The 109,669-nt window shown below is 70.2% G+C and carries 109 protein-coding genes and 1 tRNA gene (2 of these 110 cut by a window edge); 53 read left to right on the top strand and 57 right to left on the bottom strand.

Annotated features, from left to right (window positions below):
- A protein-coding gene (mutL, locus tag AC1RRF_RS04675; RefSeq protein ID WP_492833269.1) for a DNA mismatch repair endonuclease MutL crosses the window boundary here: on the top strand, positions 1-1,076 show its 3' portion. Its footprint begins 784 nt before the window's first position; the window shows 1,076 of its 1,860 coding nt (coding positions 785-1,860); the start codon falls outside the window, past its left edge; its stop codon occupies positions 1,074-1,076.
- A gap of 3 nt (positions 1,077-1,079) precedes the next feature.
- On the opposite strand, the gene AC1RRF_RS04670 is transcribed toward mutL, so the two are convergent.
- The gene (locus tag AC1RRF_RS04670) at positions 1,080-2,252 is read right to left on the bottom strand and encodes an MFS transporter (RefSeq protein WP_492833267.1); all 1,173 of its coding nucleotides are present in this window, start codon (positions 2,250-2,252) and stop codon (positions 1,080-1,082) included.
- Between the two features lie 102 nt (positions 2,253-2,354).
- Here AC1RRF_RS04670 and AC1RRF_RS04665 point away from each other — a divergent pair, with 102 nt between their 5' ends.
- Positions 2,355-3,221: an AraC family transcriptional regulator gene (locus AC1RRF_RS04665; RefSeq protein ID WP_492833265.1), complete on the top strand. Its 867-nt coding sequence runs from the start codon at positions 2,355-2,357 to the stop codon at positions 3,219-3,221.
- Positions 3,222-3,296: 75 nt separating this feature from the next.
- On the opposite strand, the gene AC1RRF_RS04660 is transcribed toward AC1RRF_RS04665, so the two are convergent.
- A complete protein-coding gene (locus tag AC1RRF_RS04660; protein WP_492833263.1) occupies positions 3,297-4,286 on the bottom strand; it encodes a zinc-dependent alcohol dehydrogenase family protein in 990 nt (329 codons plus the stop codon).
- Positions 4,287-4,383: 97 nt separating this feature from the next.
- On the opposite strand from AC1RRF_RS04660, the gene AC1RRF_RS04655 reads away from it, so the two are divergent.
- The 6 genes from AC1RRF_RS04655 (at position 4,384) to AC1RRF_RS04630 (ending at position 12,053) form a co-directional block, all read left to right on the top strand.
- Positions 4,384-5,283, top strand: a complete 900-nt coding sequence (locus tag AC1RRF_RS04655) for a LysR family transcriptional regulator (protein WP_492833261.1) — start codon at positions 4,384-4,386, stop codon at positions 5,281-5,283.
- 306 nt (positions 5,284-5,589) lie between these two features.
- Positions 5,590-6,813 (top strand): MFS transporter, encoded by a 1,224-nt coding sequence (locus tag AC1RRF_RS04650; protein ID WP_492833259.1) that lies wholly within the window; start codon positions 5,590-5,592, stop codon positions 6,811-6,813.
- Positions 6,798-7,805 carry an AraC family transcriptional regulator gene (locus AC1RRF_RS04645; RefSeq protein WP_492833257.1) on the top strand — a complete coding sequence of 336 codons (1,008 nt, stop codon included), beginning with the start codon at positions 6,798-6,800 and terminating at the stop codon, positions 7,803-7,805. The genes AC1RRF_RS04650 and AC1RRF_RS04645 overlap by 16 nt, the downstream gene beginning before the upstream one ends.
- Positions 7,806-7,978: 173 nt before the next feature.
- Entirely contained in the window at positions 7,979-10,825 is a 2,847-nt protein-coding gene (locus tag AC1RRF_RS04640; RefSeq protein WP_492833255.1) for a M16 family metallopeptidase, read from the top strand.
- Positions 10,826-10,941: 116 nt separating this feature from the next.
- Positions 10,942-11,553: a hypothetical protein gene (locus AC1RRF_RS04635; RefSeq protein WP_492833253.1), complete on the top strand. Its 612-nt coding sequence runs from the start codon at positions 10,942-10,944 to the stop codon at positions 11,551-11,553.
- 35 nt (positions 11,554-11,588) lie between these two features.
- Positions 11,589-12,053 carry a low molecular weight protein-tyrosine-phosphatase gene (locus AC1RRF_RS04630; protein WP_492833251.1) on the top strand — a complete coding sequence of 155 codons (465 nt, stop codon included), beginning with the start codon at positions 11,589-11,591 and terminating at the stop codon, positions 12,051-12,053.
- Here AC1RRF_RS04630 and AC1RRF_RS04625 read toward each other — a convergent pair.
- Positions 12,037-12,339, bottom strand: a complete 303-nt coding sequence (locus AC1RRF_RS04625) for a hypothetical protein (protein WP_492833249.1) — start codon at positions 12,337-12,339, stop codon at positions 12,037-12,039. The two genes, AC1RRF_RS04630 and AC1RRF_RS04625, sit on opposite strands and share 17 nt — an antisense overlap.
- 96 nt (positions 12,340-12,435) lie before the next feature.
- Between AC1RRF_RS04625 and AC1RRF_RS04620 the strand changes: the two genes are divergently transcribed.
- Complete coding sequence (locus tag AC1RRF_RS04620) at positions 12,436-12,954, top strand: RNA polymerase sigma factor (RefSeq protein WP_492833247.1); 519 nt, start codon at positions 12,436-12,438, stop codon at positions 12,952-12,954.
- On the top strand, positions 12,951-13,535 hold the full coding sequence (locus tag AC1RRF_RS04615; protein ID WP_492833245.1) for a hypothetical protein: 585 nt from the start codon (positions 12,951-12,953) through the stop codon (positions 13,533-13,535). The genes AC1RRF_RS04620 and AC1RRF_RS04615 overlap by 4 nt, the downstream gene beginning before the upstream one ends.
- Positions 13,536-13,542: 7 nt before the next feature.
- Here the strand turns inward: AC1RRF_RS04615 and AC1RRF_RS04610 are convergent, their stop codons facing one another.
- Positions 13,543-14,601, bottom strand: coding sequence for a Kelch repeat-containing protein (locus AC1RRF_RS04610; RefSeq protein ID WP_492833243.1), 1,059 nt, complete (start codon positions 14,599-14,601; stop codon positions 13,543-13,545).
- 185 nt (positions 14,602-14,786) lie between these two features.
- On the opposite strand from AC1RRF_RS04610, the gene AC1RRF_RS04605 reads away from it, so the two are divergent.
- Together AC1RRF_RS04605 and AC1RRF_RS04600 are read left to right on the top strand one after the other, a co-directional pair.
- A complete protein-coding gene (locus tag AC1RRF_RS04605; protein ID WP_492833241.1) occupies positions 14,787-15,059 on the top strand; it encodes a YjhX family toxin in 273 nt (90 codons plus the stop codon).
- 89 nt (positions 15,060-15,148) lie between these two features.
- A complete protein-coding gene (locus tag AC1RRF_RS04600; protein WP_492833239.1) occupies positions 15,149-15,724 on the top strand; it encodes a hypothetical protein in 576 nt (191 codons plus the stop codon).
- Here the strand turns inward: AC1RRF_RS04600 and rsmD are convergent.
- The 4 genes from rsmD to AC1RRF_RS04580 all read right to left on the bottom strand — a co-directional run bounded on the left by rsmD (position 15,699) and on the right by AC1RRF_RS04580 (position 18,920).
- Entirely contained in the window at positions 15,699-16,274 is a 576-nt protein-coding gene (rsmD, locus tag AC1RRF_RS04595; protein ID WP_492833237.1) for a 16S rRNA (guanine(966)-N(2))-methyltransferase RsmD, read from the bottom strand. The genes AC1RRF_RS04600 and rsmD overlap by 26 nt on opposite strands.
- Positions 16,271-16,906 (bottom strand): TMEM175 family protein, encoded by a 636-nt coding sequence (locus AC1RRF_RS04590; protein ID WP_492833235.1) that lies wholly within the window; start codon positions 16,904-16,906, stop codon positions 16,271-16,273. The genes rsmD and AC1RRF_RS04590 overlap by 4 nt, the downstream gene beginning before the upstream one ends.
- A gap of 67 nt (positions 16,907-16,973) precedes the next feature.
- On the bottom strand, positions 16,974-17,390 hold the full coding sequence (locus AC1RRF_RS04585) for a GFA family protein (protein WP_492833233.1): 417 nt from the start codon (positions 17,388-17,390) through the stop codon (positions 16,974-16,976).
- 18 nt (positions 17,391-17,408) lie between these two features.
- Positions 17,409-18,920, bottom strand: coding sequence for a pseudouridine synthase (locus AC1RRF_RS04580; RefSeq protein WP_492833231.1), 1,512 nt, complete (start codon positions 18,918-18,920; stop codon positions 17,409-17,411).
- On the opposite strand from AC1RRF_RS04580, the gene tadA reads away from it, so the two are divergent.
- Positions 18,909-19,394 (top strand): tRNA adenosine(34) deaminase TadA, encoded by a 486-nt coding sequence (tadA, locus tag AC1RRF_RS04575; protein ID WP_492833229.1) that lies wholly within the window; start codon positions 18,909-18,911, stop codon positions 19,392-19,394. The genes AC1RRF_RS04580 and tadA overlap by 12 nt on opposite strands.
- A gap of 34 nt (positions 19,395-19,428) precedes the next feature.
- Entirely contained in the window at positions 19,429-19,836 is a 408-nt protein-coding gene (locus tag AC1RRF_RS04570; RefSeq protein ID WP_492833227.1) for an MliC family protein, read from the top strand.
- On the opposite strand, the gene AC1RRF_RS04565 is transcribed toward AC1RRF_RS04570, so the two are convergent.
- Genes AC1RRF_RS04565 through AC1RRF_RS04555 form a run of 3 tightly spaced genes read right to left on the bottom strand, consistent with a single transcriptional unit; the run spans position 19,833 to position 22,083 of the window.
- Complete coding sequence (locus tag AC1RRF_RS04565; RefSeq protein WP_492834139.1) at positions 19,833-20,417, bottom strand: GNAT family N-acetyltransferase; 585 nt, start codon at positions 20,415-20,417, stop codon at positions 19,833-19,835. The genes AC1RRF_RS04570 and AC1RRF_RS04565 overlap by 4 nt on opposite strands.
- A gap of 5 nt (positions 20,418-20,422) precedes the next feature.
- Positions 20,423-21,529 carry a 3-dehydroquinate synthase gene (aroB, locus tag AC1RRF_RS04560; protein ID WP_492833225.1) on the bottom strand — a complete coding sequence of 369 codons (1,107 nt, stop codon included), beginning with the start codon at positions 21,527-21,529 and terminating at the stop codon, positions 20,423-20,425.
- Positions 21,526-22,083: a shikimate kinase gene (locus tag AC1RRF_RS04555; RefSeq protein ID WP_492833223.1), complete on the bottom strand. Its 558-nt coding sequence runs from the start codon at positions 22,081-22,083 to the stop codon at positions 21,526-21,528. Before AC1RRF_RS04555 ends, aroB begins: the two co-directional genes overlap by 4 nt.
- A 110-nt stretch (positions 22,084-22,193) precedes the next feature.
- Here AC1RRF_RS04555 and AC1RRF_RS04550 point away from each other — a divergent pair, with 110 nt between their 5' ends.
- From AC1RRF_RS04550 to AC1RRF_RS04535, 4 genes are all read left to right on the top strand, one after another.
- The gene (locus tag AC1RRF_RS04550; protein ID WP_492833221.1) at positions 22,194-23,093 is read left to right on the top strand and encodes a site-specific tyrosine recombinase XerD; all 900 of its coding nucleotides are present in this window, start codon (positions 22,194-22,196) and stop codon (positions 23,091-23,093) included.
- 85 nt (positions 23,094-23,178) lie between these two features.
- Entirely contained in the window at positions 23,179-24,129 is a 951-nt protein-coding gene (locus tag AC1RRF_RS04545; RefSeq protein WP_492833219.1) for an acetyl-CoA carboxylase carboxyltransferase subunit alpha, read from the top strand.
- 90 nt (positions 24,130-24,219) lie between these two features.
- Positions 24,220-24,792, top strand: coding sequence for a response regulator (locus AC1RRF_RS04540; protein WP_492833217.1), 573 nt, complete (start codon positions 24,220-24,222; stop codon positions 24,790-24,792).
- Positions 24,789-25,259: a chemotaxis protein CheE gene (locus AC1RRF_RS04535; protein ID WP_492833215.1), complete on the top strand. Its 471-nt coding sequence runs from the start codon at positions 24,789-24,791 to the stop codon at positions 25,257-25,259. The genes AC1RRF_RS04540 and AC1RRF_RS04535 overlap by 4 nt, the downstream gene beginning before the upstream one ends.
- 109 nt (positions 25,260-25,368) lie before the next feature.
- Here AC1RRF_RS04535 and AC1RRF_RS04530 read toward each other — a convergent pair whose 3' ends face one another.
- The 5 genes from AC1RRF_RS04530 to bla form a co-directional block, all read right to left on the bottom strand.
- Complete coding sequence (locus AC1RRF_RS04530) at positions 25,369-27,252, bottom strand: ABCB family ABC transporter ATP-binding protein/permease (RefSeq protein ID WP_492833213.1); 1,884 nt, start codon at positions 27,250-27,252, stop codon at positions 25,369-25,371.
- A gap of 55 nt (positions 27,253-27,307) precedes the next feature.
- Complete coding sequence (locus AC1RRF_RS04525) at positions 27,308-28,516, bottom strand: acyl-CoA dehydrogenase family protein (RefSeq protein WP_492833211.1); 1,209 nt, start codon at positions 28,514-28,516, stop codon at positions 27,308-27,310.
- Positions 28,517-28,592: 76 nt separating this feature from the next.
- The gene (locus AC1RRF_RS04520; protein WP_492833209.1) at positions 28,593-28,898 is read right to left on the bottom strand and encodes an SCP2 sterol-binding domain-containing protein; all 306 of its coding nucleotides are present in this window, start codon (positions 28,896-28,898) and stop codon (positions 28,593-28,595) included.
- Positions 28,899-29,000: 102 nt separating this feature from the next.
- Positions 29,001-29,561 (bottom strand): hypothetical protein, encoded by a 561-nt coding sequence (locus AC1RRF_RS04515; protein ID WP_492833207.1) that lies wholly within the window; start codon positions 29,559-29,561, stop codon positions 29,001-29,003.
- Positions 29,562-29,632: 71 nt separating this feature from the next.
- Positions 29,633-30,586, bottom strand: a complete 954-nt coding sequence (gene bla / locus AC1RRF_RS04510; RefSeq protein WP_492833205.1) for a subclass B3 metallo-beta-lactamase — start codon at positions 30,584-30,586, stop codon at positions 29,633-29,635.
- Positions 30,587-30,692: 106 nt separating this feature from the next.
- On the opposite strand from bla, the gene AC1RRF_RS04505 reads away from it, so the two are divergent.
- Positions 30,693-31,592, top strand: coding sequence for a LysR family transcriptional regulator (locus AC1RRF_RS04505; protein WP_492833203.1), 900 nt, complete (start codon positions 30,693-30,695; stop codon positions 31,590-31,592).
- 71 nt (positions 31,593-31,663) lie between these two features.
- Here AC1RRF_RS04505 and AC1RRF_RS04500 read toward each other — a convergent pair.
- Positions 31,664-31,755, bottom strand: a tRNA-Ser gene (locus AC1RRF_RS04500).
- 119 nt (positions 31,756-31,874) lie between these two features.
- Here AC1RRF_RS04500 and AC1RRF_RS04495 point away from each other — a divergent pair.
- Genes AC1RRF_RS04495 through AC1RRF_RS04480 form a run of 4 tightly spaced genes read left to right on the top strand, consistent with a single transcriptional unit; the run spans position 31,875 to position 36,791 of the window.
- Entirely contained in the window at positions 31,875-33,440 is a 1,566-nt protein-coding gene (locus AC1RRF_RS04495) for an exopolysaccharide biosynthesis polyprenyl glycosylphosphotransferase (RefSeq protein WP_492833201.1), read from the top strand.
- A gap of 8 nt (positions 33,441-33,448) precedes the next feature.
- Positions 33,449-34,897: a lipopolysaccharide biosynthesis protein gene (locus AC1RRF_RS04490; protein ID WP_492833199.1), complete on the top strand. Its 1,449-nt coding sequence runs from the start codon at positions 33,449-33,451 to the stop codon at positions 34,895-34,897.
- On the top strand, positions 34,894-35,856 hold the full coding sequence (locus AC1RRF_RS04485) for a glycosyltransferase family 2 protein (RefSeq protein ID WP_492833197.1): 963 nt from the start codon (positions 34,894-34,896) through the stop codon (positions 35,854-35,856). The genes AC1RRF_RS04490 and AC1RRF_RS04485 overlap by 4 nt, the downstream gene beginning before the upstream one ends.
- Positions 35,856-36,791, top strand: a complete 936-nt coding sequence (locus AC1RRF_RS04480; RefSeq protein ID WP_492833195.1) for a glycosyltransferase — start codon at positions 35,856-35,858, stop codon at positions 36,789-36,791. Before AC1RRF_RS04485 ends, AC1RRF_RS04480 begins: the two co-directional genes overlap by 1 nt.
- Positions 36,792-36,900: 109 nt before the next feature.
- Here the strand turns inward: AC1RRF_RS04480 and AC1RRF_RS04475 are convergent, their stop codons facing one another.
- Both AC1RRF_RS04475 and AC1RRF_RS04470 read right to left on the bottom strand, forming a co-directional pair.
- Positions 36,901-37,602, bottom strand: coding sequence for a P-loop NTPase family protein (locus tag AC1RRF_RS04475; protein WP_492833193.1), 702 nt, complete (start codon positions 37,600-37,602; stop codon positions 36,901-36,903).
- A 54-nt stretch (positions 37,603-37,656) separates the two neighbouring features.
- Entirely contained in the window at positions 37,657-39,102 is a 1,446-nt protein-coding gene (locus AC1RRF_RS04470; RefSeq protein WP_492833191.1) for a GumC family protein, read from the bottom strand.
- A gap of 122 nt (positions 39,103-39,224) precedes the next feature.
- Here AC1RRF_RS04470 and AC1RRF_RS04465 point away from each other — a divergent pair, with 122 nt between their 5' ends.
- Positions 39,225-39,992: a polysaccharide biosynthesis/export family protein gene (locus tag AC1RRF_RS04465; RefSeq protein WP_492833189.1), complete on the top strand. Its 768-nt coding sequence runs from the start codon at positions 39,225-39,227 to the stop codon at positions 39,990-39,992.
- Between the two features lie 155 nt (positions 39,993-40,147).
- On the opposite strand, the gene AC1RRF_RS04460 is transcribed toward AC1RRF_RS04465, so the two are convergent.
- Together AC1RRF_RS04460 and AC1RRF_RS04455 are read right to left on the bottom strand one after the other, a co-directional pair.
- Positions 40,148-40,447 (bottom strand): sel1 repeat family protein, encoded by a 300-nt coding sequence (locus AC1RRF_RS04460; RefSeq protein WP_291836381.1) that lies wholly within the window; start codon positions 40,445-40,447, stop codon positions 40,148-40,150.
- A gap of 212 nt (positions 40,448-40,659) precedes the next feature.
- The gene (locus AC1RRF_RS04455; protein ID WP_492833187.1) at positions 40,660-41,379 is read right to left on the bottom strand and encodes a glutathione S-transferase family protein; all 720 of its coding nucleotides are present in this window, start codon (positions 41,377-41,379) and stop codon (positions 40,660-40,662) included.
- 162 nt (positions 41,380-41,541) lie between these two features.
- On the opposite strand from AC1RRF_RS04455, the gene AC1RRF_RS04450 reads away from it, so the two are divergent.
- From AC1RRF_RS04450 to AC1RRF_RS04435, 4 genes are all read left to right on the top strand, one after another.
- The gene (locus AC1RRF_RS04450) at positions 41,542-42,141 is read left to right on the top strand and encodes an RcnB family protein (RefSeq protein WP_492833185.1); all 600 of its coding nucleotides are present in this window, start codon (positions 41,542-41,544) and stop codon (positions 42,139-42,141) included.
- Between the two features lie 166 nt (positions 42,142-42,307).
- Positions 42,308-43,327 carry an RcnB family protein gene (locus AC1RRF_RS04445; RefSeq protein WP_492833183.1) on the top strand — a complete coding sequence of 340 codons (1,020 nt, stop codon included), beginning with the start codon at positions 42,308-42,310 and terminating at the stop codon, positions 43,325-43,327.
- 106 nt (positions 43,328-43,433) lie between these two features.
- Positions 43,434-45,659: an RNA degradosome polyphosphate kinase gene (locus tag AC1RRF_RS04440; RefSeq protein ID WP_492833181.1), complete on the top strand. Its 2,226-nt coding sequence runs from the start codon at positions 43,434-43,436 to the stop codon at positions 45,657-45,659.
- On the top strand, positions 45,659-47,167 hold the full coding sequence (locus AC1RRF_RS04435; protein WP_492833179.1) for a Ppx/GppA phosphatase family protein: 1,509 nt from the start codon (positions 45,659-45,661) through the stop codon (positions 47,165-47,167). Before AC1RRF_RS04440 ends, AC1RRF_RS04435 begins: the two co-directional genes overlap by 1 nt.
- Before the next feature lies 1 nt (position 47,168).
- On the opposite strand, the gene AC1RRF_RS04430 is transcribed toward AC1RRF_RS04435, so the two are convergent.
- The 3 genes from AC1RRF_RS04430 to AC1RRF_RS04420 form a co-directional block, all read right to left on the bottom strand.
- Positions 47,169-47,717 carry a hypothetical protein gene (locus AC1RRF_RS04430; protein ID WP_492833177.1) on the bottom strand — a complete coding sequence of 183 codons (549 nt, stop codon included), beginning with the start codon at positions 47,715-47,717 and terminating at the stop codon, positions 47,169-47,171.
- Positions 47,718-47,727: 10 nt separating this feature from the next.
- On the bottom strand, positions 47,728-48,348 hold the full coding sequence (locus AC1RRF_RS04425) for a methyltransferase family protein (protein WP_492833175.1): 621 nt from the start codon (positions 48,346-48,348) through the stop codon (positions 47,728-47,730).
- 79 nt (positions 48,349-48,427) lie between these two features.
- Positions 48,428-49,393, bottom strand: coding sequence for a M28 family peptidase (locus AC1RRF_RS04420; RefSeq protein WP_492833173.1), 966 nt, complete (start codon positions 49,391-49,393; stop codon positions 48,428-48,430).
- Positions 49,394-49,519: 126 nt separating this feature from the next.
- Here AC1RRF_RS04420 and ligA point away from each other — a divergent pair, with 126 nt between their 5' ends.
- From ligA to AC1RRF_RS04405, 3 genes are read left to right on the top strand one after another with little or no spacing between them, the layout of a single operon-like run.
- Positions 49,520-51,841 (top strand): NAD-dependent DNA ligase LigA, encoded by a 2,322-nt coding sequence (gene ligA, locus AC1RRF_RS04415; protein ID WP_492833172.1) that lies wholly within the window; start codon positions 49,520-49,522, stop codon positions 51,839-51,841.
- A gap of 20 nt (positions 51,842-51,861) precedes the next feature.
- Complete coding sequence (locus AC1RRF_RS04410; protein ID WP_492833170.1) at positions 51,862-52,284, top strand: DUF2147 domain-containing protein; 423 nt, start codon at positions 51,862-51,864, stop codon at positions 52,282-52,284.
- A 5-nt stretch (positions 52,285-52,289) separates the two neighbouring features.
- On the top strand, positions 52,290-52,661 hold the full coding sequence (locus AC1RRF_RS04405) for an iron chaperone (protein WP_492833168.1): 372 nt from the start codon (positions 52,290-52,292) through the stop codon (positions 52,659-52,661).
- Here the strand turns inward: AC1RRF_RS04405 and AC1RRF_RS04400 are convergent.
- From AC1RRF_RS04400 to AC1RRF_RS04385, 4 genes are all read right to left on the bottom strand, one after another.
- Complete coding sequence (locus AC1RRF_RS04400; RefSeq protein WP_492833167.1) at positions 52,658-53,647, bottom strand: aldo/keto reductase; 990 nt, start codon at positions 53,645-53,647, stop codon at positions 52,658-52,660. The two genes, AC1RRF_RS04405 and AC1RRF_RS04400, sit on opposite strands and share 4 nt — an antisense overlap.
- A gap of 73 nt (positions 53,648-53,720) precedes the next feature.
- A complete protein-coding gene (locus tag AC1RRF_RS04395; RefSeq protein WP_492833165.1) occupies positions 53,721-55,535 on the bottom strand; it encodes an aminopeptidase P family protein in 1,815 nt (604 codons plus the stop codon).
- A 34-nt stretch (positions 55,536-55,569) separates the two neighbouring features.
- Positions 55,570-56,022 (bottom strand): hypothetical protein, encoded by a 453-nt coding sequence (locus AC1RRF_RS04390; RefSeq protein WP_492833163.1) that lies wholly within the window; start codon positions 56,020-56,022, stop codon positions 55,570-55,572.
- Between the two features lie 56 nt (positions 56,023-56,078).
- On the bottom strand, positions 56,079-56,948 hold the full coding sequence (locus AC1RRF_RS04385; RefSeq protein ID WP_492833161.1) for a 50S ribosomal protein L11 methyltransferase: 870 nt from the start codon (positions 56,946-56,948) through the stop codon (positions 56,079-56,081).
- A gap of 91 nt (positions 56,949-57,039) precedes the next feature.
- Here AC1RRF_RS04385 and AC1RRF_RS04380 point away from each other — a divergent pair, with 91 nt between their 5' ends.
- Positions 57,040-57,660, top strand: coding sequence for a hypothetical protein (locus AC1RRF_RS04380; RefSeq protein WP_492833159.1), 621 nt, complete (start codon positions 57,040-57,042; stop codon positions 57,658-57,660).
- A gap of 69 nt (positions 57,661-57,729) precedes the next feature.
- Here AC1RRF_RS04380 and AC1RRF_RS04375 read toward each other — a convergent pair whose 3' ends face one another.
- Complete coding sequence (locus AC1RRF_RS04375) at positions 57,730-57,939, bottom strand: DUF3126 family protein (protein WP_439471403.1); 210 nt, start codon at positions 57,937-57,939, stop codon at positions 57,730-57,732.
- Between the two features lie 186 nt (positions 57,940-58,125).
- On the opposite strand from AC1RRF_RS04375, the gene AC1RRF_RS04370 reads away from it, so the two are divergent.
- Positions 58,126-58,920 (top strand): hypothetical protein, encoded by a 795-nt coding sequence (locus AC1RRF_RS04370; RefSeq protein WP_492833157.1) that lies wholly within the window; start codon positions 58,126-58,128, stop codon positions 58,918-58,920.
- A gap of 34 nt (positions 58,921-58,954) precedes the next feature.
- On the opposite strand, the gene cysE is transcribed toward AC1RRF_RS04370, so the two are convergent.
- Positions 58,955-59,776 (bottom strand): serine O-acetyltransferase, encoded by an 822-nt coding sequence (gene cysE / locus AC1RRF_RS04365; protein ID WP_492833155.1) that lies wholly within the window; start codon positions 59,774-59,776, stop codon positions 58,955-58,957.
- Positions 59,777-59,798: 22 nt separating this feature from the next.
- On the bottom strand, positions 59,799-60,449 hold the full coding sequence (locus AC1RRF_RS04360; protein ID WP_492833153.1) for an NUDIX domain-containing protein: 651 nt from the start codon (positions 60,447-60,449) through the stop codon (positions 59,799-59,801).
- 45 nt (positions 60,450-60,494) lie between these two features.
- On the opposite strand from AC1RRF_RS04360, the gene AC1RRF_RS04355 reads away from it, so the two are divergent.
- Positions 60,495-61,097, top strand: a complete 603-nt coding sequence (locus tag AC1RRF_RS04355) for a nitroreductase family protein (protein ID WP_492833151.1) — start codon at positions 60,495-60,497, stop codon at positions 61,095-61,097.
- 136 nt (positions 61,098-61,233) lie between these two features.
- On the opposite strand, the gene hutI is transcribed toward AC1RRF_RS04355, so the two are convergent.
- The 3 genes from hutI to AC1RRF_RS04340 are packed head-to-tail and all read right to left on the bottom strand — an operon-like array spanning position 61,234 to position 64,513.
- Positions 61,234-62,430 (bottom strand): imidazolonepropionase, encoded by a 1,197-nt coding sequence (gene hutI, locus AC1RRF_RS04350; protein ID WP_492833149.1) that lies wholly within the window; start codon positions 62,428-62,430, stop codon positions 61,234-61,236.
- Complete coding sequence (hutC, locus tag AC1RRF_RS04345) at positions 62,427-63,128, bottom strand: histidine utilization transcriptional repressor HutC (RefSeq protein ID WP_492833147.1); 702 nt, start codon at positions 63,126-63,128, stop codon at positions 62,427-62,429. Before hutC ends, hutI begins: the two co-directional genes overlap by 4 nt.
- Positions 63,125-64,513: a formimidoylglutamate deiminase gene (locus AC1RRF_RS04340; RefSeq protein WP_492833145.1), complete on the bottom strand. Its 1,389-nt coding sequence runs from the start codon at positions 64,511-64,513 to the stop codon at positions 63,125-63,127. The genes hutC and AC1RRF_RS04340 overlap by 4 nt, the downstream gene beginning before the upstream one ends.
- Before the next feature lie 49 nt (positions 64,514-64,562).
- Here AC1RRF_RS04340 and hutG point away from each other — a divergent pair, with 49 nt between their 5' ends.
- From hutG to hutH, 3 genes are read left to right on the top strand one after another with little or no spacing between them, the layout of a single operon-like run.
- On the top strand, positions 64,563-65,381 hold the full coding sequence (hutG, locus tag AC1RRF_RS04335; RefSeq protein WP_492833143.1) for an N-formylglutamate deformylase: 819 nt from the start codon (positions 64,563-64,565) through the stop codon (positions 65,379-65,381).
- A gap of 4 nt (positions 65,382-65,385) precedes the next feature.
- On the top strand, positions 65,386-67,053 hold the full coding sequence (hutU, locus tag AC1RRF_RS04330) for a urocanate hydratase (RefSeq protein WP_492833141.1): 1,668 nt from the start codon (positions 65,386-65,388) through the stop codon (positions 67,051-67,053).
- Positions 67,054-67,055: 2 nt separating this feature from the next.
- Positions 67,056-68,585, top strand: coding sequence for a histidine ammonia-lyase (hutH, locus tag AC1RRF_RS04325; protein ID WP_492833139.1), 1,530 nt, complete (start codon positions 67,056-67,058; stop codon positions 68,583-68,585).
- Between the two features lie 187 nt (positions 68,586-68,772).
- On the opposite strand, the gene fni is transcribed toward hutH, so the two are convergent.
- Complete coding sequence (gene fni / locus AC1RRF_RS04320; protein WP_492833137.1) at positions 68,773-69,792, bottom strand: type 2 isopentenyl-diphosphate Delta-isomerase; 1,020 nt, start codon at positions 69,790-69,792, stop codon at positions 68,773-68,775.
- Positions 69,793-69,816: 24 nt separating this feature from the next.
- A complete protein-coding gene (locus tag AC1RRF_RS04315) occupies positions 69,817-71,658 on the bottom strand; it encodes a PPC domain-containing protein (protein WP_492833135.1) in 1,842 nt (613 codons plus the stop codon).
- A 98-nt stretch (positions 71,659-71,756) separates the two neighbouring features.
- On the opposite strand from AC1RRF_RS04315, the gene folD reads away from it, so the two are divergent.
- The 5 genes from folD to AC1RRF_RS04290 all read left to right on the top strand — a co-directional run bounded on the left by folD (position 71,757) and on the right by AC1RRF_RS04290 (position 75,728).
- On the top strand, positions 71,757-72,680 hold the full coding sequence (folD, locus tag AC1RRF_RS04310) for a bifunctional methylenetetrahydrofolate dehydrogenase/methenyltetrahydrofolate cyclohydrolase FolD (RefSeq protein ID WP_492833133.1): 924 nt from the start codon (positions 71,757-71,759) through the stop codon (positions 72,678-72,680).
- Between the two features lie 57 nt (positions 72,681-72,737).
- Positions 72,738-73,406 carry a LemA family protein gene (locus tag AC1RRF_RS04305; RefSeq protein WP_492834138.1) on the top strand — a complete coding sequence of 223 codons (669 nt, stop codon included), beginning with the start codon at positions 72,738-72,740 and terminating at the stop codon, positions 73,404-73,406.
- Positions 73,403-74,230 (top strand): TPM domain-containing protein, encoded by an 828-nt coding sequence (locus AC1RRF_RS04300; RefSeq protein WP_492833131.1) that lies wholly within the window; start codon positions 73,403-73,405, stop codon positions 74,228-74,230. Before AC1RRF_RS04305 ends, AC1RRF_RS04300 begins: the two co-directional genes overlap by 4 nt.
- Positions 74,230-74,916 (top strand): TPM domain-containing protein, encoded by a 687-nt coding sequence (locus AC1RRF_RS04295; RefSeq protein WP_492833129.1) that lies wholly within the window; start codon positions 74,230-74,232, stop codon positions 74,914-74,916. The genes AC1RRF_RS04300 and AC1RRF_RS04295 overlap by 1 nt, the downstream gene beginning before the upstream one ends.
- 74 nt (positions 74,917-74,990) lie before the next feature.
- Positions 74,991-75,728 carry an endonuclease/exonuclease/phosphatase family protein gene (locus AC1RRF_RS04290; RefSeq protein ID WP_492833127.1) on the top strand — a complete coding sequence of 246 codons (738 nt, stop codon included), beginning with the start codon at positions 74,991-74,993 and terminating at the stop codon, positions 75,726-75,728.
- Here the strand turns inward: AC1RRF_RS04290 and AC1RRF_RS04285 are convergent.
- Complete coding sequence (locus AC1RRF_RS04285; protein WP_492833125.1) at positions 75,715-77,163, bottom strand: phospholipase D-like domain-containing protein; 1,449 nt, start codon at positions 77,161-77,163, stop codon at positions 75,715-75,717. The genes AC1RRF_RS04290 and AC1RRF_RS04285 overlap by 14 nt on opposite strands.
- Positions 77,164-77,354: 191 nt before the next feature.
- Between AC1RRF_RS04285 and AC1RRF_RS04280 the strand changes: the two genes are divergently transcribed.
- From AC1RRF_RS04280 to AC1RRF_RS04270, 3 genes are all read left to right on the top strand, one after another.
- Entirely contained in the window at positions 77,355-77,546 is a 192-nt protein-coding gene (locus tag AC1RRF_RS04280; RefSeq protein ID WP_492833123.1) for a hypothetical protein, read from the top strand.
- Between the two features lie 113 nt (positions 77,547-77,659).
- Positions 77,660-80,200, top strand: a complete 2,541-nt coding sequence (locus tag AC1RRF_RS04275; protein ID WP_492833121.1) for a tipN — start codon at positions 77,660-77,662, stop codon at positions 80,198-80,200.
- Between the two features lie 133 nt (positions 80,201-80,333).
- Positions 80,334-80,930 carry a C15 family peptidase gene (locus tag AC1RRF_RS04270; protein WP_492833119.1) on the top strand — a complete coding sequence of 199 codons (597 nt, stop codon included), beginning with the start codon at positions 80,334-80,336 and terminating at the stop codon, positions 80,928-80,930.
- A gap of 9 nt (positions 80,931-80,939) precedes the next feature.
- Here AC1RRF_RS04270 and AC1RRF_RS04265 read toward each other — a convergent pair whose 3' ends face one another.
- A complete protein-coding gene (locus tag AC1RRF_RS04265; protein ID WP_492833117.1) occupies positions 80,940-82,094 on the bottom strand; it encodes an MFS transporter in 1,155 nt (384 codons plus the stop codon).
- Positions 82,095-82,142: 48 nt separating this feature from the next.
- Between AC1RRF_RS04265 and AC1RRF_RS04260 the strand changes: the two genes are divergently transcribed.
- Both AC1RRF_RS04260 and pip read left to right on the top strand, forming a co-directional pair.
- Positions 82,143-82,514 (top strand): DUF423 domain-containing protein, encoded by a 372-nt coding sequence (locus tag AC1RRF_RS04260; RefSeq protein ID WP_492833115.1) that lies wholly within the window; start codon positions 82,143-82,145, stop codon positions 82,512-82,514.
- A 30-nt stretch (positions 82,515-82,544) separates the two neighbouring features.
- On the top strand, positions 82,545-83,519 hold the full coding sequence (pip, locus tag AC1RRF_RS04255; protein ID WP_492313426.1) for a prolyl aminopeptidase: 975 nt from the start codon (positions 82,545-82,547) through the stop codon (positions 83,517-83,519).
- Between the two features lie 67 nt (positions 83,520-83,586).
- Here pip and AC1RRF_RS04250 read toward each other — a convergent pair whose 3' ends face one another.
- The 10 genes from AC1RRF_RS04250 to AC1RRF_RS04205 all read right to left on the bottom strand — a co-directional run bounded on the left by AC1RRF_RS04250 (position 83,587) and on the right by AC1RRF_RS04205 (position 96,339).
- Positions 83,587-84,078 (bottom strand): DUF6173 family protein, encoded by a 492-nt coding sequence (locus tag AC1RRF_RS04250; protein WP_492833112.1) that lies wholly within the window; start codon positions 84,076-84,078, stop codon positions 83,587-83,589.
- A gap of 26 nt (positions 84,079-84,104) precedes the next feature.
- Positions 84,105-85,262: a rod shape-determining protein RodA gene (gene rodA, locus AC1RRF_RS04245; protein WP_492833111.1), complete on the bottom strand. Its 1,158-nt coding sequence runs from the start codon at positions 85,260-85,262 to the stop codon at positions 84,105-84,107.
- Positions 85,259-87,298 carry a penicillin-binding protein 2 gene (mrdA, locus tag AC1RRF_RS04240; protein ID WP_492833109.1) on the bottom strand — a complete coding sequence of 680 codons (2,040 nt, stop codon included), beginning with the start codon at positions 87,296-87,298 and terminating at the stop codon, positions 85,259-85,261. The genes rodA and mrdA overlap by 4 nt, the downstream gene beginning before the upstream one ends.
- On the bottom strand, positions 87,295-87,813 hold the full coding sequence (locus tag AC1RRF_RS04235; protein WP_492833107.1) for a hypothetical protein: 519 nt from the start codon (positions 87,811-87,813) through the stop codon (positions 87,295-87,297). The genes mrdA and AC1RRF_RS04235 overlap by 4 nt, the downstream gene beginning before the upstream one ends.
- Positions 87,810-88,931 (bottom strand): rod shape-determining protein MreC, encoded by a 1,122-nt coding sequence (gene mreC, locus AC1RRF_RS04230; RefSeq protein ID WP_492833105.1) that lies wholly within the window; start codon positions 88,929-88,931, stop codon positions 87,810-87,812. Before mreC ends, AC1RRF_RS04235 begins: the two co-directional genes overlap by 4 nt.
- Before the next feature lie 138 nt (positions 88,932-89,069).
- Positions 89,070-90,110: a rod shape-determining protein gene (locus AC1RRF_RS04225; RefSeq protein WP_291841037.1), complete on the bottom strand. Its 1,041-nt coding sequence runs from the start codon at positions 90,108-90,110 to the stop codon at positions 89,070-89,072.
- A gap of 265 nt (positions 90,111-90,375) precedes the next feature.
- A complete protein-coding gene (locus AC1RRF_RS04220) occupies positions 90,376-91,098 on the bottom strand; it encodes a TVP38/TMEM64 family protein (protein ID WP_492833103.1) in 723 nt (240 codons plus the stop codon).
- 77 nt (positions 91,099-91,175) lie between these two features.
- Positions 91,176-92,786: a cisplatin damage response ATP-dependent DNA ligase gene (locus AC1RRF_RS04215; RefSeq protein WP_492833101.1), complete on the bottom strand. Its 1,611-nt coding sequence runs from the start codon at positions 92,784-92,786 to the stop codon at positions 91,176-91,178.
- Positions 92,786-93,820 (bottom strand): ligase-associated DNA damage response exonuclease, encoded by a 1,035-nt coding sequence (locus AC1RRF_RS04210; protein ID WP_492833099.1) that lies wholly within the window; start codon positions 93,818-93,820, stop codon positions 92,786-92,788. Before AC1RRF_RS04210 ends, AC1RRF_RS04215 begins: the two co-directional genes overlap by 1 nt.
- A gap of 74 nt (positions 93,821-93,894) precedes the next feature.
- A complete protein-coding gene (locus AC1RRF_RS04205; protein ID WP_492833097.1) occupies positions 93,895-96,339 on the bottom strand; it encodes a GH92 family glycosyl hydrolase in 2,445 nt (814 codons plus the stop codon).
- 144 nt (positions 96,340-96,483) lie between these two features.
- Here AC1RRF_RS04205 and AC1RRF_RS04200 point away from each other — a divergent pair, with 144 nt between their 5' ends.
- On the top strand, positions 96,484-97,689 hold the full coding sequence (locus tag AC1RRF_RS04200) for a pyridoxal phosphate-dependent aminotransferase (RefSeq protein ID WP_492833096.1): 1,206 nt from the start codon (positions 96,484-96,486) through the stop codon (positions 97,687-97,689).
- A gap of 30 nt (positions 97,690-97,719) precedes the next feature.
- On the opposite strand, the gene fabG is transcribed toward AC1RRF_RS04200, so the two are convergent.
- Positions 97,720-98,460 carry a 3-oxoacyl-[acyl-carrier-protein] reductase gene (fabG, locus tag AC1RRF_RS04195; RefSeq protein WP_492833094.1) on the bottom strand — a complete coding sequence of 247 codons (741 nt, stop codon included), beginning with the start codon at positions 98,458-98,460 and terminating at the stop codon, positions 97,720-97,722.
- Positions 98,461-98,529: 69 nt separating this feature from the next.
- On the opposite strand from fabG, the gene AC1RRF_RS04190 reads away from it, so the two are divergent.
- Positions 98,530-99,807 carry a serine hydrolase domain-containing protein gene (locus AC1RRF_RS04190; protein WP_492833092.1) on the top strand — a complete coding sequence of 426 codons (1,278 nt, stop codon included), beginning with the start codon at positions 98,530-98,532 and terminating at the stop codon, positions 99,805-99,807.
- Here AC1RRF_RS04190 and AC1RRF_RS04185 read toward each other — a convergent pair.
- The 7 genes from AC1RRF_RS04185 to AC1RRF_RS04155 all read right to left on the bottom strand — a co-directional run bounded on the left by AC1RRF_RS04185 (position 99,804) and on the right by AC1RRF_RS04155 (position 106,101).
- Complete coding sequence (locus AC1RRF_RS04185; protein ID WP_492833090.1) at positions 99,804-100,082, bottom strand: hypothetical protein; 279 nt, start codon at positions 100,080-100,082, stop codon at positions 99,804-99,806. The genes AC1RRF_RS04190 and AC1RRF_RS04185 overlap by 4 nt on opposite strands.
- Positions 100,079-100,453 (bottom strand): hypothetical protein, encoded by a 375-nt coding sequence (locus tag AC1RRF_RS04180; RefSeq protein WP_492833088.1) that lies wholly within the window; start codon positions 100,451-100,453, stop codon positions 100,079-100,081. The genes AC1RRF_RS04185 and AC1RRF_RS04180 overlap by 4 nt, the downstream gene beginning before the upstream one ends.
- 5 nt (positions 100,454-100,458) lie before the next feature.
- Positions 100,459-101,406, bottom strand: coding sequence for an ACP S-malonyltransferase (gene fabD / locus AC1RRF_RS04175; RefSeq protein ID WP_492833086.1), 948 nt, complete (start codon positions 101,404-101,406; stop codon positions 100,459-100,461).
- A 72-nt stretch (positions 101,407-101,478) separates the two neighbouring features.
- The gene (locus AC1RRF_RS04170) at positions 101,479-101,727 is read right to left on the bottom strand and encodes a hypothetical protein (protein ID WP_492833084.1); all 249 of its coding nucleotides are present in this window, start codon (positions 101,725-101,727) and stop codon (positions 101,479-101,481) included.
- Between the two features lie 100 nt (positions 101,728-101,827).
- Positions 101,828-103,774: a beta-propeller domain-containing protein gene (locus AC1RRF_RS04165; RefSeq protein ID WP_492833082.1), complete on the bottom strand. Its 1,947-nt coding sequence runs from the start codon at positions 103,772-103,774 to the stop codon at positions 101,828-101,830.
- An 87-nt stretch (positions 103,775-103,861) separates the two neighbouring features.
- The gene (locus AC1RRF_RS04160; protein ID WP_492833080.1) at positions 103,862-105,268 is read right to left on the bottom strand and encodes an FAD-binding oxidoreductase; all 1,407 of its coding nucleotides are present in this window, start codon (positions 105,266-105,268) and stop codon (positions 103,862-103,864) included.
- 56 nt (positions 105,269-105,324) lie between these two features.
- Positions 105,325-106,101 (bottom strand): LytTR family DNA-binding domain-containing protein, encoded by a 777-nt coding sequence (locus tag AC1RRF_RS04155; RefSeq protein ID WP_492833078.1) that lies wholly within the window; start codon positions 106,099-106,101, stop codon positions 105,325-105,327.
- A 111-nt stretch (positions 106,102-106,212) separates the two neighbouring features.
- On the opposite strand from AC1RRF_RS04155, the gene AC1RRF_RS04150 reads away from it, so the two are divergent.
- From AC1RRF_RS04150 to AC1RRF_RS04135, 4 genes are all read left to right on the top strand, one after another.
- Positions 106,213-107,595 carry an alpha/beta hydrolase family protein gene (locus AC1RRF_RS04150; RefSeq protein ID WP_492833076.1) on the top strand — a complete coding sequence of 461 codons (1,383 nt, stop codon included), beginning with the start codon at positions 106,213-106,215 and terminating at the stop codon, positions 107,593-107,595.
- Between the two features lie 15 nt (positions 107,596-107,610).
- Positions 107,611-108,024: an NUDIX hydrolase gene (locus AC1RRF_RS04145; protein ID WP_492833074.1), complete on the top strand. Its 414-nt coding sequence runs from the start codon at positions 107,611-107,613 to the stop codon at positions 108,022-108,024.
- A 94-nt stretch (positions 108,025-108,118) separates the two neighbouring features.
- Entirely contained in the window at positions 108,119-109,123 is a 1,005-nt protein-coding gene (locus tag AC1RRF_RS04140; RefSeq protein ID WP_492833072.1) for an SPFH domain-containing protein, read from the top strand.
- 3 nt (positions 109,124-109,126) lie between these two features.
- On the top strand, positions 109,127-109,585 hold the full coding sequence (locus AC1RRF_RS04135) for an NfeD family protein (RefSeq protein WP_492833070.1): 459 nt from the start codon (positions 109,127-109,129) through the stop codon (positions 109,583-109,585).
- A gap of 42 nt (positions 109,586-109,627) precedes the next feature.
- Here the strand turns inward: AC1RRF_RS04135 and rnhA are convergent, their stop codons facing one another.
- Positions 109,628-109,669, bottom strand: partial view of a ribonuclease HI gene (rnhA, locus tag AC1RRF_RS04130; protein WP_492833068.1) — the final stretch only. It continues 402 nt past the right edge of the window; only the last 42 of its 444 coding nucleotides appear in the window; the start codon falls outside the window, past its right edge; the stop codon is at positions 109,628-109,630.

Raw genomic sequence — 109,669 nt, 5'->3', positions numbered from 1 at the left:
TCGTCAACGGCCGACCGGTGAAGGACCGTCTGCTGCAAGGCGCCCTGCGCGGCGCCTACGCCGACTTCCTGGCCCGCGACCGCCACCCGGCCGCCGTCCTCTTCCTCGACATCGACCCGCTCTATGTCGACGTGAACGTCCACCCGGCGAAAGCGGAAGTCCGCTTCCGCGATCCGGCTCTGGTGCGCGGCCTGATCGTCGGCGCCCTGCGCCACGCCCTGGCCGCCGCCGGCCACCGCGCCTCGACCACCGTCGCCGCCGACGCCCTCAGCGGCTTCCGCCCCCACTCCGGCGTCAGCAGCGCCCCGGCCTTCAGCCCGTCGTCGCCCTCCGCCCAAGGCTGGAGCGGCTGGCAGCAGTGGGCCGCGCCCGCCAGCCAGTCGGCCCAGATCATCCCCGGCCTGAACGAGCGTTCGGCCCGGGTCGAGAGCTTCGACGCCGTCCCGGACTTCGCGCCAGCGCCACAAAGCAGCGCCCAGGTCTTTGATCCGCTGGACTATCCGCTCGGCGCCGCCCGGGCCCAGCTGCACGGCACCTATATCGTCGCCCAGACCCGCGACGGCCTCGTCGTCGTCGACCAGCACGCGGCCCACGAACGCCTCGTCTATGAGCGGATGAAGACCCAGATGGCCGAGGGCGCGGTCACCCGCCAGACCCTGCTGGCCCCCGAGGTGGTCGAGCTGGACCCCGCCGAGGCCGAGCGCGTCTCGTCCCGCGCCGACGAACTGGCCGAGTTGGGCCTGATCGTCGAGGCCTTCGGCGCCGGCGCCGTCCTGGTCCGCGAGACCCCGGCCCTGCTGGGCGACACCGACGTGCAGGGGTTGATCCGCGACATCGCCGACGACCTGGCCGAACACGGCGCCGCCCTCAGCCTCAAGGAGCGCATGGCCGAGGTCTGCGGCACCATGGCCTGCCACGGCAGCGTCCGCGCCGGCCGCGTCCTCAGCGCGCCGGAGATGAACGCCCTCCTGCGCCAGATGGAAGCCACGCCGCACTCGGGTCAGTGCAACCACGGCCGCCCGACCTACGTCGAGCTGAAGCTGGGCGACCTGGAGAAGCTGTTCGGTCGGCGCTGACCGTCAGTCCGCCAGCTGGGCGTTCCGGCCGGCGCTCAGCCCCAGTCCCGCCAGCACCAGGCACAGCAGGCAGCAGGTGATCAGCGACGCCGACCAGCCGCCGGTCCTGTCATGCAGGGCCCCGACGACCAGCGGTCCCATCGCCGACAGCATATAGCCCAGCGACTGGGTCATGCCGGACAGCCGCGCGGTCTGGGGCGCCGTGGTGGTCCGCAGGCCCACGAAGGCCAGCGCCAGAATGAAGACCCCGCCGTTGGCGAAGCCGAACAGGGCGGCCCAGACCACGGCCAGCTTCGGCGCCAGGAACAGGCCCAGGATCGCCGTCAGCGCCATCAGGGCCAGGCCGACCGCCAGGCCGCGCTGGTCCTTCATCCGCTTGACCAGCGGCGCCAGCACCAGTCCGGGAAAGGCCGTCGCCAGTTGCATCACCCCGTGCAGCCCGCCCGCCGCCTCGGGCGCGAACCCCGCCGCCACCAGCACCGACGGCAGGGACGAGACCATCGCGTAGTAGAGGAACGAATTGACCCCGAAGAAGGCGGTGATCTGCCAGGCCAGCGGGGAGCGCCAGATCGCCCGCCCCTTGCCCACCTCGGCCGTCTCCGCCGCCGGATCGGTCCGCCGCCGCAGCTGGGGCAGCCACAGCAGGGCCCCGGCCAGCGGCAGGACGATGAAGGCGCCCAGCGAGACCTGCCAGTCGAACGCCTGGGTCAGCGGCACGACGACGGCCGAGCCCACGCCCGACGCCAACCCCATGGTCAGCGCATAGACGGCCGTCAGCTTGGCGATCTGGTCCGGGAAGTCGCGCTTCAGCAGGCTGGGCAGCAGGGTGTTGCCGATGGCGATCCCCGCTCCCAGCACGGCCGTCCCTGCGTACAGCAGGCCGATCGGCCCGATCGAGCGCGCCAGGATGCCGCCGCCGATCAGGATCAGCGCCAGGAACAGGGCCCGTTCCAGCCCCAGCCGGCGCGCCAGCCCCGCCGCGAACGGCGACACCAGGCAGAAGGTCAGCAGCGGCAGGGTGATCAGCGCCCCGGCCGCGCCCGCCCCGATCCCGAACGCCTTCTGGATCACGTCCAGCACCGGCCCGACCGCCGTGAACGGTCCGCGCAGATTGGCCGCGAACAGCAGGATGCCCGCGATGATCCACACGGGGGCGAGGCGACGGGTCGAGGACATGAGGGAGGAATCCGGGGGGAGGATCGAGCCTCACCCTAGCGCTGGCGAGACCTTCCGGATTTCGCTATCCAGCCAGAAAGTATCTGAAAACGGCCAACCGCCATGGATCCCCTCAGCGCCCGCCTCGCCGCCCTCGATCCGGACGTCCACGCCGGGCCGGCGTTCGCCATCGCCGTCAGCGTCAAGGACCACGCGGTCGAGGTGCCGACCCACGCCCACAGCCGGGGCCAGTTGGTCGTCGCCCTGCAGGGCGCCGTCACCTGCCGGGCCGAAGGCGGCCTGTGGATGGCCCCCATCGGCAGCGGCGTGTGGATCCCCGGCGGGGTCCCGCACAGCAATCACGTGACCATCAACGGCGCCATCTGCCTGCTGTTCGTCGATCCTTCCGTGCCGGACCTGCCCCCGCGGTGCTGCACCCTGCCCCTGTCGCCGATGGTGATCGAGCTGATCCGGCATCTGGCGACGATCGAGGCGCGGCCCGGAGATCCCATCGACGGCCAGACCCGTCGAATCACCGAGGTCATCCTTGAGGAACTGCGCCGCATCGACGCGACCGGCTTCCACCTGCCGATCACGGACGATCCCACCCTGCGCCTGATCGCCGACGCCCTGATGCGAGACCCGGACGATCGCGCCTCGGTGGCGACATGGGCCGCCCGCGTGGCGATGAGCGAGCGCGCCCTGGCCCGGCTGGTCGTGCGCGAGACGGCGTTGAGCTTCGGCCGCTGGCGCCAGCAGTTCCACATCGTCACCGCCCTGCAGAGGCTCTCCGCCGGCGCCTCCGTCCAGGCCGTCGCCCTGGACCTCGGCTACGGCTCGGTCAGCGCCTTCATCGCCATGTTCAAGGCCGCCCTCGGCGTCTCCCCCGCCCGCTACATCGCCCGCATGAACCGCCCGCACGGCGAGGCGCGGGCTGCCGGGTGGAGCGGCGGCCTTGCGCCAAGAGCGGACCTCGCGGCGGCTCCATGATGCGGACGTTCGATCTGCCCACCGGCCGGCCAGGCCCCGACTGAAACTCCCGACGCCCCGCCACTGTCCGTGCGTCTAGACGGTCACCACCACCTTGCCCACTTGCGCATTGGATTCCAGGTAGCGGTGGGCCTCGGAAATCGCATCGAAAGAGAAGGTCCTGGCGATGGCCGGCCGAAAGGCGCCGCTGGCCAACCCTTGGAGCACAAAAGCCTTGGCTTTCTCGAGGCGCGCGGGATCGGCGACCACCTCGTGCACGAGATAGCCGCGCAGGGTGAGACGTTTGCCCAGCATGACGGTTGTCGGGATCACGATCGGGCCGGCGTCGAGCGCGCCGTAGCCGATGATGACGCCCCCGACCGCCGCCGCTGTCGCAAGCGGCGCCACCATCGCCCCGCCGACGGGGTCGAAGGCGACCCGCGCGCCGGAAGGCCCCGTGATCTTGAGGATTTCGTCGGCGATATCCGCAGCGTCGGCGACAACGACATGGTCGGCGCCGGAGAGAAGCAGGGCATCGTGCTTCTCGGCCGTCCGAGTGACCGCGATCGAAGATGCGCCCAAGGTCCGGATCACCTGAAGCGCGGCGAGGCCGACACTGCTGGAGGCCGCCGTGACGACGACATGATCGCCAGCGCGCACCTGGGCAATATCAACAAGCGCGCCATAAGCCGTAAGGAACGCCATCCAGGTTGCGGCCGCCGCCTCGAAGGAGTGTTGCTGAGGAAGCCTCACCAGCATCGCCGCCGGGAAATTGATCAGTTCAGCGTGAACCGGCCGCGCCTTCATGGAAATCGGCGGGATCACCGCGACGCGGTCGCCGGGCGAAAACGTATCAACACCGGACCCAAGGCTTCGAACGACGCCGGCGGCTTCCAAACCAAGACCTGACGGCAGGTCGGCGTCCTCGATATAGAGGCCGGCGCGAAACTGCGCCTCGGCGCGGTTGAGACCGAAAGCCTTGACCTGAATCTGAACCTCGCCGGGCGCGGGCGGGCCGACACCGACCTCCTCGATCTTGAGCACCTCAGGCCCGCCCAAGCGGTGAAAGACGACGGCGCGCGGCATGAAAACTCCATCCGGATTTGATGGAGTGAGCTTAGAATGATGGGTGAAAGCGCATAAACCGTATGGTTCGACGGACACTCAGTAATAAGGGTTGGTAATGGATCGACTTGCCAGCATGGCAATCTTCGTCAAGGCCGCCGACCTCGGCTCCTTTTCGGCTGCCGCGCAGGCAACCGGCATGTCGGCGACGATGGTCGGCAAGCACGTTCAGTTTCTCGAAGTCCGCCTTGGCGTTCGACTACTCAGCCGCACGACCCGGCGTCAAAGTCTGACGGAGTTCGGCCGGGCCTATTACGACCGTTGTCGCGCAATCCTCGACGAGGTCGAGGCCGCCGACGCCATGGCCTCGGATCATCTCAACCAGCCCCACGGCGTGTTGCGCGTGGCCGCGCCGGCGCTGCTGGGGCGCATCTGCGTCGCGCCGCTCTTGCTGGACCTTTCCAAGCGCCACCCGGCCCTCGGATTTGACCTGTCACTTGATGACCAGGTCGTTGATCTGGTGGCGGGCGCCTACGACCTGGGGGTTCGGACGGGCGAGATCGCCAGTCGCCCAGGGCTGATGGTTCGACGTCTGGGCAGCCACAGGATGATCGTCTGCGCCGCACCGGACTATATCGCCGAGCGGGGTCAGCCCTTGGGGCTCGAAGCGTTAAAGGACCACGTTGCCGTGATGTACGGGCGGCCGGGCTGGGAGCACGCTTGGCTCTTTCGCGACCAGGATGGCGTCCGGATCTCAGCGGCGCCGCCTCACAGGATCCGCGTCAACGACATGGCCGCGGTCGCTGACGCGTCGGTGTCTGGAGAGGGCCTTGCTTGGTTGCCCGCATGGCTCGTACGACCGCAACTCGACGCCGGCTTGCTGGTGGAGGTCTTGCAGGACCAGCCCTGCTACGCGTTTGACAACTACGCACTCTGGCCAGAAGCCGCTCACCTGCCTTTGCGGGTTCGACTGGCGCTCGACGTTCTGGCGTCAGAGCTTCCGGCCAGGCTCCGTTAAATGAGAGCCGCGCCCTAAACCTGACATTCCACCGGCGATGCGCGGGACGCAGCGCCCTCAAGACGTGCTCGCGCTCAACAGGGTTCGACCGTCGTGACACCAGCCCGGGACGGGATGGCGGCCCGCGGGCGCCAATGGTCAAGGTGAGGATCTTCAGACCGTCAATGGCGTCGCCCGCGCTGGAGGGGATCGACGGTCTCCATCCGCCGAGCGAAACCGGACGTTCGGGCAAGACTTCGGGTCTTTGCGGTATTGAGACGCCCGGCCAAATCCCCACCTCGTCGGGATCGATTGCGAGGTGCAAGTATGCAGGATCCTGTCGGCGAAGCCTTGAACCCGGAGCAACCCTTGGCGGCCCTTTGGTCCGGCATTGGCGCTCTGGCGCTCAGCGTATTTGCTTTGGTTATGGCGGAGTTCCTTCCGCCAAGCGTCCTGACGCCGATGGCGGCGGACCTGTCCGTCTCGATAGGCGCAGCCGGCCAAGCGGTCACAGCCACGGCGATGGTCGGAGCCCTTGCGGCCCTGCTTGTGCCGGTCGTCACCCGCAGGTGGGATCGAAAGACCATCTTGCTGGCGCTCCTTGCGGCGCTATGCGTGTCCAACGTCCTGACCGCCACATCGTCCACGCTCTGGAGCCTTCTGGCGGCGCGTCTTCTGCTGGGGGTGGCGCTTGGCGGGTTCTGGTCGATGGTGGCCGCCACGGCGATGAGGATCGTGCCCATGTCTGTGCTCGGTAAGGCCATGGCCGTCGTCTTCACCGGCGTCACCATGGCGACTGTCCTCGCCGCTCCGGTCGGCGCCTGGGTGGGTGACCTGCTCGGGTGGCGAGCGGCCTTCTGGCTCGCGGGAGGGGTCGGTATCGCGGCTCTTCTGGGCGTGTGGATCACGCTTCCCCGGCTTCCCGCCAGAGACGGCATCGATCTGGCCGGGCTTGTCGAGGTCGCTCAACGCCCGCAGGTCCAATGGGCGCTCGCCGGCGTCTTGCTGGTCATCTCCGGGCATTTCGCCGCCTTCACCTATATCCGGCCCGTCCTTGAACAGGTGAGCCGCCTGGATGTGGCGGCGATCTCGATCACTCTACTCGTGTTCGGCATCGCCGGCTTTGTGGGCAATCTGGTCGGCGGTCTCCTGAGCGGACGCGACCCCAAACTCTCCGTGGTGGGCGGTGCGGTCGCGATGGCGGGGGCCATGCTCGTCGTCGTCCTGTTCGGAACTTCGCCAGTTGTGGCGATGGCGGCGTTCGGAGTCTGGGGCGTGGGCTTCGCCATGCTCCCGGTCGGATTCCAGGCTTGGGTGGCCGCCGAAACAGTCGATCGTGCAGAACTCGGTGGCGGCTTGCTGACCGCCACCTTCCAGGTCGCGATCGCCGGGGGCGCCATCTTGGGCGGGGTGCTTGTGGACCGGTTCGACGTTCTGGCGGCGCCCACCTATTGCGCGATCGTGGCGCTCGCCGGCGCTGGACTGGTGCTCCGCCGCAGACGGATCGCACAGCGCACAGTCGCGGCCCAGGCCGCATGTTGTCCGACTTGAAAGCCGCTCGTCCTTCAGGTGGTCCGCAGGCCTATTCAGACGTCGCCCGAAGCGGGTCCGCCGATGACACGCTGAGCAACCTTCTCCACGATCTGCGCATCGTCGGCGTTGCGTATCGATATGGCAGCCTTTCAGCCCCGTGGGGGCTCGACCTGCCCTACGATGGAACCGCGCGGCTACATTGCGTCATCCGGGGCGAGGCGTGGCTGACGCTTGATGACGGCGCGCCTCGCAGGCTGGCGGCCGGTGATGTCGCGTTCATTCCCCGTGGCGCCTCCCACAGGCTGACGAGCGCGGCGGGCGGATCCGCCTGTACGGCTGACCGTGACGTCGAGACCGTTGGCGAGCGGGTCTACAGGCTGGAAGATTGTGCGCATCCGGACGCCATCGTCACGACCTGCAGCGTCAGTTTCAACGAACCCTGTCTTCATCCCGTCCTGGAGTTGATGCCAGAGGTCATTTTCGTGACCGGCGCGGGTCTGGATCAAACCCTCACGAACCTCCTGGCGGCCATGTCCGAGGAACTTGTGGTCACCCGGATCGGCGGCGCCACGGTGCTGGCCCGTCTGGCTGATGTCGTCATCACACGCGTCATCCGGTGTTGGATCGATGCGCAGGATCCACACGCCCATCACTGGCTGACCGTCTTCAGCGACGCGCGCATCGGACGGGTCGTTCGCGCTGTCCATCGCGCCCCGGATCGACCCTGGACGGTTACCGAGCTTGCCTCCGCGGCGGGCCTGTCGAGGTCGGCCTTTATCGCCCGGTTCACAAAGGGCCTGGGAATCCCGCCCGGCCGGTATCTGGCAAGGCTCAAGATGCAGCTGGCCAGCCGGCTTCTGAAGGAGAACCGGCTTGCGATCGCTGAGATATCGAGGCGTTTGGCCTACTGTTCAGTCCCCGCGTTCAGCCGCGCCGTCAAACGACACCTCGGCCGCACGCCGGGAGAACTGCAGAGACAGGGCCTCGCCGATGAAACGAGGACGAACTAGCGCCGGGTGTGGTCACGGCCAGCGCGGGGCGGCTTCGCGCCAGAAGCGGCGATCGCTCCGCGACGGACCCCCTCCCTTTCCCACGTTCCACCCACATCGAGGATCAGCTTGACGATTGCGTGACAGCCGCCGTCGGGTAAGGTCCCGCCGCATCACAACAGGACCGTAACCTCATGCGTCTTCGCTCGATCTCTCTCGCCGCCCTCCTGGCGGTGATGGCTCCCGTCACGCCCGTGCTGGCCCAAACCTCTGCGACGCCCTCCATCGCGCCGACCGCGACCGCGCCGCAGGCGCCCGAGCTGCGCGCCGCGCCGGTGGCCGAGCTGGTGTCCGAGGTCAACATTCCGTGGAAGCGCTTCACCCTGGACAACGGCCTGACGGTGATCGTGCATGAGGACCGCAAGGCCCCCGTCGTGGCGGTGTCGGTCTGGTACAATGTCGGCTCCAAGGACGAGCCGGCCGGTTCGACCGGCTTCGCCCACCTGTTCGAGCACCTGATGTTCGGCGGTTCGGAGAATGCGCCGGGCTCCTACCTCGGCCGCATGCGCAACCTCGGCCCGTCGAACCTGAACGGCACCACCTGGTTCGACCGCACCAACTATTTCGAGACCGTCCCGACCCCGGCGCTGGAGACGGCCCTGTACCTGGAAAGCGACCGCATGGGCTATCTGCTCGGCGAGGTCGGCCAGGACGTGCTCGATCTGCAGCGCGGCGTCGTCCAGAACGAGAAGCGCCAGGGCGACAACGAGCCTTACGGCCTGTTCGAATACGCCCAGCTGGAAGCCCTCTTCCCCGAAGGCCACCCCTACCGCCACTCCACCATCGGCTCGATGGCCGACCTGGACGCCGCCAGCCTGGAGACGGTGCGCAACTGGTTCCGCGAGAACTACGGCCCGAACAACGCCATCGTCGTCCTGTCCGGCGACATCGACGAGGCGACCGCCCGTCCGCTGATGCAGCGCTATTTCGGCGCCATCCCGCGCGGCCCGGTGAACACCCCGGCCCAGGCCGACGTGCCGACCCTGGCGGCGCCCGTCGTGGCGACCATGCATGACCGGGTCGCCAACACCCGCCTGACCCGCAGCTGGGCCGTCCCCGGCCTGCTCAGCGACGACGCCGTGCCGCTGGCCGTCGCCGCCCAGGTTCTGGGCGGGCTCGCCTCCTCGCGCCTCGACAACCAGCTGGTCCGCGACGAGCAGACCGCCGTGTCGGTGTCGTCGTCCCTGTCGGACTTCCACCGCGTCGGCATGTTCGACATCTCGGTCGATGTGAAGCCGGGCCAGGACGCCGCCGAGGTGGGCCGCCGCCTGGACGCCATCGTCGCCGACTTCATCGCCAAGGGCCCGACCGACGAAGAGGTCGCCCGCGTGGCCACCCAGTACGTCGCACGCCGCATCCAGGCCCTGGAACAGGTCAACGGCAAGGCCAACGTCCTGGCCGAGGGCCAGCTCTACGCGGGCGATCCGGACCACTACAAGAAGGAGCTGGCCGAGTACGCCTCGGTCACCCCGGCCCAGGTCACCGCCGCCATGCAGCGCTGGCTGACCCGTCCGGTCTACAACCTGACCATCGCCCCGGGCGAGCGCGAAGCCTATGTGGAGGCCGCCGCCAGTCCCTCGGGCGCCGCGCCGGTCCCGGCCGCCGAAATCCAGCGCGTCGCCCGCGAGCCCATGCCGCAGATCGGCCAGGTGCCGGACCTGCACTTCCCGGCCGTCGAGCGCGCCGCCCTGTCGAACGGCATCAAGGTCGTCTACGCCCAGGTCGACACCGTGCCCGTGACCCGCGTCGCGGTGGAGTTCGACGCCGGCTACGCCGCCGACCGCGCCGACCGCCTGGGCGCCCAGGCCATGATGCTGGACCTTCTGGACGAGGGCACCACCACCCGCGACGCCAACCAGCTGGCCGAGGAAAAGGAACGTCTGGGCGCCACCATCAACGTCGGCGCCACCATGGACCGGACTTCGGCCGACCTGTCGACCGTGACCGCCAACCTGGCCCCGGGCCTGACCCTGCTGGCGGACGTGGTGCGCAATCCGGCCTTCGCCCCGGCCCAGGTCGAACGCATCCGCGCCTCGCGCCTGTCGGGCCTGGCCAGCGAGCGCACCAACCCCGGCGCCATCGCGTCGCGCGCCCTGCCGCCGCTGATCTATGGCGAAGGCAGCCCCTATGGCCGCTCCTTCACCGGGTCGGGCGACGAGGCGACCCTGACGGCCCTGAGCCGCGCCGATCTGGTCGCCACCCATGACGCCTGGGTGCGTCCGGACAACGCCACCGTCTTCATCGTCTCCGACCAGCCGCTGGCCGCGGTCCTGCCCCAGCTGGAAGCCGCCTTCGGCGACTGGCGCGCGCCGTCCACCGCCAAGGGGACCAAGGACTTCACGGCCGCCGTTCCGGCCACCACCAGCCGCATCGTCCTGATCAACCGTCCGCAGTCGCCGCAGTCGCTGATCTACGGCGGCGCCGTCCTGCCGGTCTCGGGCACCGACGACCTGCTGGCCCTGAACGCGGCCAACGTCACCCTGGGCTCGGACTTCCTGTCACGCATCAACTCGGACCTGCGCGAGACCAAGGGCTGGTCCTACGGCGTGCGCGGCGGGGTCAACGCCCTGCAGCACCGCGTGCCCTACATCGTCAACGCCCCGGTCCAGGCCAACCGCACCGGCGACTCGCTCGCCGCCCTGATCGCCCAGTACGACCGCTTCCTGCAGACCGACGGCGTCACGCCGACCGAGCTGGAGCGGACCATCAACGGCAACACCCGTTCGCTGGCCGGCGGTTTCGAGACCTCGGGCCAGATCCTCGGCGCCCTGCGCTCCAACGCCCTGTACGGCCGTCCGGACGACTACCAGACCACCCTGGCCAGCCGCACCCGCGCCCTGACGGCGGCCCAGATGGACGCCGCCGCCCGCCAGGTCATCCACCCCGACCAGTTCGTCTGGGTCGTGGTCGGCGACGCCTCTGTGGTGCGTCCGCAGCTGGAGACCCTCGGGCTTCCGGTGGAGGTGCGCGAGACGCGGTAAGGACCACCCCTTCATCTCCGTCCTCGCCGGGGATGAAGGGGATGCCTGTGGCAGCAGCCGTTAGGATCGCTGCTGACAATCGTGGAATACTCCGGTGCTAGCTGCCGGAGGCTCAAATGCTCAAACGTGTCGAAATTGCCGTTCTTGCATTCGGTGTGCTGACGGGCGGCATTGTCTTGGCTGCGATCGCTCGACAGCATGGCGCTGGAAGCGAGGCAATGGCTTCATGGGTCCAAGCGATCGGGACAATCGCCGCGATTCTTTTGGTCACATTTCCTGTTGTAATCGAGCACCGATTAGAGCGTCGCCGCAGTCGACAACTTGTCTTGGCGGCAGCGGAGATGGCTTACGGCACCATGACCGCCGTAGCAGATCGAAATATCAATCCTGACTACGTCGGCTCTGAATGGTGGGTGCCGCAGTGGGACATCCTCGACAAGGCTCTCTCAGACTGTCCGATTCACGAAACCGGCTGTGCGGAAGCTCTAGAAGCATTTGTCTATTTTCAGGAGTGTTTCGCGAGAGCCAAGGGCTTTGATGATGCCGGTCCCGGAGCGGGTGGCTTCATCATTTCCGTCACGATGAACGCGGGAAGCGCGCTGGAAGATTTGCGAAAGGCACTAGGGCCAGAAGCCGAATCTTCGGTGACGCGGAAACGCAAAACAAGACGACGAACGTTGGAACTCAAACCGGAACCGCATCAAGCGACATCGGAAACTGGTAACTGAAGCCTCTTTTTTTGGCCCTACCAAGAACTGCATCAATGCCCTCCGTCCTCTTCGTCTGCCTCGGCAACATCTGTCGCTCTCCCCTCGCCGAAGGCGCCCTGCGCGCCGAAGCCTCCCGCCTCCGCCTCGACCTGATCATCGACTCCGCCGGCACCGGGAACTGGCATGCGGGCGAGCCGCCCGACGCGCGCGCCCAGCGGACCGCCCTCAAGCACGGCGTCGACATCTCGGCCCTGCGCGCCCGTCAGGTGCGCCCCGCCGACTTCCGCCGCTTCACCCACGTCATCGCGCTCGACCACGAGAACCTGGCTGACCTCAGAAAGCTCGCGCCCGCCGACTCCGTCGCCGAACTCAGCCTGCTGCTCGACCACGTCCCGGGCCGCGAGGGCCAGGCCGTGGCCGATCCGTGGTTCGGCGACGAGGCGGGCTTCGACGTGACCTGGAACGAGGTCGCCGCCGCCGCCCGCACCCTGGCCGCCGACCTCAGCCGCGCCCGGTGATCTTGCGCCAGATCCGCTTGCGCGCCTCGAACACCGAGACGCCGAAGGCGGCGGCGCTGATCCAGAAGGTCATTTCGGTGGCCAGCGCGGCGACCAGCGCCAGGAGCAGCCGGGTCGTCTTGCCGACCTCCAGATACAGCCCCACGCCCAGCGCGATCCAGCCGCAGACGGCGCACACTCCCAGCAGGGCGGCCAGGGTCCAGAGGAATTTGCGCCCCTTGCGGACGCCTGAGGCAGGGCCGGACGGGGCGGCGGCGACGGTCTCGGGGATGGGATCGGCGGACATGGACGGCGGCTCCTTCAAAAAACTCGGTCCTGATCCGAAAGTCCCGCCCGCTTTCGGAGTCTTTCAGACCGAGGGCGATTTTTCGGATCGCCGCCGATGAGGGACGCGGGGTTGGGCAGGGATCAGGGGTTCGAGGCGCTGGTCGCCGAGCACGGCCCGATGCTGCGCCGCATCGCCGGCAGCTACGAGGCCAATCCGGAGGTTCGGCGCGAGCTGGAGCAGGACATCCTGCTGGCCGTCTGGCGCGCCCTGCCCCGCTTCCGCGGCGAGGCGCCGGTCCGCGCCTTCCTGGCCCGCGTCGCCCACAATCGCGCCGTCACCCACGTCTCGCGCGAGGCCTCGGCGCCGCGCCGGTCGCCGCTGGACGAGGCCCTGCCCTCCGCCGACCCCACGCCCCACGACCGGGTCGAGGCCGACGACCTGCGCGAGCGGCTGGCCGACGCCGTGCGCGCCCTGCCCCTGTCGCTGCGCCAGCCCGCCAGCCTGACGCTGGAAGGCTTCAACCCCGCCGAGATCGGCCAGATGCTGGGCCTGAACGCCAACACCGTCTCGATCCGCCTGACCCGCGCCCGCGCCGACCTGCGCGCCGCCCTCAACCCGGAGGCCTCGCGATGACCCGACCCGACGCCCAACCCGGCGCCAAGCCCGATGACTGGAGCGACCTGTCGCAGGTGTGGACGGCGCCCGAGGCCGCGCCCCCCGCGGGCGTCCCCGCCGACCTGGAGCGGTCGGTGCGCCGCCGCGCCCTGCTGGCCACCGTCAACTTCCACCTCGAGGTCTGGGGCGCGGTCATCGCCGGCGCCCTGAGCGGCTGGGTCGCGTTCCGGCATGACGCCCCGCTGCTGGGCGCCGCGGGCGTGGTCTTTGCGGTCTTCGCCCTGATCGCGACCGTCTGGGCCCGGCGCGGCGCGGCGCCGGGAGAGGCCGAGACCCCCGCCGCCGCCCTCGCCGCCGCCATTCGCCAGGCCCGCTCCGGCCTGCGCTGGGCCCGCGCGGGTCAGGCGATCTGCATCGCCGCCCTGGGCTTCGTCGTCGTCCTGGGCGTGGCCCATCCCAACGCCGCCCTGCCGTTGATCTCCCTGGCCGCCCTGGTCTTCCTGGGCGGCATGGCCGTCTTCTACGAACGGCACGCGCGGCGGTGCCGGCGCCGCATCCGGGAGCACGCCGCGACGCTGAAGGATCTCGAGGTCCCCTGACCGGCGCTCAGTAGAACAGGCTCGGCGTCCACGTCTCCACCGTCGCCGTCGCCCGGCCGCCCGAGACCACCGCCCCGCCGGCGATGGCGTAGACCGTGTTCTCGACCCCGATGCCGACCAGGCCGTGCCGGGGCGTGCGCATGTCGGGCCCTCGCGTCCAGGCGTCGTCCGCCAGGGTGTAGACCCAGGTCTCGCGGAACACCCCGCCCCCGCCGCCTTCGCCCCGGGGCCGGAACCATTCGCCGCCGAACGCCACAAGCCGGCCCGAGACCGCCGCCAGGGCCAGTCCGCCGCCGACCTGCTGGCCCGACGCCTCGGAGACCGGGATCGGCGCCAGGGTGTCCCAGCGGTCCTCGGACGGGGTGTAGCGGTCCATCCGCCCCGTGCCGCCGCCGCTGACCGTGCGCCCGCCCGCGACCCAGATGGCCCCGTCCAGCGCCGCGGCGGCCGCGCTGTTGCGCGCCATCGGACAGGGCCGCCCGACCTCCCAGCGGTCGTCGCCGACGCGGTAGATCAGGTGCCGGTCGGTGTCCGCCTGGTCGTTCCAGTTGCCGTTCGCCTCGCCCGCCGGGGTCCGGCCGGTGATCAGATGCAGGGTCTCGCCCCAGCCCACGCCCACCGCCTCGGCCTGGGGCGACGGGAGGGGCGCGATGGGCTTCCACGCCCCCTCAGCCAGGACCCAGCCGGTCGTCGTATTGGTCCACTCCCCCGCCTCGGTCCGAGCATAGCCGCCCATGACGTACAGGTCGGCGTCGCCCGCGATCAGCATCGGATGGTGCCGGGGCGCCGGCAGGCCGGGTCCCTGCCGCCAGTGGCCGGTCCCGGGCTGCAGGATCGCCACCCGGTCCTCGATGTGCAGCGGCTCGCCCGGCCGCGCCATCAGGCCGCCCGCGACATAGATATCCCCCGCGTGCTGGGCCGCATAGATCTCCTGGATCGGCCAGGGCATGTCCGGCCCGGCGGTCCACTCGCCCTCCCGCGCTCGCGCGGCGGCGGGCGCCAGGGTCGCGGCCCCCGCGACGGCTCCCGCGCCGGCCAGGAAGATCCGACGATCGATCCCACTCATGCCCAACCCCTTTTCCCGCCGTGTTTCGAAGCTATACTGCCGCCCTCAACCCCCTCCGGGAAGCCTATGTCCGAGATTGTGCGAAAGGCCTGAGGCCTCGCAGCACCGCCTGTGAAGAGCCTCTGAACCGCACGCCCGTGTGATTGCACGGGCGCGTCTCTTCACGCCTTTCCGGACTTTTCGAAATGAACATCTCCCGTGCGGAGCAACGCACGCTGCACGCCCTCGCCCAGGGCGGCGGCATCGTGCTCGAACGCGACGACGACGGCCGCATCGTGCGCGCCGACTGCTTTACCCGTGACGGCTTCCTGCTGACCGACTGCACCCTGTCGGTGTTCAAGAAGCTGAAGACCAAGGGCCTGATCGCCTCGCGCGACGGCGGCCCCTACCGGGTCAACCGCGACGGCCTGGCGCGCATGCGCAGCCAGCTCGACAACCGGGTCTCGGCCCGCCGCTGACAGGGCTCGAGAAGGACGCGCGCGGCTCCGGTCGCGCGCGTCCGACCTTACGTCCGATTTTGACGGACCGGCGTTCTACGCTGCGATCCATGACCGAGCCCTATCGCATCCGATCCGCGCTGACCTGGGTACAGGCCCGCGACGACTATCTGGACGGCATGGACGCCGAGACGGTGTGCCGCCGCCATGACCTGGGCCTGTCGGCCTTCCGCCGCCGCGCCCGCAAATACGGCTGGCGGCGCGTGGATCAGGACGATGCCGCGCCCGGCGATCCGGACCTGTCCATCTACGCCGACATCACGCCGGACGATCAGGTCGAGACGGCGCGGCTGCGCTTCGTCCAGGCCCTCAGCCACGGCAAGGCCACGGAGGCCGTGCGCTGGCGTCGGCTGTGGCTGGAGTTGCGCGACGCGGTCGACGCCATGGACGCCGAGATGTTCCCGGGCATGAGCCGCGCCCAGATCAATGCGATCCTGGCCGCCGACCAGCGCGAAGACGACGAGACCGAGGAGGAGGCCCGCCTGCTGGCCCTGCCGCCGCGCGAAGGCCCGGCAGCTCACCCCGTCCCAGTTGAAAAAGTGCACGATGTGCACTCCGTTTTTTCCGGCGGGGGACACACGGTCCCCGTGTCGCCCGGATTCAGCCCGCCGTCGGCAGGGCCCTGAGGAACAGCACCCGCGCCGCGCCGTAGTCGCGGGCGTCCAGCCGTTCATATCCCGGCGTCTCGATCTCCGGCTCGTCCGAGCCGCGCTCGAACACCACCGTCGCGCCGGGCTTGAGCCAGTTCCCTTCCAGCAGCCGCTCCAACGTCTGTTCGCCCATGCCCTGACGATAGGGCGGGTCCAGGAAGGCGATGTCGAAGGCCTCGCCCGCCGAGCCGGGACGCACGCCCAGGTCGGTGGCGCTGCGCCGATGCACCCGTGTGCGGCCCATCAGGCCCCAGGCGTCGGCGTTCTCGCGGATGGCGCCGCGCGCCTCGTCCTCGATCTCGACGAACAGGGCGAAGGCCGCCCCCCGGCTGATCGCTTCATAGCCCAGGGCGCCCGAGCCCGCGTACAGGTCGATGACCCGCGCCCCGTCCAACGGCTCGGCCCAGGCGGCGTGCTCCAGCACGTTGAAGATGGCCTGCCGCGCCCGGTCCGAGGTCGGGCGGGTGTTCTGCCCCTCCGGCGCGGTGATGGCGCGCCCCTTCAAACTGCCGGCGACGATCCTCATGCGGGCGTCAGCTTCCGGTCCACCACCCGGCGCAGCACGACCAGGGCGACGGCCAGAACGGCGAGTATGACACGGCCCAGCATCGAGCCGTCGGCGGCCAGCATCAGGGCCGCGCCACAGATCACCGTCGGCAGGGCGACCATGGACACGAAGGTCAGGACGCGCTTGGCGAGGGGCGTCGGGATCAGGCTGTCGTTGATGAAGGCGGCGTAGCCGTAGACCAGCCCCTGCATCACCCCCGCCGCGGCCACCAGGGACAGATAGATCATCAGCGTCTGGCCGAGCGCACCCTGGCTGTAGATCAGGCTGGTCGCGAACGGCATCAGGGCCACGCAGCCCAGCAGCATCAGATTGGTGATGAAGACCCCGGCGCTGTAGCGGGTGATCTGCGTGAAGATGCGGCGGTGGGCGTTCCAGAACACCCCGATGACCAGGAAGCTGACCGCGAAGGCCGACAGCATCGGCCACCCCTTCCGCCACAGATCGACCAGTGTCCCGTCCCAGCCGTGCGGGGCATGCAACTCGATCGACAGCAGCGTGATCGCGATGGCGAAGACCCCGTCCGAGAAGAACAACAGCCTGTGCAGGCTGGGGTCCATCTTGTGCTCGGCTTCGTGTGCGAGATCGGTCATGTGCGCCCCCTTGTCGCAGCTCTCTGCCATTCCGACTCGGACCGGGGCAATGCCCGTGGTCGATCCGTCAGTCCTCGCCGCCCGCGAACAGGGCCTCGACCTCCGCCCCGGTCAGGCGCGGACGGTCTCCGGCGAAGGCGTAGTTGCCGGGCTTGGAGTCGATATAGACCTCGTTCTCGAAGGCGAAGGCCCCGGGATCGTCGAACGCCTGGATCGACACCATGGTCATGCCGCCGGCCTTCAGCCGCCAGAACAGGCCCGCGCCGCAGGTCGGGCAGAACTGCCGCTCGGCCCAGTCCGACGAGTCATAGGTCGACAGCGGGCCGGAGACCTCGACGCTGTCCCCGCAGTCGGCGCTCAGGGACACGCCGCCGGACACGCGGCGGCAGCTCTCGCAATGGCAGGCGTGCATGCCGCCCTGCGGAACCGCGGTGAAGCTCACGGCGCCGCACAGGCACCGGCCGGACAGGCGGGCGTCAGTCATCGTCTTTCCTCCAGAAACCTAGCGGGAGCCGCCGCGCGGACCCGAGCGCGGGCCCGAGGGGCGCGAGCCGCCGGGACGCGCCGCGCCGCCGCCGGCTGGCTTACCGAAGCCGCGCCCACCCGGCTTGGCGCCCGCGGGTTTGGCCCCGAAGGCCGGCTTGGCCCCCGGCTTGCCCGCTGAGCTGCGAGGCCCGCCGGCGCCGCGCGGCTTGTCGATGAACTGGTCCGCGCGCGGGGTGAAGGCGCGCTTGGGACGCTCGCCCCGGTCGCCGTCCTCGGGCTTGGCCGCGGCGGTGCGTTCGCGGGGCTTGAAGGTCTTGCTGTGCTCGAACTTGGGCTTGGCCTTGGCCCAGCCCTCGCCCTTCGGCGCCCGTCGACCGGTCTCGCCGCCCTCGCCCGAGGCCGCCTCGGCGGCGCGGGTCCGGCTGGGCTTGCGCGAGGGATCGGACATGGCCGAGCCGGACGCGCCCTTGACGATCGGCGCCGAGGTGCGGCGGCCCGGGATCGGCGCGGGCGTCGACACCGTGTTGCCGGTGGGCAGGTTCTCGGGGCGGATGTGCTCGGCCAGCATCTCGCGGATCACCCGCGGGCCGACCTCCTCCACCGAGCCGATCGGCAGGGTGCCCAGCTGGAACGGACCGTAGGCCAGGCGGATCAGGCGGTTCACGGTCAGGCCCAGATGCTCCAGCACCTTGCGGACCTCCCGGTTCTTGCCCTCGGTGATCGAGACGCTGATCCACAGGTTCGCCGGACCGCGCCCCTCGCTGTCGCTCTTCTCGACGGCCTTCTCCAGCCGGGCCTCGATCGGGCCGTAGCGGACGCCGTCGACGGTCACGCCGTCCTTCAGCGAATCGAGTTGCAGCTGGGTCACCCGGCCCCGCGCGCGGGCGCGGTACTGGCGCACCAGTTCGGTCTGCGGCAGCTCCAGCGCGCGGCTCAGTTCGCCGTCATTGGTCAGGATCAGCAGGCCCTCAGTGTTCAAGTCCAGGCGGCCGACCGAGATCACCCGCGGCAGGCCGCTGGGCAGGGCGTCGAACACCGTCGGGCGGTCCTGCGGGTCATTGTGCGAGGTCACCAGGCCGGCGGGCTTGTGATAGCGCCAGACGCGGGTGGCCTGGGCGGCGCCGATGGGCTTGCCGTTGACCGTGATCACGTCGTCGCGGGTCACCAGGGTCGCGGGCGTGTCCAGGATCTTGCCGTTCACGGCCACCTTGCCCAGGCCGATCAGGCGCTCGACCTCGCGGCGCGAGGCGATCCCCGCCCGGGCCATGGCCTTGGCGATCCGCTCGCTGCGCTTGGGCGCCTCGTCGGCGGCGGGCTTGCCGCCGGGCTTGGAGCCGAACTTGCCGGCGGGCTTGTCGCCGCCCGGCCCGTCCTTGCGGGGGCCCTTGGCGAAGGGCTTGCCCTTGGCGGGGCCGCGCTCGCCATCGGCGCTCTCGACGCGCTTGACGTAGGGTTTGCGGGGGCCGTCGCGGTCGCCGTCTTGACGCGGGCGCGGCTTCTTGTCGTTGTCTCGGGGATGGAAGGCCATGATGAGCGGTTCATGCACATGGCCTTGGCCTGTGCGCAAGCGGCGGCGGACGCGGGCGAGACCCCCGTCGGCTGCGTCATCGTCGATGAATCCACCGGAGAGGTCGTCGCGGAAGGCCGAAACGGCCCCATCGGCGCCCACGATCCGACCGCCCACGCCGAGATCGTCGCCATGCGCGCGGCGGCCCAAAAGCTGGGCAACTACCGGCTCACCGGCCTGACCCTCTATGTGACGCTGGAGCCCTGCGCCATGTGCGCCGGGGCCATCAGCCACGCCCGCATCGGTCGCGTGGTCTGGGGCGCGGACGATCCCAAGGGCGGCGCCGTCGCCCACGGCCCGCGCTTCTTCGACCAGCCCACCTGCCACTGGCGGCCCGTCGTCGAGGGCGGCCTTCTGGCGGCCGAGGGCGGCGACCTGCTGCGCGCCTTCTTCCGCGCCCGGCGCAAAGGAACAGCGGCGGACACGGCGCGTTGATCCGCCGACCCCGTAACGGCAAGGCTTGTTCCGCATGAAGACCCTGATCGCCCCGGCCCTCGTCATCCTGATGGCGGCGGCCGCCTGCGGACCGAAGCCTTCCGAGGCTCCGACCGACGGCGATTCGGTCCGCGACCGAGCGCAGGAGGCCCAGACCGCGCGCCGCCGCACCGGCGCCGAGCTTCAGGACCGCGCCCTCAACCGGGTGATCCGCACCGTCTACCTGTGCGCCAACAGCGAGCGCCTGTCGGTCGACTTCGACAATCCGCGCCAGATGGCCACCGTGCGCAACTCCGGCGGCGAGGCGGTCGACCTGTTCCAAGAACGCTCGGCGGACGGCATCTGGTATCGCGCCTCAGGCTATGAGTTACGCGGCAAGGGCATCCTGGCCACCTGGACCGCCGACGGCCAGCCGCCGACCGACTGTCGCGCGGTGGACTAGAAGGCGGCCAGCCGGGCGTCCAGACGGGCGCGCACCTCAGGCCAGTCCTCATCCAGGATCGCGAACTGGGCCGTGTCGCGAATGCGGCCGGTGAAGGTGATCTTGTGCTTGCGCAGCACCCCCTCGTCCCGCGCCCCCAGCTTGCGGATCGCCGCCCCGCTCCTGGGATTGACGGCGTCGGTGACGATCTCGACCCGCACCGCCCCCGCGTCGAAGGCGTGACCCAACAGCAGGCGTTTGCACGCCGGATTGACCGGCCCGCCCCGCGCCTCGGGCCGGTAGAAGGTCGAGCCCAGCTCGCAGCGGCGATAGTCGGGCTTGATCTCATACAGGCTGGTCGTGCCGACCAGCAGGCCGTCGGCCTTGCGCCGGACGGCCCAGGCGATGCGGCTCCCCGCCGCCATGGCGGACAGGGCCGAGGCCCACCAGTCCTCGAAATGGGGGCCGTAGGCGGCGCTGACCATGATGTCCCAGGCCGCCGGATCGCAGTCCAGCGCCGCGCGGACCTCGTCCTTCAGCGCCTCCGTGAACGGCTCCAGATGCACGAAGCGGTCCTGCAGGACCTCCGTCCGCAGGATCATCGGGCTCACGCCGCGCCCTCGGCCTTCAGGAAGGCGGTCAGGGCCGCGCGGTCGACGTTCTTGTCCACGAAGCTGTCGCCGATGGCGCGGGCCAGGACCAGGGTCAGGCGCCCGCCCTCGGCCTTCTTGTCGCCCGCCATGCGCTGGATCAGAGCCTCGGCCTTGAAGCGCCCGGCCTCGCTCAGCCGGACCGGCAGCCCCGCCGCCGCGGTCACCGCCTCGACCCGGTCGGCGTCCGCCTGCGCGCAGACCCCGGTCGCGACCGAGAAGCGGAAGGCCATGGCGCAGCCCAGCGCCACCGCCTCGCCGTGGGTCAGCAGGTGCTCGTCAAAGCCCAGCTCGGCCTCGATGGCGTGGCCGAAGGTGTGGCCCAGGTTCAGCAGGGCGCGCTTGCCCGCCTCCTTCTCGTCCTCGCCGACCACGGCGCTCTTGATCTCGACCGAGCGGACCACCGCCCGCTCCAGCGCCGCCGCATCGCCCTTGGCCCCCGCCGCGCCCTCTCCGGCCAGCCAGTCGAAGAAGGCCGCGTCGCAGATCAGGCCGTGCTTCAGCACCTCGGCCCAACCCGAGCGCAGCTGACGCTCCGGCAGGGTGGCCAGCACGTCGATGTCGGCCAGCACCAGCCGCGGCTGGTGGAAGGCGCCGATCAGGTTCTTGCCGCGCGGGGTGTCGATGGCCGTCTTGCCGCCGACCGAGCTGTCGACCTGGGCCAGCAGGGTCGTCGGGACCTGCACGAAGTCGATTCCGCGCATGTAGAGCGCCGCCGCCAGGCCGGCCAGGTCGCCGACCACGCCGCCGCCCAGCGCCACCACCACGTCGCTGCGGTCCAGGCCGAAGGCCAGCATCCGGTCCAGCACCCGTTCCAGCTCGGCGAAGGATTTGGAGCCTTCCCCCGCCGGAACGGCCAGCAGTCGGGCGCGCACGCCCGCGTCGTCCAACGCCTTCAGCACGGCCGGACCGTGGATGTTGGCCACCGTCTCGTCAGTCACCACCACGGTGCGGCCCTTGGCCAGCGGAGCCACCCGCGCGCCGAGTTCGCCCAGCAGGCCGCGCCCCACGACGACGTCATAGGGGCGGAAGTCCCCGCCCGAGACCGGAACCGTCGTCGTCACGTCTTCGCCTCCACCGCCCCATGGGCCTTGAGCGCCTGCACGATGGCCTCGACCGCCTGCGCATGCGCGCCGCCGGCCACGTCGACCGTCACATCGGCCTCGCCGTAGACCGGATAGCGCGCCTCGGCCAGCGACTGCAGCGCCTCGAGGGGATCACGGCCGCGCAGCAGGGGCCGGGTGTCCCGCCGCGCCACCCGTTGTGCGATGGTCTCCAGGTCGGCGCGCATCCACACCGTCACGGCGTTGGTCTTCATCAGGGCGCGGGTCTCAAGGTTCAGCATCGCCCCGCCGCCGGTGGCCAGCACCAGGCGGGGGCCTTCCAGCAGGCGGCGCATGACCCGCGCCTCTCCGGCCCGGAAATCGCCCTCGCCCAGGCTGGCGAAGATCTCGGACACCGTCATGCCCGCCGCCGCCTCGATCTCGATGTCGCCGTCCGCGAACGGCAGGCCCAGCCGCCGGGCCAGCCGCCGCCCCACCGTCGATTTCCCCACCCCCATCAGCCCGACCAGGGCTATGGTGCGCTCATGCAGCGGAATCGCTTCGGAATCGGTCATCGCCGGCCTCGCGGATGCGGGCGGCGGGCGAACGGCAGGGAGGAAGGGCGCAGGCACGTCATGGTTCCCGTCACCTCTACACGAAGCGGCGCTCCGGCGAAGGGGGCGCGGTGAGCAGCCCCCAGATCGAGGCCTTTCTGGAGATGATGGCGGTCGAGCGCGACGCCTCGCCCCACACCCTGTCCGCCTATGGCCGCGATCTGGCCGACGCCGAGGGCGGGATCGACGGCGGACTGCTGACGGCGGACGAGACGGCGGTCGAAGCCTGGTACGCCGGTCTGGCCGCCCGGGGCCTGTCCCCGGCCACCCAGTCGCGCCGCCGCGCCGCCGTGCGCCAGTTCTACCGCTTCGCCCTGGGGGAGGGCTGGCGAACGGACGACCCCTCACGCCGGCTCGACGCCCCGAAACAGGGCCGTCCCCTGCCCCACACCCTGAGCCGCGAGGAGATCGAGCGCCTGCTGGCCGCCTCCGCCGCCCGCGACGGGGCCGCCGGAATCCGGTTGGTGGCGCTGGTCGAGCTGGCCTACGCCTCGGGCCTGCGGGTCTCGGAACTGCTCGCGCTCAAGGTCGAGGCCGTGCGCCGCGATCCCGCCTGGCTGATCGTGCGCGGCAAGGGCGGCAAGGAGCGGCTGGCCCCGCTCAACCTCTCGGCCCGCGAGGCGGTGAAGGCGTGGCTGACCGTCCGCGACGCCGCCCGCAAGCCCGAAACGCCCGACAGCCCGTGGCTCTTCCCCTCCCCGGTCGGCCGGAACGCCCTGACGCCGCGCCGTTTCGCCCAGTTGCTGGATCAGGCGGCCATCGACGCCGGCGTCGATCCGGCCAGGGTCAGCCCCCACGTCCTGCGCCACGCCTTCGCCACCCACCTGCTGGAGGGCGGCGCCGACCTGCGCATCGTCCAGACCCTGCTGGGCCACGCCGACATCTCCACGACCCAGATCTACACCCATGTCGCCACCGACCGGCTCAGCCAGATGGTGCGGTCAAAACACCCGCTTGCGAGGGACGACTGAACCGCCGCTTGCTCACCGGCGTTGACCTGACTAGGTTCCGCCGCCTTCCGATGCGCCGCGCGGCGCGCCAGTTCCGGACGCCTTGATGGCCACGCACTACCTCGAGTTCGAAAAGCCGATCGCCGATCTGGAGGCGAAGATCGAGGAGCTGTCGCTGCTCGCCTCGACCGCCGGCTCGTTCGATTCCGAGATCGACGGCCTCAAGAAGAAGGCCGACCAGCTCCGCAAGAAGATCTACGGCGGGCTCGATCCGTGGATGAAGACCCAGGTCGCGCGCCACCCGCAGCGGCCCCACTTCGTCGACTACGTCGAGGGCCTACTGACCGACTTCGTCGAGCTGAAGGGCGACCGGCAGTTCGGCGACGACCAGGCGATCCTGGGCGGCCTGGCGCGTCTGCGCGGCCGTCCGGTCGTGGTCATGGGCCACGAGAAGGGTCACGACACCCAGACCCGCATCACCCACAATTTCGGCATGGCCCGGCCCGAGGGCTATCGCAAGGCGGTTCGCCTGATGGACCTGGCCGAGCAGTACGGCCTGCCGGTGCTCACCTTCGTCGACACCGCCGGCGCCTATCCGGGCCTCGGCGCCGAGGAACGCGGCCAGGCCGAGGCCATCGCCCGCTCCACCGAGCGCGGCCTGACCCTGGGCGTCCCCTCCATCGCCACCATCACCGGTGAAGGCGGGTCGGGCGGGGCCATCGCCATCGCCGCGGCCAGCCGCGTGCTGATGCTGGAACACTCGATCTATTCGGTCATCTCGCCCGAAGGCGCCGCGGGCATCCTGTGGCGGGACGGCACCCGGGCCCGGGACGCGGCCATGGCCATGAAGATCACCGCTCCGGACCTGATGGAACTCAAGATCGTGGACCGCGTGATCGGCGAGCCCGTCGGCGGCGCCCATTCGGACCGCGACGCCGCCATCCAGGCGGTCGGCGACGTGTTGATCGAGGAACTGGACGCCATGGCGGGCCTGTCGCCCGACCAGCTGCGCAAGGCGCGGGCGGACCGTTTCTATGCGATCGGTCGCCTCGGCTAGGCTTCGCCGTTAACCTTCTGAATACCGCCTGCTGCCAAGCCTTTTCACGCTTCGCGGGATTGAGTCGCACCCGCCATTGTGGAGTACGGCATGAGTGCGCTGGAGGGGTTGCGCGAAAGCGCGGTGATCAATCTGACCGGCGCCGTGACCATGGTCGTCGACGATTCGCCGTTCGGTCTGGACATCACGGCCAGCGCCCTGCTCGGCTTCGGCATCAAGACCCGCTACGCCTGCCACAGCGCCGCCGAAGCCATTGAAATCCTGAAGGACCATCCGATCGACCTGCTGGTCGTCGATACCGAGATGCCCGACATGGACGGCTATGAGCTGGTCCGCTGGCTGCGCCGCTCGGGGCTGGACCCCAACGCCTTCGCCCCCGTGATCATGACCGCCACCCACGTCCGCCGCTCGCGCGTGACCGAGGCGCGGGACTGCGGCGCCAACTTCGTCATCACCAAGCCGTTCAGCGCCGCCGGTCTGCTGGAGCGAATCGTCTTCGTCGCCCGCGACACCCGGCCCTTCCTCGAGGTCGGCGACTACTTCGGCCCCGACCGCCGGTTCCGAGAAGGCCGTCCGCCGGACGTGGAACGCCGCGCGGACGTCCTGCGCAAGCAGCGGCACGCGGCGGAGAAGGCCGCCGCCCTCGCGGAGCAGGGCGAATGACCGTCATCACCCACAACCGGCGCCGGTCTCGCCTGTCCAAGATCATCGACGAGGCCGGCGGCGTCAGCATCGGCACGGCCCTGACCAACGCCAAGGCCAATCTGGAGGCGCTTCAGCCCCGTTGCGCCGCCGAGGTGGCCGACCGGGTCGCCGAACTGGCCGCGATCGTCCCGCCGGAGACGCCGGAGCAGGCGACGGCCGCGTTGGGCGTCGCCTATCGAACGGCCAACGGCGTCATCGACAGCGTCGGCCCGTTCGGCATGGACGATATCCGCGCCGTCGCCCTGGGCCTGTGCGACCTGATCGACGCGGTGACGCCCGAACGGCCCTTCGACTGGCGCGTCCTGCCCGTCTACGCCCAGTCGCTGCAGCTGCTGCTGGCCCTGTCCGAGGACGCGGAGGCCCGCCGTCAGGTGCGCGAAAGCCTGGACAAGATGGTCGACCGGAAGCTGGGGCAGCCCAGCTAGACCATTTTTGCTTCAGGTCGGATCGACCTGAATCCAAAAAATGGTCCAGCATCAAACTGGAGCGAAATCTGAGCCGAGTTGGACTGCGTCCAACTCAACCGATTTCGCTCTAGACTGGAACCCCGGTCCGCGCGCCGCGCGTCTGCTTGCGCCACAGGGCCGCATACTCGCCGCCCTGACGCGCCACCAGCTGATGGTGGGCGCCGCGCTCGACGATCCGCCCGGCCTTGAGCACCAGGATCTGGTCGGCGTCGGCTATGGTCGACAGGCGGTGGGCGACCACCAGGGTGGTGCGCCCCGTCCGGGCCTTGCGCAGGGTCTTCTGGATCGCCGCCTCGGTGCGGCTGTCCAGCGCGCTGGTGGCCTCGTCCAGGATCAGGATGCAGGGATCGGCCAGCAGGGCGCGGGCGATGCCGACGCGCTGGCGCTCGCCGCCCGACAGCTTCAGGCCACGCTCGCCCACGACGGTGTCCATCCCGTCCGGCAGCTGGCCGATGAACACCGCCAGCTCCGCCGCCTCCGCCGCCGCCCAGATGGCCGCCTCGTCCGCGTCGGGACGGGCGAAGCCGATGTTGGCGCGCAGGGTGTCGTTGAACAGGGCCACGTCCTGCGGCACCAGGGCGACGGCCGCGCGCAGGCTCTCCTGCGTCACCTCGCGCACGTCCACGCCGTCGATCAGCACCTGCCCTTCCTGCGGGTCCAGCAGGCGCAGGGCCAACTTCACGATCGTGGACTTGCCCGAACCGGACGGCCCGACCAGCGCCGTTGTGGTGCCCGGCTCGGCATGGAAGCTGACGTCCTCCAGCCCGTTGGCGCGGGCGTCGTGGCGGAAGCCGACGTGCTCGAAGGTCAGTGCCGCGCCGTTGACGCCCACGGCGCGGGCCAGGGGGCGGGCGTCGGGCGCATCGGCCACCTGCGGCGTCTGGCGCGTGACCTTCAGCATCTCCTCCATGTCGATGAAGGACTGGCGGATTTCCCGATAGGCGAAACCCAGGATGTTCAGCGGCGCGTAGAGGCTGATCATGATCAGCACCGCCGCGGTCACGTCGCCCGGTCCCATCCGGCCCGCCGCCGCCTCGAACCCAGCCATGACCGCCATGACGCCGAGGCCGACGTTCATGATCACCGCCTGGATGACGTTCAGCAGAGCCAGCGAGCTGTTCGCCTTCAGCGCCGCCCGGGTGTAGTCGCCCAGCGCCGCATCGTAGCTGCGCGCCGCCCGCGCCTCGGCCCCGAAGGACTTGACCGTCTCATAGTTCAGCAGGGCGTCGACCGAGAGGCCCGCCGCCTGGGTGTCGGCGGCGTTCATGATCCGGCGGTGCTCGATCCGCCAGTTCGACAGGGCGAAGGTCGAGACGGCGTAGATCGCCACCACGGCCACGGCGACCGCGCCGAAACGCCAGTCGTACTTGCCCGCCAGAACCCCGGCCGCCAGGACCAACTCCACGCCGGTGGGCACCAGGTTGAAGGCCAGGATCCTCAACAGGAAGTCCACGGCCCGGGAGCCGCGATCCATGGTCCGAGACAGCGAGCCGGACCGCTTGGTCTGGTGGAAGTCCAGCGACAGGCTCAGCGCATGGGCGAAGGTCTCGGTCGCCGCCGTGCGCTGCGCCGCCGAACGGACCGGCGCGAAGACCACGTCCGAGGCGTTGGGCGCGATGGCCGACAGCAGGCGGACTACGGCCCAGCCCAGGGCGAAGGCCGCGAAGCCCAGGCCGATGGCGACCTCGGCCCCCTGCCCGGCCGCCAGATGGTTGACCGCCGCCCCCAGCACCAGCGGCGCCAGCACGCCCAGTCCCTTGCCGGCCAGGGTCATGCCAATGGCCGCGACCAGGCGCAGTTTCAGCTGCGGCGCGTTCGATCGGCCGACCAGACGCAGCAGGTCGGCCAGCGCCTGCAGGGTCGGCGGCCCGTCGACCGGCGCGGTCACGCCGGCCTGAGCCGCCTTCGCTTCAGAGCCTTGCCGTCGCCCGGCCCCGCGTTCGCCTCTCATCGCCATGCCCGGCATATGGCCCCATGGGCCGCCGGACGGAAGGGCGGACGGACGCTCAGCCCCCGCGACCGCCGTGCTTGGCGTACTCCAGCCGCGCGATGGTGCGGTTGTGGACCTCGTCCGGACCGTCGGCCAGGCGCAGGGTGCGAACCCCCGCGTACAGCTCGGCCAGCGGGGTGTCGCCCGACACGCCGGCGCCGCCGAAGGCCTGGATGGCGTCGTCGATGATCTGCAGGGCCATGCGCGGCGCGGCGACCTTGATCTGGGCGATCTCTGACTTGGCGTTCTTGGCGCCGGCCTGGTCGATCATCCACGCGGCCTTGAGCACCGACAGGCGGCACATCTCGATGTTGATGCGGGCGTCGGCGACGCGCTGTTCCCACACCGAGTGCTCGGCGATCTTCTTCTTGAAGGCCGTGCGGCTCAGCAGGCGTTCGACCATCAGGTCCAGCGCATGCTCGGCGGCGCCGATGGTGCGCATGCAGTGGTGGATGCGGCCCGGCCCGAGGCGGCCCTGGGCGATCTCGAAGCCCCGGCCCTCGCCGGCGATCAGGTTCTCGACCGGCACGCGGACGTTCTCCAGCACCACCTCGGCGTGGCCGATCGGGCGCTCGTCATAGCCGAACACCGACAGCATCCGCTCGACGCGGAAGCCGGGCGTGTCGGTCGGCACCAGGATCTGCGACTGCTGCTGGTGGGTGGCGGCGCCGGTGTCGGTCTTGCCCATCACGATGGTGATCGCGACGTTCGGGTGGCCCATGTTGGTCGACCACCATTTGCGGCCGTTGATGACGTAGTGGTCGCCGTCGCGGACGATCGAGGTCTCGATGTTGGTCGCGTCGGACGAAGCGACGGCCGGCTCGGTCATCAGGAAGGCCGAGCGGATGTCGCCGGCCATCAGCGGCTTCAGCCACTTCGCCTGCTGCTCGGGGTTCCCGTACATGTGCAACACTTCCATGTTGCCGGTGTCCGGAGCGTTGCAGTTGAACACCTCGGCCGTCCACAGGTGGCGGCCCATGATCTCGGCTAGCGGGGCGTATTCGAGGTTGGTCAGGCCCGCGCCGTGGTCGCCGGGCAGGAACATGTTCCAGAGGCCCGCTTCCTTGGCCTGGGCCTTCATCTCTTCCATGGTCTTCGGCTGGACGGTGTGGTCGGCCCTGACCTCGGCCCAGTAGTCCGCCGAGCGGGGCAGGACCTTCTCGTCCATGAAGCGCTGCACGCGTTCCTGCCAGTGCAGGCCCTTGTCGCTGTGACGGAAATCCATGGTCGTCCTCCGGTACAAGAACGGCGCGGCCCTCTTCCGGGACCGCGCCGCAAAAATCAGATCGTGGTCTTCAAGCTCAGCGCTTCAGCAGCGCCGGCAGCTTCTGGGCGATCATCATGTCGCCCGTGATCTTCAGCTTGCCCTGCATGAAGGCCATCATGCCGTCCAGCTTGCCTTCCGACATGGCCATGAAGTCGTCCCAGCTCATGGTGACGGTGGCGTCGGCGGGCTTGTCGTCGTTCGTGACGGTGTTCGGCGACGAGGCGCCGTCGATGAAGATCTTGCCGGCGTCGCCAAGGTCGATCTTCACGGTCTTGCCCAGACCGGAATTGTCGCCCACGGCGCCGCGGATGTGTTCGGTGACTTGAGCCAGATCGGCCATGAGCGTCTCTCCATAGGGACGGTTGAGCTTCCGACCTAGACCTCGCAGGCGCGGCTGCCAAGATCACGCCGGGTCAAGTTCACGCCATCGCTTGCAAAGATGTCAGTAGAAGGCGTTGTCGCGGTCCAGTCCGGGCGAGGTCACGGGCGCTCCGGCCGCGCCCCGCGCAGCCTGTTCGGCCTGGATGCGATCCAGCCGCTCCTGCCGCGCGCGACGCTCCGCCGCATAGTCCGGGCCGGGCGTGTCGAAGCCGAACCGGCCGCCTTGTGGTTGGGGTTGGACCTGGGTCGGCGACACGACCGCCTCGCCGCCCGCCCATGTCGTCGGTTCCGGTGTGCGCAGGGGCGGCAGGGGCTCAACCCAGGCGGTCTGGTAGCCGGGATCATAGACATCCTCTCCCGCGGCCTGCGGCTGGATGGCGACATGGGTGTAACCGTCGACCAGTTCGCCGACCTCCATGGTTCCGCCGGGCTGGACCTCGGGTTCGACCGGCGCGACGACCTCAACCGCCATGCGGGAGCCGCCGATCGGCGCCGCGCCGGGCAAGGGCGCACGCAGCGCCAGCATACCCGCCCCCGTCACCGCCACGGCGACCAGCGGGACGACGGCCATCCACGGGCGGAAGCCCGGACGGCGGCGTGATGTGGCGGGATCGATGGACATGAGGCGGCTCCGCGAAGGAAAGGCGCGAACCGGCGTTTGGTTCGCGCCCCGCCCTAGGAACCGCCCGCCGATCAGTCCGCGGGGTTACGCTCGCGCTCCAGCCGCCGCTCCAGCAGGACCTCATACTTGTCGGCATAGGCCCGGCAGGCGGTCGGGTCGATGAAGGGATTGGGCGTCGTCCCCTGCCGCAACTGCGCCAGCCGCACGTCCCCGCCCGACTGGTCCGGATGAGCCGTCAGCAGGATGTCGCAGGGCATGGTCCGCAGGCTGTCGAAGGTCCGCCGGAAACCGTCCAGCAGCGCCCGGTTCGCCGGATCCGAAAAGCGATAGCCGTCGGCGGCGATGGGGTTCAGGCTGGAGCCGAACACCACGGCCTTGCAGTCCGCGCCCTCGCACGACCGCCAGCTCCAGCTCATGCTGCCCGGCGTATGCCCCGGCGTGGCCCGCGCGGTGATCTCGACCTCGCCCAGCCGCAGGATCTCGCCGTCGCGAAGCGCGCGCACCCGCTCCACCGCCGGGAAGGGCTCCAGCCAGGCCGCCTGCGGGTCATCGGCCCCGCTGCGGCCCCGGCGCAGCACGGCCGCGGCGGCCGGACTGGCGATCACCGTCGCGCCGGTGTCACGGGCCAACGCCGCCAGACCGCCCGCATGATCGTAGTGGGGCTCGGTGCTGAGGATGTATTTCACGTCCTCGATCCGGAAGCCGAGCCGGCGGATGTTGTCCTCGATGGCCGGAACGGCCTGCGGCAGGGCGCCGTCGATCAGCACCAGCCCGTCCGACGTCGAGATCAGGGCGACGTCGAGGCCGGAGAAGCCCACAAGATAGGTATTGCCGTACAGCTTCACCGGCATCTCCACGCCCAGCCAGCGCCGCGCATATTCCGGCGCGATGGGCTGCATCAGCGGGTCCTGCCCGGGGGCGGTCTCCTGCCTCGCTCCCGGCGGCGTTTGGGGCTCCTCCGCCTGCGCACAGCCCGCCATCACGGCGGCAAGGGCCATGGCCGCAAGGCCTGAAACTCGTCTCATCACGCTCTCCCGAAAAGGTTGGATGCCAATGAGGATGCGAACCGGGCGCCCGCCGCACAAACCATCATATCTGGACAAAGCCATGAGATGATTTCATGCCAGAGCCATGGATCGCGCCCAACTGCCCCTCAACGCCCTTCGCGCCTTCGAGGCGGCGGCCCGACACCTGAACTTCACCCGCGCCGCCATCGAGCTATGCGTCAGCCAGGGCGCCGTCAGCCATCAGGTCGCCCAACTGGAGCAGCGACTGGGCGTGACCCTGTTCCGCCGCCTGCCGCGCGGCCTGGCCCTGACCGATGAGGGGCAGGCCCTGGTTCCGGTGCTGGCGGACGCCTTCGACCGGGTGGGCGCGACGCTGGACCGTTACGCGGGCGGGCGACTGCAGGAGGTGCTGACCGTCGGCGTGGTCGGCGCCTTCGCGGGCGGTTGGCTGTTGCCGCGCATGGACGCCTTCGCCCGGGCTCATCCGCACATCGACCTGCGGATCATGACCAACAACAACCGGGTCGATCTGGCCGGCGAGGGGCTGGACCTGGCCGTCCGCTATGGCGACGGGGCCTGGCATGGAACCCACGCGGAGCCGATCCTGAGCGCGCCGCTGACGCCGCTGTGCGCGCCCTCGGTCGCCGCCCGCCTGAAAGGTCCCGCGTCGCTGACCGGCGAAACCCTGATGCGGTCCTATCGCGCCGACGAATGGACCCGCTGGTTCGAGGCCGCGCAGGCGCCCTGCCCGCCCCTGCGCGGCCCGGTCTTCGACAGTTCGGTGCTGATGACGGCCGCCGCCGCCTCGGGCCTCGGCGTGGCGCTGGCGCCCGCCGCCATGTTCACGCGCGACCTGGCCGCCGAGCGTCTGGTCCGGCCCTTCGACATCGACGTCCATCTGGGCGGCTACTGGCTGACCCGGCTGAACTCGCGGCCCGACAGCCCCGCCATGGCGGCCTTCCGTGAATGGACGCACGCCAAAGCGGCCCTCGAGCTCCGCGAGATTCGGTCCGCGCAACCCTGACCGCACACGTCCGGAGCGCGGCGGATCGCCGCCCCGCGGGGCGTTCTTCAGCTCTGATCAGGGGAAGGTTCTGGCGGAGACGGAGGGATTCGAACCCTCGGTACCCCTTACAGGGTACGACGATTTAGCAAACCGTTGCCTTCAGCCACTCGGCCACGTCTCCGGCAGGCGGCGTGCTTAGCCGAGCATTTCGGACGGCGCAACGGGTCAGACGCATGCGAGCGTTAACGGGACAGTCAGTCGGGTTGTGCATGATGTGCGAGAACTCTTCGTCCGAGCATGATGACCGACGCCGCGAGCCGCCTCTCCAGCCCTGACGCCCCGTCGCTTCGTGCGGCGGCGGCACGCCCGTCGTCAGCGCGCCCGGCGGCCGCGAGCGCGAGCGACGACGGCGGAGCCGCCCGGCGTGGCCCCTTCCGGCCCGAGGTCTGGCTGAACGCGCGCCAGCGGCACGCCTCGCGCCTGGCCGCCCACTATTTCCGCGCCTTCGACGTCCTGGCCGTGGTCGGCATCACCCTGCTGTGCGCCTGGGCCGCCTCGCCCGGCGTGCTGGTGCATGCCGAGGTCTCGCGCATCGCCCCCTTCGCCCTGGGCGCCGGGACCATTCTGGCCCTGCTGCGCTCGCTGGGCCGCTACCGGTTCTCGCGCGGTCAGAAGACCACGACCCATCTGCTGTCGGTCGCCGCCGTCTGCGCGGTCGGCGCCGCCGTCGCCTTCGCCTCGGGCGCCCTGCTGCGTCCGGGCGCCGGAGCCCAGTGGACCGCCTGGACCGTCTGGGCCGGGCTGACCTTCGCCGCCCTGATCGCCCTGCATATGGGGTGGAGCGCCCTGGTCGCCCGCTGGCGCGCCACGGGCGCCCTGACGCCGAACATCGTGCTGGTCGGCGCCACCCGCCACGCCGAGGCCCTCATCCGCGAGGCGCTGAAGCGCCGTGACCTGAACGTGCTGGGCATCTTCGACGACCGTCTGGCGCGCAGCCCCCGGGCCATCGAGGGCGTGCCGGTGCTGGGCGCCGCCGACGACCTGCTGACCCACAAGATGACGCCCTATGTCGACCGCGTGGTGCTGGCCATCGATCCCAAGGCCGAGGCCCGGGTGCGCGACCTGACCGCCCGGCTGGGCGCCCTGCCCAACGAGGTCACCCTGCTGGTCGAGCCGAATGGCGAACAGGAGATGGCGTCCGCCCTGGACCGCCTCGCCGCCGCGCCCCTGGCCGACATCCAGGGCTCGGTCGACGCCGACCGCCGCGCCTTCAACAAGCGGCTGCAGGACCTGATCGTCGGCCTGATCGCCTTCGTGCCGCTGGCTCCGGTCATGGCCCTGATCGCGGTGGCCATCCGTCTGGACAGCCCCGGCCCGATCCTGTTCCGCCAGCGCCGCCACGGCTTCAATCAGGAAGAGATCGTGGTCTGGAAATTCCGCTCCATGCGGCAGGAGGCGGCCGACGCCACCGCCAGCCGCCAGGTCACCCATGACGACGACCGCGTCACCCGGGTCGGAAAATTCATCCGCAAGACCAGCCTGGATGAACTGCCGCAGCTGGTGAACGTGATCACCGGCGAGATGTCGCTGGTCGGCCCGCGCCCCCACGCCATCGGCATGAAGACCGGCCACGTCGAGAGCGCGCGCCTGGTCGCCGAATACGCCCATCGCCACCGCATCAAGCCCGGCATGACCGGCTGGGCCGCCGTCAACGGCTCGCGCGGGCCGCTGCACACCGCCCAGGACGTGCGCCGCCGGGTGCAACTGGATATCGACTACGTGGAGCGCCAGAGCCTGTGGATGGATCTGTGGATCATGGCCGTCACCATCCCCGTCCTGCTGGGCGACCGTTCGGCGATCCGGTGAGCCGCTAGATGTTCTGGAAAGGCGTCTGGGGCTACCTGCCGGCCAATATCGTGCAGGGCGTGGTCGGCTTCCTGACCATCGTCCTCTTCACCCGTCTGCTCAGCCCCGAGGACTTCGGGCGCTACGCCCTGGCCTTCTCGGTCATGACGCTGGCCCATGTGGCGGTGTTCAGCTGGCTGGAAGCCTCGATGGCGCGGTTCTGGGCCGCCGAGAGCGGGGCTTCGCTGCAGGGCCATTTCGCCAGCCTGTACCGCACCGCCTTCGGGCTCAGCCTCGTGTTCCTGGTGGTCGTCGGCGTGGGCCTGTGGCTGTGGCCGACGGACCTGCTGTTCAAGACCGCCCTGGCCGTCGGCCTGGCCGGCGCCCCCGCCCGCTGCCTGATGAAGCTGGGCCAGGAGCGTTTCCGCGCCGCCGGAGAGGTCCGCAAGGCCGCCGGCTTCGACATGGCGGTGTCCATCGGCAGCCTGGTCATCGGCGTCGGCTTCGCCCTGGCGGGCGCGGGCGGCGCGGCGCCGCTGCTGGGCCTGGGCCTCGCGCCGCTGCTGGCCCTGCCCTTCGTCCTGCCCGGCGAGCTGAAACAGGCGCGCGAGGGCCGGTTCGAACCCGAGCGGATGCGGAACTATGCGCTGTACGGCTACCCCATCGCCATGTCGCTGGCCCTGACGGTGGTGCTGTCCTCGACCGACCGCTTCCTGCTGGCCGCCTTCATGGACGAGGCGGCGGTGGGCGCCTATCACGCCGGCTATTCGATCGCGAACCGCACCCTCGACGTCCTGTTCCTGTGGCTCGGCTCGGCGGGTCAGCCGGCGCTGGTCATGGCTCTGGAGCGCGGCGGGGCGGATCGGCTGAAGATCGCCGCCCGCGAACAACTGTCCACCTTCCTGCTGGTCGGCCTGCCCGCCGCCGCCGGAGTGGCCCTGGTCGCCCGTCCGCTGGCCGAGGTGCTGATCGGTCAGGACCTGCGCGTCGCCGCCGCCTCGATCACGCCGTGGATCGCCCTGTCGGCCCTGCTGTACGGCCTGACGGCCTACTATTTCGGCCAGGCCTTCACCCTGGGCCGCAAGACCAAGCACCTGCTGATGGCCATGGCCATTCCAGCGGGCGCCAATGTGATCCTGAACCTGATCCTGGTGCCCCGCTTCGGCGTCATGGGCGCGGCCTGGGCGACCGCCGCCAGCTTCGGCCTGGGCATGCTGGCCACCATGGCGCTGGGCCGCCGCGTACTGCCCCTGCCGGTGCCGTGGGAGGCCCTGGTCCGCTGCGGCGTCGCCATGGCCGTCATGGCCGCCGCCGTCTCGGTCCTGCCCCCCATCGGCGGCGTGTTCGAACTGGCGCTGGACGCCACCGTCGGCGCGGTCGTCTATGCCGCCGTCGCCCTGACCATCAACGCCGCCGGGGTCCGCGACGTGGCCCTGCGCCTGATCGCGCGCCGCCGCGCCGGAAAGGTCGCCGCATGAAGACGCCCGCTCCCAAGGTCTCCACCTCCAAGGTGAAGATCACCGACAATGCCGCGCGCAAGGCCGCCCGTCCGGCGGTCTCGGTCCTGATCCCCTTCCTGCGCGACGATCCGGCCGAGCTGCTGCAACTGCTCGACGAGGAGGCCGCCTCGGTCGACGGGGCGGTCGAGATCGTCGTGCTGGACGACGGCACCGCCGACGCCGACCTGACCGCCCGCCTGGTCGCTCAGGTCAAGACCATGGCCCTGCCCGCTCGCCTGATCACCCTGCCCGCCAACGAGGGCCGCGCCATCGGGCGCAACCGGCTGGCCTCGGCCGCGCGCGGCGGCAGCCTGCTGTTCCTCGACAGCGACATGCGGCCTGACCATCGCCGCTTCCTGCGTGACTGGGCCGATCTGGTCTCGCGCGAGGATCCGGCCGTCGCCTTCGGCGGCTTCTCCCTGCTGCAGGCTCCGACCGACGCGAAATTCCAGGTCCACCGGGCCATGGCCGCCAAGTCCGAGTGCGTGCCCTATACCGAGCGCGCCAAACAGCCCGAGAAATACGTCTACACCTCCAACCTGCTGGTTCGCCGCGACGTGTTCGAGGCCGAGGCCTTCGACCCGGGCTTCACCGGCTGGGGCTGGGAGGATGTGGAGTGGGCGATGCGCGTCTCCCGCCGCTTCCGCGTCGTCCACTTGGACAACCCGGCCACCCACATGGGTCTGGACACCGTCCAGGCGCTGGCGGGCAAGTATGAGCAGTCGGCCCCGAACTTCGCCCGCATGGCCGCCCGCCATCCGGAGATCGTCGCCGCCTATCCCAGCTACAAGGCGGCGAAACTGCTCAAGACCCTGCCCGCCCTGCCCCGGCTGCGGGCCCTGATGCGCCGCGTCGCCGGAATGGAGCGCCTACCGGTCGCCGCGCGGGCCTTCTCCCTGCGCCTGTACCGCGCGGCCCTGTACGCGGACGCGGTGTGATGGGCGACGTCGCCGTCATCGTCCCGACCCTGCGGCGGCCCGAGAGCCTGGAGCGCGCCCTGCGCTCGCTGTTCGCCCAGACCGGCGTCGAACAGCGGGTTTCCGCCATCGTGGTGGTCGACAACGACCCGACCGCCTCCGCCGCCCCCCTGATCGAGACCCTGAAGGCGCAGAGCCCCTGGCCGCTGATCTATGTGTCGGAGCCGACACCCGGCGTGGCCCGCGCACGCAACGCCGGACTGGCCGCCACCGACGCCCCCCTGATCGCCTTCCTCGACGACGACGAAGCCGCCTCGCCCGGCTGGCTGGCCGCCCTGCTGGCCGCGCAGGTCCAGACCGGCGCCGACGCCGTCTTCGGCCCCATCACCGGTCGCGCCCCCGAGGCGCAGGCGTGGCTGAAGCCCTATCTCGAACGCTTCTTCGGCCGCGAAGGCCCGGCGACGACCGGTCTGATTGACCACCCGTGGGGTTGCGGCAACTCCCTGCTGGTGCGGGCCACCGCCCTGCCCGGCGACGCCCCGTTCAGCGCCTCGGCGGACCATACGGGCGGCGAGGACGACGTGCTGTTCGCGGCGCTGTCGGCCCGGGGCGGCCGTTTCGGCTGGGCCGCCGACGCCTGGGTCGAGGAGTTCGCCCCCGCCCACCGCGCCACCCTGAGCTACGCCCTGACCCGCGCCTTCGCCTATGGGCAGGGCCCCAGCCAGACCGCCGCCGCTGCGCGCAACTGGCCCGGCGTCCTGCGCTGGATGGTGATCGGCGCGGCGCAGGCCGTCGTCTGGGGCGCGGCCTCGCTGGTCCTGACCCTGATCGCCAGCCCGAAGCGCGCCGAGATATACGACCGCACGGCGCGCGGGATCGGCAAGCTGTTCTGGATGAAGGGCTTCGAGCCCCAGTTCTACGGAACCGCCGAGGTCGCCCGGCTGGAGCGGGTCTAGAGCGAAATCGGTCGAGTTGGACGTCGTCCAACTCGGCTCAGATTTCGCTCCAGTTTGATGCTGGACCATTTTTTGGATTCAGGTCGTCCCGACCTGAAGCAAAAATGGTCTAGCCCGTCAGGCGGCGCAGGAAGGCCGGCGGATTGTAGGTCGAGCGGTTGACCACCACGCCAGCGATCTTGCCGCCCACGGCCTCGATCTCGTCGCGCAGGATCAGCGGGTCGCCCGCCGCGGCGCCGCCCGCCGCCACCACCAGCACCGTCGCATCGACGAAGGGCGCCAGGGTGATGGCCGTGTCGCTGCGGTCGGCGGCTGGAGAATCGATCACCACGGTGTCGGCGTGGCGGCGCAGGGCGTCCCAGTAGCGGGCGTCGCCCAGCACCTCGGCCCGCTGGCCCGAGCGCAGGTGTTCGCCGGCGAACCGGGTGCCCCACAGCCGCCCGCCCAGGAAGGGCCGCGCCGTGACCAGCCGCGCCGGATGCACCGGCTTGCCCTCGCGGTCGGTGACGCGCGGGGTGATGGCGAAGAAGATGGAACCGTCGGGCGTGGCCATGGCGGCCTTGCCCGCGCGGCCGAAGCGTTCGGGCTCGGCGGCCATGGCCTCGACCTGTCCCTGCTGCGCCAGATCGGCGTCCACCAGCCAGACCGGGCGGCGGGCGCGCACGGCGGCCAGACGGGCGTACTCACGCGCGACGGTGGAGGCGCCCTCGCCGGTATTGGCTGAAACGATCTGGATCACGCGGCCGCGATGGCCCGGCGCCGGACCCAGCGCCGCCCAGAGAGCCGCCATTTCGGACGTCAGATCGACCATCGAATCGTTACGCGCCTGTCTTCAGCCTGAACGCTACCACGGCTCCCGCCCGCCTCATCGGGCCTTCATCGGGGCGACGGCCAGAACCGGCATGTCCAGCGTGCGGCCGGTCGACGCGGGGGTGACGTAGCCCCGGCGCGTGAACACCCGCAGCAGGCCGATGCACAGGGCGGTGAAGCCGGCGAACAGGAAGACGGCGGCCAGCAGCGGAACCTTCAGGCTCTTGCCCTTGGTCGGAGCCTCGGCGCGGGCGATGACGGTGACGTTGTCGGCGCCGGCGGCGACCAGGGCGCTGTCGGCGCGGGCCTCGGTCTCGCGTTGCTGGAACTCGCGCACCTTGGCGGTCAGCACCTCGCGATTGCCGGCCAGGGTCGAGTTGGTCGATTCCAGCTGGGTCAGGTGCGACTGCCGCTCGCGCAGGGTGTTGAGCTGCCCCTCCAGCACCGACAGCCGGGCGCCGAGGGCGTCGCGGTCGGCGGCGGCGTTGATGCGGGCGGTCTCGATCTCGGTGAAGATGGTGCTGGGCCCGGTGCGGACCTCCTTGGCCCCCACCGTCGTGCCCGTGGCCACATAGGCCTGCAGCTGGGCGATGCGCTGGTCGATGTCGCGCACCGGCTGGGCGTCCTCGGTATAGCGCGCCAGCAGGTTCTCACGCTCGGTGCGCAGCGTCAGGATCTGGTCCTGGGCCGAGATGTTCAGGTCCTGCTGCAGCACCACCTCGGAGGGCTGCTGGGCCAGCTGGGCCTCCAGGGTGCGCAGGCGCTGCGAGGCCTGATTCAGCTGGGCGCGGACCGACAGGGTCTCGGCGAAGGTGGTCTGGTAGGTCGCCGCCAGCGTGGCCTTGGCGGTCGCGAAATCGCCGATGTCATTGGACTGCAGGAAGGCCTCGTAGGCGTTGTCGGCCTCGCCCAGCTCACCCTCGAAGGCCTCGCGCTGGGCGGTGAAAGCCGGGCTGGCGCGATCGCGGAACACGGCGCGGCGCTGGATCAGATACTGGTCGATGACGGCGTTCAGCACCCGCGCGGCCCGCTCGGGGTCGCCCGCTTCATAGGAGACCGAGATGATGGCGCTGGCGGGGGTCGTGCCGACGCCCAGGCCGCCGTCGAGCGCCTTCAGCGCGGCGGTTTCCTTCTGGGCCGGGGTTCCCTTGGCTTTCGGGCCGAGGATGGCGTCGGCGCCGAGCACCTCCACGGTGCGACGCTTGACCTCCAGGCTGCCGAGGATCCGCGCCTCGGCCTGGGCCACGGCCGAGGCCTCCAGCGGCTGGCCGGTGCGGTCGCTCAGGCCGACGCGCGGCTGGTACACATACTCCTGCCCCGCGCCCGCATAGACCGTGGAGGTGGCCGTATAGGTCTTCTTGAGCGTCAGCACCGCCGCCATGCCCAGCGCGAACACGGCCAGGAAGATCACGATCATCAGCAGCAGTTCGCGGAACAGCAGGCCGACGATGTCAGCGAAGCCGTAGCGCGGCCGGACTGTCGTGTAGGCCGTCGTGCGCATTCGGGCGGACTGATTCCATCAAACGGGACTGTGAACCTCAGACTTCGCCTACCCGCGTTAACCATGGGTTACCCATAACCCTCCACCTTGCCGCCAACACCGCTTTCGGGAGCGATTCCGCCATGTCCATTGACCGCCGCCTGATGCTCCTCGGCCTTCTCGGCGCGAGCGGGGCCCTGGCGGGCTGCGGCGGGATGTCAGGCGGCGACGATTCGCGCCTGCCCCTGCCCGCCGCATCCGGCGCCGGCGGCGGCCGGGTCGAGCGGGTCAGCCGCACCTCCTTCCCCGAGATCGGCTTCTCCGACTGGTCGGACGACGAGCCGGAATACGTCCTGTACCCGGGCGACGAGATCGAGATCGCGACGCCGACCGCCGTCGAGCTGACCCGCACCCAGCGCATCGGGCCGGACGGCCGGATCTCCCTGCCGCTGGTCGGCCAGCTGATGGCCGCGGACCGCACCATCGCCGAACTGGAAGCCGACGCCTCGACCGCCTACGCCAGCCAGCTGCGCCGCCCGACGGTCGAAGTGACGCTGAAGACGGCGGGTCCGATCCGGGTCTGGGTCGGCGGCGAGGTCCGCACGCCGGGCATGATCGAGATGACCGGCGATCTGGACGCCTATCAGGCGGTCATCCAGGCGGGCGACTACCTGCCGGGCGCCAAGCAGGACCAGGTCGCCCTGATCCGTCGCGGCCGCAACGGCTCGCGCATGCTGCGGGCGGTGGACCTGCGTCCGCGGCGCGGCGAGGTCGTGGCCCTGCGGCGCGGCGACATCATCTATGTGCCCCGCACCGAACTGGCCGAGGTCGCCAACTGGGTCACCCAGTTCCGCAACGCGCTGCCGATCGGATTCACCTACGCCATCGGCGGGCAGTACCAGAACTTTTAAGGGGCGCTAGCGCTCGCGACGCGGTCGCTCGCTGCTTGAGCGCGGATCAGCTCGTCTTCGGTCGTGATCGGCCATGCGCGAAGCGCCAGGCCGCGTCGGGTCGGGAGGTCCCGAAGGGCCGACGACCGCGGCCCACCAAGACAGGCGAGCCGCCGTCAGGCGGCGAGTTTCACCACGCCGGCGTCGATGTAGCGGCGCGCGGCCTTCTGGGCCTCGCTGATCTCTTCCTGCTCCATCTCCTGGCTCATCTCGCGGCGGTAGACGCGCGCTTCGACGGAGCCCTTCATGGCGGCGAGGTTGAAGATCATGTGGGCCGAGACGCGGTCCATGGGACAGCCGTTCTGGCCCGTGGAATACATCATGCCCAGACGGAACAGGTCGTCCCCGTTCATGTCCGCGGTCGGCAGGGGCAGAGCCTCTTCGACCATCTCAGGCGCCGTTTCTTGCGCGTTCATCACCGTGTCTCCGGTTCGCAGGCCGTTCTGGCCTCGTCCTGTGACCCGAGTGAAAGACCCGCGGTTTGAATACAGAGTTAACAGCGCGCGCCCGGAGCGTCTTTTCAGACGAATCCGCCGAACTTTCTTCGCCCCGTAAAGACCTCTGAAATCTCTCGATAATCTCTGATTCAGAGGCCCTAACGAGACGTGACTCGCATCCTTACGAAGGGTTAGCGCGCGCGCTGGCCGAACAGCACCTTGCGGGCGTCCTCGGCCGCCTTTCCGGACGCCGCCAGGTTCCTGCGCAACTCCTCGCCGAGCGCGCGGCCCTTCTGCACGGCGGGCCGCTCGCCGACCCGCGCCAGCCAGGCCTTCAGATGGGGGAACTCATCGATGTTCTGGCCCTGCAACTCGGGCAGGATCCACGGCCAGGCCGCCATGTCGGCGATGGAGTACTCGCCCGCGAGGTAGGCGCGGTCCGCCAGCCGGCGGTCCAGCACGCCATAGAGGCGGTGGGTCTCGTCGGTGTAGCGGCGCACGCCGTAGGCGATCTGGCGCTGGTCCTGGATGATCGCGGGCGCGTACTGGCGGAAGTGATGCGTCTGGCCCGCCATCGGGCCCAGGCCGCCGACCTGCCAGAACAGCCACTGATCCACCTCGGCCTTGCCGCGCAGATCATGCGGATAGAATTTGCCCGACTTGGCGCCGAGGTACTGCAGGATGGCGCCGGACTCGAAGATGGCCAGCGGCATGCCGTCCGGGCCGTCCGGATCGACGATGGCGGGCATGCGGCCGTTGGGGCTGATCTTCTGGAAGGCGGGCGCGAACTGCTCGCCCGTCCCGATGTTCACGGGCTTGAGCGTGTAGGGCAGCCCCATCTCCTCCAGCGCAATGGACACCTTCCAGCCGTTCGGCGTGGGCCAGTACCAGAGTTCGATCGGGCGGGTCATGACGGCTCCTGTGACGGTTACGGTCGAGGTGGGCGCCGCCTGTCCCGCGCGCAACCGGCAAGCTGACAGGGATGTTCAGCGGCAGTTCATCGGCCGGGGACGAACTTCGTCCCATGCTTAACGGACGGGCTCCCCCGCCCCGGTCCGACAGGGAGAAGAAGGATGAACCGTTTCACCAAGGCCGCCGTGATCGGTCTGGCGCTGGCGACGACGGCCGCGCCGCTGGCCGCCGAGGCCCAGAGCCGCGGCGACCGCCAGGAACGCCGCGATGACCGTCGCGACTATCGCCAGGACCGTCGCGACGACCGCCAGGACTTCCGCCGCGAACGCCGCGATGACCGCCGCGACTGGCGTCAGGGCGACTACGACAATCGTCAGGACTATCGCCGGGACCGCCGGGACGATCGCCGCGACTATCGCGACGACCGGCGCGATTACCGCCAGGACCGCCGCTGGGATCGCAACAACCGCGACTGGTGGCGCGGCCGCGACGACTTCCGCGACTATCGCGGGGCCCGCAGCGGTTACTGGTACGCACCGAGCTACGGCTACTACCGGGTCGAGCCGCGCTATTACGGCTACCGCTGGCAGCGCGGCGGCTATCTGCCGTCGTCCTACCGCGGCTACTATGTGCGTGATCCGTACGTCTACGGCCTGCGCCCGGCCCCGCGCGGCTATCGCTACGTCTACGCCAACAATGACATCGTCATGATCGCCGTCGCCTCCGGCCTGATCGCCAGCGTGCTGCACGACGTCTTCTAGGGTCGGCGCGCGTCCGACCGAACGACGCCCCGTGGATCCGTCCACGGGGCGTTTTTCATGACTGAAGCTTAACGTGACGACGCTGTTCGTTCAGTCACCGTTCAGCATGAAAGCACGACCGTGGGATCAAGCCGCCTGACAGGGGCGTGCGGAGAAGAAAACGAGAATGAAACGCTCACTTATGGTCGCCGTGACCCTCACGGCTCTCATGGCGCCGCTGGTCGCGCCCGTCGTGGCGGCGGCGCAGGACCACGACCGCCGCGGCGACCGCGGCGGCGGCGGCGAGCAACGTATGTCCGACGCGGACCGACCGACCCCGGAGCTGCGCCCCCAGCGCCCGGATCGCCCGCCTCAGCCCGACCGGCCTGATCGCCCGGACCGACCGGATCGACCTCAAGAGCCCCGCCCGGACCGCCCCGACAGACCGGACCGTCCGGACAGACCGGATCGTCCCGATCGCCCTGACCGGCCGCAACAGCCGCGCCCTGATCGTCCCGACCGGCCCGACCGACCTCAGCAGCCCCGTCCCGACCGCCCGGATCGGCCGGACCGTCCCGGCTGGCCTGATCGCCCCGGGCAGCCCGGCAGACCCGACCGTCCGGACAGACCTGATCGTCCCGATCGTCCGGGTTGGCCCGGCCAGCCTGGACGGCCTGACCGCCCCGATCGCCCTGATCGCCCCGACCGGCCAGATCGGCCCGACAGACCTGACCGGCCCGGACGCCCGGATCGTCCTGATCGGCCGGGACGTCCTGATCGCCCGGACCGGCCCGACCGTCCCAACGGCGGCTGGAACCAGGGCCATCACCGCGACCGGGATCGCGACGATTTCCGTCGCCGCTTCAACGGCGACCAGTGGCGCCGCGACTGGAACCGGAACCACGGCCGTGACTGGTGGCGGAACGACCGTCGCTGGCGCGACTATCGCGGCGTCCGGATCGGCTTCTATTTCGCGCCGGGCTACGGCTACTACAACGTGCCCCGCTCGTACTGGAACCAGCGCTGGTACGCCGGCGACTTCCTGCCGTCGATCTTCTGGCGCTACCAGCTGAACGACTGGCGCACCTATGGCCTGGGCTACCCGCCGGCAGGCACGCGCTGGGTGCTGGTCGATAACACCATCTACCTGATCGACGAGTACGACGGGTACATCCTCGACGTCATCTACGACGCCTGGGCCTGGTAGGTCCGTCAGCTTACGGACGAAACGCCGTCCGACCTTCGGGTCGGGCGGCGTTTTTCGTTGTGGGACCAAGGTTGCAGCAAACCGCGTGGCGCGTCAGAACCGGCGCATGACCGATCCGGCGATCAGCGACAGCACCTCCGGCGAGGAAGTCCCCTCCTCCCGCGCCCCGCAGTTGCGTCTGTCCGAGGAGCTGATGACCTCGCCGACGCGGTTCTTCAACCGCGAGACCTCCTGGCTGGCCTTCAACGGCCGCGTGCTGGAGGAAGCCGCCAATCCGGCCCACCCGCTGCTGGAACGCCTGCGCTTCCTGTCGATCTCCGCCAACAACCTGGATGAGTTCTTCATGACCCGCGTGGCGGGCCTGAAGGGCCAGGTGCGCGAACGCGTCCGGGTCGTCTCGCCCGACGGCCTGACCCCGGCCGAGGCGCTGGAGCAGGTCAACGTCGCCGCCGGCAGCCTGATGACCGAGCAGCAGCGCCGCTGGCGCAAGCTGCGCCGCGAACTGGCGGTGGCCGGGATCGAGGTGGTCGACGCCGCCCGCATCACCAAGACCGAGCGCGATCGGCTGGAGCCGGAGTTCCTGAACCAGCTGTTCGCCGTGCTGACGCCGATGGCGATCGACCCGGCGCACCCCTTCCCCTTCCTGCCCAATCTCGGCTTCTCGCTGGCGCTGAAGCTGAAGCGGCGCTCGGACCGCCGCACCCTCTACGCCCTGGTGCCGGTGCCGACCCAGGTGAAGCGGTTCTGGCCGCTGGCCACCGACGGCCGCTCCACCCCGGGCCGCAAGCGGTTCGTGACGCTGGAGAGCCTGCTGATGCTCTTCATCGACCACCTGTTCCCCGGCTGCGACGTGCTGGAACGCGGCGTTTTCCGTCTGATCCGCGACAGCGACATCGAGATCGAGGAAGAGGCCGAGGATCTGGTCATGGAGTTCGAGGAGGCGCTGAAGCAGCGCCGCCTGGGCTCGGTCGTGCGCATCAAGATCGAGGCGTCCATGCCGGACGACCTGCGCACCTTCATCACCGATGAGCTGAACGCCGCGCCGCAGGACACGGTTCTGGTCGACGGCATGCTGGGTCTGGCCCAGTTGTCCGAACTCATCCCCGCCGGCCATCCGGACCTGAAATTCCCGGGCTATGAGCCGCGCTACCCCGAACGGGTTCGTGACAACGGCGGCGACATCTTCGCGGCGGTCCGCGAGAAGGACATGCTGATCCACCACCCGTTCGAGAGCTTCGACGTGGTGGTCCAGTTCCTGCGTCAGGCCGCGCGCGATCCGAACGTGCTGGCGATCAAGCAGACCCTGTACCGCACCTCCAAGGACAGCCCCATCGTGGCGGCCCTGATCGAGGCGGCCGAGAACGGCAAGAACGTCACCGCCCTGGTCGAGATCAAGGCCCGCTTCGACGAGGAAGCGAACCTGAAATGGGCCCGCGCCATGGAACGCGCCGGGGTTCACGTGGTCTTCGGCTTCGTCGAGTGGAAGACCCACGCCAAGCTCAGCGTCGTCGTCCGGCGCGAGGGCGACGGCCTGAAGACCTACTGCCACTTCGGCACCGGCAACTACCACCCGGTCACGGCCAAGGTTTACACCGACCTCAGCCTGTTCAGCTGCGACCCGGTGATAGCGCGCGACGCCTCGCGGGTGTTCAACTACATCACCGGCTACGCCCCGCCGGACGAGCTGGAGGCGCTGGTCGTCTCGCCCCTGAACATGAAGAAGACGCTGATCGACCTGATCTCGAAGGAGATGTCGGCGGCGGCCCAGGGCAAGCCGGCGGCCATCTGGGCCAAGATGAACGCCCTCGTCGATCCGGAGATCATCGACGCCCTGTACCGCGCCAGCCAGTGGGGCGTGCGCATCGAACTGGTCATCCGCGGCGTCTGCTGCCTCCGCCCCGGCGTCGAGGGACTGAGCGAGAACATCCGGGTCAAGTCGATCGTCGGCCGCTTCCTCGAGCACAGCCGCATCGTCGCCTTCGCCAACGGCCGCGACCTGCCCAACGACAAGGCCAAGGTCTTCATCTCGTCCGCCGACTGGATGCCGCGCAATCTGGACCGCCGGGTCGAGCTGATGACCCCGGTCCGCAACGCCACCGTTCACGACCAGGTGCTGGACCAGATCATGGTCGCCAATCTGAAGGACGACGCGCAGAGCTGGGTGCTGACCGCGGACGGCGGCTACACCCGCGTGACGCCCGCGGACGCTGAGCGCCCGTTCTCGGCCCACCGCTACTTCATGACCAACCCCAGCCTGTCCGGCCGCGGCCGCAAGGTGAAGACCCTGCCCGGCCACCTCAGCTACGTCCGCCCCGAGCGGAAGAAGCGTTGATGCCCAAGGCCCTGCAGGAGGTGATCGGCGCGCCCCGGGACGTCGCCGCCATCGACATCGGCTCCAACTCGGTGCGTCTGGTGCTGTACCGACTGGAAGGCCGGGCCATCTGGACCGTGTTCAACGAGAAAGTGCTGGCCGGCCTCGGGCGCGATCTGTCGGCCACCGGCAAGCTGTCCGTCGAGGGCGCGGCCCAGGCCTTGACCGCGCTCAAGCGCTTCGCCGCCGTCATCGACGGGGTGAAGCCCGCCCACACCTTCGTCGCCGCCACCGCCGCCGTGCGCGAGGCCGCCGACGGCCAGGCCTTCTGCGACACGGTCGCCGCCGAGACCGGACTGAAGATCCGCGTCCTCTCGGGCGAGGAGGAAGCGCGCTATGCGGCGCTGGGCGTGCTGGCCGGCATTCCGGACGCGAACGGCGTCGCCGGCGACCTGGGCGGTTCCAGCCTTGAGCTGGTCCGGCTGGGCCACGGCAAGGTCGAGCGGGGCGTCACCCTGCCGCTGGGGCCCTTCGCCCTGGTCGATCCCAAGGGGTTCGATCCCGACCGCCACCGCGCCGCCATCGCCAAGCGGCTGAAGCCCGCGGAGGATTTCGCCGCCGACACCCTCTACGCCGTGGGCGGGGCCTGGCGGACACTGGCCCAGGTGCACATGGACATCAGCGGCTACCCGCTGCACGTGGTCCACCAGTATCGGTTCAGCGCCGCCGACGCCCGCGACACCGCCCGCCTGATCGCCCGCCAGTCGAAGGCCTCGCTGGAGAAATGGCCCGGCCTGTCGCGCAAGCGCGCCGAGACCCTGCCCCACGCCGCCCTGGTGCTGGAGGGGCTGATCGACCGGCTCGGCCTGAAATCCATCGTCCTGTCGGCCTGGGGCGTGCGCGAGGGCCTGCTGTACGAGGCGCTGGACGCCGAAACCGCCGCCGCCGATCCGCTGCTGGCGGGCTCATCGGCCCTGGGCGCGCGTCAGGGCATCTCGCCCACCCTGCCCGCCGCCCTGCGCGCCTGGATCGAGCCGGTGCTGGCCGCCCTGCCGCCGTCCTTCGAGCGCGAGCGCGACGCGGTGCTGGCCGACGCCGCCTGCCGGCTGGCCGACCTCGGCGCCCGCCTGCACCCCGATCACCGGGTCGAACTGGCCTTTGACCAGGTGCTGCGCGCGCCGGTGCCGGGCCAGACCCATGCCGAGCGGGCCTGGCTGGCCTGCGCCGTCAACGCCCGCTACGGCGGCCCCTCGGCCACGCCCGAGCCCGCCACGGTCTCGCGCCTGCTGACCGAGGAACAGCGCCTGGGCGCCCGCGCCGTCGGCCTGGCCATCCGGCTGGCCTGCGACCTGTCCGGCCGCTCGCCCCAGCTGCTGGTCAACGCCCGCGCGACGGTGAAGGACGGCGTCCTGCTGCTGACCGCCGCCAAGGGCTATGCCGACGTGCTGCTGGGCGAGCAGACGCGCCGCCGGGGCAAGGCGCTGTCCGAGGCCATGGGGCTGAAGCTGCAGATCGACGGCAGGGACTAGGTCAGTCGCCCATCCACCAGCGCAGGCGCACCGCCTGGGCGGGAGCGTCGCCGACCTTCAGCGATCCGGTCAGCACCGTGCCCTCGTCGCCGAGGTTGCGCCGCGCCGTGGCCAGCGCGCCCTGATCCAGCCGGCCGCTGAACTGAACGACGCCCAGCTCGGCCGAGCGGCCCTCGAAGCGGATTTCGGCGTCATTGACGCTGTAGGAGGTCGGCAGCACTCGCACGGTGACGCTGCGCGCCTCGCCGATCTCAGTGGCGACCATCGGGCTGGTCGTATCGTCGAACTGCAGCATGACGGGCGCGAAGGTCCCGCCGCGCTGACCCGTCTTCCAGCTTTCGAACTCGGCGGCCTGACCGACGAAGACATGGTCGAACGACCACTTGCCGACCCGCGCCTCGTCCATCGGCAGATAGTAGCCGGACACGTCGCCCGACGCGGTGTGGGTGAAGACCGGGGCCGTCGGCGCGGCGGGCCGCGAGCCGCTCCCGTTGTCGCACGAGGCCAGGGTCAGGCCCGCGAGGGCCACGGCGATCAGGAGACGGCGCATTCGGGAATCCTCAGGGGAGGTGAAGCAGCGGGGCCAGCCAGCCGATGTTCTGCAGCCTCTCGACCGACTCGAACAGCGGCACGGCCAGGATGAACACCAGCCCGTCCCTCAGGGTGGTCAGGAAGAAGCGGGGCCGGATCTCCAGGGTGCCTTCGTCGCGCCACTTGGAGAAGTCTGGGCCGAAGCGCGGGGTACGGGCGACATAGTCTGCGTAAGTCTTGCCGAAGGCCTCGGAGAGCCAGGCCTCCTCGCGTTGCACGGTGAACCAGAAGACCACGACGGTCAGGACGAGGAACAGCAGGGCCAGCGAGATGCTGCCGGTCTGCGCCCCGACGCCGAACGCGCCGATGAAGCTGAACACATACAGCGGGTTGCGGCTGACCGAATACGGTCCGCGATTGACGATCTCGTCCTTCTTGCGCCCGCCGATGTAGAGCGAACACCAGGCCCGGCCGACGATGCACACCGCAATCAGGGCCAGGCCGAAGGCTTCCAGTCCCTCGTGGAAATCAGTCTCACCGCCCAGCGACCGGGTCAGCACCGCCACGGCGACCACGGCCAGGATGCCGAGGCCCATGACCACCTTGCGAATTCTCTGCACCCGACCGAGGTCGAAACTCGCTGTCGCCATCACGCTCACTCCGTTCGAAACCGCATGCTTCGATGCGTCGGCGGAGTCTTGCAACGGCAATCTTGGCAAAAAGACGCCGTCAGCGATCCAGCGCGCGGTCCAGCGCCCGGAACGAGGCGATCGACAGCGTCGTCGCGCTGGTGAACACCGCCGGCGTGATCCGCTCGAAGTCGTCCGACGGGCGGTGATAATCCGGGTGGTAGTTCACCCCCAGGTACAGGAACGGGATCTGCGCTTTGTAGAAGGCCGCGTGATCCGAGGACTCGACCCAGTTGTCCTCGCCGGTGTCCTGCGGCGTGTCCTTGCCGAAGGCCAGGGCCACCGCCCCGTCCGCCGGAATGCCTTCCAGGATCGGGCGGAACGACGGGTTCTGGTAGGTGCCCGTGACCCACAGCTTGCCGTCGGTCTCGGCCCGCGCGGTCATGTCGAAATTCAGGTTCATGGTGATCGAGGTCAGCGGCACCGGCGGCGCCTCGACAAAATGCTTGGCCCCCAGCAGCCCGCGCTCTTCGCCGTCCAGGGCGACGATGATGACGCTGTGCTCGGGCGCCTGGCGCTTCAGCTCGGCGGCCAGGGCCAGCATGGTCGCCACGCCCGAGGCGTTGTCGTCGGCGCCGTTGAAGACCTGGCCGTCGTTGGTGCCGACGTGGTCGTAGTGGGCGGTGACGACGATGTACTTGTCCGGCACCCGCGTGCCCGGGATCACGCCGATGATGTTGACGCCATTGTAGGTCTTGGGGCCCGCGCGGGTGCGGCCCGTGGCCTCCCACGGCTGCAGGCGGCCCATGGCGGGGGCGACGACGCCCAACGCTTCCAGACGGCCGACGATATAGTTCCGGGCCATTTCGCCCCCGGCCGAACCGGTGTCGCGGCCCGCCATCTCGTCCGAGGCCAGGATGCGCACGTCCTCCAGCAACTGCGCCTGGAAGGCCGGGACCGCCGGCGCGACCGGCGCCGCGGCGGGCGCGGTGACGGTGGGCGCGCAGGCGGCGAGCAGCAGGCTCGCGGCGGCGCACGACAGGAACAGACGGTTGAAGCGGGCCAAGGGATTCTCCTGAAGAACGATCGACGCTAGCGGTCCGCGGACGCGGCGTCAGATTAACTTCCTGTCATGGCGGGGCGACGGACGCCGCCGGAATGCTAGAAAGACGCATCGATTCCGGAGCGACCCATGTCTGACCTGCCCGTCGACCAGCTGAGCGAAAGCGACGCCCGCGCCGAGCTGGATCGCCTGAGCGCGGAGCTGGCCCGGCACGACGCCCTCTATCACGGCGGCGACGCGCCCGAGATCAGCGACGGCGAGTACGACGCCCTCAAGCGCCGCGCGCTGGAGATCGAGGACGCCTTCCCCGACCTGACCTCGGCCAGTTCGCCCTCGCAGGTGGTCGGCGGTCCGATCTCCAGCCAGTTCGCCGAAGTGCGCCACGGCGTGCCCATGCTGTCGCTCGACAACGCCTTCTCGCCCGAGGAGGTGACGGACTTCGACGCCCGCATCCGCCGCTTCCTCAAACTGTCGGCGGACGAGCACATCGCCTTCGTCGCCGAGCCCAAGATCGACGGCCTCAGCGCCAGCCTGCGCTACGAGCACGGCAGACTGGTGCGCGGCGCGACGCGCGGCGACGGCAAGACCGGCGAGGACGTGACCGCCAATCTTCTGACTCTCGGCGACATTCCGCAGACCCTGTCCGACTCCGGCTGGCCCGAGGTCATCGAGGTGCGCGGCGAGGTCTATGCGCCCAACGATGAATTCGACGCCTTCAACGCCGCCGCCGAGGCCGCCGGCCAGCGCACCTACGCCAACCCCCGCAATTTCGCCGCCGGTTCGCTGCGCCAGAAGGACCCGGCGATCACGGCGACGCGCCCGCTACGCTTCTTCGCCTATGCATGGGGCGAGGTCTCCGCGCCGTTCGCCGACACCCAGGCCCATGCCCTGGAGGCCCTCAAGTCCTGGGGCTTCAAGGTCAACGGCCGCTCTCAGCGGGTCGAGGACGCCGCCGGGCTGATCGCCCTGTACGACGGCCTCCAGACCGACCGGGCGACCCTCGGCTATGACATCGACGGCGTGGTCTACAAGGTCGACCGGCTGGACTGGCAGGCGCGCCTCGGCTTCGTCTCGCGCACGCCGCGCTGGGCCATCGCCCATAAATTCCCGGCCCAGCAGGCCCAGACCATCCTCGAGGGCATCGACATCCAGGTCGGCCGCACCGGCTCCCTGACCCCCGTCGCCCGCCTGCATCCGGTCACGGTCGGCGGCGTCGTGGTCCGCAACGCCACCCTGCACAACGAGGACGAGATCGCCCGCAAGGACGTGCGCATCGGCGACACCGTCATCCTGCAGCGCGCCGGCGACGTGATCCCGCAGATCCTCGGCGTGGTGCTGGAGAAGCGTCCCGCCGACGCCGCGCCCTACGTCTTCCCGACCCATTGCCCGGTCTGCGGCTCGGAAGCCGTCCGCGAGGGCGACGAGGTGCGCCGCCGCTGCACCGGCGGTCTGATCTGCGACGCCCAGCTGGTCGAACGGCTCAAGCATTTCGTCGGCCGCCGCGCCTTCGACATCGAGGGCCTGGGCGAGAAGCAGCTGGTCGGCTTCCACGAGCGTGGTTGGCTGCACGAGCCCGCCGACATCTTCCGCCTCGCCCGCGACGAGGCCCGGCTGGAGGAACTGCGCAACGAGGACGGCTACGGCGAGACCAGCGTCCGCAACCTGATCACGGGCATCGACGCCCGCCGGGTCATCGCGTTGGACCGGCTGATCTTCGCCCTCGGCATCCGCGACATCGGCGAGCAAACCTCCATCCTGCTGGCCCGTCATTTCGGATCGTGGAGCGCCTTCCACGCCGCCTGCCTCGACGCGGCCGAAGGCATTCCGTCGGCCGAATGGACGCAACTGGCTGAAGGCCACGGCGTCTCCGAACGCACCCTGGCCGTTCTCGCCGCCGCCACGCCGCCGGTCGATGATCCGTGGCCAGAGGCGCCGCTGGACCAGAAGCTGTCCCTCGCCTTCCCCGGCGTCGCCTCCCCGGCCCGCCGCGCCCTGGCCCTGCTGGCCCCCGACTGGCCCGCCATCGTCCATCTGGCGCGGGTCGCGCGCGAGGAAGGGCCTTCGATGACGCTGGGCGAGATCGCGGGCATCGCCGGCGTCGGTCCCGTCGCGGCGCGGGCCCTGGCCCAGTTCTTCCACGAGCCGCACAACCGCGCCGTCGTCGACGCCCTGATCGAACAGCTCGACGCCGTCGAGGACGCCGAGAGGCCGAAGACCGACACCGCCGTCGCCGGCAAGACCGTGGTCTTCACCGGCGCCCTGGAGCGCTTCACCCGCGATGAGGCCAAGGCCCGGGCGGAGAGCCTGGGCGCCAAGGTCTCGGGCTCGGTGTCGAAGAAGACCGACTACCTCGTCGCCGGTCCGGGCGCGGGATCGAAGATGGCCGAGGCGCAAAAGCACGGCGTTGTGATTTTGACCGAAGACGAATGGCTGGCCCTGATCGGCGGCTGAAATCTGTTCCGGAGCTCCCCATGCGCCTCACCCTTCTCGCCGCCGTCCTGACCGCCTCCGCCGCCCTCGCCGCTCCCGCCTTCGCCAGCGATCCGACCGGCCTGTGGCAGACCCCCACCAACGGCGGACAGGTCCGCATCAGCCGTTGCGGCCAAGCGCTGTGCGGCGTGCTGGTGACGTCGGATCATATCCGCGCCGAACCCGGCGCTCTGGACGAGAACAATTCGGACCGCTCGCTGCGCACCCGCCCCCTGCGCAACCTGCCCATGCTGCGCGGCTTCACCGGCGGCCCGACCGAATGGAGCAACGGCAGCGTCTACAACCCCGCCGACGGCCGCACCTATCGCGGGACCATCACCATGCAGGGCGACAACACCCTGCGACTGCGCGGCTGCGTCGTCGCCCCCCTGTGCCGCAACCAGACCTGGACGCGGGTTCAGTAGATCCGATGGCCAAGACCGACTTCCGCACCGTCGACGACTACCTGGCCTCGCGCTCGCCGGAAGAGCGCGAGGTCCTGCTGGCCATGCAGGCCGCCATCCTGGACGCGGTCCCGAACGCCGAGGCCGTCATCAGCTACCAGATCCCGGCCTACAAGTCGGACGGCTGGCTGTTCTACATCTCGGCCTATGCCAACCACTACAGCCTGTCCTGCCCGCCGCCCTTCTTCGAGGGGTACGAAAAGGAACTCTCGGCCTGGAAGGTGTCCAAGTCCGCGGTGCAGTTTCCCAAAGCCCAGCCGGTCCCCCTCGCCCTGATCTCTGACATGGCGAAGGCCAGGGCGCGGGCGAACCGCGAGCGCGCGGGCAAGTCCGCCTAGCGGTTCAACGCCGACCGGGCCGCCTCGGCGTAGCGGTGGCCCGAGGCCGCGTCCTTGGGGAAGACCGCTTCGATGCGGCTCAGGTCCTCCGGCGTCAGCACGACCTCCGCCGCGGCGATATTGTCCTCCAGAGTCGGGATGCGCCGGGTGCCGGGGATCGGGACCAGATGTTCGCCTTGCGCCAGCACCCAGGCCAGCGCCAGCTGCGCCGCCGTCACGCCCTTGTCGGCGGCGACGCCCTTCACGGCTTCCACGAGGTCGAGGTTCTTCTGGAAATTCTCGCCCATGAAGCGCGGGTTGGAGCGGCGGAAGTCGTCGGGCGCCAGGTCGTCGATCGACCGGATGTCGCCCGACAGGAAGCCCCGGCCTAGCGGGCTGTAGGGCACGAAGCCGATGCCCAGCTCCTCGCAGGTCGCCAGGATCTCGTCCTCGGGCTCGCGGCTCCACAGCGAATATTCGCTCTGCAGCGCCGTGATCGGATGGGCCGCATGGCCCCGGCGCAGGGTCGCCGGCGCCGCCTCGGACAGGCCCAGGAAGCGGACCTTGCCCTCCTTCACCAGTTCGCCCATCGCGCCCACGGTCTCTTCGATCGGCGTGTTCGGGTCGACGCGGTGCAGATAGTAGAGATCGACGTGGTCCATCCCCAGCCGCTTCAGGCTGCCCTCGATGGCCCGCCGCACATTGGCCGGCGAGCCGTCGACGGTCAGGGCCGTGCGGTCGGCGTTGTAGCCGATGCCGAACTTGGTCGCGACGAAGGCCTTGTCGCGCCGGTCGGCCAGCGCCTTGCCCACCTGGATCTCGTTGGTGTGCGGGCCGTACATCTCGGCCGTGTCGAAGAAGTTGAGGCCCAGTTCCAGCGCGCGGTGGATCACCGCCGTCGCCTGCGTCTCGTCCGACGCCTGACCGTAGAAGGCGGCCATGCCCATGCAGCCCAGGCCGATGGCCGAAACCTCAGGGCCCGAACGGCCCAGCGTGCGCGTCTTCATCACCGCGTCTCCTGAAATGTGAGGAAGCCGGCGGCCACGCCGCCGACCCTCAGGAGATGGGCGCCGTTCGGCCTTATTTCAAGGGTGCGCAGGCCGCCTCAAGCCAGGCCTTGGCCTCGCCGTCCATCAGCGGCCCGACCTTGGCCCAGACCTCGGCGTGATAGGCGTCGACATAGGCGCGCTCGTCCGCGGTCAGCAGGGCCGTGTCGATCAGCTTCTGGTCCAGCGGCGCCAGCGTCAGCTGCTCGAAGCCATGCATGGGCCGTTCGCCGCCGGGGATGGGCTCCGGCGCCGTAACCACCTGCAGCGTCTCGATACGGATGCCCCAGTGGCCCTCGCGGTAGTAGCCGGGCTCGTTGGACAGGATCATGCCGGTCAACAGCGGCTGGCTGTTGACCGCCTTGGCGATGCGCTGCGGCCCCTCGTGGACGCCGAGGTAGCTGCCGACGCCGTGCCCGGTGCCGTGATCGTAGTCGAAGCCCTGCATCCACAGCGGCAAGCGGGCCAGGGCGTCGATCTGGTGCCCCGTCGTCCCGGCCGGGAAGCGCACCACGGCCATGGCGATATGGCCCTTGAGCACCAGGGTGAACATGCGCCGCTGGTCGGCCGTCGGCTCGCCCACGGCCATGGTCCGCGTCACGTCGGTGGTGCCGTCCAGATACTGGCCGCCGCCGTCCACCAGCAGCAGGCTGCCCTTCTCGATCCGGCGGATGGTGCGGGTCACCGGCTTGTAGTGCGGCAGGGCGCCGTTCGGCCCAGCGCCCGCGATGGTGTCGAAGCTCAGGTCCTTGAGCGCGCCGGTCTCCTCGCGGAAGCGCTCCAGCGTCTCGGCCACCTCGCGCTCATCCGGCAAGGTCTGCTGGGCGACCGTATCGACCCAGTGCAGGAAGCGGCTCAGCGCCGCGCCGTCGCGGATGTGAGCCTGACGCGTCCCCTCGATCTCCACCGGGTTCTTCGTCGCGCGCGGCAGGGCGCAAGGATCCATGCCGCGCACCACGGTCGCGCCCGCGCCGGTCAACCGATCGAAATACCAGGCCGAGGACTGGCCCGGATCGACCAGCACCTTCTGGCCCGCCAGCGCGTCCAGCGCGCCGTCCAGCGCCTCGGGCGCCTCCAGCGTCACCGCGTCGCCCAGCCAGCCGGGCAGCGCATTGGTCACTTTGCGCGGGTCCATGAACAGTTGCGCCGTCCCGTCGGTCTTCACGATGGCCTGCGACAGCGGCAGCGGCGTGCGGATCACGTCTCCGCCGCGAATGTTGAACAGCCAGGCGATCGAGGCCGGCGCCGTCAGCACCGTCGCGTCCGCCCCCGCCTTGGCCACCGCCTCGCCGATGCGGGCGCGCTTCGAAGCGCTGCTCTCGCCGGCGTATTTGTCCTCATGCGGCACGACCGGCGCCATGGGCTGTTCCGGACGTTCCTCGGCCCAGGCCTGATCCACCGGATTGACCGTGACCGGCGTCAGCTCGGCCCCCGCCTTGGCCGCGGCCCGCTTCAGCACCGCCAGCGCGTCCGGGCTGTGCAGCCGCGGATCGTAACCGATCACCGAACCCTTGGGCGCGCGCTCCAGATAGGCGGGCACCCCGCCCTCGACGAGGTCGAGGATCTCGAACTGTTCGGCGTCGACCTGGGCCCGCACCTGCACGGTGTAGCGACCGTCGGCGAACACCGCCGCCCTGTCCTTCAGCACCACGCCGGCGCCGGCCGAACCGGTGAAGCCGCTCACCCACGCCAGACGATCGTTGGCGGCGGGCAGGTATTCGTTCTGATGCTCGTCCTCGTGCGGGACCAGCATCCCGTCGAGGCCCTGTTCGGCCATCTTGGCCCGCACGCGGGGCAGATGCTTCGCCCCGAAGGACGGATCGGTCGTTTCGTCATAGGTCTGGCGCATGGGCGGAGGCATAGCACCGCCGAGGCGACAGGTTCTAGTTCTGCGGCGCCGTCGGGCTGACCACCGCCGGAGCTGTCGGAGCCGGAGCCGGCGCCGCCGGGACGGTCCGTTCGATCACCACCGGTTCCGCCGCCCTCGCCTCCGCCGTCCGCGCTTCGGACGCGGCGCGCGCCGCATCCGCCCGGGCGATGTCGACGCTGGCCTGGGCGCCGGCGACCTGGCCGGCGACGGCGGCGCGATCGGCCTGGGCCTGCGCGGCGACCGCATCGGCCTGGGCTTCCAGCAGGGCGTCATCCATGGCCGGAGCCGGCGTGCGCGAGAACAGGATCCACAGCACGGCGATCAGCACCAGTCCGCCGAGAACGCCCGCGACCCACCAGCCGGTGTTGGACTCCCGGACCACCACCGTTTCGATGGTTTCGGTCACGGGCCCTCGGGTCACGACGGTTTCGCGGACGGGTTCAAGATCGGGGTCGTACTGGGTCACGGCGGCATCCTCCGGCTACTTCACCGGAACACCCCCGCCGGACGCCTGTTCCGCCGTTAACCCACCCGCCGCAGCACGAGCGCGCTCCAGGCGTCGCGGTGGATGCGGCGTTCCAGCACGAAGCCGCGCGACAGATAGGCCGCCGTCACCCGGCGCTCCTGCGTCCGCAGCAGGCCGGACAGGATGGCCACCCCGCCCAGCTTCAACGCCTCCTTGATGTCCTGCGACAGGCTCACCAGCGGCGGGGCCAGGATGTTGGCGAAGACCAGGTCGTACGGCCCCTGCCCGCGCACCTTGCGGTCGTTCAGGCCGAAGGCGTGCACGAAGCGGGCGTCGGCCTGGTTCAGCTTGGCGTTCTCGTTGGCGATGCGCACCGAGGGCGCGTCGATGTCGGTGCCCACCGCGACCTTCGATCCGGCCCGAGCCGCCGCGATGGCCAGCACGCCGGTGCCGCAGCCGACGTCCAGCACCCGCTCGAAGCTTTCCTTCTTGAGCAGTTCGTCGAAGGCCAGCAGGCAGCCCACGGTCGTGCCGTGGTGGCCGGTGCCGAAGGCGGCGCCGGCGTCGATCTTCAGATTGATCTTGTTGACCGGGACCCGGCCCTGGTCGTGGGCGCCGTAGACGAAGAAGCGCCCCGCCTCGACCGGCGGCAGGCCGGACAGGGACATCGCCAGCCAGTCGGCGTCGGCCAGCTTCTCCACCACAACGGTCAGCCCGTCGTGCGCCGACAGGGTCTTCTCGATGCCTTCGGCTTCCTCGTCAGTGGTCGGGAAGGCGTCGATGCGCCAGATCCCCTTGTCCTCGTCCTCTTCCAGGATCGAGTAGGTGGCGCCCTCCAGCAGGGGGTCGGCATCCAGCGCCAGGGCGGCGGTTTCAGCGATGACGCGGGGACCGCGCGCGATTATCTGAACAGCGGACTCGGACATTTCTCAAACGCCGCTATGATCACGAATCGAGACACGCGCTGGCGTGCTCTCCATCGCCAGCAATCGCAACATCCGAGGGGTCGGGGAATTCATGGCCAAAGCACCATCCAAGTCGAGTACCGCCAAACCGGCGGCGTCCGCAGCTTCCAAGCCGAAACCGGCCGCGAAGTCGAGCGCCGTTAAGCCCGCGGCCGCAAAACCCGCCGCCAAGGCCGCCGCTCCCAAGCCGGCCGCCAAGGCTCCGGCCAAGCCCGCCGTGAAGGTTTCGGCCCCGGCCAAGGCCGCTGCGCCCAAGGCCGTCGCCGCCAAGAAGCCGGTCGTCAAGGCCGCCGCCAAACCGGCTGCGAAGCCCGCCGCCAAGGCCGCTGCGCCCAAGGCCGCCGCCAAGCCCGCCGTGAAGGCCGCGACCAAGGTCGCTCCGAAGGCTGCGCCGAAGGCCGCCGCCAAGCCGGTCGCCGCCAAGAAGCCGGCCGCCGCGCCGAAGGCTGCTGCGCCCAAGCCCGCCGCCGCGCCGAAGGCCGCTCCGGTCGCCGCCAAGCCCGCCGCCGCCCCGACCGCTGTCGCCGCTCCGAAGCCGGCGCCCGCGCCGACCCCGGCTCCGGTCGCCGCCGCCCCGGCTGCTGCGCCCGCCGCCGCTCCGGCCGCGCCGAAGCCCGCCGAGAAGACGGGCTTCTTCGCTTCGCTGAGCCGGCTGATCTTCGGCAAGAGCTGATCGCGCTGAAATGACGAAGGCCCCGGGGATCGCTCCCCGGGGCCTTTTTCACGTCCGCCGTTCGGCGGCCTATTCCGGCAGGTCTTCCGCCAGGATGGCCATCTCGAACATGAAGCTGCCCGCCTCGTCCTCGTCCTCGAAGACGACGCCGATGAACTCGTCGCCGACATAGACCTCGGCCGAGTCGGCCGGCTTGCCGCGCGGCTTCACGATGATGCCGCCGGTGTTGAAGGTGCGCTTCAGGTGCGTCTCGACGCGCTTCATATCGTGGGCGTTCATGGGAAGTCCTCAGGCTCTTTGAATTGGCGCGGACCGTAGAGAATGGGGCGAACCATTTCCACCGCTATCGTCATCCTCCGGCAAGCCGCACGGCGGCGCGGACCGGGGGACCCATGATCCGCCCCGTATTCGCTTGCCCTTCCTGGGACCACACGGGAATGTTGGGCGCTGGCCATAGGGGGGCGGATGCACAGATCACTGACCGTGGCGGCTCTGGCGCTGCTCATTTCTGGCTGCGCGACGGCGCCGGGCAGGGTCTCGGACGAGACACTGGGCGTCACCGAGCCTTTGATCGCTGACTTGCCGGTCGCCGTGTCGAGCCTGATCGGCCTGACGCCCAACCAGGTCCGCGAACGGTTCGGCCTCAATCCCACCGAGATGGACATTGTGTCCGAGGCCAGGCTCGAGGCCGGAGCCCTTGTCGCCATGATCGAAGTCAACGGCGCCGGCGGGGGCTGCACCAACCATGGGAGGGCCCGGCTTGAAGATCCAGGCACGCCGTGGCCGGTCGAATTCCTGTTTCGCGACGGCGCGCTTGCGGAGGTCTGGGTCGAGCACTCAAGAACACGTCGATCGAACGTCGCCGAGATCGGCGTGCGCTGCCTGCCCGGCAACGCCCCCGCCGCAGGGCCCGATCCCGCCACTTGGCTCTTGGCCCTGCCGTTCACGCCGCTTCTAGCCCACCATGAGGCTTCCCAACGGAACGACCGCAGGACGGCCGCTGCGTCCTTAGCTGACCTTCGACTGGGCGAACCGCCCCCCGGAGGGCTTGAGGCCTATGCCCGGATGCCGCCCAGACAGGTGAGGGTCACCCTTACGGGCGACGGGGCCGCGGAGATCACGATCGAGGTCCACGAAACCAATTTCGACGCTAGGGCGACCGTCCGCGACGGCTTGGTGGTCGCGATCGTCGCGCCTGGCTCTCAGCCGTGCATCCTGGGCGACGACCGAGCTCTGCATTGTGCTGTTCCCGCGGGTTGAGGGACTCTCGCCCTCCCCTCGCCGGTTCGCCCCCTCAGATCACGAAGTCATACACGACGTCGGCCAGGGTATGGTCCATCGTCCGCGCCGGGGTCGCCTCGGTCGGGCAGTTGACCAGGCGCGCCGGCACCCCCGCCACGGTGCAGCCCGCGGGCACCGGCTTCAGCACCACCGAGCCCGAGGCCACCTTGGCGTAGTCGCCGACGGTGATATTGCCCAGCACCTTGGCCCCGGCGCCGAGCAGCACGCCCTTGCCGATCTTGGGATGGCGGTCGCCGCGGTCCGCGCCCGTGCCGCCCAGCGTCACGCCGTGCAGCATGGAGACCTCGTCGCCGACCACGGCGGTCTCGCCGATGACGATGCCGGTGCCGTGGTCCAGAAACAGGCCCGCGCCCATCTTCGCCGCCGGATGGATGTCGATCTGGAACAGCTCGGACATCCGACTCTGCAGGTGGAAGGCCAGGGTGTCGCGCCCTTCGGTCCACAGCCAGTGGGCCACACGGTGCGCCTGCAGGGCCTGGAAGCCCTTGAAGTAGAGGAAGGGCTGCAGCAGCGAGCGGATCGCCGGATCCCGCTCGGCCACGGCCAGAAGATCGGCCTCGGCGGCGGCGACGATCTCCGGATCGGCCTCGAAGGCGTCACGGCACACCTCGCGGATCGACATGGCGCCGAGTTCGGCGTCGCCCATCTTGCGCGCGATCTGGAAACTCAGGGCCGAGGACAGGTCGCCGTGCGACAGGATCACGGCGTTCATCTGCGACGCCAGGTGCGGCTCATCCCGGGCCGCGGCTCCGGCGGCGGCGCGCAGCAGGGTCCAGGCGTCCGGTTCGGCGATGACGACTTCAAGCTTGGGCATCACGGGCTCCATCAGGCGGCCATCATACGCTGGCCAGCATGGCCTTCGCCAGTTCGGGCGGCAGTTCGCCCTCGCGCGCCATATGATAGGCGCGCAGGACTGTCGCGAGAGTAAACATGTCCCGGATCGATCCGCGCCCGATCTCGCGCAGCAGATCACCGAACGGCACACGGGCGACGCGGATGATCTCGGTCTCGTCCGGCGCGATGGAAACCTCGGTGAAGTCCCACGCCAGCCAGGCCATGGCCCGTTCGTCGGTGATGGAGTTGGTCATCTCGGCCCGATAGGCCAGCCGCCAATGCGCCGCCGCCAGCCCGGCCTCTTCGGCCAGTTCGCGCCGGGCGCCCTCCAGCGGGTCCTCCCCGAACGGCGCGCCGCCTTCCGGCATCTCCCAGGACCAGTTCATCAGGGCGAAGCGCTGCTGGCCGACCAGGGTCACCGTACCGTCGGCGTGCAGCGGCAGCACTCCCACCGACATGTTCTGCGGCCGCATGACGACGTAGTCGGCCTTGTGCCCCGTCGGCGCCGTGGCGTCGTGGCGGGTCAGCCGCATCCACGGGTTTTCGAACAGGGTGGTCGAGCCCGCGTCCTTCCATGGCGGCGGGCGGTCGCTTCCATCGTCCCAGATCGGCAGCGGACGGTCGGCGTCGAAAATATCGCGGGAGTCGCTCATGCTCCGGGTATGGCGCAGAGCCGGCCGCGCGCCTAGCTAGGCCTCATGACTGATACCGACCTGGGCGTCGCCCTTCCCCTCCCCGTCGCGTCCGAAGATTTCGCCGACCGCCTCGCCCGTCGCCGCTCGGCTCCGGCCCAGAGCCTGACCGGCCCCGGACCCTCGCGGGAGGAGGTCGAGCGTATCCTGACGCTGGGCGCCCGCAGCCCCGACCACGGCAAGCTGTTCCCGTGGCGCTTCGTGGTCCTGGGTCCGCAAAGCCGCGCCGATCTGGCCAGCGAGTTGCTGCCGCTGGCCGACCGCCAGCCCGGCGCGGACAAGGCCCGCAAGGTGCTGATGAAGCTGACCGCCGCGCCCCTGACGATCCTCGTCGTCTCCGTTCCGGTCGACAGCCAGAAGGTGCCGGTCTGGGAACAGCAGCTCTCGGCGGGCGCGGTCTGCATGAACCTGGAGCACGCCGCCAACGCCCTGGGCTATTCGGCCAGTTGGATCACGGACTGGTACAGCTACGACGCCGAGGCCACGGCCCTCTATGGCGTCAAGGACGGCGAACTGGTGGCGGGCTTCATCCACATCGGCACGCTGGTCGAGGCGCCCCTGGAGCGGCCCCGCCCCGATGTGGCGGCGATCACCGAATGGCGTGGTTAGCGAAAACGCCCGCGATCTGCAGGCTGACGCACAGGCCATAGAGGATCGTTGTCGCGATGGTGGCGACGACCAGTCCGAACTCGACCAGATCGCGTTTCATCCCCGGATTGTGCGGGGATTCGCGTTAACAAACTACCTATGCGCGCTCGCCTGACACGTATCGCGCGTGCAGCAGCGGCTTGCCCAGCCAGTAGCAGAGCTCGGCCGGACCGCTGATGTCCCACACCGCCAGGTCGGCGGCCTTCCCCGCCTCGATCGTCCCCACGTCGGTCAAGCCCAGCGCCTTGGCCGCCACCCGCGTCGCCCCGGCCAGCGCCTCTTCCGGCGTCAGGCGGAACTGCACGCAGGCCAGGTTCAGCGCCGCCGTCATCGAGGCCACCGGCGAGGTGCCAGGATTGCAGTCTGTCGCCACCGCCATGGAAACCCCGTGCTGTCGGAACAGCGCGATGGGCGGCGGCGTGGTCTCGCGCAGCATCAAGAAGGCTCCCGGCAGCAGGACGGCGACCACCCCCGCCTCCGCCATCGCCGTCACGCCCCGCTCGATCGTGTGCTCCACATGGTCCGCCGACAGGGCGCCGTATTTCGCCGCCAGCGCCGCCCCGCCGCCGTCCGACAGCTGGTCCGCGTGCAGCTTGACCGGCAGGCCCAGCGCCCTCGCCTTCTCGAACAGCCGACTGACCTCGTCGGTGGTGAAGGCGATGGGCTCGCAATAGGCGTCGACCATGTCGACCAGGCCCTCGGCGTGGGCGTCCGGCAGGATCCGGTCGATGGCCAGGTCGACATAGGCGCTCCGGTCCGCCTTCAGTTCGGGCGGCACGGCGTGCAGGCCCAGATAGCTGGTGCGCACCCGCACCCCCGCCTCACGCCCGATCCGCCGCGCCACGCGCAGCATGGCCAACTCCGAGTCCCGGTCGAGGCCATAGCCGGACTTGATCTCCACCGTCGTCACGCCCGTGGCCTTCAGGCCTTCCAGTCGCGTCAGGGCCGAGGCGTAGAGCTCATCCTCCGACGCCGCGCGGGTCGCCTTCACCGAGGAGACGATGCCGCCCCCGGCCCGCGCGATCTCCTCATAGGTCGCCCCGCCCAGCCGCTGCTCGAACTCACCCGAGCGGTCGCCGCCGAACACCAGATGCGTATGGCAGTCGATCAGCCCCGGCGTGACCCAGCGCCCGTCCAGCCGCTCCACGACATCCGCCGCCGGCGCCTCCGCCCTCGACCCGACCCAGGCGATCCGGCCGTCCTCGATCAGGATGGCGGCGTCCTCGATGGCCCCGTAGGGCGCGGGCCCGGCCATGGCGGCGACGTGGCAGTCGGTCAGCAGTCTCGTGGTCATCGGGCCTCCGGTCGCGCAGGCGAAAAGCGGGCGACCAGATCATAGGCCTGTCCCGGGAAGGTCTGCCACGCCCAGGTCACGCCCAGCCCGTCGACCCAGGTCCGGCGCTCCAGCTTCAGACAGGCCTCGCCGGACGCCAGGTCCAGCCGCAGCGCCGTCTCCCGATCCGCCGCCACCGCCGCGATCCGGTGCTCGGCCTCGGTCCACGGCGCCCGCTTCAGCAGCCAGCCGCCGGGCGAGATGGTCTCGAAGCCCTCGTCCGCCGCATCCGGTGTCGCCGCCAGGCCGATCAGCCGCCGCTCCACCGCGAACGGCGCCCCGTCGGCCCGGTGCAGACAGGCTACGGCCACCACCCGGTCGCCCAGCCAGGCCTCGTCGTCCGTCGTCGCCCGCTCGGACCGCTCCAGCCGCTCATAGCCGTAGGCCATGCCGCGCGCCGCGATCTCGGCGGCGATGTCGGGAATGTCCAGCACCGCGGAATGCACGGGCGGACGCGCCACCACCGATCCGGCCCGGCGTCGCCGCAGGATCAACCCGCGCGCCGACAGGTCGGTCAGCGCCTTGGACACCGTCATCCGCGCGCAGCCGTATTCCGTCTGAAGCTCGGCCTCGGTCGGCACCCGCGCGCCGGGCGGCCACTCGCCCGACAGGATCCGCCGTTCGATGTCCGCGCCGATGCGGCGATGCAGGGCGCTCATCCGCCCAGCACGGCGTCCAGCGCCCGGCCATAGCGGGCCTCGATGGCGTCGCGGCCCACATGCCGGCCGTTCTCGACCACCACGCGACCGCGCCGCCAGACCGTGCGGATCGCCCGCTTCGGCCCGGCGAAGACCAGGCTGTCCAGCAGGGCGTCATCGCTCCGGCCCGCATAGGCCAGGTCGTCGGTCTCCAGCGTCACGAAGTCCGCCGCCTGGCCGACCGCGATCCCGGTCGTCCCGCCGGTGGCCTGCGCCCCGCCCGCCAACGCGCGCCGGTACAGGGTTCCGCCGGTCGAGGCTTCCTTGTCCGCCAGCACCGCCCGGCCCCGCCGGGTCAGCCGCTGGCTGTACTCCAGCGCCCGCAGCTCGCCCGCCGCATCAATCAGGACGTTGGAGTCCGTTCCCAGGCCGAAGGCGCCGCCTTGGGCGAAGAACTCCACCGCCGGGAAGACGCCATCGCCCAGGTTGGCCTCGGTCACCGGGCACAGGCCCGCAACCGCGCCACTCGCCGCCATCCGCGTCGTCTCGTCAGCGGTCAGATGGGTCGCGTGGATCAGGCACCAGCGCCGGTCCAGCCCGACATTGTCCAGCAGCCACTGCACCGGCCGCGCCCCGGACCAGGCCAGGCAGTCGTCGACCTCCTTGGTCTGCTCCGCCGCATGGATGTGCACCGGCCCGTCGCCGGCCATCGGGATCACCGCCGCGATCTCTTCGGGCGTCACGGCCCGCAGGCTGTGCGGGGCCACGCCGACAACCGCGTCAGGCAGTGCCGAGGCGATCCGCCGGCTTTCGTCCATCAGCTTCGCAAAGCCGTCAATGTCATTGATAAAGCGGCGCTGTCCGTGCGCGGGTAGCGTCCCGCCGAAGCCCGCGTGAGCATAGAAGACCGGCAACAGGGTCAGGCCGATCCCGGTCCCGTCCGCCGCCGCCGCGATCCGCGCCGCCAGTTCGCCGCGGTCGGCGTAGGTCCGGCCGTCCGGGTCGTTGTGCAGATAGTGGAACTCGCCAACGCGGGTGAAGCCGCCCTCCAGCATCTCGGCGAAGGCCAGCGCCGTGATCGCCTCGATCTCCTCCGGCCCGCCCCGGTCGAGGAAGCGGTACATCAGCGCCCGCCACGACCAGAAGTCGTCGCCCTCGGTCGGCCCGCGCTCTTCCGTCAGCCCGGCCATGGCCCGTTGGAAGGCGTGGCTGTGCACGTTCGACAGGCCCGGCAGGACGACGCCCAGGTCGGCCTCGCCCGCGCCCTGCACGGCGTTCGTCTCCACGCCCGAGACCGCCCCGTCCGTGACGGTGATCCTCACATTCGCCGTCCAGCCCTGCGGCAGCAGGGCGCGGCGGAAGAACAGGCTGTGGGCGGCTTGATCCGGCACTGGACAACTCTCCATCGTCGCGAATATGTCTATACATAATCGACGGACTGGCAAGGAGGCGGGAATGACGAACTGGCTGACGGTGACGCCGGGCGACGCGCCCCTGATCGTCGCCTTCCCGCACACCGGCACCGACATCCCCGCGGAGATCGAGGCCCGCATGGTCGACCCCTGGCGGGCCCGCAAGGACGCCGACTGGTGGATCGACCGCCTCTACACTTTCGCGACGGAGCTGGGCGCCACCACGGTCCGCACCGGCATCTCCCGCAGCGTCATCGATGTGAACCGCGACCCGTCGGGCCAGTCGCTCTATCCGGGCATGACCACCACGGGCCTGTGCCCGACCGAGACCTTCGACGGCGAGCCGCTCTACAAGTCGGGTCAGGAGCCCGACGCGGTCGAGATCGAGGCCCGCCGCGCCGAGTTCTTCGATCCCTACCACGCCGCCCTGACCGCCCAGATCGAGCGCCTGTCCAAGGCCGGCCCCGTCGTCCTCTACGACGCCCACTCCATCCGCTCGCACGTGCCGCGCCTGTTCGACGGCGAACTGCCGCAGTTCAACATCGGCGACAACGGCGGCGCCACCTGCGCCCCGGCTCTGACCGCCGCCATCGAAGCCGCTTGCATCGCCTCGGGCGACAGCCATGTGGTCAACGGCCGCTTCAAGGGCGGCTGGACCACGCGCCACTACGGCCAGCCGGCCACGGGCGTGCACGCCATCCAGATGGAGCTGGCCTGCCGGGGTTACGTCGATGAGCCCGCCGTGACCGACGCCACCACCTGGCCCACCCCTTTCGCCAACGACCGCGCCGCGCCCATCCGCGCGACCCTGCGCAACGTCCTCACCGCCGCCCGCGACTTCGCGATCAGCCAGCGAGCCTGACCCCATGAGCACAAACAGCAACGCCCGCATCGTCCGCAGCCCGCGCGGCCCGGAGATGACCGCCAAGACCTGGGCCGCCGAGGCCGCCCTGCGCATGCTCATGAACAACCTCGACCCCGAGGTGGCCGAGCGTCCGGAAGATCTCGTCGTCTACGGCGGCATCGGCAAGGCGGCCCGCAACTGGCAGGCCTTCGACCGCATCGTCGAGGAGCTGCGCAACCTCGAGGCCGACCAGACCCTGCTGGTCCAGTCGGGCAAGCCGGTCGGCGTCTTCCGCACCCACGCCGACGCCCCGCGCGTCCTGATCGCCAACTCCAACCTGGTGCCCAAATGGGCGACCTGGGAGCATTTCAACGAGCTCGATCGCAAGGGGCTCATGATGTACGGCCAGATGACGGCCGGGTCGTGGATCTACATCGGCACCCAGGGCATCGTTCAGGGCACCTATGAGACCTTCATGGAGGCCGGGCGCCAGCACTACGGCGGCGACTGGTCGGGCAAATGGATCCTGACCGCGGGCCTCGGCGGCATGGGCGGCGCCCAGACCCTGGCGGCGACCATGGCGGGCGCCTCCTGCCTCGCCGTCGAGTGTCAACGCAGCCGCATCGAGATGCGCCTGAAGACCCGCTACCTCGACGTCATGGCCGAGACCCTGGACGAGGCCCTGGCCATCATCGAAGACGCCAAAGCGACCGGAAAAGCCATATCTGTCGGTCTCTTGGGCAATGCGGCTGAAGTTCTGCCTGAACTGGTCAAGCGCGGCGTCCGCCCCGACCTGGTCACCGACCAGACCAGCGCCCACGACCTGGTCAACGGCTACCTGCCCATGGGCTGGACCGTCGCCGAGTGGGAGGCCAAGCGCCAGTCCGACCCGGCCAGCGTCGAGGCCGCCGCCCGCCAGTCCTGCGCCGTCCATGTGAAGGCCATGCTCGATTTCGAGGCCATGGGCATCCCGGTCACCGACTACGGCAACAACATCCGCCAGGTCGCCTTCGACGCGGGCGTGGCCAACGCCTTCGACTTCCCCGGCTTCGTCCCCGCCTACATCCGCCCCCTGTTCTGCCGCGGCGTAGGCCCCTTCCGCTGGGCCTCGCTGACCGGCGATCCGGAAGACATCCGCAAGACCGACGCGGCGATGAAGAAGCTCTTCCCCGACAACGCCGGCCTGCATCGCTGGCTCGACATGGCGGGCGAGCGCATCGCCTTCCAGGGCCTGCCCGCCCGCATCTGCTGGATCGGTCTGGGCGACCGCCACCGCGCCGGCCTGATGTTCAACGACATGGTCGCCTCGGGCGAGCTCTCGGGCCCCATCGTCATCGGCCGCGACCACCTGGACTCGGGCTCCGTCGCCAGCCCCAACCGCGAGACGGAGTCGATGATGGACGGCTCCGACGCCGTTTCCGACTGGCCTCTGCTCAACGCTCTGCTCAACACCGCCTCGGGCGCCAGCTGGGTCTCCCTGCACCACGGCGGCGGCGTCGGCATGGGCTACAGCCAGCACTCGGGCGTCGTCATCGTCGCCGACGGCACGCCGGAAGCCGCCGCCCGCCTCGAGCGCGTCCTGTGGAACGACCCCGCTACCGGCGTCATGCGCCACGCCGACGCGGGCTATGAGATCGCCAAACAAGCCGCCCGCGACCACGGGCTGAACCTGCCGAGCCTGAAGGCCTGACCATGACCACCATCACCATCGGCGCCGCCCCCCTCAGCCTCGCCCAACTCCGCACGGTCCTGGACGGTCCCGTCACCGTCAGCCTGACGCCCGGCGCCTGGGCCGACGTCGAGAAGAGCGCCGCCGTCGTCGCCGCCATCCTCGCTGAGGGCCGCACTGTATACGGCATCAACACCGGCTTCGGCCTGCTGGCCAACACCAGCATTGCGCCGGAAGACCTTGAAACCCTTCAGAAGAATCTCGTCCTCAGCCACGCCTGCGGCGTCGGCGCCCTGCTGCCGGACGCGGTCACCCGCCTGCTGATGGTGTTGAAGATCGCCAGCCTGTCCAAGGGCGCCTCTGGCGTCCGGCGTGGCACGCTGGAGGCGCTGATCGCCCTGGTGAATGCCGACGTCCTGCCCTGCATCCCGTCCAAGGGTTCGGTCGGCGCCTCGGGCGATCTGGCGCCCCTGGCCCACATGTCCTGCGTCCTGATCGGCGTCGGCGAAGCCCGTCACAACGGCCAGCTCCTGTCGGCGGAAGCCGCCATGACCAAGGTCGGGCTTAAGCCGGTCGTGCTCGGCCCCAAGGAGGGCCTGGCCCTGCTGAACGGCACCCAGTGCTCGACCGCCCTGGCCCTGGCCGGCCTGTTCGCGACCGAGGCCGTCTTCGCCGCCGGGATCGCCGCCGGCGCCCTGTCGGTCGACGCGCTCAAGGGCTCGGACGCGCCGTTCGATCCTCGCATCCACGCCCTGCGCGGCCAGCCCGGCCAGATCGACGTCGCCGCCCGCCTGCGCGCCCTGATCAGCGGCTCGGCCATCCGCGAAAGCCACCGCAGCGACTGCGCCAAGGTGCAGGATCCCTACTCCCTGCGCTGCCAGCCGCAGGTCATGGGCGCGACCCTGGACGTGCTGCGCAACGCCGCCGCCATGCTGGAGCGCGAAGCCAACGCCGTCACCGACAACCCGCTGGTCTTCATCGACGACGGCGACGTCATCTCCGGCGGAAACTTCCACGCCGAGCCCGTCGCCTACGCCGCCGACCAGATCGCCATGGTCCTGTGCGAGATCGGCAATATCTCCGAGCGCCGGACCTCCATCCTCGTCGATCCCAAGATGAGCGACCTGCCCGCCTTCCTGGTCAAGGAAAGCGGCCTGAACTCCGGCTTCATGATCGCCCAGGTCACCGCCGCCGCCCTGGTGGCCGAGAACCGCATGGTCGCCCACCCCTGCGTCATCGACACCGTCCCGACCAGCGCCAACCAGGAAGACCATGTCTCGATGGCCACCCACGGCGCCCGCCGCCTGCTGGAGATGGCCGAGAACACCGCCACCGTCGTCGGCATCGAACTGCTGGCCGCCGCGCAAGGGCTGGAGTTCCACCGCCCCCTGACCAGCTCGCCCGATCTGGAACAGGTCTGGGCCATCGTCCGCGAAGCCGCCGAGCCCTACGTCTCGGACAAATACTTCGCCCCGGACATCGAACGCGCCACCGACGGCGTCCGCGCCGGCCGCTACCGGGCGTTCGCAGCGAACCTGCTGCCCTCGGCGTAAGCTAGACGCCTCTGCCTTCCTTCTCCCGAGGGGAGAAGGAAGCGCTACGTCCAGATTTGACGCACCGACCTGCTAGGTTCCCTCCCCTCGGGTCTTTGACAACCTGCCGGTAGTATCTCGCCCCCTCGCCCCCGCCTCGGGCGAATTTGTGCACTAATGTGCACTCCATTTTTTTCCGAGTGCGCTCTCAGTCCTGCAGCGGCGCCCGCGTCAGCGCCGTCAGATTGGCCGAGCCGGTGCAGAAGCAGACGGTCTTCAGCTGGCGGATCACGGTCTGGAAATGGGCCACGACAGCCTCGGTCGAGATTGTCGCCGCGGTCAGGACGCCCGCCGCCTGACCGACCATGTCGGCCCCCAGCCGGATCGCCCTGGCCGCGTCGACGCCGTCGCGGATCCCGCCTGAACCGATGATCAGGGTCCGGGGACAGGCCGCCCGCGCCTCGGCTATGGCCCGGGCCGTGGGAATGCCCCAGTCGCCGAAGGCGGCGGCGTGGGCCTTGTCCGCTGGGTTTTCCGCCCGCTCGCCCTCGACCAGGGCCCAGTTCGAGCCGCCCGCCCCGGCCACGTCCAGCGCCGCCACGCCCATGGCCGCCAGCCGCCGGCACGTCGCCGCCGACAGGCCCGCGCCGGTCTCCTTGACCACCACCGGGAAGTCCACCGTCCGGATGAGGGCCTCCAGCGCCGCGCCCACGCCCCACCAGTCCCGGTCGCCCTCCGGCTGACAGGCCTCCTGCAGGGGGTTCAGGTGCACGATCAGGGCGTCGGCGGCGACCATGTCCACGATCCGCCGCGCCTCGTCCGCGCCGACGCCCCGCGTCAGCTGGGCCGCGCCGATATTGGCCAGGATCGGGGTGTCGGGCGCCTTCAGCCGCAAGGCCATGTCCAGCCCCGGCGCCCCGCCCGCCTCCAGCGCCGCACGCTGCGAGCCGACGGCCAGGGCGATGCCCAGATGCTGCGCGGCCTCGGCCAGCCGGGCGTTGATCGCCTCGGCCCGCGCCGGTCCGCCGGTCATCGAACTGATCAGCAACGGCGCCTTCAGCCGGCGCCCCAGGAAGTCCGCGCCCAGGTCGATCTTGCCGTAGTCCAGGTCGGGCAGCGCCTCGTGCACGAAGCGCACGGCGTCCAGCCCGCTGTCCCGCCCGTGCCGCGCGCGACCGGACAGGATCACATCCAGATGCTGGTCCTTGCGGCTGACGATGTCGGACATGCCGGACCGCTCCGCCGTGGTGCCCTAGGGCTTCTTCTCGACGATCAGGGCGTAGTTGCCGGTCTGGCCCTGCTGGAAGGTGCCGGCCCGCATCTCGTAGGTCCCGTCCTCGGGCGCCGTCCATTCCAGCTTGGCATGGGTGTCGGACAGGCTGTCGTCGTCCGAGGCCAGGCCCTCGAAGGTTCCGCCCTCGTTGTCGCGCCCGATGACCAGATAGCTGTCGACCTCGTTCGACACCATCATGATGACCAGCTTCTCGTCGGCCTTCACCGTCACCCGATAGGCGTCATAGAAGCTGTTGTCGTCAGCGGTGGCGTCGCTTTCGGTCAGCACGCCGTGGGCGCTCGTGCCGACCAGCATGCTGCCCGGCTGCGGCTGCGGACCGCGGTCCTGCAGTTCCAGCGAATACAGGCCCTTGCCGTCAGCCCCCAGCGGCGAGGCGCGCAGCACATAGCGGCCGTCCTCCGGCAGGGTGAAGCTCAGCCGCGAATCCGTGCCCTCGCCCAGACCGTCGTCATCCTGCGCCAGCGCGGTGAACTCGCCCTCGGCGTTGCCGATCTGCAGATAGGTGTCGAAATCGCCCGAGCGCATGATCGCCCGCACGCGCTGGCCCTTGGCGCCGTCAAAGACGAAGGCGTCATAGCCCCGGTCGTCGTTGTCCCGGGAATCGCCCTCGCCGATCTCGCCCTGCAGGGTGGCGCCGAAGGCCAGTGGTTGCGGCGGCTTGTCGGGCTCGACCTCGGTGATCGTCAGGCTGTAGCGCCCGCGCGCGTCGGAGAAGGCGCGCGCCTCGATCACATAGGAGCCGTCGCGCGGCAGGGTGAAGATCAGCCGTGAATTGGTGCCCTCGGGTCCGCCGTCGTCGTCCGTCGCCAGGCTGACCTGGTTCTCATCGAACAGTTCCAGGTAGGTGTCGAAGGTCGTCGAGGTCATGTCGATGCGGATCCGCTGCCCCTCCGTCCCGCTGAACCGGTAGGCGTCGGCGTGCTCCCCGTTGGCGCCCAGGCTGTCGTCGTCGGTCAGTTCGCCACGAACGGTGTCGCCGACCATGATGCCGGTCGCCTGGATCGGCGCCGGCCCCTCGGACAGCGTCAGGCTGTAGGCCCCGGTCGAACCGGCCCTGAGCGGCGTCGCGCGGATCACATAGGTCCCCGCTTCCGGCAGGGTGAAGATCAGGCGCGAGTTCAGGCCGGAGTCCCCGCCGTCGTCGTTCATGCCCAGCTCGGTGAACACCCCGTTCGCGATCCGGCCCACGCGAACCACCGGATCGAAGGCCTCGCTGTCCAGGCCGATCTGGACGCGGTCGCCCTGACCGCCGGTGAAGGCCCAGTCCTCATAGGCGGCGCCGTCGTCGGTCTCCGCGTCGTCATCGCCCAGGTCGCCCTGGACGGTCGCGCCCAGGGTGATCTGGCCCGGCTCCGGCGCGGCCTTGGCGGGCGGGCGCTCGCTCAGGCTCAGGGTGTAGGCGCCGCCTTCCGTTCCCGACAGGGTCCGGGCGCGCAGGACATAGACCCCGTCCTTCGGCGCGGCGAAGCGCAGGCGCGAGTTGGTGCCCTCTCCCAGGCCGTCGTCGTCGCTGGCCAGCGGCACGCCGTCCTCGTCGTCGCCCCGCGGCTGGACCTGAAGGAAGGTGTCGAAGCCCTCGGCGCGCATCACGGCCTCGAACCGCTGACCGGCGGCCGCGGTGATGGCGTAGCTGTCGTACCGGTAGGCGTTGTCAGGGCCGTTGGAGTCGCCGTCGGCGATCTCGCCTTCGACCGTGTCCCCGGGCGCGAGCGGTCGGGCGTCCTGGGCGAAGGCGGGCCCCGCCAGGGCGGCGGCGATCGCCAGGCTGCTGACGGCGGCGAAAATGGTCTGACGGCGCATGCGTATCCCCTGGGAGTCGACAGTGATCATAGACGCCGAACGCGCCCCTCTGTAAATCGCGCGGACCGCACGATTCCTGACGACCGGAGCCGAAACCCATGACGGCCGAACCCACCCGCGCGACCCTGATCGACGGCAAGGCCTTCGCGGCCGGCCTGGTGGACCGCGTCGCCGCGGCCTCCGCCCGGCTGGAAAGCGCCCATGGCGTCAAGCCCGGGCTGGCCGTCGTCATCGTCGGCGAGGACCCCGCCAGCCAGATCTATGTGCGTAACAAGGGCGAGACGACCCAGCGCGCGGGCATGCGGTCCGACACCCATCGCCTGCCGGCTGCGACCTCGCAGACCGACCTGCTGGCCCTGATCGCCGATCTGAACGCCGACGCGGGCATCCACGGCATCCTGGTCCAGTTGCCCCTGCCCGGCCACATCGACAGCGCCGCCGTGCTGGACGCCATCGACCCGGACAAGGATGTGGACGGCTTCCATGTCGTCAACGCCGGCCGGCTGGCCGTCGGCCTCCCCGGGCTGGTCCCTTGCACCCCGCTGGGCTGCATCATGCTGCTGCGGGCCGAACTGGGCGACCTGACGGGCCTGAACGCGGTCGTCGTGGGCCGCTCCAACATCGTCGGCAAGCCGATGGCCCAGCTTCTGCTGGCCGAAAGCTGCACCGTCACCATCGCCCATTCGCGCACCCGCGACCTGCCCGCCCTGTGCCGCACCGCCGACATCGTCGTGGCCGCCGTCGGCCGTCCGGAGATGCTGCGCGGCGACTGGATCAAGCCCGGCGCCACGGTGATCGACGTGGGCATCAACCGCGTGCCCTCGCGCGATCCGGTCAAGGCCGCGGAAGGCAAGACCCGGGTGGTCGGCGACGTCGCCTTCGAGGAGGCCGCCGCGGTCGCCGGACGCATCACCCCGGTCCCCGGCGGCGTGGGCCCTATGACCATCGCCTGCTTGCTGGCCAACACCTATTCGGGCGCCTGCCGCGCCGCGGGTGTGGACGCCGAGTCGCTGGACGCTTGAACCGGAGCCGCTCCGGCCCAATAGTCCTTCTCAACGCAGTCTGAGGAGACGCCCGTGATCCGGATCCCGCCCCGCCTTGCGGCCGTCGCCGCCGTGGTCGTTCTCGCCCCCGCCGTGACCGGCTGCGGCATCAACGCCATCCCGACCAAAGAAGAAGCCGCCAAGGCCCGCTGGGCCGACGTCCAGTCGCAATACCAGCGCCGCATGGACCTGATCCCCAACCTGGTGGCCACCGTCCAGGGCGCGGCGGTGCAGGAACGCACCACCCTGACCCAGGTGATCGACGCCCGCTCGCGCGCCACCAGCGTGCAGGTGACCCCCGAGACCCTGAATGATCCGCAGGCCTTCCAGCGCTTCCAGGCCGCCCAGGGCGAGCTGTCCCAGGCCCTGTCCCGCCTGCTGATGGTGACGGAAAACTATCCCCAGCTTCAGTCGAACCAGAATTTCCTGGCCCTGCAGTCGCAGTTGGAAGGCACCGAGAACCGCATCGCCGTCGCCCGGCGCGACTACAATGAGGCCGTTCGCGACTACAACACCTCGCTGCGGACCTTCCCGACGGTGATCTGGGCCAAGACCATCCACGGCGGTTCGCAGCCGATGCAGGCCTTCAGCGCCACCGAGGCCGCCCAGTCCGCGCCCGGCGTCAGTTTCGACGCCCTCAACCCCGCCGCCCCCGCGCCTTCGGCGGCGCCGGGCTCCGCACCGCCGGCCGCGCCCGCCCGGTGATCCCGCGAGGTCTTGAGGGACTGACCGCCCGCACGGTCGCGCTCGTCGCGGTCCTGCTGGCCGCCGTCTGGCTGGCGGCGAGCCCGGTCTCGGCGCAGGGCGGGCCACGCTTCCCGCCCCTGACGGGCCGGGTCGTCGACGGCGCCGACCTCATCTCGCCCGCGACCGAGGCCGCGCTGACGACCAAGCTGGAGGCGCTGGAGCGCGACACCACCGATCAGGTGGTGGTCGTCACCGTGCCGAACCTTCAGGACTACCCCATCGAGGACTACGGTTATCAGCTGGGCCGCGCCTGGGGCATCGGCCAGTCGGGCAAGAACAACGGCGTCCTGCTGATCATCGCCCGCGACGAGCGCAAAGTCCGGATCGAGGTCGGCTACGGCCTCGAGCCGGTGCTGACCGACGCCCTTTCGGCCCTGATCATTCACAACGACATCCTGCCCGCCCTGCGCGAAGGCTCCTACGATCGGGGCGTCACTGCGGGCGTGGACGCCATCGACGCCCAGTTGCGGCTCGATCCCGCCGAGGCGCAGGCCCGCGCGGCGGTCGCTGAACGGCCCAAATCCAGCCTGCCGATCGGCCCCGCCGTCCTGATCGCCGTGGTCTTCCTGTTCCTGCTGCTCGGCCTGCTGGGCGGCGCGTCGGGCCGGGGCCGGCGGCGCAGCAGCGGTCTGGGCCCGATCCTGATCTGGGCCGCCAGCGAAGCCATGCGCAACAGCGGGCGCGGCGGCGGCGGAGGTTGGGGCGGCGGCGGTGGCGGAGGCGGCGGTTTCGGCGGCGGCGGCGGGAGCTTCGGCGGCGGAGGGGCCTCGGGCGGATGGTGATGCAAGCGACCCCTGAAGCCCACGCCCGCATCGCCGCGGCCATCGCGGCCGCCGAGCGGACCACCTCGGGCGAAATCTTCTGCGTGCTGGCCAGACAGGTCTCGTCCTACCGCGACGTCTCCTTCGGCTGGGCCGCCGCGGCGGCCTTGCTCCTGCCGCTCGGCCTGATCCCACTGGGCTTCGAGCCTGACTGGATTCCAGGCCTGACCGACAGCTGGGAGGCCGCCCATCTGGCCGCCCGCGAGGCCAACATCGGTCACGCCTTGACCGCCTACGCCCTGATCCAGGCGGCGATCTTCCTCGCCGTCTTCCTGCTGACGTCGCTGCCCGTCGTGCGCCGCTGGGTCACCCCGCGCAGCGTGCGCCGCGCCCGGGTGCGCAAGGCGGCGATGCAGCAGTTCCTCGCCCACGGCCTGCACGTGACCGAGGCGCGCACCGGCGTTCTGCTGTTCGCCTCGATGGCGGACCATCAGGTCGAGGTCATCGCCGATCAGGGCATCCACTCCAAGGTCGACCAGACCGTCTGGGCGGACGCCGTCGAGGCCCTGGCCCGGGGACTGAGGCGTCGTGATCCGGCGGCCGGGTTCGAGGCCGCCGTCGGCCTGTGCGGAGCCGTGCTGGCCGAGCATTTCCCGCCGTCGCCCCGCGACCGCAATGAAATCGAGGACAAGCTGGTCATCATCTGAGCGGGCGGCGCCCCTTTGGAGTCGCATTCAGGGCGGAAATGCCCTAGCTCGCCCGCGAAGCCGCCCGGACCGTCATGCCCCGCCTGATGACCTACAATGTGCACCGCTGCGTCGGTGTGGACCGCAAGCTGGATGTCGGCCGCATCGCGGGCGTCATCGCGGAGCATCAGCCGGACATCGTCTGCCTGCAGGAACTGGACGTGGGCCGCGCCCGCACCGGCTTCGTCGACCAGGCCCGGTCGATCGCCGACCAGCTGGCCATGACCTACCACTTCCATCCGGCCATCCGGATCGAGGCCGAGCAGTACGGCGACGCCATCCTGACCCACCTGCCCGAGCGACTGGTGCGTTCAGGCCCCCTGCCCTCGGTGCGCGGCGTGCCCGGGCTGGAGCCGCGCGGCGCCCTGTGGGCCGCCATCGAGATCGACGGCGTGACCCTGAATGTCTTCAACACCCACCTGGGCCTGGTCCCGCGCGAGCAGCGGCTGCAGGCGGCGGCCCTGGTCGGCGAGCAATGGCTGGGTCATCCCGACTGCGTCGGACCGACCCTGCTGAGCGGCGATTTCAACGCCACCTCGATCACCCGCCCCTACCAGACCCTGACGCGCAAGCTGGCCGACTGCCAGCGCTCGCTGGGACTGAAGCCGTCGGTGAAGACCTTCCCGTCCAGCTTCCCGGCCATCCGCATCGACCACTGCTTCACCAGTCCGGAAATCGTGGTCACGGCGGTCAAGGCGCCGTTCTCGCCGCTGGCGCGGATGGCCTCGGACCACCTGCCGCTGATCGTCGACTTCGAGATCAGGCGGCCGTAATCGCCTGCCGGCGGTGCGAGGTCGCCCGCCGCCGCCAAGGCCGGAAGGCGTCGCGGACCGACGTCGGATCGCCCAGCTGGAACTCGGCGATGATCTGTTCGACGCTGGACGGCGGCGTGGCGCCGAGCAGGCGCATCCGGCCGTTGTCGAACTGCTGCACCGCCGTCCCGACCGACTCCGCCAGCGCCTCGGCGGCGGCGAAGACCTCGCCCTCGACCCCGATCCAGTGACCCAGGGTCCGATGCCGGAAGGCGCGGATGGTGTCGCGACCCGCCGCCGTACCGGGCTCCACGGCCACGTCGCACTCGGTATCGAAACCCAGCGACCGGTTGTTCAGGTTCGTCGACCCGATGCGCAGGATCTCGTCGTCATAGATCGACATCTTGGCGTGCACGATGATCCGCTCGCCATGCTTCGTGTGCGGGGCGAAGGCGAAGAAGCGGTTGTTGCGATCCGCCTGCTCGAGCCGGAACAGCACCTCGGACCGGGCGGTGTCCATGGTCAGCCGGTCGAACCAGCTGGGACTGCCGCCGGTGGAGACCAGCACCACCTCGGGTCCATCCCATTCCGCCAGACGCTCGGCCAGGGCGGCGGCGATCAGGGGCGAGGTGAAATACTGGTTCTCCAGATAGATCAGTTTCTTCGCCCGACGGATGGCGTCCAGATGCAGGGCCTCGCTCTCGCGCACCTCGGTGCGCTGGCCCCAGCCGGGCTCGGTACGGGCGATGGCGAAGGGCGTGTCCGTGAGATCGGGCGCCACGCCGTCCGGCCAGGGATCGCCGGGCGCCTCGTCGACAATGGTCTGTTCGTCCGTCGCCAGGCGCCAGCGCTCGCGGGCCAGGTCGCCCAGGGCGCGCGCCGCCGGGCCGTCGACCACGCACATCACCTCGTGCCGGGGAGATGCGATCAGGCCGGAGGGCATGCAACGGCGCGGGTCATAGTCCAGGTGCTCACAGGAATCCCAGCGGTCGACCGAGATGTCCCCGCCGCCGCAGAAGGCCACCGCATCGTCGATGATCACCACCTTCTGGTGATGGCAGGCGCCGGGCGCGGGCGGCGGATCCAGGCGGAATTCGACCATCCGCTTGCGGAACCACCTCTGGGCCCGTTGCGGGAAAAACCCTTGCGAGGCGGCGATGACAAGCGGCGACTTCCAGATGAGCAGTCGCACGTCCAGCTCCGGACGCGACTTCACCAGCAGGCGCAACAGATGGCCGATCTCGTCCGCCGGACCGGCGTCGGCGACGTCCGGATGCAGCCGGGTGCGCGGGTCGAACTGCCAGCCCAGCACCACGACCGACCGCTGCGCCTTGTCCAGCGCCGAACGCAGAGCGGCGAAATAGGCGGCGTTCTCCATCAGGACGGCGAACCGGTTCGCCGTCTCCACGCGCCAGCAGTTCCGGCCGGGCGCAAACAGTCTGTCGTGCTCTTCCATGCCGTTACGCCTGACCGATTCGCATGACGGCGGCATGCGCCTCCCCCATCAGGAGACGCGCGCCACGCCTTTCCGTTCCCATGCGGGACCGTGACCGGTCAATGGTGACGCTTTGTTCATGCACGGCGCATTGTTTCAGGCGAGATTTCGGCGCATAACGACGTCTGTCATGCGGACAAGGGGGATCGGCGATGCAAGCGCTGATCGAGATGATCGCCAGCTTCGTCGCCTTGCTCGCCGCTGCGGCCCTGTCGCAGTTCGGCCTGGACCTGAGCGCCCCGCAGAAGCCCGAACGCGAAATCCACCGCGTCCGCGACTGCGGCGGCTCCAACACCCCCTCCACCGTCATCACCGTCTCGGGCGACCGCAAGCACGAGTGCTGAAGCGCGCCGGAATCGTCCGGGCTCGCCTTTGCTCTGCGCCTTTGAGTCGCTAGGGTTCTCTTGTCCCCCAGCGGGCGTCTTCACGACGCCGTTCGAGACGAGATCACCGCCTGATGAAGCCTCCCCGCCAACGGCCGCCGCTTAATCTGTCCGATCCCGTGTCGGAACCCGCGACCGAGTCCGCCGTCGAGACGCCCGCCGTGACCGAGGACGCCGCCGCGCCCGCCGGCCGCTCGGCCGAACGCCCCATGTCCGAGCGCCGTCGTCGCCGGCTGGCCGAGGAACAACGCCTGGCCGCCGAACGCGCCGAAGCCGCGACCCGGCCCGCTCCCGAGCCTGAGCCGATCGCCGACCCCGCCCCTGTCGAGATCCGCGCCCTGGCCGAAAGCGCCGAGGCGCCGCCCGCCGCCTATGATCCCCCGCCTGCCCCGGTGTCGCCCCCGGCCCTGCGCCGCCGCGAGACCCCGCAGCCGTCCGGTCGTCACGCCTATCTGATCGCGGGCGTCGCCGCGGCCCTGTGGATCGGCGGCGTCGCCGCCTGGGCCGCCTTCGAGATCGGCTCGGGCGCGGTCGACCTGGAGCCGCTGCGCCTCGCCGTCTACGCCCTGATCGCCCTGGCTCCGGCCGGGCTGGCGATCATGCTGGCCCACGCCGTCCGTCAGGGCGCCGGGCTGGCCGCCGAGACCAAGCGCGCCCGCGACCTGTCCGAGGCCCTGATCGCGCCGACGGCGCTGGCCGCCCAGCAGACCGGCGAGGTGCTGCAGAGCCTGCGCATGGACATCGACCAGGCCTCGCTGGCCGCCGAGCGCGCGCGCAACGACATGGCCCTGCTGCGCGAAGCGCTGGCGCAGGAGACCTCCCGCCTGAACGAGGCGGCCGAGGTGGCCGGGCGAACCGCCCGTCGTCTGGTCGAGCAACTGGGCGGCGAACGCGACCAGATGCAGACGCTCGGCGACAGGCTGGACACACAGGCGACCGGCGTCCTCGAAGCCGTCGAGCGGCAGTCGCGCATGGTCGTGGACGCTTCCGACCTGGCCCAGACCCAGCTGCGCGAGGCCGAAGCCGCCCTGGCCGCTCGCGCCGCGGACCTGGCCGCCGCCGCCGGCGAGGCCCAGGACGCCGCCCGCGTCGCCGCCGACGACCTGGCCCGCCAGACCCTGCGGCTGGAGAACGCCGGCTCCGGCGTCGCCGAACAGATTCAGTCGGTCGAGGAAGGCCTGGGCCAGCAGCGGGCCGCCCTGGTCACCGCCGCCTACGCCCTGCGCACCGATCAGGAGGACTTCTCCGCCCAGGTCGAGAGCCAGCGGGCCCAGCTCAGCGAACAACTGTCCGCCGCCCGCACCGCCGCCGGCGAGCTGGGCGAGACCTCGACCCGCACGACCGAGACGGTCAAGGATCTGGTCGAGGCCGCCACCGACCAGTTCAAGGCGCTGGTGGAAATGTCCCAGCGCGAGGCCGACGGCTTCGACGCCGCCACCAAGGTGGCCCTGGACCGCTTCGAGGCCCTGGCCGCCGAGGCGCGCGACGCCCTGGTCGAGGAAACCCGCCGGGCGCTGGCCGCCCTGCAGGCCACCGCCGAGGACTCTCGCATCGCCGCGAGTGAGGCCGCCGATCAGGCCCAGCTGCGCGCCGACCGCTTGGGCGAGGCCCTGTTCGAAGCGGCCCAGAAAGCCGACGCCGCCGCCGACTCCCGTGTCGACACCGCCCGCCGCATCGTGTCCGAGACCGGAAACCTGGTCGATCAGGCCGGTGACCGCGCCCTGGAGAAACTGGAGCTCACGGTCGAACGCATGGACACCGCCCTGGCCCGCATCGACGAGGCCATCGGCGACCTGGATGACCGCGCCGGACGCCTGCCCGAAGAAGCCCGCAAGCGGGTCGAGGAGGTGCGCAACACCGTCGAGGAAGGCCTCGCCGCCCTGTCCGCCGCCTCGCAGAAGGCCGCCGCGGACACCGAGGCCCTGGACGCCGGCTTCCAGGAGCGGGTGCGCCGCAACTACGACATGCTGACCGAGGCCGTGCGCCTGATGGGGGTCGTCTCCGGCGAGACGCCGACCACCCGCCGCCGCGAGGCCGCCGCGAGCGCCCCGCCGCCGTCCGAGTCGGCCCGCTCCGCGCCCAAGGCCGACGACGCCAAGGGCTTCGGCCTGCGCGGCCGCCTGAAACTGGAACCGACGCCCGGGACCACCCCGCCCACCAGCCCGCTGGACTGGGCTGATCTGGTCGATGACGGCCCCGGCGAAGCCCCGCTGGATCTCGACACCCCCGTCATGCCCACGGGCGGCGGCGAAGCCGGCCTGGAAGCCCTCGGCCTACGGGTCGTCGCCGCGATCCGCCGCATGGGGGTCGATCCCAACGCGCTCCTGCCCCGCTCGCGGGTCGAGGAGGCCGCCCTGGCGGTCGCCGAACGGGATCCCGACCGCGCCCGCCAGATCGTGCGCCGGGTCGCGCCGGCCGCCGTGCGCAGCGTCTCGCGCCGTGTGCTGACGGACCCGGACCTGCGCGCCGACGCCGAGTCCTATGTCCGCGCCTTCGGCCGAGAACTGGCGAACCATGCGGCGAACGGCGACGGTCCCGCGGTGTTGGGACGGCTGACCTCGGACGGTGGACGGGCCTTCATGCTGCTGGACGCCGCCATCGGCGATCTGGCCTGATCTCCGGGGTTCGCGTGGCCGTTGAATCTGCCTCCCGCCAAGCTTGGAAAGGGTGTTTTCGCCTTGACGGCAGGGTCGCGATAACGACACCGTTCGCCCTCGTCACGTAATTGTCACGCAATAGTCCGGGTTCATGACCGACATCGATCAGACGCTGACGGACACCCGCCCCGGGATCGTCATCTGCGCGTGGGACGCCGGAGAATCTGGTTGGGACCCGATCGAGGACCTGTCCGGAGAGCCCTGGAGCCCCTCGGGCGCACGCACGGTTCCGGTGCCCTCCGCCGATCCTGAGACCCTGGCCGCCACCCTTTCCGCCTATCTGACCGACCGCCGCTGCCGCGCCCTGCTGCTGGTGGGACGGACCCGCGGCCACGAGGGCTTCCGCCTGCAGATGCGGGCCGAGAACCGGGCGCTGGACGGCGCCCAGCGTCCGGACGGCGTCGGTCCCAGCGTCGCCCGGGCGACGGCCCCGGTGGCTGAGATGGTCCGTGCACTGAAAGATGCCGGCCTGGCCGCCGACGCGACCTCGGAAGCCGAGGACGACGCGGGCAGCTATCTGCTTTACCGCGTGCTCGCCAACCTGCCGGACGGGTCCGACACCCCCGCGGTGGGCCTGTTGCGAGCCCCCGAGAACGAATCCGACGACGCCGTGCAACGCGCCGTGAAGACCGCCGCCCAGGCCATGGCGCGGCATCTGTCGCCCCTGCCCCGCTCGCGCGCGGTTTGATCTGAAGCGTCAGGCCAGGCGCCGGCGCAGCGGCAGGGCGGCCAGCAGGCCGACCGCCGACATCACCGCCATCGCCGCATAGCCGCCCGCGCCGAAACGGTCGTACAGCGGCCCGGACACGGCTGTGGCGACGCCGATCAGGACGCCGGCCGACAGCACGGAACTGAGCGTCTGCGCCGCCGTCTGGCTGTCGCGGGGAGCCAGTTTCTCGACGATCTGGACCCCGGCCAGGAAGGTGGCGGCGAAGGTCAGGGCGTGCAGCGTCTGCAACGGCCACAGCAGCCACAGCGGCGGGGCGAAGGCCATGGCGGTCCAGCGCAGGACGGCGGCGACGGCGCCGACGACCAGCAGCGCCCAGGGGCCCACGCCCGCGCGCCGCCGCCACGGTTCGACCAGCCACATCAAGGCGATCTCCACCACGACGCCGAAGGCCCACAGCTGGCCGGTGACGGCCGCGCTGATGCCCTGCGCCTTCCACAGCAGGGCCGAGAAGCCGTACTGGAAGGCGTGCGCCGCCTGCACCGCCCCGACGGCGAAGATGGCGGTCATGAACACCGGGTCGGCCAGCAGCCGGCCCAGTCCCCGGAACCGCTCGCGCCCGCGCAGCGGCGCGCCGTCGCCGACGGGTTCGCTCGGCAGGACCAGGGCGGCGATCGCGGCGATGCCCAACCCCATGGCGGTGATCCAGATCACGATCACATCGACAGGCGCATTCAGAAGCGCCGCGCCCATGCCGATGTTGACCGCCACGAAGGCGGCCGAGCCGCAGCCGCGCGGCAGGGCGAAGGTGAACCCGTCGCGCGCCGCCAGCCGCAGGGTCAGCACGTCGCTGAGCGGGATCAGGGCCGCCGCCGCCGTGGCCCCGACGAACCAGCCCAGCGCCTGAAGCGCGAACACCTCGGTCAGCCCCGCCCCGCCGTAGCCAAGCGCCATGACCAGCCCCAGCAGGGCGATCGGCGCGCGCCGGGTGCGGAAGCCGTCGGCCCAGACCGCCAGCAGCGGCCCGGTCGCCACCCGGCCCAGCATCGGCGCCGCCAGCAGCACGCCGATCTGCGCCCCGGTCAGGCCCTGGGCCCGGAACCACAGGCTGGCGAACGGCAGGCTCACACCACTGGCGCCGAAGAGCAACACGTACTGCAGGCCCATGCGCGCGGCGGAATTCATGTCAGGCAGATAGCAGACGGGACGGATTCTGTCGGCTAGCCTCAAGGCATGACGGTGAATCGCAATCTGGCGGCCTTCGCGGCCGTGAACGGCGCGGTGGCGGTGGCTCTGGGAGCCTTCGCCGCGCATGGGGCCGGGCCGCAGATCAAGACCCTGCTGACCACCGGCGCCCAGTACCAGCTGACCCACGCCCTGCTCGGCCTGGCCTGCGCCCTGTGGCCGGCGCGGACAGGGCTGGTGACCCTCGCCGGCTGGCTGGCGACCTTCGGCGGGCTGATCTTCTCACTGTCCCTGGCCCTGCTGGGCCTGCTCAGCCTTCCGGCCCTCGGCGCGATTACCCCGATAGGGGGAGTGCTGATGATCCTGGCTTGGCTTTTGCTCATGCTTGCCGCATTGCGAATCAATCCCTCCAACGCCTGATACGGGCGAGCAGAAAGACCGGATTACAGTATGGCCTTCCCCCTGCCCGAAACCCCGCGCCGTGACCTCTTCCCCGAGATCGAGGCCTATGCCTCCGGCTATATGAAGACCGACAGCGTGCATGAGGTCTGGTACGAGGAATGCGGCAATCCGCAGGGCCTGCCGGTCATCGTGCTGCACGGCGGCCCGGGCGGCGCGGTCAATCCGGGCATGCGGCGCTATTTCGATCCGGCCAAGTACCGGATCGTCCTGTTCGACCAGCGCGGCTGCGGCAACAGCCGCCCGAACGCCTCGCTGGAAGACAACACCACCTGGACCCTGATCGAGGACATCGAGCGCCTGCGCGAACTGCTGGGCATCGACAAATGGGCGGTGTTCGGCGGCAGCTGGGGTTCGACCCTGGCGCTGGCCTACGCCATCACCCATCCGGAGCGCTGCACGGCCCTGCTGCTGCGCGGCATCTTCCTGCTGACCAAGCCGGAGCTGCACTGGTTCTATCAGGACGGCGCGTCGCAGATCTTCCCGGACGCCTGGGAGCGCTTCCTGGCTCCGATCCCCGAGAACGAGCGCCACGACCTGATGGCCGCCTACTACAAGCGGCTGATCGGCGACGACCAGGCCGAGCGCGAACGCTGCGCCATCGCCTGGTCCAGCTGGGAGGGCGACACCGTCAGCGTGCAGGGCCCCGCCGCCCGCCCGGACAAGTTCGCCGAGCCCGACTTCGCGGTCGCCTTCGCCCGAATCGAGAACTGGTACTTCACCAACGGCGGCTTCTTCCCGGAGGAAGGCTGGCTGCTGAAGAACGTTCACCGCATCCGCCACATTCCGTGCTGGATCGCTCAGGGCCGCTTCGACGTGGTGACGCCGATGACCAGCGCCTGGGCCCTGCACCGCGCCTGGCCCGAGGCCAAGCTCGACGTCATCGGCGACTCCGGCCACGCCTCCAGCGAACCGGGCATCATCGACAGCCTGGTGCGCGCCACGGACTGGGCCGCTTCGCTCTGAAGAATTAGGGAGTAGGAATTAGGGCTTAGGGAAGAACGCGTCCGCCTAATTCCTACGCCCTACTCCCTCACTTCGGGTTCGTCTTCTCCACCAGTTCCGACAGCTGGAAGCCGATGCGGCGCGCCTCGCGCTCTTCCGGCTTGCGCCGGGCGTCGAGCAGGACGTTGATCTGGGCGTAGTGCTGGATCAGGCGGACCGGGCGGCCCTCGCTGTTGCGCCCCAGGAACAGGATGAAGTCCGGCCCCCAGAAACCGACGTCCTCGATCTGCATCACGCCGTCGCCGGGCAGGCCGACGACCCGCGCGGCCACCTCCTCGTCCTTGTCGAGGCCCTTCTCATAGTCCTCGATCAGCTTGGACAGGCGCACGAAGGCCCATTCGGCGGGGTTCTCGCGCATCCGCACGCCGTCGGTCAGGGCCGCGGCCTGCTCCGGCGTGGCGCTGGGCAAGACCGGCTCGGGACAGGGCTTGTCGCCGCAGTCCGAGAACATCGAGGGCGGGGCGACGACGGGGGCGTCGGGAGCGGGAGCGGGAGCGTCAGGAGCGGGGGTGTCGGCCATGCCCTAACCTAGGGATTTCGAACGCCCTAGAACAGGCTGTGGCCCTTCGGCAGTTCGGCGTAGCGGTGCACCCGGGTGGCCAGCACCAGGCCGAAGCCGATCATCACCGTCAGCATCACGGTGCCGCCGTAGGACAGCAGAGGCATGGGCACGCCCACGACCGGCGCCAGCCCCATCACCATGGCCCCGTTGATCAGGACGTACAGGGCGAAGGTCGCCGTCACCCCCGCCGCGCCCAGACGCCCGAAATGGCTGTGCGACAGCGACGCGATGCGCAGGGCGATCAGGATGATGGCGATGTAGCAGGCGATGACGGTGAAGGAGCCGAGGAAGCCGAACTCCTCCGACAGGGCCGCGAAGATGAAGTCGGTGTGCTTCTCGGGCAGGAACTCCAGCTGGCTCTGGCTGCCAAGCCCGTAACCCTTGCCCAGCAGGCCGCCCGAACCCATCGCGATCTTGGACTGGGTGATGTGATAGCCGGTGCCCGTCGGATCGCCTTCCGGATTGAGGAAGGTCAGCACGCGGTGGCGCTGATAGTCGTGCATGCCGAACATCACATAGAAGGGCACGGCGACCAGGGTGGGGACGGTGACCCCCGCGATGATCTTCCAGCTCAGCCCGGCCATGAACATGATCGCCGCGCCGGTCAGGCCCAGCAGCATGGCCGAGCCCAGGTCGGGCTGGTGGGCCACCAGCAGGAACGGCAGGCCGATCATGGCGGCCGGAACGATCAGCTTCCAGTGGAAGCTGGCCTCCTTGGCGGAGGCGCCGTGATACCAGCGGGCAAGGGCCAGCACGAGGCCGATCTTCATGATCTCGGACGGCTGGATGCGGGTGATGCCGACGTCCAGCCAGCGGGTCGCGCCCATGGCGGTGTAGCCCAGGCCCGGCACCTCGATCGCCGCCAGCATCAGCAGGGCGACGCCGTAGATCGGATAGGACAGGCGGAACCACCACTTCAGGTGAACCATCGACAGGGCCAGCATCACGACCAGCAGGACGCCGAAGCGGATCAGGTGGCGGGCCGCCCAGGGCTCCCACGAGCCGCCGGCGACCGAATACAGCATCATCGCGCCGATGCCGGAGACGGCGCACAGCAGGGCGACGAAGCGCCAGTCGATCTGGCCGATCTTGACGACCAGCCGCTCGCGCTCGCCGGGACGGGTCAGGGCCGAGGCGGTCATTGCGGAGCGTCCGGAATATAGGGGCGCGGACCGGAGGTCGCACTCGGCGCCGCCGCACGCGGAGCCGACGGTTCTGGCGTCGCCGGGATGTCAGGCTCCGGCGCGGCGCCGATATCGCCCTCGTCGATCTGGGGACCGGTGGGCTCGGGCGGCAGCGGCCGGGTGATGCGATCGCGCATCTCCGGGTCCTTCAGCAGCGCCGTGCGCATCACCTCACGGGCGCGCGGCGCGCCGGCGGTGCCCCCGCCGCGACCGCCGTGCTCGATGATCACAGCCACGGCGTAGCGCGGCGCGTCGATCGGCGCGAAGGCGATGAACAGGTTGTGGTCCTTCTCGGCCCAGACGTTCGACTTGCGCGACTGGCCGGGGCGGTAGTCGCGCGATTGCGCCGTACCGGTCTTGCCCGCCATCTGGATGTCGCCCAGGCCCAGCTGGCTCTGGCGATAGGCGGTGCCCGAGGTGTCGTTGGCCACCGCGATCATGCCCTGGCGCACGATCTCCAGGTGCTCACGCGGGAAGTCCAGATCCGGCACGTCGGCGCCGCTCGGCCGCTCTTCGCCGCCGATCGACTTGATCAGCCGGGGCTGGATGGCCTTGCGTCCGTTGGCGAGCCGCGACGTGTAGACGGCCAGCTGCAGCGCATTGACCAGCACCGCGCCCTGGCCGATCGCCACCGAGGTCGTCTCGCCCGGATGCCAGACCGGATCGCGGGGGAAGGTCCTGCGCTTCCACGCCGTGGACGGCAGCAACCCCTTGCGCTGGTTGCCGACGCCGATGTCGAACTCGTGCTCGAAGCCCAGCTTCAGCGCCGCGTCGCGGATGCCGTCCACGCCCGCGCGATTGCACAGGGTATAGAAGTAGACGTCGCACGAGTTCTTGATGGCGTTGTGCATGTCCTGCGACCCGTGCACGCCCCAGCAGCGCTGCGTCCGGTTGCCGTTCCGGAAGCTGCCGGTGCACACCACCCGCTGGGCGGGGTTGACCCCGGCCGCCAGCAGCGCCAGCGCGGTGGTCGGTTTGAAGGTCGAGCCCGGCGGGAAGGTGCCGTTGATCGCCTTGTCCAGCAGCGGCTTGCGCTCGTAGTCGGCCAGGGCGCGATAGATCGACGTCGGCACCCCGCCCACGAACAGATTGGGATCGAACGACGGCGACGAGGTCATGCACAGGATGTCGCCGTTGCGTACGTCCATGACGACGCAGCTGCCGCTTTCCTCGCCGAACACCTCCAGCGCGCGGTTCTGCACGTCGGCGTCCAGCGTCAGGACGACGTCCTTGCCGGGCGTCGCCGGACGCGAGCCGCCGATGTCCTCGGCCACCACCCGCCCGCGCGCATCGACCTCGACCCGGGTGCCCCCGGCCACGCCGCGCAAATCCCTGTCGAGCGACTTCTCCAGACCCTGCCGTCCGATGCGGAAGCCCGGGTTGTAGAGGATTTGGGGCACCTCCTCCCCACTCTCCTGGATCGCCTTGATGTCGCGGTCATTGGGCTTGGCCACATAGCCGATGACATGGGCGAAGGCCCCGCCGAACGGGTAGAAGCGCGCCTCGTTCATGTCGGCCATCACGCCGGGCAGTTCGTTGGCGTACAGGTTGACCCGGGCGAACTCCTCCCAGGTCAGGTCGCTCTTGACCGGCACCGGCGAGAAGCGCGGCGCGGCGTTCACGTCGCGAATGATCGAGCGGCGGCGGTCCAGGGTGTCGGGCAGCAGGCGGCCCAGCAGGTCCAGCGTCTGGTCCAGGTCCTTGGTCTCGTCGCGCACGACCAGCACGCGGAAGCTGGGCCGATTGCCGGCGATGACCACGCCGTTGCGGTCCAGCACCCGCCCGCGCGGCGGAGGCACCAGGCGGAAGTTGAACTGGTTCTGGCTGGCCAGGGTCGAATACTCGTGCGCCTGGAACACCTGCAGCTGGGCCAGGCGGCCGGTCAGGGCCAGGCCGCCCAGCGTCGTCAGGCCGCCCAGCACGAAGGTGCGGCGCAGGAACGAGCCCTGACGCTCATTCGGATCCGAGAAGATGATGGAGGGTTCCGAGCTCATCGGAACCTCACGTCGCCGTCGTCGAACCGCTCGATCATGGTGTTGGCGAACGGGAACAACAGCAGCGTCGGCACGATCTGGCCGACAAGCGCCAGAATGCTGGGCGGCGTGCCCCTGATCAGGGTGATAGCGAGATAGGCCAGCAGGAAGGCCAGGCCGCAACAGCCCGCATACCAGACGAACAGGACGGCGGTGTCCTGCCCGATCAGGACACTGCGCGCACCCAGGATGACGGCATAGATCGAGAGCAGCGACAGCGACCACAGGCCGAGCGGCCCGCCGAGAATGAAGTTCAGGAACAGCCCCAGCACCATCAACACCAGCGGCGCGACGACGGACGGCCGGATCAGCGGCCAGGCGAAGGCCAGAACCATGGGAATGATCGGTTCGGGCAGGCTGAAACCGAAAAGCTTGACCGGGGTGGCGAGGACGAAGGTGACCGCGGCTGTAATCAGGGCCGGATAGACGATCCACTGCATCGGCCCGACGACGCGGACCGCGACGGAGCGTCTCATTCGGTCCCTCCCTGAGGCGTCTCTTGCGGAGCCGGTTGGGCGGGTTGCGGTTCGGCAGTGCGGCCGGGCGGCTGGACGGTTCGCGGCCGCGGGGCGGCGGGCGCCGGGGCCGGAACCGGCGGCGCGGCGTTGGCGGCGCGGATGCGTTCGGCCTGGACGGCGGCCGCGGCGTTGCGGCGGGCGGCGGCGTCATCGATGGCGGCGGACTGGGCCCCGGTCGCTTCCGGCAGGGTATCCAGCGCCGCCAGCGGCGGGGCGTTCAGGTCATTGGAGCCCACCAGCTGGCCGAAGTCCTCGAACAGCAGGATCTTCACATAGTCGATGGCCCCGCGATCACTGAACAGCTTGACCCGCCACGACCCGTCGATGCCCTTGGCGGCGACGCCGATCGGCACGCCGCGCGGGAAACCGCCGCCGTCGCCCGAGGACAGGATGCGGTCGCCGGCCTGCACGGCCCCCACGCCCCGCACGAACTCCAGTCGCGGATTGCCCGAACCGTCGCCGGTCAGGATCGCGCGGGCGTCGGTGCGGTCGACCAGAACCGGCGTGCGGCTGGCCACATCGGTGAGCAGCACCATGCGGCTGACGTTGCCGGAGACGCCGACGATGCGGCCGATGAGACCATGCTCGTTGATGACCGGGTTGCCGACCTTCACGCCCTGGGACGCGCCGGTGTCCAACAGACGGGCGTTGGAGAAGGGGCCGCGTGCGTCCAGCACCGAACGGGCGGTGACCATCCGCACATCGGGCTCGGGCCGGATGCCCAGCATGGCCTCATAACGGGCGTTGACGTTCTTCAGCGCGATGGCCTGGTCGCGCCACGGCTGCAGCTCGGCCAACTCGCGCTTCAGGCGGCGGTTCTCGGAGACGGCGAAAAAATAGCCGCGCACGCCGTCGCTGAGCGAACCGAACCAGCGGACCGGGGTGGCGAAGACGCCTCCGACCGGACCCGCCACGGACTCTACTCCGGCGCGCGCCGGCTGGTAGGGCGAGGTGTCGGCGCGGGCGTCGCTGATCAGCAGCAGGATGGCGCCGACAAGGCAGACGACCACGGCCACCGCTGCGGTCCAGACCAGCGGCACCTTGATGTTCTCGAACGGTCCGTCGCGAAACGCCACGGCGCGCCTTCCTCAAAATAGGGAATCAGCGGGACGCCCCCAGCCGATCTGCCGAGCCTATCGCAAAATCCGAGCCAGTTGGGAACCAGCGTAATCCCTGTGATGACAGGGATTTGAGGCATTCTCTGGAACTTGACCTTACAGGGCCGAGTCGAGCACGCCCTTCATCCACCGGGGATGCTCCAGGACCCGGCCGCAGCCGATAGCCACGCAGGACAGCGGATCGTCGGCCACCGAGACCGGCAGGCCCGTGTGATCGCGGATTTCGGCGTCCAGGCCACGCAGCAGGGCGCCGCCGCCCGTCAGCATGATGCCCTTGTCGGCGATGTCGGCGGCCAGTTCCGGCGGGGTGGCTTCCAGGGCGACCTTCACGGCCTCCACGATCTGCGAGACCGGTTCGGCCAGGGCTTCGGCGGCCTGACGTTCCGAGATGCGGACCTCGCGCGGCACGCCCTGCATCAGGTCGCGGCCCTTCACGTCGATCGACAGGCCTTCGCCGTCGGCCGGGATGCGGGCGGTGCCGATGTCCTTCTTGATGCGCTCGGCGGTGGTTTCGCCGATCAGCAGATTATGGTTGCGGCGCATGTACGAGATGATCGCCTCGTCCATCTTGTCGCCGCCGACGCGGACCGAACGCGAATAGACGATGCCCGACAGCGACAGCACGGCCACCTCGGTGGTGCCGCCGCCGATGTCGACGACCATCGAGCCGGTCGGCTCGTGGATCGGCAGGCCGGCGCCGATCGCGGCGGCCATCGGCTCGTCGATCAGGCCGACCCGGCGGGCGCCGGCGTTCAGGCAGGAATCGTTGATGGCGCGGCGCTCGACCGCCGTGGCGCCCGAGGGCACGCAGACGATGATCTTCGGATTCACGAAACCGCGGCGGTTATGAACCTTGCGGATGAAGTGCTTGATCATTTCCTCGGCGACTTCGAAGTCGGCGATGACCCCGTCGCGCATGGGGCGGATCGCCTCCATGTGACCGGGGGTGCGGCCCAGCATCTGCTTGGCCTCTATGCCCACGGCGTGCACGATCTTCCGTCCACCGACATTGCGCAGGGCGACGACCGATGGCTCGTTCAGAACGATGCCCTTGCCCTTCATGTAAATCAGGGTGTTGGCGGTGCCGAGATCGATGGCGATGTCGTTCGAAATCGTGCCGAATACGTGGGAGAACATGGGCCTGGGATACCGTTCGTTCGGGCCTTAAGGGCGTGCGTCTGACTTGATCCGTTTCGGCGACGCCCCGGCTTCGCATATCCCCATACGCGCCGCCTCCTGATCGTCTTCGCCGGACCGACCGAGGGCTCGTTTGCCCGTGTGCGGAGGCGAATACAAGCCCCGTGAACGCTGCATGGTCCCGGAAGGGGGACAGGCCGTTCACGATAGTGTCAGGCAAGACTGACGCGGCGTGACCCGCTCCGCCCAAAAGCCCGGCGAAGACTCAGTCGTCGGCGACGCCCGCCGCCTTCTCGCGCCGCTTCACGAACTCGCGCACCGCCAGCATCAGGCCCAGCCAGACCACGGCGACGCCGGCCAGGATCAGCGAGGTCCACACGCCGTCGCCCGAAACCGCCGACACCACCGCCCCGCCGAAGAAGGCCACCAGCACGGTCTTGGGCAGGACGCCAAGCGCGCATCCGGCCAGGAAGCCCCAGAAATTCGCCCGCGTCGCCCCGAAGGCCATGTTGACCACGATGAAGGGCGCCGAGGGCACGTTGCGGATCATGAAGCTGGCGTAGAAGGCGTTGTCGCCGACGAACCGCTTCAGCCGGTCGGCCGTCCGGCCGCCGAACCGCTCCAGCGCCCGCGCCGTCGGCCCCCGCCCCAGCCAGTAGGTCGCGCCCGCCGACACGATGGTGGCGACCCAGCTGTAGAGGAAGCCGAACCACGGCCCGAACGCCACGACACACGCGGCGATCAGCAGGAACTGCGGCAGCCCCAGAAAGGCGGCGACGGTGAACACGAAGATGGCGACGAACACGCCCCACGGGCCGGTCCGGAAGCCGCTCATCCACGCCTCGAGTTGTCCCTCCGCGCCCAGCTCCAGCTGGTGTTTGCCGATCAGGAACAGGGCGGTGACCCCGGCCAGCAAAAGCGCGGTCGCCAGCAGGGCCCGCCAGCGGCGGCCTTCCATGTTCAGGATGAAGTCGAGGATGCGGCGCAAGGGGGCGGTTCCGGCTCATTCGGCGAATGCGCCGCCATTTGCACGGACTCCGGTCGATCCGTAAACCGCCCCCGCCCTCAAGTCGGGTCCAGCATCCGCTCCAGCGTCGCCAGTTCATCCGCCTCTCCCGCCGGCTTGTCCCAGCGGATGCGGTGGATGCGGGGAAAGCGCATGGCGACCCCGGACTTGTGTCGCTTCGAGCGTTGCAGCCCCTCGAAGGCCACCTCCAGCACCAGGCCGAAATCCCGGTTCGCCCTCACCGACCGCACCGGCCCGAACCGCTCGATCGTGTTGTCGCGCACGAATTTGTCGAGCTGTTTCAGCTCCTCGTCGGTGAAGCCGAAATAGGCCTTGCCCACCGGGGTCAGGACGTGGGCGCCGTCGACGTCCTCGGTCCAGACGCCGAAGGTATAGTCGGAATAGAAGCTGGATCGCTTCCCATGCCCGCGCTGGGCGTACATCAGCACCGCGTCGATCAGGTGCGGGTCGCGCTTCCACTTGAACCACGGCCCCTTGGGCCGTCCCGCTTCATAGACGCTGTCCAGCCGCTTGAGCATCACCCCTTCGGCGGATTGCGGATCACCCGGCGGCGGTTCGGCCCGCTGCGCCGCCAGCGCGTCCCAGCTGTCGAAGGACACCAACGGCGACAGGTCCAGCCGATCCGACCCCGCCGCCGCCACGAAGGCCTCCAGCCGCGCTCGCCGCTCGGCGAACGGCAGCCCGCGCAGGTCCTCGCCCCCGGCCGCCAGCAGGTCATAGGCCCGAATGCCCGCCGGATGGGCCGCCGCCAGCTTCGGGTCCGCCGTCTTACGGTTCAGCCGCTGCTGCAGGTCGCCGAACGACCCCACCCGCCCGTCGCGCAGGACCAGCAGTTCGCCGTCGATCACGCCGTCAAAGGTCAGGGCGGCCAGCACGTCGGGAAAGGCGGGGGACACGTCCTCGCCGGTGCGGCTGTACAGCCGCTTCACCCCGCCCTCGCTGACGGCCTGCACCCGAATGCCGTCCCATTTCCATTCCGCCGCATAGACCGCCGGGTTCAGCCGAGCGAAATCCGTCGCCTCGTCGATCGGCTGGGCCAGCATGACCGGACGGAACCGCCCGTGCGCGTCCGCCGAGGGCCGCTCCGCCTTGCCGTCCAGCCAGGCCAGAAGATCAGCATAGGGCGGGCTCTGGGCGTGCCAGACCTCCTGGATGTCCGCGACCTCCACGCCGCCGAAGTCCGCCGCCGCCTGCCAGGCCAGCCGCGCCGACACCCCGACCCGCAGGCCGCCCGTCACCAGCTTCAGCAACGCCCAGCGGCCGTCGGCGTCCAGGGCGTCCAGCCAGCCTTCGAGAAGGCCCTGCACCTCCCCGCGCTTCGCATGGCCGAGGGCGTCGACCACCTCCGACAGTTCCGGCTCCCGGTTCGCGCCGTGGCGGGCCGGCCAGATCAGGGCCACGGTCTCGGCCAGGTCGCCCACATAGTCGTAGGACAGGCGGAACAACTCCGCGTCCACCCGCGCCTCGACTGCGGACCGGATCATCCCCGGCTTGGCCGCATTGAACGACAACGCACCGGTCAACGCCGCCAGGGCCCAGCCGCGGTCCGGATCCGGCGCATCGGCCAGATGATCGCGGATCAGCCTGAGCTTGGCGTTGCGCGACGCCGTCAGCGACAGCCTGTCCAGCAGGGCGGCGAAGGCGCGCATCAATCGTCGTCCTCGTCCTCATAGCCGACCAGATGCAGGGCGCGCGCCTTCAACCCGTTCAGCTCCGCCCACCGACGCAGGGCGTCGTCGCGGCCATGGGTGATCCAGGTCTCGTCCGGCGACAGTTCGGTCAGGGTGGCGGTCAGTTCGTCCCAGTCCGCATGGTCCGACAGCACCAGCGGCAGCTCCACCCCCCGCTGCCGCGCCCGCGCCCGCACGCTCATCCAGCCGGAGGCGAAGGCGGTCACCGGATCAGGGAACCGGCGGCTCCAGCGATCCGCGATGGCCGACGGCGGCGCGATGATGATCCGCCCGGCGAAGTCCGCCTTCGATCCCGTCGCCGGCGCCAGCGGCCCCAGATCAACGCCGAAATGCTCATACAGCCGGTTCAGCCGTTCCAGCGCGCCGTGCACATAGATGGTCTCGTCATAGCCCGCCTCGCGCAGCAGCCGGATCACCCGCTGCGCCTTGCCCAGCGCATAGGCGCCGACCAGATGCGCCCGCTCGGGAAACTGGACCACCGACCGCAGCAGCCGGGCAATCTCCTGGCTGTCCGGCGGATGGCGAAAGACCGGCAGGCCGAACGTCGCCTCGGTGATGAAGACATCGCTGCGCACCGGCTCGAAGGCGGCGCAGGTCGGATCGCGGCGGCGCTTGTAGTCGCCCGACGCCGTGATGGTCAGCCCGCCCCGCCGGACCGTCGCCTGCGCCGAACCCAGCACATGACCCGCCGGGGCCAGCGACACCTCGACGCCGCCGACCGTGACCCGCTCGCCATAGGTCAGCGGCTGGACCGAGCCCGCGAAGTCCTGACCATAGCGCTCTCCCATGATGGCGAGCGTCTCCGGGGTGGCCAGCACCGCCCCATGCCCGGCCCGCGCATGGTCCGCGTGTCCGTGGGTGATGACCGCCCGATCCACCGGCGCGGGCGGATCGATGAAGAAGCCGCCTTCCGGGCACCACAACCCCTGCGGCGTGGGCCGCAGCACGGCCTCCGGCGACAACGGCGCATCAGAGTTCTGGATCGGTCGCATGCGTCTCCGACGGCAAGGGTCGTGAGCCTGAACGCGGCGGACCGGAAAGGTGTCCGTCCGCCGCCGATTTCCGGTCAGACGGCGGGACAGGCTCCCGCGGGCGCGGCGCCCGGGCCCTGCCCCCAGGTCGTCGCCTCCGCCTGGTCCGTCAGGGTCAGATCCAGGCGGCCTCCCCGCTTCAGGCGGTCCCAGCCCAGCCAGACCTGGTCGACCGCCTGCCCGTCCCAGCGCGCGCCCGAGACGTACCGCGCCCCGTCTCCGCCGGCGCCCGGCGCCCGGATGCGCAGCGTCCGGCCCTCGCCCAGGTCGACCTCGACCGCCTCGAACCTGGGAACGCCGACCAGCAGCTGCCCCGTGCCCGGCATTCCGGGGTACAGGCCCATGGCCCCGAACAGATACCAGGCGGACATGGTCCCCAGGTCGTCATTGCCGGTGACGCCGTTGGGGGCGTTGGTGAACAGGGTCTGGGCGGCGCGGACCACCTCGGCTGTCCGATCGGGCCGGCCCAGCAGGGTGTAGATCCACGGCGTGTGCATGGTCGGTTCGTTGTTCGGATTGTAGCGGTGCTGGCCGTAGTAGGCGTACGGCCCCGCCACCCACTCCGCCCGCGCGGCCTGTGGGTCGGCGGCGACCTTGTCGATGGCGAAGAAGCGGTCCAGCCGCGCCAGCGTCCGTTCACGCCCGCCCATGGCCTCACTCATCCCCGCCACATCCTGCGGGATCAGCCACTGGTACTGCCAGGCCGTGCCCTCATGGAAGCCGTAGTGGGAAGTCGGGTCATAGGCGCCCGTTGGAGGGGTGAACCACTCGCCGTCTTCCATCCGCGGACGCGGGAAGCCTGTGAAGTCGCTTTCCGGATCGGCCACGCTCGCGTCCCAGACCCTGCGCCAGTTGCCGCCCCGCCGACGCAGCGTCGCCGCATCGGCCGTCCGGCCCAGCGCCTCGCCCATCAGCGCCAGCGAACAGTCGGCCAGCGCATATTCCATCGTCGCCGAGCCGCCGTGGTGCGGATCGGTATCCATGCCCTTGGCCGGATAGGCGCGGTCGAACTGGACATAGCCGTTCGCCAGATAGCTCGGATTGCCCGCCCGGCCGCCGTGGCGCGAGTTCAGAGGCGGCGTCTCGAAGGCGTTGCGGCGCAGCGCCGTCCACGCCTGTTGCTCGCGCCCCTCCAGCGCCCCGAAGCGCCACAGGTCGACCAGGAAGGGCGTCACCGGATCGCCGGTCATGACATTGGTCTCGAAGTTGGCGTAGCCCCAGCGCGGCAGCCACCCGCCCTGTTCGTCGATCGCCAGCACCGAACGGGCGATGTCGCGCGCCCGCTCCGGCTTCAGCATGGCCAGCAGCTGGTTCTGGGACCGATACGTGTCCCACAGCGAAAAATACTCGTGGTAGGTCCAACCGGCGGCGACATGGATCTGGTCGTCGTAGCCGCGGTAGCGCCCGTCGGCGTCGCTGCCGGTCATGGGCTGCAGCAGGGCGTGATAGAGGGCCGTGTAGAAGACCGCCCGGTCGTCGTGATCACCGCCGGTGACCCGTACGGCGCCCAGCTCGCGGTTCCAGGCGCCCTGGGCCGCGTCGCGCATGGCGTCGAAGCTCATCAACCGCCCGCCCCGACGGCCCTCGGCGTTCAGATTGTTGCGCGCGCCGTCCTGATCGACGTGCGAGATGGCGCTGACCGCCGTCACCGCCCGTCCGCCGGACAGGTCGAACGTCACCCAGGCGCCGTTCCGGGGATCGTGCTCGCTCTCCATGCTGAAGCGCCCGCCCGGCGTCCCGCCCGCCTGCCCCCAGACGCCGAAACCGCTGAACGGCCGGTCGAACTCGATGCGGAACCAGGTCGCGTACTGATGGCCGCCGCAGAAGCTCGAGGTCGTCACCTTGCCCTCGACCGCACGGTCGCCGACGACGCGGATCTGACTGCCGACGACCCGGTGGCGCTCATTGGCCTGGCTGACGTTGATCAGCACATGGCCCTGGGTCTGGCCGGCCGCGAAGGTATAGCGGTCCGCCGCCGCCCGGGTCAGGGCCGTGGTCTCCACGTCGATGCCGCCGTAGTCGGTCAGCCGCACGCTGTAATAGCCCGCCTGCCCCACCTCGCCCTCGTGGGTGTAGCGCGAGGCGTAGGCCTTATGGTCGAAGCTGTTGGCCTTGGTGGTGTCGAAGGTCCCGCCCGGGGCGATGGAGCCGGTCACCGGCAGCACCGACACCTGCCCGCCCTGCTCCCAGCAGCCCGCGCCCGAGATGAAAGAGCGCCCGAAGCCCCGGATCGTCTCGTCGTCATAGCGCCAGCCCGCATAGTGCGAGCCGATGGGGCTGACCTGGATCAGCCCGAAGGGGGCCGAGGCGCCCGGGAAGGTGTTGCCCTCGTCCCGGGTGCCGATGAAGGTGTTCACCGTGGCCGAGGGCCCCGGCGGAACCGGATCCGGCCGAGCCAGAACCGGGGCGACGGGCGCCAGCAACATGGCGACGACCGCCGCCACCGCCCGCCCGATCCGGACGATCGTTTTCCCCGTCATGGCTTCCTCCCCGAAGCGCTGTTCCGTGGCCGCGAACCTAGGGGGATGAGGGGCGACTGTGAACCGGCAAGGAAGCGTAGCGTCTCGTCATTTGATCCCTTCTTCGCAACTGCGTAATGAGGACCGCCGTCCTCGGGAGTCGCCATGTCCAGCCTGCAGTCCTCCGCCCTCGCCCGCGTCAAGCCTTCGGCCACCCTCGCGGTGACCGCCCAGGCGCGGCAGCTGAAAGCCGAGGGTCGCGACGTGATCGGCCTGGGCGCCGGCGAACCGGATTTCGACACCCCCGAGAACATCAAGCAGGCCGCCATCGACGCCATCACGCGCGGTGAGACCAAATACACCGATGCCGATGGCATGCCCGAGCTGAAGGCCGCCATCTCGGCCAAGTTCAAGCGCGAGAACGGCCTGGACTACGCTTCGGCCCAGATTCACGTCGCCCCCGGCGGCAAGCCGGTCATCTTCAACGCCCTGGTCGCCACCCTGAACCCCGGCGACGAGGTGATCGTGCCCGCCCCCTACTGGGTCTCCTATCCGGACATGGTCCTGCTGGCCGGTGGCGAGCCCGTCACCGTGGTCGGCGAGGAGAAGGACGGCTTCAAGCTGTTGCCCGCCGTGCTCGAGGCGGCCATCACGCCCCGGACCCGCTGGCTGATCCTGAACAGCCCGTCCAACCCCACCGGCGCCGCCTACACCCGCGCCGAGCTGGAAGGTCTGGCCGAGGTGCTGCGTCGCCACCCGCAGGTCTGGGTGCTGACCGACGATATGTATGAGCACCTCGTCTATGGCGACTTCGAATACACCACCATCGCCCAGGTGGCGCCGGACCTGATCGACCGCACCCTGACGGTCAACGGGGTCAGCAAGGCCTACGCCATGACCGGCTGGCGCATCGGCTACGCGGGCGGACCCAAGCCGCTGATCGACCTGATGCGCAAAGTGGCCAGCCAGACGACCTCCAACCCCGCCAGCATCAGCCAATGGGCGGCGGTCGAAGCGCTGAACGGACCGCAGGACTTCATGGCCGAGCGCCGCGCCGCGTTCGAGAAACGCCGGGACCTGGTCGTCTCCATGCTGAACCAGACGGCGGGCGTCACCTGCGCCACGCCCGAAGGCGCCTTCTACGTCTATCCGTCCATCGCCGGCCTGATCGGCAAGACGACGGAGACGGGCGTGGTCATCGACAGCGACGGGACCTTCGCCACGGAACTGCTGAACGCCGAGGGCGTGGCCGTCGTCCAGGGCGAGGCCTTCGGCCTCAGCCCCTATTTCCGCATCAGCTACGCGACGAGCGAAGACGTGTTGGAAGCCGCCTGCGAACGCATCCAGCGGTTCGCGGCGAGCCTGAAGTAGATCCTTCTCCCCTAGGGGAGAAGGAGGTTCTCAGATCATCGCCATGCCGCCGTTCACGTGCAGGGTCTGCCCCGTGACGTAGGCGGCTTCGTCCGACGAGAGATAGACCGCGGCCGCGGCGATCTCGTCGCCCGTGCCCAGACGGCCGGTCGGGATGTTCTTCAGAATGGTCTCGCGCTGCTGGTCGTTCAGCACGTCGGTCATCGGCGAGGCGATGAAGCCCGGCGCGATGCAGTTCACCGTGATGCCGCGCGAACCGACTTCCTGCGCCAGCGACTTCGAGAAGCCGATCATGCCGGCCTTGGACGCCGCATAGTTGGTCTGGCCCGGGTTGCCGGTGACGCCGACCACCGAGGTCACGCCGATGATGCGGCCCGAGCGGCGCTTCATCATCCCCTTCATCGCGGCGCGCGACAGGCGGAAATAGCTTTCCAGGTTGATCTTGATGACCTGTTCGAAATCCTCGTCCTTCATTCGCATCAGCAGACCGTCCTTGGTAATGCCCGCGTTGGCGACCAGGATGTCCAGCGGCGAACCGGCGGCCTCCTCGGCGCGCGCGACCAGGCCGTCGACCGATTCGGCGTCCGACAGGTTGGCGGCGGCAGCGAAGGCGCGCTCTCCCAGTTCCTTGGCCAAGTCCTGAAGCACCGCTTCGCGCGTGCCGGACAGAACCACCGTCGCGCCTTGCGCGTGCAGGGCGCGGGCCACCGCGCCGCCGATGCCGCCGGTCGCGCCGGTCACCAGGGCCGTCTTGCCAGTGAGGTTGAACATTATCAAAGCTCCGCCATTTCGTGGGTGGGGTCTAACCGAGCCCGCGCCAGATCGCCAGAGGAACGCCTGATGGACCGAACGCGCTTCATCGCCGACCGCCGCACCCTGCTGCTGGGCGCCGGCGCCCTGGGGCTGAGCGGCTGCACCACCTTCGGCGGCGGCGGGACCACGCCGGAGGTTCGCGGTCTGGAGCGGCTGCCGCTGAGCCAGAGCGTGCTCAACCGCTTCGTGGCCGAGCGCCGCCTGCCCGGCGTCTCGGTCGGCGTCCGCGCCCCGGACGGCAGCGATATCTTCATCCGGGCCGGAACGCTGGACTTCAACGTCTTCGACCGCGTCGGCCCCGACAGTCTGTTCCGCATCTTCTCCATGACCAAGCTGATCACAGGCGCGGCGGCGGCCCTGTTGATGGAGGACGGCAAGCTGACGCTGGACACGCCGGTGGCCGAGATCGTGCCCGAGTTCGCCGCTCTGAAGGTCGCGACCCGTCCGGCCGACGGCCTGGCCGCCCGCCCCGCGCGCAACACCATGACCATCCGCCACCTGCTGACCCACACCAGCGGCCTGACCTCGTCCACCGGCGACGGCCCGATCCAGCGCGCTTACCGCGCGGCCGGGATCACCCCGGGCGAGCCTCGCGCGGAGACGCCGCAGGTCCGTGATCTGGACGACCTGGTCGCCAAACTGGCCGACATCCCCCTGATCGCCGAGCCGGGCGCGGCCTATAACTACGGCGTCTCGCTGGATGTCCTGGGCCTAGTGATCCAGCGCGTTTCCGGCATGGCCTTCCCCGACTTCGTGCAGCGCCGCATCCTCAACCCGATCGGCATGGACGACACCGTCTGGCGGCTGCGCGACGGCGACGCGGCGCGGCTGATGCAGGTCTATGCCTATGGCCGCGACCGCGCCGCGCCGCCGACCGCCGTGGCGGCCCTGTCGGCCGCGGCCTACGCCCGGCCGGTGACCCTCTATTCGGGCGGCGGCGGCCTGATCTCCACGACCCGCGACTACCTCGGCTTCCTGTCCATGCTGCTGAGCGACGGCCGCGCCGGGCGCGTGCGGGTGATGAAACCCGAGACCGCGCGCATGATCCGCTCCGACATCTTGCCCGAAGGCCTGACCGCGGAAGGCGGCGGCTTCGGCTTCGGCGGCTGGATCGCCCGGCCCGGCCACAAGCGTCAGGGCGAGTTCGGCTGGAGCGGCGCGGCCAGCACCCAGGGCTGGATCGACCCGGAGCGGAATTTCGCCGCGACATTGATGATCCAGGTCATGCCGTATCGCGTGGTCGACATCCTCAGCGAGCTGCGCCCCGCGCTAGACGCCGATCTGGGAATCGTACGCACGGCCTAGGCCCCCGCGCCGAGCCATCCCCACAGGACCGTCAGCACCAGCGGCGCCCAGGCCAGGGCCAGCAGGAGCCAGCCCTCGCGGGCGTCGCCCTTCAGGAATTTGAACGCCCCGGCTCCGACCGCCGCCAGCATGACCAGGGCGGTGACGATCCCCATGCCGTCCAGCCCCGCGCCGCCGAACGACAGCACCAGTGTCAGCCCGGCGTAGAGCACCGGCGGGATCGCCAACGCCACCTGGCCCGCGATGGTCAGATACCGAACAGCCTGCGCCTTCACGACCGCGCTCTTGCGTCAAACAGGCCGTGTGTCCGCAGGTTGAGCCCGCATCGCGAGCAGATCTCATTGGGCCGCCAGACCCGACGACGCAGGCGCGAGAACAGGTACTGGCCCCGGAACGGCAGCCAGCGCTCCTTGATCTCCAAAAAGACGTTCAACCCGCATCGCGGACAACCCGGGAAGGTCAGGAACAACCAGGCGTTCAGCCCAACCCAGACCGCAAGCGCACCCGCCGTCGGCCATCCCTCGGACACCACCGGGGGCACACGTGCGGCGAGCCAGAGCAGCAGAAGCAGGCTCGCCAGCCCGACGATAAAGGACGCCCCCCAGAGCCAGATCATTCCGACCAGATAGACGCTGGCCCCCCGCACGGCGCCTAGCCCAGCGACTTGGCGAACGCTTCCAGCTCTTCCGGCGTGTTCAGCGACAGGCTTTCGGCGTCCGGCGCGATGCGCTTGGCCATGCCGGTCAGCACCTTGCCCGAGCCGATCTCGGCGAAACGGGTCACGCCGCCCTCACCCGCCATCCACTCCATCGACTCGCGCCAGCGCACCCGGCCAGTGACCTGTTCGACCAGCAGGCGACGGATGACTTCCGGATCGGTCTCCGGACGGGCGGTGACGTTGGCGACCACCGGCACGACCGGAGCCAGGATGGTCGCGGCGGCCAGGGCGGCGGCCATTTCGTCGGCGGCGGGCTGCATCAGCGGGCAGTGGAAGGGCGCCGAGACATTCAGCGGGATCGCCCGCGCGCCCAGTTCCTTGGCCTTCTCGATGGCGCGGTCCACGGCGGCCTTGTCGCCTGAAATGACGATGTTGCCGGCGTTGTTGTCATTGGCGACCACGCAGACGCCGACCTCCGAGCCGGCCTTCGCGGCTTCCTCGGCCAGCGCCAGGTCGGTCTTGGGTCCGATCAGCGAGGCCATGGCGCCCTTGCCCACCGGCACGGCGCGCTGCATCGCCTGGCCGCGCAGCTTCAGCAGGCGAGCGGTGTCGGCCAGCGAGATCGAACCGGCGGCGCACAGGGCCGAATATTCGCCCAGCGAGTGGCCGGCCACGAAGGCGGCGCGGCTCACATCCACGCCGAACTCGACCTTCAGCACCCGGGCGGCGGCGGCCGAGACGGCCATCAGGGCCGGCTGGGCGTTCTCGGTCAGGGTCAGCTGATCCTCGGGGCCCTCGCGCATCAGCACGGACAGCTTCTGGCCCAGCGCCTCATCGACCTCGGTGAAGACGTCGCGGGCCGAGGCGAAGGCGTCGGCCAGCGCCGCCCCCATGCCGACCGACTGGCTGCCTTGTCCGGGGAACAGAAGGGCGAGGGTCATAGGTGGGCTCCGAAGCCGTGAATCAAGGCGGCAGCGATAGGCCGGGCGTGACGCAGGGGCAAGCCCGCGGCCTCAGGCCCAGAGGTGGATCGCGTCGGCCGCCGGCTGGACCTCGGCCGGCGCCGTCTCCCCCGCATAGCTGATGCGGCTCTCGCGCCCGCCACAGACGCAGCGGAAGCGCTGCGACCGCCCGGCGGTCGGCCAGTCGCGGGCCGGACCGAACAGGGTCGGCGCCTCCAGCAGGGCGACGTGGACGCAGCCCGGCGACAGGCAGCGCACGATCATCCGCCCACGCGGTGCGTCCATTTGAGATTCGGCCATGAGTCCTCCCGGACCCGGACGCTAGCCGGGCTCGCCTGTGAGTCTCAAGACCAATTCGTTCTACTTTTGTTCTATATCCACAGCGATGATCAAACCGCCGTCATGCGGAACGGACCCGAGGCGTGAAGTCGAGCCGTCCGATCTCCCGGATTCGCCCGGCCTCGACCCGCCCCTCGACCAGTTCGTAGCCCATCAGGGCGAACACCCGTCCGCGCAGGAAGATGGGGCGCGCCTGACCGTACCAGTCCACGCAGGAAACGCGGCATCGATCGTCGCCCCATGTCCGGCCCGAGGTCAGGACGCCCAGGTCGCCCAGGCCGGAAGCCTCGCGACGCAGGAAGAGCATCTCGGCGCCGCCCGCCCACTCCGTATGCCGGGAGTCCGGCGGCGGGTACCGCCGGAACGGCAGAGCCAGCATGCCGACCGAGCCGCCGCGCACGTCGGGCCGGAAGAAGAAGCCATGGCTGCGGGTTTCCGCCTCCCCGGCCCCGGTCAGGGAGAAGCGGGCCCCGAGGCGGACCGTCCGGTCCAGCTCGACCGCCTGCAGCGTCATCCCATGCTCGTCCCCGGTCACGATCAGGGCGTCCTCGCCCATCGCCTCGATCCGGCTGACCGCCTGGTCCAAGTTCAGCGTCCGGAAAGGACCGCCGTCGACGTCACCGACGAACAGCGCGCCGCCCCGCGCCCTCCCCTCGGCGTCCTCCCGGCCGACCGCATAGAGCAGATGGTCGCCCACGAAGCGGTTGTGGCGGTCCCAGCCTTCCGACGCGGCCTCAGGCAGGGTGCGGTAGTCGGAAGCCCGCGCCGCGCCCGAGCCGTCGCCGAACCGGCCCAAGGGCAGGCTGAGCAGCTGGGTCGCACCCGTCCGGCTCTCCCGATCCCACATGGCGTCGCCGCCTTCATCCGACTGCACCACCACATCCAGACGGCCCCTTCCCCGATCCTCGCGGAAGGAGAACTGATCCAGCGGCGCGCCCGAGACCCGGACCGCCTGCGGACGCCCCCCGTTCAGCGGCATGCGATAGACGGTCGCCGCCGCCCCCTGCCCGGCCCGGTCCGCCATGGATGTCGTCCAGAGGTAGATGGCGTTCGGCGAGACGTAGAAGGTTCGCGACCACGGCCCCAGAACGGCGGTCGCCTCACAGTCCAGCCGCGGCGCCGTCAGGTCGCAGCGGGTCACCGAATGCAGGGCGCTGTAGGCCAGGTTCGAGGGTCGCGCCCGCGGGTCCAGGAAGACATCCTCCGCTCGGGCCAGCGGGCTGCGGATCGGGGCGCGGCCCGGCGTCTCGTCGATCAGGGCGGGCAGCATCGCGAGCGGATCATCCGCCTGATCGAGACCGCGGACGTTGTAGAGCACCAGCTCATTCCCGATCAGGCGCGAGGCGTAGTTTTCGGCCGAATAGTAGTCGCTGGCGTTCAGCCGCGAGGCGTCCTCGAAGGCCAGCCGCCCGTCCGGCGACAGGCGGAAGCGGACGATCTCGGTCCCCGCCTTCTCGTAGCTGTAGCCGATGACCACGACATGGTCGCCGACCACCAGCATCTCGTCGTACCAGGCGCCGTTCCAGCCGCGCTTCGGCTTCGATCCCGGCGGCGGCACGTCGATCACATCGATGGCCCGCAGCCCGGCGTCGGCGGTCGAGACGGTGAACAGCCGCCCCCGCCGCAGCACGACCAGATAGTCGCCCGCAGCCTTGACGATTCCGCCCTCGTCGACCCCGACTTCCTGGGTGTTGGTGATGGAGTCCGGCGCGGCGTTGGCCGCCATTTCGGCGGGCGCGACCTCCAGCATGACGGCGTCATCCGAAAAATTGGACCGACGACGCTGCGCCTCCAGGGCGGCCTGTCGCTGCCGGAAGAAGTCGCGAAACTGCGCCTCCGATGCGAAAGACGGCAGCCCGACGCCGCTGTACGGCGGTCTCGACAGCGGGCGATCCTCGCCGGAAAGCGGCTCGAACGGGCGGGCGCTGGCCAATCCAAGTCCGCCGCCGACGATCCCGGCCAGCAGCAATGACAGCGGCCAACCCTGACGCTTCAATCCATCCAGCATCCGCCCTCTCTCTCAAGCTTCGCCTTGGGAGATGAGCGGCCCGGATCAAGGCGAAGCTGAGGTCGAATTCCGCCCGGAAAGGGCGCCCTAGAACAGCACCGCCGGATTCATGATCCTGAGCGGGTCGATGGCCGCGCGCACCGCCTGCATGGTGGCGACCTCCAGCGGCGTCTTGTAGCGCCGCGCCTCCTCGGTCTTCAGCCGGCCCAGCCCGTGCTCGGCGGAGATCGAGCCGTCATAGCGGGCCACGATGTCGTGCACGACCTCGGAGCCCTCCATCCAGCGGCCGATGAAGGCGGCGTGGTCCGCGCCCGGCGGGCACAGCACGTCGTAGTGCATGTTGCCGTCGCCGACGTGACCGAAGGCGCTGATCCGCGCACCGGGCTCGAACTTTTCGACCGCCACGGCGGCCTCGTCCAGGAAGTCGGCGATGCGCGAGACGGGCACCGACACGTCGTGCTTCCAGCCGCCGCCCTCGGGCTTCTGGGCCGCCGACTGCTCCTCGCGCACCTTCCAGAAGGCGGCGCGCTGGGCGTCGTTCTGGGCGATGGCGGCGTCGACGATCAGCCCGGCTTCGAAGGCGTCGCTCAACAGCCGTTCCAGCGCCGCATCCGCCGCCCCCGGCTCGCCCGAGGCCAGTTCGATCAGCACATACCAGTTGGGCGTCGACTCCAGCGGCTCGCGCGTGTCGGGGATGTGGCGCAGCACGAACTCCATGCCGATCCGCTTCATCAGCTCGAAGGCCTCGACCCCGCCGCCGGTTTCCGCCTTGGCCCGCGCCAGCAGCTCGATGGCGGCGTGCGCCGTCTCCAGACCCACCATGGCCGTGGCCCGCGACCGCATGATCGGGAACAGCTTCAGCGTCGCCGCCGTCACCACCCCCAGCGTCCCCTCGGCGCCGATCAACAGCTGCTTGAGATCATAGCCGGTGTTGTCCTTCCTCAACCTCTTGAGGCCATGGAAGACCTGCCCGTCCGGCATCACCGCCTCGATGCCCAGCACCAGGTCGCGCATCATGCCGTAGCGCACCACCTGGGTGCCGCCCGCATTGGTCGAGATCACGCCGCCGATGGTGGCCGACCCCTCGGACGCCAGACTTAGCGGGAACCGCCGCCCCGCCGCCGTCGCCGCCTGCTGCGCCTCCAGCAGCGTCACCCCCGCCTCCACCGTCATGGCGTCGTCCAGCGGCGTCACATCGCGCACCGCCCTCAGCTTGCGCGTCGACAGCAACACCTCGCCATAGGGGATCTGCCCCCCGACCAGCCCGGTGTTCCCGCCCTGCGGAACGACGGCCACCCGATGCTCGGCGCAGATCGTCACCAGCCGCGCGACCTCCTCGGTCGAGCGCGGCGTCAGCATCAGGGGCGTGTTCCCGCTCCACCGGTTCCGCCACTCCGTCAGCCACGGGGCGATGTCGGACGGATCTTCGGTCCAGCCGCCATTACCGGCGGCGGCCTTGAGGGCGGCGAGAACTTCAGGCGACGGGGAGGTCATGAGGATTTGTGGCAAGGCGCGGGCGATTGCGCCAGTTCAAACGGCCGCTGACGGGGCTAAAACCACCCCGCCTCTTTCAGCACCGGGGCGTAGGTCCGGCTCACCGGCGCCGTCAGCCCGCCGGCGAGGCGTATCTCGCCCGCGCCGCGCCGCCACTGAATGCCCTCCACCGCGCCGGCCGCCACCCACCATGACCGGTGGACGCGCCAGCCGTGGGCCAGGGCCAGCTCGTCCAGGGCATCGGCGAACCGCAGGGTGATCAGCTCCGCGCCGGCGTCGGTATGGACCTTCAGATAGTGGTCGTGCGCCTCGATCGCGATCAGCCGCGCCTGCCGGCGCTTCGCCGACAGCCGCCGACGGAACGCCGCCTCGGCCTCGGGCAACGGCGGGGCGATGACCGTTCGGGTCTCGACCCGAACGGGCGCGCGCCGCCAGACCAGGGCCCGCACCGCCATCACCGCCAACGTGATCGGCCACACCTGCCAGAGCAGCCACCCGTAGGCCGGCCAGGTGATGGGCTGGTCTACGAGCAGACGCTGGGTGACCAGCACCAGCAGCGTCACCGGCGGCGTCATCAGCACCGAGACCGCCGCCACGCGACGCCACGGCCTGGTGATGCGTCGGCTCGCCAGTTCGTCCGCGCCGATCCCGATCAGCCCGCCGCCGACGATACAGATCATCCAATAGACGTAGCGCTCCCTTGCGGGCGCGCTGTCCGAGTCGAAGGGCCCGAGAAACCCCATCAGCAGGCCGATCGCGGCCAGCATGGCCAGGTCGATCGCCCAGCGCCGCGCCGTCGCCGTCCCGATCCGTTGTCCCGCCCCGTCGCCCATGCCGTCCCGTTCGCGCAGTCCCGGCGCCGTTCGCGCAATCGGGCCTAGCGACCCGCCGCGCCACCGGCAAGGACGGTCGCGAAACCGCCAACCCGCCGATCAGGAAAACTCATGTCACACGCCCGGCTCGCCGCCGTTCTGGCCCTCGCCACATCCCTCATCGCCCCTCCCGCCATGGCCCAGCTTCCGGGCGCCGATGTCGACGCCCGGCCCGATCCGGCCACCGCCTGCCATGTCGGCCTCTATCGCCTGGACGACGGCAGTTGGGTGGATGTCGCCCCGCTGGCGAACCGGGGGCTCCGCTGGCGTCGGCTCGACGGGTCCACGGCCAAGATGACCCTCGACGGCCAGGGGCGTTGGGTCAGCACCCTGGGCTCGACGACCCGCGTCGAAGGTCCGCAGCCCCAACTCGGAAGCTGCGATGACGGCCGGATCGTCTTCGAGGGTCGGCCGGGCGCCCGCGTCACGCTGGACGTGCGGGACACCACCTTCGTCGGCCAGGGCGGAACCCGCCTCCACGGGCGGCTGATCCTGCCGCCGGGCGACGGTTCCGTCCCCGTCATGGTCGAGGTGCACGGATCGGAAGGGTCCAACGCGCTCGACTTCAACGCCTTCCAGCGCTTCGCCCCCGCCTCGGGGGTCGGCGTCTTCGTCTACGCCAAGCGCGGGTCGGGCGGCTCAGAGGGCCATTACACCCAGGACTTCCACATTCTCGCCGAGGACGCCGCCGCCGCGGTCGTCGAAGCCCGCCGGCTGACCGGCGCCCGGGCGGGCCCGGTCGGCCTGCACGGCGCCAGCCAGGGCGGCTGGGTCGCGCCGCTCGCCGCCAGTCTGACGCCCGTTGATTTCGTCATCGTCGGCTTCGGCCTGGCCTATGGCCCCCTGTCCGAAGACAGCGACCAGGTGGCTCAGGACCTGAAGGCCAAGGGGTGGGGTCCCGAGGTGCTGGAACAGGCGCGCCGGATCACCGACGTCACCGGCGCCTTCGTCGCCTCGAAAGGCGCCGTCGGCTTCGAGGGTCTGGAGGCCGTCCGCGCCCGGTATCGCGCCGAGCCCTGGTTCGCCGACATTCGGGGCGAGTTCACTGGCCTGCTGCTGAACGCGCCCAATGAGCAGATCATCGCCATGGCTCCGCAGCTCGAGAACGGACCGTCGTGGGACTACGATCCCCTGCCCGTCCTGAGCCGCCTGGATGCGCCCGTGCTGTGGATCCAGGCGCGGGACGACACGGGAGCGCCGCCGGACGCCACACGGGCGCGGCTGATCGACCTGTCCGCGCAGGGGCGGCCGATCACCCTGCTCGAATATCCGGCCACCGATCACGGCATCGTTCTCTACGAGACCGCCCCGGACGGCCGCCGCACCTCGCTCGGCTATGCGCCCGGCTACTATCAGGCCGTGCTGGACTGGGCGCGAACGGGCCATCTGGACGGCGACTACGGCGACGGCCGTCTTCTGGCGAACGGATCGGCATGGACAGCCGCCCGCCGATGACGGGATATGGGTCGCATGCCGCCGCCCCTTCCCGCCCCTGTTCCCGCCGTCGGCGTCGTCTGCCTGCGGGAAGATGAGGTCCTGCTGATCCGCCGGGGCAAGCCGCCGCGCATGGGCGAATGGAGCCTGCCCGGCGGGCGGATCGAGCCCGGCGAGCGCGCCATCGACGCGGCCCTGCGCGAACTGCACGAGGAGACCGGCGTGGCCGCCCGGATCACCGGCCTGCTGGACGTGGTCGACGGCGTCTTCCCCGAGGCCGGACGCCATTACGTCCTGATCGACTACGCCGCCGAATGGCTGTCCGGCGAGCCGGTGGCGGGGGACGACGCCCTGGAGGCGCGATTCGTGGCCCTGGATCAGGTCGAGGCCCTGATCGACTGGTCGGAGACGCGGCGGATCATCGCACTGGCGGTCCGGCGGCGAGGTTGAACGGCGAAGATTACGGGGATGTCATCGACCGCCGTCCGGTTTCTGTGGCGTGCGGGCCACAGCCTGATACCGTGACGGGAATTGGGAGGCTTTGATGGACTTTTCCGTACTCTTCTTCGTGGCGCTGGTCGTTCTGGCCTTCGTCCTGTTGTTCAGCGTCGTGAAGATCGTGCCGCAAGGGCGTGAATTCACAGTCGAACGCTTCGGCAAATACACCCGCACCCTGCCCCCGGGCATCAGCCTGCTGACCCCCTTCGTCGAGAAGGTCGGCCGCCGCATGAACATGATGGAACAGGTGCTGGACGTCCCGACCCAGGAGGTCATCACCAAGGACAACGCCGTGGTGAAGGTCGACGGCATCGTCTTCATCCAGGTCATGGACGCCGCGCGCGCCGCCTATCGCGTGGACGACCTGCCCTACGCCATCTCGCAGCTCTGCATGACCAACCTGCGGACTGTCGTCGGCTCCATGGAACTGGACGAGGTCCTCAGCCAGCGCGACGCCATCAACACCCGCCTGCTGCACGTCATCGACGCCGCCACCGAGCCGTGGGGCGTCAAGGCCAACCGCATCGAGATCAAGGACCTGACCCCGCCGACCGACATCACCAACGCCATGGCGCGTCAGATGAAGGCCGAGCGCGAACGCCGCGCCGTGGTCACCGAGGCCGACGGCGAGAAACAGGCCGCTATCACTCGCGCCGAGGGCGCCAAGCAGGCCGCCATCCTGGAGGCCGAAGGCCGTCGCGAAGCCGCCTTCCGCGACGCCGAGGCCCGCGAACGCGAAGCTGAGGCCGAGGCCCGCGCCACCGAGATGGTGTCCAACGCCATCGCCGCCGGCGACGTGAACGCGATCAACTACTTCGTCGCCCAGAAGTATGTGGAGGCCTTCGCCGAACTGGCCCGCAGCCCGCAGCAGAAGACGGTCATCGTCCCGGCCGAGATGGGCGCCCTGGTCGGCACCATCGCCGGCGTCGGCCAACTGGTCGCCCTGGCGCAGGACCAGCAGCAGAGCCGCTCGGCCCCCGCTCCGGCCCCCGCCGCGCCGCGCCCGCCCGCTCCGCCGCGCCCGCCGCGTCCCACCGTTCCGAGGACCTGATCCATGGACGCCCTGATCGAGTTCCACAGCAATCAGCCGTTCTGGATCTGGCTGGCCCTGGGCGTGATCCTGCTGGCGGTCGAAGCCGCCTTCTCGACGGAATGGCTGCTCTGGCCCGCCGTCGCGGCCGGGGTGGTGGCGGTCATCACCGCCATCGGCGTGCCGCTGGGCTTTTGGGGCGAAGTGGCCCTGTTCGCCGGCCTGACGGTGGCCGCGACCCTGGCGTCGCGCCGCCTGATCCAGCGGGTGAACCCGTCGGATTCGCCCGACATCAACGCCCGTGAGGGTCGTCTGGTCGGCCAGCGCGCGCAGGTGGTGCAGGCCTTCGTCGACGGCCGCGGCCGGGTCTTCGTCTCGGGCGCCGAATGGCCCGCCGAGATCGAGGGCGTCGCCCCCCTGGCCGGCGAAAGCGTCATCGTGGAAAGCATCGACGGACCAAAGCTCAAGGTCCGCGCGGTGTAATACTCGTCTCCCCATCGGCGAAGGCCGATGGGGAGACGACGCCTAGCTCTTCCGCATGTCCTCGATGCCGCGGTTGGCCAAGCC

The organism is Brevundimonas sp. GW821-FHT12C05 (assembly GCF_058807475.1).
This window is presented reverse-complemented; position numbering and strand designations above follow the sequence as displayed.

Bases quoted from the DNA above. Each gene is read 5' to 3' on its own strand.
- AC1RRF_RS04490 (WP_492833199.1), top strand. From the start codon at position 33,449: ATGTTCTGGAAAGGCGTCTGGGGCTACCTGCCGGCCAATATCGTGCAG.
- AC1RRF_RS04520 (WP_492833209.1), bottom strand. From the start codon at position 28,898: ATGGCCGATCTGGCTCAAGTCACCGAACACATCCGCGGCGCCGTGGGC.
- AC1RRF_RS04370 (WP_492833157.1), top strand. From the start codon at position 58,126: ATGCACAGATCACTGACCGTGGCGGCTCTGGCGCTGCTCATTTCTGGC.
- AC1RRF_RS04460 (WP_291836381.1), bottom strand. From the start codon at position 40,447: ATGAACGCGCAAGAAACGGCGCCTGAGATGGTCGAAGAGGCTCTGCCC.
- folD (WP_492833133.1), top strand. From the start codon at position 71,757: ATGACGGCCGAACCCACCCGCGCGACCCTGATCGACGGCAAGGCCTTC.
- AC1RRF_RS04385 (WP_492833161.1), bottom strand. From the start codon at position 56,948: ATGTCCGAGTCCGCTGTTCAGATAATCGCGCGCGGTCCCCGCGTCATC.
- rodA (WP_492833111.1), bottom strand. From the start codon at position 85,262: ATGACCGCCTCGGCCCTGACCCGTCCCGGCGAGCGCGAGCGGCTGGTC.
- AC1RRF_RS04455 (WP_492833187.1), bottom strand. From the start codon at position 41,379: ATGACCCGCCCGATCGAACTCTGGTACTGGCCCACGCCGAACGGCTGG.
- AC1RRF_RS04250 (WP_492833112.1), bottom strand. From the start codon at position 84,078: ATGGCCGACACCCCCGCTCCTGACGCTCCCGCTCCCGCTCCCGACGCC.
- fni (WP_492833137.1), bottom strand. From the start codon at position 69,792: ATGTCCGACATCGTCAGCCGCAAGGACCAGCATCTGGATGTGATCCTG.
- AC1RRF_RS04405 (WP_492833168.1), top strand. From the start codon at position 52,290: ATGGCCAAGACCGACTTCCGCACCGTCGACGACTACCTGGCCTCGCGC.
- tadA (WP_492833229.1), top strand. From the start codon at position 18,909: ATGGAAGGCCATGATGAGCGGTTCATGCACATGGCCTTGGCCTGTGCG.
- AC1RRF_RS04635 (WP_492833253.1), top strand. From the start codon at position 10,942: ATGCTCAAACGTGTCGAAATTGCCGTTCTTGCATTCGGTGTGCTGACG.
- AC1RRF_RS04655 (WP_492833261.1), top strand. From the start codon at position 4,384: ATGGATCGACTTGCCAGCATGGCAATCTTCGTCAAGGCCGCCGACCTC.
- AC1RRF_RS04430 (WP_492833177.1), bottom strand. From the start codon at position 47,717: ATGCGCCGTCTCCTGATCGCCGTGGCCCTCGCGGGCCTGACCCTGGCC.
- fabG (WP_492833094.1), bottom strand. From the start codon at position 98,460: ATGTTCAACCTCACTGGCAAGACGGCCCTGGTGACCGGCGCGACCGGC.
- rsmD (WP_492833237.1), bottom strand. From the start codon at position 16,274: ATGAGGATCGTCGCCGGCAGTTTGAAGGGGCGCGCCATCACCGCGCCG.
- AC1RRF_RS04570 (WP_492833227.1), top strand. From the start codon at position 19,429: ATGAAGACCCTGATCGCCCCGGCCCTCGTCATCCTGATGGCGGCGGCC.
- AC1RRF_RS04470 (WP_492833191.1), bottom strand. From the start codon at position 39,102: ATGCGCACGACGGCCTACACGACAGTCCGGCCGCGCTACGGCTTCGCT.
- AC1RRF_RS04450 (WP_492833185.1), top strand. From the start codon at position 41,542: ATGAACCGTTTCACCAAGGCCGCCGTGATCGGTCTGGCGCTGGCGACG.
- AC1RRF_RS04475 (WP_492833193.1), bottom strand. From the start codon at position 37,602: ATGGTCGATCTGACGTCCGAAATGGCGGCTCTCTGGGCGGCGCTGGGT.
- mrdA (WP_492833109.1), bottom strand. From the start codon at position 87,298: ATGAGCTCGGAACCCTCCATCATCTTCTCGGATCCGAATGAGCGTCAG.
- AC1RRF_RS04530 (WP_492833213.1), bottom strand. From the start codon at position 27,252: ATGAGAGGCGAACGCGGGGCCGGGCGACGGCAAGGCTCTGAAGCGAAG.
- AC1RRF_RS04315 (WP_492833135.1), bottom strand. From the start codon at position 71,658: ATGCGCCGTCAGACCATTTTCGCCGCCGTCAGCAGCCTGGCGATCGCC.
- AC1RRF_RS04270 (WP_492833119.1), top strand. From the start codon at position 80,334: ATGACCGACATCGATCAGACGCTGACGGACACCCGCCCCGGGATCGTC.
- AC1RRF_RS04235 (WP_492833107.1), bottom strand. From the start codon at position 87,813: ATGAGACGCTCCGTCGCGGTCCGCGTCGTCGGGCCGATGCAGTGGATC.
- AC1RRF_RS04615 (WP_492833245.1), top strand. From the start codon at position 12,951: ATGACCCGACCCGACGCCCAACCCGGCGCCAAGCCCGATGACTGGAGC.
- AC1RRF_RS04445 (WP_492833183.1), top strand. From the start codon at position 42,308: ATGAAACGCTCACTTATGGTCGCCGTGACCCTCACGGCTCTCATGGCG.
- AC1RRF_RS04225 (WP_291841037.1), bottom strand. From the start codon at position 90,110: ATGTTCTCCCACGTATTCGGCACGATTTCGAACGACATCGCCATCGAT.
- AC1RRF_RS04355 (WP_492833151.1), top strand. From the start codon at position 60,495: ATGACTGATACCGACCTGGGCGTCGCCCTTCCCCTCCCCGTCGCGTCC.
- AC1RRF_RS04505 (WP_492833203.1), top strand. From the start codon at position 30,693: ATGGATCGCGCCCAACTGCCCCTCAACGCCCTTCGCGCCTTCGAGGCG.
- AC1RRF_RS04610 (WP_492833243.1), bottom strand. From the start codon at position 14,601: ATGAGTGGGATCGATCGTCGGATCTTCCTGGCCGGCGCGGGAGCCGTC.
- AC1RRF_RS04160 (WP_492833080.1), bottom strand. From the start codon at position 105,268: ATGACCTCCCCGTCGCCTGAAGTTCTCGCCGCCCTCAAGGCCGCCGCC.
- AC1RRF_RS04465 (WP_492833189.1), top strand. From the start codon at position 39,225: ATGTCCATTGACCGCCGCCTGATGCTCCTCGGCCTTCTCGGCGCGAGC.
- pip (WP_492313426.1), top strand. From the start codon at position 82,545: ATGGCCTTCCCCCTGCCCGAAACCCCGCGCCGTGACCTCTTCCCCGAG.
- AC1RRF_RS04215 (WP_492833101.1), bottom strand. From the start codon at position 92,786: ATGCGCGCCTTCGCCGCCCTGCTGGACAGGCTGTCGCTGACGGCGTCG.
- AC1RRF_RS04205 (WP_492833097.1), bottom strand. From the start codon at position 96,339: ATGACGGGGAAAACGATCGTCCGGATCGGGCGGGCGGTGGCGGCGGTC.
- AC1RRF_RS04380 (WP_492833159.1), top strand. From the start codon at position 57,040: ATGGCCAAAGCACCATCCAAGTCGAGTACCGCCAAACCGGCGGCGTCC.
- AC1RRF_RS04275 (WP_492833121.1), top strand. From the start codon at position 77,660: ATGAAGCCTCCCCGCCAACGGCCGCCGCTTAATCTGTCCGATCCCGTG.
- fabD (WP_492833086.1), bottom strand. From the start codon at position 101,406: ATGACCCTCGCCCTTCTGTTCCCCGGACAAGGCAGCCAGTCGGTCGGC.
- AC1RRF_RS04265 (WP_492833117.1), bottom strand. From the start codon at position 82,094: ATGAATTCCGCCGCGCGCATGGGCCTGCAGTACGTGTTGCTCTTCGGC.
- AC1RRF_RS04590 (WP_492833235.1), bottom strand. From the start codon at position 16,906: ATGACCGATCTCGCACACGAAGCCGAGCACAAGATGGACCCCAGCCTG.
- AC1RRF_RS04630 (WP_492833251.1), top strand. From the start codon at position 11,589: ATGCCCTCCGTCCTCTTCGTCTGCCTCGGCAACATCTGTCGCTCTCCC.
- hutC (WP_492833147.1), bottom strand. From the start codon at position 63,128: ATGAGCGCCCTGCATCGCCGCATCGGCGCGGACATCGAACGGCGGATC.
- AC1RRF_RS04200 (WP_492833096.1), top strand. From the start codon at position 96,484: ATGTCCAGCCTGCAGTCCTCCGCCCTCGCCCGCGTCAAGCCTTCGGCC.
- AC1RRF_RS04645 (WP_492833257.1), top strand. From the start codon at position 6,798: ATGTTGTCCGACTTGAAAGCCGCTCGTCCTTCAGGTGGTCCGCAGGCC.
- bla (WP_492833205.1), bottom strand. From the start codon at position 30,586: ATGAGACGAGTTTCAGGCCTTGCGGCCATGGCCCTTGCCGCCGTGATG.
- AC1RRF_RS04555 (WP_492833223.1), bottom strand. From the start codon at position 22,083: ATGACCGATTCCGAAGCGATTCCGCTGCATGAGCGCACCATAGCCCTG.
- AC1RRF_RS04650 (WP_492833259.1), top strand. From the start codon at position 5,590: ATGCAGGATCCTGTCGGCGAAGCCTTGAACCCGGAGCAACCCTTGGCG.
- AC1RRF_RS04440 (WP_492833181.1), top strand. From the start codon at position 43,434: ATGACCGATCCGGCGATCAGCGACAGCACCTCCGGCGAGGAAGTCCCC.
- AC1RRF_RS04165 (WP_492833082.1), bottom strand. From the start codon at position 103,774: ATGCTGGATGGATTGAAGCGTCAGGGTTGGCCGCTGTCATTGCTGCTG.
- AC1RRF_RS04425 (WP_492833175.1), bottom strand. From the start codon at position 48,348: ATGGCGACAGCGAGTTTCGACCTCGGTCGGGTGCAGAGAATTCGCAAG.
- AC1RRF_RS04480 (WP_492833195.1), top strand. From the start codon at position 35,856: ATGGGCGACGTCGCCGTCATCGTCCCGACCCTGCGGCGGCCCGAGAGC.
- AC1RRF_RS04260 (WP_492833115.1), top strand. From the start codon at position 82,143: ATGACGGTGAATCGCAATCTGGCGGCCTTCGCGGCCGTGAACGGCGCG.
- AC1RRF_RS04580 (WP_492833231.1), bottom strand. From the start codon at position 18,920: ATGGCCTTCCATCCCCGAGACAACGACAAGAAGCCGCGCCCGCGTCAA.
- AC1RRF_RS04375 (WP_439471403.1), bottom strand. From the start codon at position 57,939: ATGAACGCCCACGATATGAAGCGCGTCGAGACGCACCTGAAGCGCACC.
- AC1RRF_RS04545 (WP_492833219.1), top strand. From the start codon at position 23,179: ATGGCCACGCACTACCTCGAGTTCGAAAAGCCGATCGCCGATCTGGAG.
- AC1RRF_RS04605 (WP_492833241.1), top strand. From the start codon at position 14,787: ATGAACATCTCCCGTGCGGAGCAACGCACGCTGCACGCCCTCGCCCAG.
- hutG (WP_492833143.1), top strand. From the start codon at position 64,563: ATGACGAACTGGCTGACGGTGACGCCGGGCGACGCGCCCCTGATCGTC.
- AC1RRF_RS04140 (WP_492833072.1), top strand. From the start codon at position 108,119: ATGGACTTTTCCGTACTCTTCTTCGTGGCGCTGGTCGTTCTGGCCTTC.
- AC1RRF_RS04395 (WP_492833165.1), bottom strand. From the start codon at position 55,535: ATGCGCCAGACCTATGACGAAACGACCGATCCGTCCTTCGGGGCGAAG.
- AC1RRF_RS04190 (WP_492833092.1), top strand. From the start codon at position 98,530: ATGGACCGAACGCGCTTCATCGCCGACCGCCGCACCCTGCTGCTGGGC.
- AC1RRF_RS04665 (WP_492833265.1), top strand. From the start codon at position 2,355: ATGGATCCCCTCAGCGCCCGCCTCGCCGCCCTCGATCCGGACGTCCAC.
- hutH (WP_492833139.1), top strand. From the start codon at position 67,056: ATGACCACCATCACCATCGGCGCCGCCCCCCTCAGCCTCGCCCAACTC.
- hutI (WP_492833149.1), bottom strand. From the start codon at position 62,430: ATGACCACGAGACTGCTGACCGACTGCCACGTCGCCGCCATGGCCGGG.
- AC1RRF_RS04145 (WP_492833074.1), top strand. From the start codon at position 107,611: ATGCCGCCGCCCCTTCCCGCCCCTGTTCCCGCCGTCGGCGTCGTCTGC.
- AC1RRF_RS04485 (WP_492833197.1), top strand. From the start codon at position 34,894: ATGAAGACGCCCGCTCCCAAGGTCTCCACCTCCAAGGTGAAGATCACC.
- AC1RRF_RS04565 (WP_492834139.1), bottom strand. From the start codon at position 20,417: ATGATCCTGCGGACGGAGGTCCTGCAGGACCGCTTCGTGCATCTGGAG.
- hutU (WP_492833141.1), top strand. From the start codon at position 65,386: ATGAGCACAAACAGCAACGCCCGCATCGTCCGCAGCCCGCGCGGCCCG.
- cysE (WP_492833155.1), bottom strand. From the start codon at position 59,776: ATGCCCAAGCTTGAAGTCGTCATCGCCGAACCGGACGCCTGGACCCTG.
- AC1RRF_RS04625 (WP_492833249.1), bottom strand. From the start codon at position 12,339: ATGTCCGCCGATCCCATCCCCGAGACCGTCGCCGCCGCCCCGTCCGGC.
- AC1RRF_RS04540 (WP_492833217.1), top strand. From the start codon at position 24,220: ATGAGTGCGCTGGAGGGGTTGCGCGAAAGCGCGGTGATCAATCTGACC.
- AC1RRF_RS04435 (WP_492833179.1), top strand. From the start codon at position 45,659: ATGCCCAAGGCCCTGCAGGAGGTGATCGGCGCGCCCCGGGACGTCGCC.
- AC1RRF_RS04135 (WP_492833070.1), top strand. From the start codon at position 109,127: ATGGACGCCCTGATCGAGTTCCACAGCAATCAGCCGTTCTGGATCTGG.
- AC1RRF_RS04410 (WP_492833170.1), top strand. From the start codon at position 51,862: ATGCGCCTCACCCTTCTCGCCGCCGTCCTGACCGCCTCCGCCGCCCTC.
- AC1RRF_RS04280 (WP_492833123.1), top strand. From the start codon at position 77,355: ATGCAAGCGCTGATCGAGATGATCGCCAGCTTCGTCGCCTTGCTCGCC.
- AC1RRF_RS04515 (WP_492833207.1), bottom strand. From the start codon at position 29,561: ATGTCCATCGATCCCGCCACATCACGCCGCCGTCCGGGCTTCCGCCCG.
- AC1RRF_RS04210 (WP_492833099.1), bottom strand. From the start codon at position 93,820: ATGCGACCGATCCAGAACTCTGATGCGCCGTTGTCGCCGGAGGCCGTG.
- AC1RRF_RS04620 (WP_492833247.1), top strand. From the start codon at position 12,436: ATGAGGGACGCGGGGTTGGGCAGGGATCAGGGGTTCGAGGCGCTGGTC.
- AC1RRF_RS04525 (WP_492833211.1), bottom strand. From the start codon at position 28,516: ATGGATTTCCGTCACAGCGACAAGGGCCTGCACTGGCAGGAACGCGTG.
- AC1RRF_RS04495 (WP_492833201.1), top strand. From the start codon at position 31,875: ATGACCGACGCCGCGAGCCGCCTCTCCAGCCCTGACGCCCCGTCGCTT.
- AC1RRF_RS04660 (WP_492833263.1), bottom strand. From the start codon at position 4,286: ATGCCGCGCGCCGTCGTCTTTCACCGCTTGGGCGGGCCTGAGGTGCTC.
- AC1RRF_RS04150 (WP_492833076.1), top strand. From the start codon at position 106,213: ATGTCACACGCCCGGCTCGCCGCCGTTCTGGCCCTCGCCACATCCCTC.
- AC1RRF_RS04295 (WP_492833129.1), top strand. From the start codon at position 74,230: ATGCAAGCGACCCCTGAAGCCCACGCCCGCATCGCCGCGGCCATCGCG.
- AC1RRF_RS04600 (WP_492833239.1), top strand. From the start codon at position 15,149: ATGACCGAGCCCTATCGCATCCGATCCGCGCTGACCTGGGTACAGGCC.
- AC1RRF_RS04360 (WP_492833153.1), bottom strand. From the start codon at position 60,449: ATGAGCGACTCCCGCGATATTTTCGACGCCGACCGTCCGCTGCCGATC.
- AC1RRF_RS04155 (WP_492833078.1), bottom strand. From the start codon at position 106,101: ATGGGCGACGGGGCGGGACAACGGATCGGGACGGCGACGGCGCGGCGC.
- AC1RRF_RS04640 (WP_492833255.1), top strand. From the start codon at position 7,979: ATGCGTCTTCGCTCGATCTCTCTCGCCGCCCTCCTGGCGGTGATGGCT.
- AC1RRF_RS04285 (WP_492833125.1), bottom strand. From the start codon at position 77,163: ATGGAAGAGCACGACAGACTGTTTGCGCCCGGCCGGAACTGCTGGCGC.
- ligA (WP_492833172.1), top strand. From the start codon at position 49,520: ATGTCTGACCTGCCCGTCGACCAGCTGAGCGAAAGCGACGCCCGCGCC.
- AC1RRF_RS04535 (WP_492833215.1), top strand. From the start codon at position 24,789: ATGACCGTCATCACCCACAACCGGCGCCGGTCTCGCCTGTCCAAGATC.
- AC1RRF_RS04670 (WP_492833267.1), bottom strand. From the start codon at position 2,252: ATGTCCTCGACCCGTCGCCTCGCCCCCGTGTGGATCATCGCGGGCATC.
- AC1RRF_RS04170 (WP_492833084.1), bottom strand. From the start codon at position 101,727: ATGGCCGAATCTCAAATGGACGCACCGCGTGGGCGGATGATCGTGCGC.
- AC1RRF_RS04290 (WP_492833127.1), top strand. From the start codon at position 74,991: ATGCCCCGCCTGATGACCTACAATGTGCACCGCTGCGTCGGTGTGGAC.
- AC1RRF_RS04585 (WP_492833233.1), bottom strand. From the start codon at position 17,390: ATGACTGACGCCCGCCTGTCCGGCCGGTGCCTGTGCGGCGCCGTGAGC.
- AC1RRF_RS04340 (WP_492833145.1), bottom strand. From the start codon at position 64,513: ATGGAGAGTTGTCCAGTGCCGGATCAAGCCGCCCACAGCCTGTTCTTC.
- AC1RRF_RS04400 (WP_492833167.1), bottom strand. From the start codon at position 53,647: ATGAAGACGCGCACGCTGGGCCGTTCGGGCCCTGAGGTTTCGGCCATC.